Annotated in this window: 106 protein-coding genes, 2 tRNA genes and 3 pseudogenes (2 of these 111 cut by a window edge); 57 read left to right on the forward strand and 54 right to left on the reverse strand. The window is 39.1% G+C overall.

The features are described from left to right. The 14 genes from WCP76_RS01180 to WCP76_RS01245 form a co-directional block, all read right to left on the reverse strand. A protein-coding gene (locus tag WCP76_RS01180; RefSeq protein WP_336293860.1) for a TrbL/VirB6 family protein crosses the window boundary here: on the reverse strand, positions 1 to 112 show its 5' portion. The gene continues 755 nt to the left of window position 1, outside the view; 112 of the gene's 867 nt are visible here — the first part of the coding sequence; its start codon is at positions 110 to 112; the stop codon falls past the left edge of the window. A 298-nt stretch (positions 113 to 410) separates the two neighbouring features. Then, complete coding sequence (locus WCP76_RS01185; protein WP_336293861.1) at positions 411 to 1058, reverse strand: TrbJ/VirB5 family protein; 648 nt, start codon at positions 1056 to 1058, stop codon at positions 411 to 413. Positions 1059 to 1311: 253 nt separating this feature from the next. Beyond that, entirely contained in the window at positions 1312 to 2178 is an 867-nt protein-coding gene (locus WCP76_RS01190) for a TrbL/VirB6 family protein (protein ID WP_336293860.1), read from the reverse strand. A 131-nt stretch (positions 2179 to 2309) separates the two neighbouring features. Continuing rightward, complete coding sequence (locus WCP76_RS01195) at positions 2310 to 3074, reverse strand: TrbJ/VirB5 family protein (protein WP_336293863.1); 765 nt, start codon at positions 3072 to 3074, stop codon at positions 2310 to 2312. Continuing rightward, the gene (locus WCP76_RS01200; protein ID WP_336293864.1) at positions 3071 to 5542 is read right to left on the reverse strand and encodes a VirB4 family type IV secretion/conjugal transfer ATPase; all 2472 of its coding nucleotides are present in this window, start codon (positions 5540 to 5542) and stop codon (positions 3071 to 3073) included. The genes WCP76_RS01195 and WCP76_RS01200 overlap by 4 nt, the downstream gene beginning before the upstream one ends. A gap of 2 nt (positions 5543 to 5544) precedes the next feature. Continuing rightward, a complete protein-coding gene (locus tag WCP76_RS01205; protein WP_336293866.1) occupies positions 5545 to 5853 on the reverse strand; it encodes a VirB3 family type IV secretion system protein in 309 nt (102 codons plus the stop codon). A 12-nt stretch (positions 5854 to 5865) separates the two neighbouring features. Then, on the reverse strand, positions 5866 to 6189 hold the full coding sequence (locus WCP76_RS01210) for a conjugal transfer protein (protein WP_336293867.1): 324 nt from the start codon (positions 6187 to 6189) through the stop codon (positions 5866 to 5868). A gap of 141 nt (positions 6190 to 6330) precedes the next feature. Then, the gene (gene trwL / locus WCP76_RS01215) at positions 6331 to 6645 is read right to left on the reverse strand and encodes a VirB2 family type IV secretion system major pilin TrwL (RefSeq protein WP_336293868.1); all 315 of its coding nucleotides are present in this window, start codon (positions 6643 to 6645) and stop codon (positions 6331 to 6333) included. 129 nt (positions 6646 to 6774) lie between these two features. Beyond that, positions 6775 to 7086, reverse strand: a complete 312-nt coding sequence (trwL, locus tag WCP76_RS01220; protein ID WP_336293869.1) for a VirB2 family type IV secretion system major pilin TrwL — start codon at positions 7084 to 7086, stop codon at positions 6775 to 6777. A gap of 133 nt (positions 7087 to 7219) precedes the next feature. Then, a complete protein-coding gene (gene trwL / locus WCP76_RS01225; RefSeq protein WP_336294008.1) occupies positions 7220 to 7531 on the reverse strand; it encodes a VirB2 family type IV secretion system major pilin TrwL in 312 nt (103 codons plus the stop codon). A 164-nt stretch (positions 7532 to 7695) separates the two neighbouring features. Next, on the reverse strand, positions 7696 to 8004 hold the full coding sequence (gene trwL / locus WCP76_RS01230) for a VirB2 family type IV secretion system major pilin TrwL (RefSeq protein WP_336293870.1): 309 nt from the start codon (positions 8002 to 8004) through the stop codon (positions 7696 to 7698). Further along, positions 7967 to 8266, reverse strand: a complete 300-nt coding sequence (gene korA, locus WCP76_RS01235; protein WP_336293871.1) for a KorA family transcriptional regulator — start codon at positions 8264 to 8266, stop codon at positions 7967 to 7969. Before korA ends, trwL (WCP76_RS01230) begins: the two co-directional genes overlap by 38 nt. 142 nt (positions 8267 to 8408) lie before the next feature. Next, positions 8409 to 9035, reverse strand: a complete 627-nt coding sequence (locus WCP76_RS01240; protein WP_336293872.1) for a lysozyme family protein — start codon at positions 9033 to 9035, stop codon at positions 8409 to 8411. Between the two features lie 10 nt (positions 9036 to 9045). After that, complete coding sequence (locus WCP76_RS01245; protein ID WP_336293873.1) at positions 9046 to 9657, reverse strand: hypothetical protein; 612 nt, start codon at positions 9655 to 9657, stop codon at positions 9046 to 9048. Between the two features lie 127 nt (positions 9658 to 9784). Between WCP76_RS01245 and WCP76_RS01250 the strand changes: the two genes are divergently transcribed. Next, on the forward strand, positions 9785 to 10072 hold the full coding sequence (locus tag WCP76_RS01250; protein WP_336293874.1) for an H-NS histone family protein: 288 nt from the start codon (positions 9785 to 9787) through the stop codon (positions 10070 to 10072). A gap of 656 nt (positions 10073 to 10728) precedes the next feature. Here the strand turns inward: WCP76_RS01250 and WCP76_RS01255 are convergent. After that, the gene (locus WCP76_RS01255) at positions 10729 to 12012 is read right to left on the reverse strand and encodes a ubiquinone biosynthesis hydroxylase (RefSeq protein ID WP_336294009.1); all 1284 of its coding nucleotides are present in this window, start codon (positions 12010 to 12012) and stop codon (positions 10729 to 10731) included. A gap of 464 nt (positions 12013 to 12476) precedes the next feature. Between WCP76_RS01255 and WCP76_RS01260 the strand changes: the two genes are divergently transcribed. The 6 genes from WCP76_RS01260 to WCP76_RS01285 all read left to right on the forward strand — a co-directional run bounded on the left by WCP76_RS01260 (position 12477) and on the right by WCP76_RS01285 (position 21240). Continuing rightward, positions 12477 to 14945, forward strand: coding sequence for an FtsK/SpoIIIE family DNA translocase (locus WCP76_RS01260; protein ID WP_336293876.1), 2469 nt, complete (start codon positions 12477 to 12479; stop codon positions 14943 to 14945). A gap of 87 nt (positions 14946 to 15032) precedes the next feature. Next, positions 15033 to 15641, forward strand: coding sequence for an outer-membrane lipoprotein carrier protein LolA (locus WCP76_RS01265; protein ID WP_336293877.1), 609 nt, complete (start codon positions 15033 to 15035; stop codon positions 15639 to 15641). 30 nt (positions 15642 to 15671) lie between these two features. Continuing rightward, a complete protein-coding gene (locus tag WCP76_RS01270; RefSeq protein WP_336293878.1) occupies positions 15672 to 16481 on the forward strand; it encodes an exodeoxyribonuclease III in 810 nt (269 codons plus the stop codon). A 65-nt stretch (positions 16482 to 16546) separates the two neighbouring features. Continuing rightward, a complete protein-coding gene (locus tag WCP76_RS01275; RefSeq protein WP_336293880.1) occupies positions 16547 to 18031 on the forward strand; it encodes an efflux transporter outer membrane subunit in 1485 nt (494 codons plus the stop codon). Next, positions 18028 to 19254: an efflux RND transporter periplasmic adaptor subunit gene (locus WCP76_RS01280; protein WP_336293881.1), complete on the forward strand. Its 1227-nt coding sequence runs from the start codon at positions 18028 to 18030 to the stop codon at positions 19252 to 19254. The genes WCP76_RS01275 and WCP76_RS01280 overlap by 4 nt, the downstream gene beginning before the upstream one ends. A 3-nt stretch (positions 19255 to 19257) precedes the next feature. Further along, positions 19258 to 21240, forward strand: coding sequence for a MacB family efflux pump subunit (locus tag WCP76_RS01285; RefSeq protein ID WP_336293882.1), 1983 nt, complete (start codon positions 19258 to 19260; stop codon positions 21238 to 21240). A gap of 639 nt (positions 21241 to 21879) precedes the next feature. Here the strand turns inward: WCP76_RS01285 and WCP76_RS01290 are convergent. The 6 genes and pseudogenes from WCP76_RS01290 to WCP76_RS01315 all read right to left on the reverse strand — a co-directional run bounded on the left by WCP76_RS01290 (position 21880) and on the right by WCP76_RS01315 (position 26015). Further along, positions 21880 to 22554, reverse strand: coding sequence for a YdcF family protein (locus WCP76_RS01290; RefSeq protein WP_336293883.1), 675 nt, complete (start codon positions 22552 to 22554; stop codon positions 21880 to 21882). A gap of 3 nt (positions 22555 to 22557) precedes the next feature. Further along, positions 22558 to 23511 (reverse strand): cell division protein FtsX, encoded by a 954-nt coding sequence (locus WCP76_RS01295; RefSeq protein WP_336293884.1) that lies wholly within the window; start codon positions 23509 to 23511, stop codon positions 22558 to 22560. Further along, the gene (ftsE, locus tag WCP76_RS01300) at positions 23504 to 24163 is read right to left on the reverse strand and encodes a cell division ATP-binding protein FtsE (RefSeq protein ID WP_336293886.1); all 660 of its coding nucleotides are present in this window, start codon (positions 24161 to 24163) and stop codon (positions 23504 to 23506) included. The genes WCP76_RS01295 and ftsE overlap by 8 nt, the downstream gene beginning before the upstream one ends. Before the next feature lie 511 nt (positions 24164 to 24674). Then, a pseudogene (locus WCP76_RS01305) lies at positions 24675 to 24878 on the reverse strand (acetate--CoA ligase); the annotation flags it as partial. Positions 24879 to 24910: 32 nt separating this feature from the next. After that, positions 24911 to 25093 (reverse strand): hypothetical protein, encoded by a 183-nt coding sequence (locus WCP76_RS01310; protein ID WP_442894698.1) that lies wholly within the window; start codon positions 25091 to 25093, stop codon positions 24911 to 24913. Positions 25094 to 25322: 229 nt separating this feature from the next. Beyond that, positions 25323 to 26015, reverse strand: coding sequence for a YggS family pyridoxal phosphate-dependent enzyme (locus WCP76_RS01315; RefSeq protein WP_336294010.1), 693 nt, complete (start codon positions 26013 to 26015; stop codon positions 25323 to 25325). Between the two features lie 143 nt (positions 26016 to 26158). Here WCP76_RS01315 and leuS point away from each other — a divergent pair, with 143 nt between their 5' ends. Both leuS and lptE read left to right on the forward strand, forming a co-directional pair. Then, a complete protein-coding gene (gene leuS, locus WCP76_RS01320) occupies positions 26159 to 28789 on the forward strand; it encodes a leucine--tRNA ligase (RefSeq protein ID WP_336293887.1) in 2631 nt (876 codons plus the stop codon). Continuing rightward, positions 28776 to 29366 carry an LPS assembly lipoprotein LptE gene (lptE, locus tag WCP76_RS01325; RefSeq protein ID WP_336293888.1) on the forward strand — a complete coding sequence of 197 codons (591 nt, stop codon included), beginning with the start codon at positions 28776 to 28778 and terminating at the stop codon, positions 29364 to 29366. Before leuS ends, lptE begins: the two co-directional genes overlap by 14 nt. Here lptE and fsa read toward each other — a convergent pair. Then, the gene (fsa, locus tag WCP76_RS01330) at positions 29363 to 30016 is read right to left on the reverse strand and encodes a fructose-6-phosphate aldolase (protein WP_336293889.1); all 654 of its coding nucleotides are present in this window, start codon (positions 30014 to 30016) and stop codon (positions 29363 to 29365) included. The two genes, lptE and fsa, sit on opposite strands and share 4 nt — an antisense overlap. Before the next feature lie 509 nt (positions 30017 to 30525). On the opposite strand from fsa, the gene WCP76_RS01335 reads away from it, so the two are divergent. The 8 genes from WCP76_RS01335 to WCP76_RS01370 all read left to right on the forward strand — a co-directional run bounded on the left by WCP76_RS01335 (position 30526) and on the right by WCP76_RS01370 (position 41066). After that, the gene (locus WCP76_RS01335) at positions 30526 to 32736 is read left to right on the forward strand and encodes a primosomal protein N' (RefSeq protein ID WP_336294011.1); all 2211 of its coding nucleotides are present in this window, start codon (positions 30526 to 30528) and stop codon (positions 32734 to 32736) included. 472 nt (positions 32737 to 33208) lie between these two features. Then, the gene (gene atpH / locus WCP76_RS01340) at positions 33209 to 33793 is read left to right on the forward strand and encodes an ATP synthase F1 subunit delta (RefSeq protein WP_336293890.1); all 585 of its coding nucleotides are present in this window, start codon (positions 33209 to 33211) and stop codon (positions 33791 to 33793) included. Next, positions 33793 to 35328 (forward strand): F0F1 ATP synthase subunit alpha, encoded by a 1536-nt coding sequence (gene atpA, locus WCP76_RS01345; protein WP_336293891.1) that lies wholly within the window; start codon positions 33793 to 33795, stop codon positions 35326 to 35328. Before atpH ends, atpA begins: the two co-directional genes overlap by 1 nt. A gap of 22 nt (positions 35329 to 35350) precedes the next feature. Further along, positions 35351 to 36262 carry a F0F1 ATP synthase subunit gamma gene (locus WCP76_RS01350; RefSeq protein WP_336293893.1) on the forward strand — a complete coding sequence of 304 codons (912 nt, stop codon included), beginning with the start codon at positions 35351 to 35353 and terminating at the stop codon, positions 36260 to 36262. 19 nt (positions 36263 to 36281) lie between these two features. Further along, the gene (atpD, locus tag WCP76_RS01355) at positions 36282 to 37874 is read left to right on the forward strand and encodes a F0F1 ATP synthase subunit beta (RefSeq protein ID WP_336293894.1); all 1593 of its coding nucleotides are present in this window, start codon (positions 36282 to 36284) and stop codon (positions 37872 to 37874) included. An 80-nt stretch (positions 37875 to 37954) separates the two neighbouring features. Continuing rightward, complete coding sequence (locus tag WCP76_RS01360; RefSeq protein ID WP_336293895.1) at positions 37955 to 38365, forward strand: F0F1 ATP synthase subunit delta/epsilon; 411 nt, start codon at positions 37955 to 37957, stop codon at positions 38363 to 38365. A gap of 35 nt (positions 38366 to 38400) precedes the next feature. Then, complete coding sequence (locus WCP76_RS01365) at positions 38401 to 40062, forward strand: MFS transporter (RefSeq protein WP_336293896.1); 1662 nt, start codon at positions 38401 to 38403, stop codon at positions 40060 to 40062. Beyond that, on the forward strand, positions 40059 to 41066 hold the full coding sequence (locus WCP76_RS01370) for an HlyD family secretion protein (RefSeq protein ID WP_336293897.1): 1008 nt from the start codon (positions 40059 to 40061) through the stop codon (positions 41064 to 41066). The genes WCP76_RS01365 and WCP76_RS01370 overlap by 4 nt, the downstream gene beginning before the upstream one ends. A 480-nt stretch (positions 41067 to 41546) precedes the next feature. Here WCP76_RS01370 and WCP76_RS01375 read toward each other — a convergent pair whose 3' ends face one another. Further along, positions 41547 to 41831 (reverse strand): hypothetical protein, encoded by a 285-nt coding sequence (locus tag WCP76_RS01375; RefSeq protein WP_336293898.1) that lies wholly within the window; start codon positions 41829 to 41831, stop codon positions 41547 to 41549. A gap of 239 nt (positions 41832 to 42070) precedes the next feature. Between WCP76_RS01375 and ispG the strand changes: the two genes are divergently transcribed. After that, the gene (ispG, locus tag WCP76_RS01380; protein ID WP_336293899.1) at positions 42071 to 43312 is read left to right on the forward strand and encodes a flavodoxin-dependent (E)-4-hydroxy-3-methylbut-2-enyl-diphosphate synthase; all 1242 of its coding nucleotides are present in this window, start codon (positions 42071 to 42073) and stop codon (positions 43310 to 43312) included. Between the two features lie 92 nt (positions 43313 to 43404). Here the strand turns inward: ispG and WCP76_RS01385 are convergent, their stop codons facing one another. Beyond that, entirely contained in the window at positions 43405 to 44307 is a 903-nt protein-coding gene (locus WCP76_RS01385) for a polyprenyl synthetase family protein (protein WP_336293901.1), read from the reverse strand. A gap of 282 nt (positions 44308 to 44589) precedes the next feature. Here WCP76_RS01385 and rpmF point away from each other — a divergent pair, with 282 nt between their 5' ends. Then, positions 44590 to 44769, forward strand: coding sequence for a 50S ribosomal protein L32 (rpmF, locus tag WCP76_RS01390; RefSeq protein ID WP_336293902.1), 180 nt, complete (start codon positions 44590 to 44592; stop codon positions 44767 to 44769). 510 nt (positions 44770 to 45279) lie between these two features. Here rpmF and WCP76_RS01395 read toward each other — a convergent pair. The 3 genes from WCP76_RS01395 to WCP76_RS01405 all read right to left on the reverse strand — a co-directional run bounded on the left by WCP76_RS01395 (position 45280) and on the right by WCP76_RS01405 (position 48096). Further along, the gene (locus tag WCP76_RS01395) at positions 45280 to 45864 is read right to left on the reverse strand and encodes a CarD family transcriptional regulator (protein WP_336293903.1); all 585 of its coding nucleotides are present in this window, start codon (positions 45862 to 45864) and stop codon (positions 45280 to 45282) included. Between the two features lie 306 nt (positions 45865 to 46170). Beyond that, entirely contained in the window at positions 46171 to 46509 is a 339-nt protein-coding gene (gene fdxA / locus WCP76_RS01400) for a ferredoxin FdxA (RefSeq protein ID WP_336293904.1), read from the reverse strand. Between the two features lie 21 nt (positions 46510 to 46530). Next, complete coding sequence (locus WCP76_RS01405) at positions 46531 to 48096, reverse strand: hypothetical protein (RefSeq protein WP_336293905.1); 1566 nt, start codon at positions 48094 to 48096, stop codon at positions 46531 to 46533. A gap of 567 nt (positions 48097 to 48663) precedes the next feature. Here WCP76_RS01405 and WCP76_RS01410 point away from each other — a divergent pair. Continuing rightward, a complete protein-coding gene (locus tag WCP76_RS01410) occupies positions 48664 to 49575 on the forward strand; it encodes an RNA polymerase factor sigma-32 (protein WP_336293906.1) in 912 nt (303 codons plus the stop codon). A 533-nt stretch (positions 49576 to 50108) separates the two neighbouring features. Here WCP76_RS01410 and WCP76_RS01415 read toward each other — a convergent pair. Then, complete coding sequence (locus WCP76_RS01415; protein ID WP_336293907.1) at positions 50109 to 50279, reverse strand: hypothetical protein; 171 nt, start codon at positions 50277 to 50279, stop codon at positions 50109 to 50111. Positions 50280 to 50379: 100 nt separating this feature from the next. Between WCP76_RS01415 and WCP76_RS01420 the strand changes: the two genes are divergently transcribed. The 4 genes from WCP76_RS01420 to WCP76_RS01435 all read left to right on the forward strand — a co-directional run bounded on the left by WCP76_RS01420 (position 50380) and on the right by WCP76_RS01435 (position 54131). Beyond that, complete coding sequence (locus WCP76_RS01420; RefSeq protein ID WP_336293908.1) at positions 50380 to 50592, forward strand: hypothetical protein; 213 nt, start codon at positions 50380 to 50382, stop codon at positions 50590 to 50592. Positions 50593 to 51169: 577 nt separating this feature from the next. Further along, positions 51170 to 51805 (forward strand): thiamine diphosphokinase, encoded by a 636-nt coding sequence (locus WCP76_RS01425; RefSeq protein ID WP_336293909.1) that lies wholly within the window; start codon positions 51170 to 51172, stop codon positions 51803 to 51805. 104 nt (positions 51806 to 51909) lie between these two features. Further along, positions 51910 to 52308 carry a YMGG-like glycine zipper-containing protein gene (locus tag WCP76_RS01430; RefSeq protein ID WP_336293910.1) on the forward strand — a complete coding sequence of 133 codons (399 nt, stop codon included), beginning with the start codon at positions 51910 to 51912 and terminating at the stop codon, positions 52306 to 52308. Next, positions 52308 to 54131, forward strand: a complete 1824-nt coding sequence (locus tag WCP76_RS01435) for an ABC-F family ATP-binding cassette domain-containing protein (protein ID WP_336293911.1) — start codon at positions 52308 to 52310, stop codon at positions 54129 to 54131. Before WCP76_RS01430 ends, WCP76_RS01435 begins: the two co-directional genes overlap by 1 nt. Here the strand turns inward: WCP76_RS01435 and WCP76_RS01440 are convergent. Then, the gene (locus WCP76_RS01440; protein ID WP_336293912.1) at positions 54128 to 54385 is read right to left on the reverse strand and encodes a DUF2312 domain-containing protein; all 258 of its coding nucleotides are present in this window, start codon (positions 54383 to 54385) and stop codon (positions 54128 to 54130) included. The genes WCP76_RS01435 and WCP76_RS01440 overlap by 4 nt on opposite strands. A 310-nt stretch (positions 54386 to 54695) precedes the next feature. Here WCP76_RS01440 and WCP76_RS01445 point away from each other — a divergent pair, with 310 nt between their 5' ends. Together WCP76_RS01445 and pyk are read left to right on the forward strand one after the other, a co-directional pair. Beyond that, entirely contained in the window at positions 54696 to 55151 is a 456-nt protein-coding gene (locus WCP76_RS01445; protein WP_442894700.1) for a DUF1036 domain-containing protein, read from the forward strand. Beyond that, positions 55148 to 56584, forward strand: coding sequence for a pyruvate kinase (pyk, locus tag WCP76_RS01450; protein WP_336293915.1), 1437 nt, complete (start codon positions 55148 to 55150; stop codon positions 56582 to 56584). The genes WCP76_RS01445 and pyk overlap by 4 nt, the downstream gene beginning before the upstream one ends. 740 nt (positions 56585 to 57324) lie before the next feature. On the opposite strand, the gene WCP76_RS01455 is transcribed toward pyk, so the two are convergent. Together WCP76_RS01455 and WCP76_RS01460 are read right to left on the reverse strand one after the other, a co-directional pair. After that, complete coding sequence (locus WCP76_RS01455) at positions 57325 to 57690, reverse strand: cell division protein ZapA (RefSeq protein WP_336293917.1); 366 nt, start codon at positions 57688 to 57690, stop codon at positions 57325 to 57327. 12 nt (positions 57691 to 57702) lie between these two features. After that, positions 57703 to 57978 (reverse strand): DUF4164 family protein, encoded by a 276-nt coding sequence (locus WCP76_RS01460; RefSeq protein WP_336293919.1) that lies wholly within the window; start codon positions 57976 to 57978, stop codon positions 57703 to 57705. Between the two features lie 325 nt (positions 57979 to 58303). Between WCP76_RS01460 and tkt the strand changes: the two genes are divergently transcribed. From tkt to WCP76_RS01495, 6 genes and pseudogenes are all read left to right on the forward strand, one after another. Beyond that, the gene (gene tkt, locus WCP76_RS01465; RefSeq protein WP_336293920.1) at positions 58304 to 60310 is read left to right on the forward strand and encodes a transketolase; all 2007 of its coding nucleotides are present in this window, start codon (positions 58304 to 58306) and stop codon (positions 60308 to 60310) included. A gap of 168 nt (positions 60311 to 60478) precedes the next feature. Next, the gene (gene gap, locus WCP76_RS01475) at positions 60479 to 61492 is read left to right on the forward strand and encodes a type I glyceraldehyde-3-phosphate dehydrogenase (RefSeq protein ID WP_336293921.1); all 1014 of its coding nucleotides are present in this window, start codon (positions 60479 to 60481) and stop codon (positions 61490 to 61492) included. Positions 61493 to 61826: 334 nt separating this feature from the next. Beyond that, entirely contained in the window at positions 61827 to 63020 is a 1194-nt protein-coding gene (locus tag WCP76_RS01480) for a phosphoglycerate kinase (protein WP_336293922.1), read from the forward strand. Positions 63021 to 63137: 117 nt separating this feature from the next. Next, on the forward strand, positions 63138 to 64169 hold the full coding sequence (locus tag WCP76_RS01485) for a class I fructose-bisphosphate aldolase (RefSeq protein WP_336293923.1): 1032 nt from the start codon (positions 63138 to 63140) through the stop codon (positions 64167 to 64169). 25 nt (positions 64170 to 64194) lie between these two features. Beyond that, positions 64195 to 64505: pseudogene (locus tag WCP76_RS01490) on the forward strand (class I fructose-bisphosphate aldolase); the annotation flags it as partial. 588 nt (positions 64506 to 65093) lie between these two features. Then, positions 65094 to 65276, forward strand: a complete 183-nt coding sequence (locus WCP76_RS01495; protein ID WP_336293924.1) for a hypothetical protein — start codon at positions 65094 to 65096, stop codon at positions 65274 to 65276. A 603-nt stretch (positions 65277 to 65879) separates the two neighbouring features. Here WCP76_RS01495 and rpmE read toward each other — a convergent pair. Beyond that, positions 65880 to 66101, reverse strand: coding sequence for a 50S ribosomal protein L31 (gene rpmE, locus WCP76_RS01500; RefSeq protein ID WP_336293925.1), 222 nt, complete (start codon positions 66099 to 66101; stop codon positions 65880 to 65882). A 186-nt stretch (positions 66102 to 66287) separates the two neighbouring features. Here rpmE and WCP76_RS01505 point away from each other — a divergent pair, with 186 nt between their 5' ends. Beyond that, complete coding sequence (locus WCP76_RS01505) at positions 66288 to 68078, forward strand: ABC transporter transmembrane domain-containing protein (protein WP_336293926.1); 1791 nt, start codon at positions 66288 to 66290, stop codon at positions 68076 to 68078. A gap of 107 nt (positions 68079 to 68185) precedes the next feature. On the opposite strand, the gene WCP76_RS01510 is transcribed toward WCP76_RS01505, so the two are convergent. From WCP76_RS01510 to WCP76_RS01525, 4 genes are all read right to left on the reverse strand, one after another. Continuing rightward, positions 68186 to 68977, reverse strand: coding sequence for an inositol monophosphatase family protein (locus tag WCP76_RS01510; RefSeq protein WP_336293927.1), 792 nt, complete (start codon positions 68975 to 68977; stop codon positions 68186 to 68188). A 15-nt stretch (positions 68978 to 68992) separates the two neighbouring features. Next, positions 68993 to 69565, reverse strand: a complete 573-nt coding sequence (gene efp, locus WCP76_RS01515) for an elongation factor P (protein ID WP_336293928.1) — start codon at positions 69563 to 69565, stop codon at positions 68993 to 68995. A 290-nt stretch (positions 69566 to 69855) separates the two neighbouring features. Then, complete coding sequence (locus WCP76_RS01520) at positions 69856 to 70887, reverse strand: tetratricopeptide repeat protein (RefSeq protein WP_336293929.1); 1032 nt, start codon at positions 70885 to 70887, stop codon at positions 69856 to 69858. Beyond that, positions 70884 to 71567, reverse strand: coding sequence for a thiamine phosphate synthase (locus tag WCP76_RS01525; protein WP_336293930.1), 684 nt, complete (start codon positions 71565 to 71567; stop codon positions 70884 to 70886). Before WCP76_RS01525 ends, WCP76_RS01520 begins: the two co-directional genes overlap by 4 nt. An 824-nt stretch (positions 71568 to 72391) precedes the next feature. On the opposite strand from WCP76_RS01525, the gene WCP76_RS01530 reads away from it, so the two are divergent. The 9 genes from WCP76_RS01530 to tolB all read left to right on the forward strand — a co-directional run bounded on the left by WCP76_RS01530 (position 72392) and on the right by tolB (position 79811). Next, complete coding sequence (locus WCP76_RS01530; RefSeq protein WP_336293931.1) at positions 72392 to 72922, forward strand: DUF1465 family protein; 531 nt, start codon at positions 72392 to 72394, stop codon at positions 72920 to 72922. A gap of 130 nt (positions 72923 to 73052) precedes the next feature. Further along, on the forward strand, positions 73053 to 73571 hold the full coding sequence (gene ruvC / locus WCP76_RS01535; RefSeq protein ID WP_336293932.1) for a crossover junction endodeoxyribonuclease RuvC: 519 nt from the start codon (positions 73053 to 73055) through the stop codon (positions 73569 to 73571). Then, complete coding sequence (ruvA, locus tag WCP76_RS01540; protein ID WP_336293933.1) at positions 73568 to 74185, forward strand: Holliday junction branch migration protein RuvA; 618 nt, start codon at positions 73568 to 73570, stop codon at positions 74183 to 74185. Before ruvC ends, ruvA begins: the two co-directional genes overlap by 4 nt. Positions 74186 to 74197: 12 nt before the next feature. Next, entirely contained in the window at positions 74198 to 75292 is a 1095-nt protein-coding gene (gene ruvB, locus WCP76_RS01545) for a Holliday junction branch migration DNA helicase RuvB (RefSeq protein ID WP_336293934.1), read from the forward strand. 185 nt (positions 75293 to 75477) lie between these two features. Then, positions 75478 to 75918, forward strand: coding sequence for a tol-pal system-associated acyl-CoA thioesterase (ybgC, locus tag WCP76_RS01550; protein WP_336293935.1), 441 nt, complete (start codon positions 75478 to 75480; stop codon positions 75916 to 75918). Positions 75919 to 76061: 143 nt separating this feature from the next. Then, positions 76062 to 76775, forward strand: coding sequence for a protein TolQ (gene tolQ, locus WCP76_RS01555; protein ID WP_336293936.1), 714 nt, complete (start codon positions 76062 to 76064; stop codon positions 76773 to 76775). 12 nt (positions 76776 to 76787) lie between these two features. Then, the gene (gene tolR, locus WCP76_RS01560) at positions 76788 to 77243 is read left to right on the forward strand and encodes a protein TolR (RefSeq protein ID WP_336293937.1); all 456 of its coding nucleotides are present in this window, start codon (positions 76788 to 76790) and stop codon (positions 77241 to 77243) included. Positions 77244 to 77321: 78 nt separating this feature from the next. Then, the gene (gene tolA / locus WCP76_RS01565) at positions 77322 to 78443 is read left to right on the forward strand and encodes a cell envelope integrity protein TolA (protein WP_336293938.1); all 1122 of its coding nucleotides are present in this window, start codon (positions 77322 to 77324) and stop codon (positions 78441 to 78443) included. A 45-nt stretch (positions 78444 to 78488) separates the two neighbouring features. Then, positions 78489 to 79811 (forward strand): Tol-Pal system beta propeller repeat protein TolB, encoded by a 1323-nt coding sequence (gene tolB, locus WCP76_RS01570; RefSeq protein ID WP_336293939.1) that lies wholly within the window; start codon positions 78489 to 78491, stop codon positions 79809 to 79811. Between the two features lie 386 nt (positions 79812 to 80197). Here the strand turns inward: tolB and WCP76_RS01575 are convergent, their stop codons facing one another. Then, on the reverse strand, positions 80198 to 80944 hold the full coding sequence (locus WCP76_RS01575; protein WP_336293940.1) for a YebC/PmpR family DNA-binding transcriptional regulator: 747 nt from the start codon (positions 80942 to 80944) through the stop codon (positions 80198 to 80200). Positions 80945 to 81312: 368 nt separating this feature from the next. Here WCP76_RS01575 and WCP76_RS01580 point away from each other — a divergent pair, with 368 nt between their 5' ends. From WCP76_RS01580 to glmM, 6 genes are all read left to right on the forward strand, one after another. After that, a complete protein-coding gene (locus WCP76_RS01580; RefSeq protein WP_336293941.1) occupies positions 81313 to 82011 on the forward strand; it encodes a DUF1013 domain-containing protein in 699 nt (232 codons plus the stop codon). Positions 82012 to 82213: 202 nt separating this feature from the next. After that, positions 82214 to 82732 carry a peptidoglycan-associated lipoprotein Pal gene (gene pal, locus WCP76_RS01585; RefSeq protein WP_336293942.1) on the forward strand — a complete coding sequence of 173 codons (519 nt, stop codon included), beginning with the start codon at positions 82214 to 82216 and terminating at the stop codon, positions 82730 to 82732. Between the two features lie 102 nt (positions 82733 to 82834). After that, positions 82835 to 83449, forward strand: coding sequence for a hypothetical protein (locus tag WCP76_RS01590; RefSeq protein WP_336293943.1), 615 nt, complete (start codon positions 82835 to 82837; stop codon positions 83447 to 83449). 889 nt (positions 83450 to 84338) lie between these two features. Then, positions 84339 to 85760 carry a tRNA lysidine(34) synthetase TilS gene (tilS, locus tag WCP76_RS01595; protein ID WP_336293944.1) on the forward strand — a complete coding sequence of 474 codons (1422 nt, stop codon included), beginning with the start codon at positions 84339 to 84341 and terminating at the stop codon, positions 85758 to 85760. A 122-nt stretch (positions 85761 to 85882) separates the two neighbouring features. Continuing rightward, positions 85883 to 88039, forward strand: a complete 2157-nt coding sequence (ftsH, locus tag WCP76_RS01600) for an ATP-dependent zinc metalloprotease FtsH (RefSeq protein ID WP_336293945.1) — start codon at positions 85883 to 85885, stop codon at positions 88037 to 88039. Positions 88040 to 88496: 457 nt separating this feature from the next. Then, the gene (gene glmM / locus WCP76_RS01605; protein WP_336293946.1) at positions 88497 to 89879 is read left to right on the forward strand and encodes a phosphoglucosamine mutase; all 1383 of its coding nucleotides are present in this window, start codon (positions 88497 to 88499) and stop codon (positions 89877 to 89879) included. 312 nt (positions 89880 to 90191) lie between these two features. Here the strand turns inward: glmM and WCP76_RS01610 are convergent, their stop codons facing one another. Together WCP76_RS01610 and WCP76_RS01615 are read right to left on the reverse strand one after the other, a co-directional pair. Next, entirely contained in the window at positions 90192 to 90635 is a 444-nt protein-coding gene (locus WCP76_RS01610; protein WP_336293947.1) for a hypothetical protein, read from the reverse strand. Between the two features lie 3 nt (positions 90636 to 90638). Next, on the reverse strand, positions 90639 to 90947 hold the full coding sequence (locus tag WCP76_RS01615) for an ElaB/YgaM/YqjD family protein (protein ID WP_336293948.1): 309 nt from the start codon (positions 90945 to 90947) through the stop codon (positions 90639 to 90641). A gap of 312 nt (positions 90948 to 91259) precedes the next feature. Between WCP76_RS01615 and WCP76_RS01620 the strand changes: the two are divergent. From WCP76_RS01620 to WCP76_RS01630, 3 genes and pseudogenes are all read left to right on the forward strand, one after another. After that, positions 91260 to 91385, forward strand: a pseudogene (locus WCP76_RS01620) (MotA/TolQ/ExbB proton channel family protein); the annotation flags it as partial. Positions 91386 to 91796: 411 nt separating this feature from the next. Then, entirely contained in the window at positions 91797 to 92651 is an 855-nt protein-coding gene (locus tag WCP76_RS01625) for a MotA/TolQ/ExbB proton channel family protein (RefSeq protein WP_336293949.1), read from the forward strand. Then, complete coding sequence (locus tag WCP76_RS01630; RefSeq protein WP_336293950.1) at positions 92648 to 93226, forward strand: biopolymer transporter ExbD; 579 nt, start codon at positions 92648 to 92650, stop codon at positions 93224 to 93226. Before WCP76_RS01625 ends, WCP76_RS01630 begins: the two co-directional genes overlap by 4 nt. A 45-nt stretch (positions 93227 to 93271) precedes the next feature. Here the strand turns inward: WCP76_RS01630 and dut are convergent, their stop codons facing one another. The 4 genes from dut to WCP76_RS01650 form a co-directional block, all read right to left on the reverse strand. Then, positions 93272 to 93823: a dUTP diphosphatase gene (gene dut / locus WCP76_RS01635; protein WP_336293951.1), complete on the reverse strand. Its 552-nt coding sequence runs from the start codon at positions 93821 to 93823 to the stop codon at positions 93272 to 93274. Positions 93824 to 93933: 110 nt separating this feature from the next. After that, on the reverse strand, positions 93934 to 94728 hold the full coding sequence (locus WCP76_RS01640; protein WP_336293952.1) for a VIT1/CCC1 transporter family protein: 795 nt from the start codon (positions 94726 to 94728) through the stop codon (positions 93934 to 93936). Between the two features lie 1455 nt (positions 94729 to 96183). Continuing rightward, a complete protein-coding gene (locus WCP76_RS01645; RefSeq protein WP_336293953.1) occupies positions 96184 to 96738 on the reverse strand; it encodes a disulfide bond formation protein B in 555 nt (184 codons plus the stop codon). A 12-nt stretch (positions 96739 to 96750) separates the two neighbouring features. Beyond that, complete coding sequence (locus WCP76_RS01650; RefSeq protein ID WP_336293954.1) at positions 96751 to 97359, reverse strand: YqaA family protein; 609 nt, start codon at positions 97357 to 97359, stop codon at positions 96751 to 96753. Between the two features lie 175 nt (positions 97360 to 97534). Here WCP76_RS01650 and WCP76_RS01655 point away from each other — a divergent pair. Continuing rightward, a tRNA-Leu gene (locus tag WCP76_RS01655) sits at positions 97535 to 97619 on the forward strand. A 908-nt stretch (positions 97620 to 98527) separates the two neighbouring features. On the opposite strand, the gene WCP76_RS01660 is transcribed toward WCP76_RS01655, so the two are convergent. The 9 genes from WCP76_RS01660 to WCP76_RS01700 form a co-directional block, all read right to left on the reverse strand. Next, positions 98528 to 98746, reverse strand: coding sequence for a hypothetical protein (locus WCP76_RS01660; RefSeq protein WP_336293955.1), 219 nt, complete (start codon positions 98744 to 98746; stop codon positions 98528 to 98530). A 128-nt stretch (positions 98747 to 98874) separates the two neighbouring features. Next, positions 98875 to 99096, reverse strand: a complete 222-nt coding sequence (locus WCP76_RS01665; protein ID WP_336294012.1) for a hypothetical protein — start codon at positions 99094 to 99096, stop codon at positions 98875 to 98877. Further along, entirely contained in the window at positions 99096 to 99758 is a 663-nt protein-coding gene (bgtA, locus tag WCP76_RS01670) for a gene transfer agent endolysin BgtA (protein WP_336293956.1), read from the reverse strand. Before bgtA ends, WCP76_RS01665 begins: the two co-directional genes overlap by 1 nt. A 433-nt stretch (positions 99759 to 100191) precedes the next feature. Further along, entirely contained in the window at positions 100192 to 101133 is a 942-nt protein-coding gene (locus WCP76_RS01675; protein WP_336293957.1) for a YopJ/AvrA family T3SS effector serine/threonine acetyltransferase, read from the reverse strand. Between the two features lie 1096 nt (positions 101134 to 102229). Beyond that, positions 102230 to 102787 carry a hypothetical protein gene (locus WCP76_RS01680; RefSeq protein ID WP_336293958.1) on the reverse strand — a complete coding sequence of 186 codons (558 nt, stop codon included), beginning with the start codon at positions 102785 to 102787 and terminating at the stop codon, positions 102230 to 102232. Positions 102788 to 104296: 1509 nt separating this feature from the next. After that, positions 104297 to 104623: a hypothetical protein gene (locus tag WCP76_RS01685; RefSeq protein WP_336293959.1), complete on the reverse strand. Its 327-nt coding sequence runs from the start codon at positions 104621 to 104623 to the stop codon at positions 104297 to 104299. 1240 nt (positions 104624 to 105863) lie between these two features. Next, entirely contained in the window at positions 105864 to 106460 is a 597-nt protein-coding gene (locus tag WCP76_RS01690) for a hypothetical protein (protein ID WP_336293960.1), read from the reverse strand. Between the two features lie 133 nt (positions 106461 to 106593). Continuing rightward, positions 106594 to 108930: a toprim domain-containing protein gene (locus tag WCP76_RS01695; RefSeq protein WP_336293961.1), complete on the reverse strand. Its 2337-nt coding sequence runs from the start codon at positions 108928 to 108930 to the stop codon at positions 106594 to 106596. Position 108931: 1 nt separating this feature from the next. After that, positions 108932 to 109957: a YdaU family protein gene (locus WCP76_RS01700; protein WP_336293962.1), complete on the reverse strand. Its 1026-nt coding sequence runs from the start codon at positions 109955 to 109957 to the stop codon at positions 108932 to 108934. Between the two features lie 468 nt (positions 109958 to 110425). Between WCP76_RS01700 and WCP76_RS01705 the strand changes: the two genes are divergently transcribed. The 3 genes from WCP76_RS01705 to WCP76_RS01715 all read left to right on the forward strand — a co-directional run bounded on the left by WCP76_RS01705 (position 110426) and on the right by WCP76_RS01715 (position 112993). Further along, positions 110426 to 110743 carry an XRE family transcriptional regulator gene (locus WCP76_RS01705; protein WP_336293963.1) on the forward strand — a complete coding sequence of 106 codons (318 nt, stop codon included), beginning with the start codon at positions 110426 to 110428 and terminating at the stop codon, positions 110741 to 110743. Positions 110744 to 111056: 313 nt separating this feature from the next. Continuing rightward, a complete protein-coding gene (locus WCP76_RS01710; RefSeq protein ID WP_336293964.1) occupies positions 111057 to 111446 on the forward strand; it encodes a hypothetical protein in 390 nt (129 codons plus the stop codon). A 770-nt stretch (positions 111447 to 112216) separates the two neighbouring features. Continuing rightward, a complete protein-coding gene (locus WCP76_RS01715) occupies positions 112217 to 112993 on the forward strand; it encodes a lambda exonuclease family protein (protein WP_336293965.1) in 777 nt (258 codons plus the stop codon). Between the two features lie 107 nt (positions 112994 to 113100). Here WCP76_RS01715 and WCP76_RS01720 read toward each other — a convergent pair. Further along, a tRNA-Thr gene (locus tag WCP76_RS01720) sits at positions 113101 to 113175 on the reverse strand. 153 nt (positions 113176 to 113328) lie between these two features. On the opposite strand from WCP76_RS01720, the gene WCP76_RS01725 reads away from it, so the two are divergent. Together WCP76_RS01725 and murA are read left to right on the forward strand one after the other, a co-directional pair. After that, a complete protein-coding gene (locus WCP76_RS01725; protein WP_336293966.1) occupies positions 113329 to 113475 on the forward strand; it encodes a hypothetical protein in 147 nt (48 codons plus the stop codon). 142 nt (positions 113476 to 113617) lie between these two features. Next, a complete protein-coding gene (gene murA / locus WCP76_RS01730; RefSeq protein ID WP_336293967.1) occupies positions 113618 to 114916 on the forward strand; it encodes a UDP-N-acetylglucosamine 1-carboxyvinyltransferase in 1299 nt (432 codons plus the stop codon). A 128-nt stretch (positions 114917 to 115044) separates the two neighbouring features. Here the strand turns inward: murA and WCP76_RS01735 are convergent, their stop codons facing one another. Beyond that, positions 115045 to 115343, reverse strand: partial view of a TIGR00282 family metallophosphoesterase gene (locus WCP76_RS01735; protein ID WP_336293968.1) — the end only. The gene runs 523 nt beyond the window's last position; only the last 299 of its 822 coding nucleotides appear in the window; the start codon falls outside the window, past its right edge — the gene reads right to left on this strand; its stop codon occupies positions 115045 to 115047.

Below are 115343 nucleotides of genomic sequence, written 5' to 3' on the forward strand. Positions count from 1 at the left end.
TTGAAACTATGGGTGTAACTGCGGTAATCGCCTTTAAGGAAACATCTGTAACATATATTTTTGTTGCCTGATCAATATAATTGAAAAGCTGCGTGAACATTTTGAAGTTCATGGCAATCCTCTTTAAAGAATTTTAGTTTTCTATTAACTTTAGATATTTGTTATGTGGTTCACTTAAAATCTATGCAACTCATCATAATTTTTGATGGCAATTATTTTGATATGAATCAAATCTCTACATATTCTTTCAGCTTATTGAGAGAGAACAAAATCTCACTTTGTTTGTTTTCACCAATAAAAAGAAACATTCCTACAAGTGTAATCATTGTAAAATATTTTACCCTGCGGAATATACATACTGTATAGCTGGCATCGTTGAATTACTTTTTTGCAGAATTTACACATTACGCTTACCGTATAACTGGCATCGTTGAATTACTTTTTTGCAGAATTTGCACATTACGCTTACGTTTTAGCCGATTGATGAGTGTTTGTTCTACATTGCGTGAGTATGCAACCATTTGCAGTTTTGTTGCTTCATTTTGGATCATGGCTAGCATACCTTTCATACGCACTTGTAATTCAGCCATATCTTTTAAAGTTTTAGTCTTTTGAATGTAGGTTAATAGTTTTGAAATTTCTTTAAAACGCTTCTCTGTTTCTTGAAAAGTCCGTAAAGCTACAACTTTATCTATGACTGCCGCATATTGAGTGCGTTCATCAATAGCTTCGCGTGCATCATTTATAGATTCTTCACGAAGATTATTTTCGTTTTTTATAATTTCACCAAATAATTTAGGAATTTCTGCAGAAATTTCTGCTCTTTTACTTTGTTCGTAGATATATTGTGGGTTTGAAAACAAAAAATTTTCATCATTTAAAATCGCAGATGAATCTGAAATCGTAGGTAAGTTTGCTTGGGAGTCCGTTATAGAATTATGTATTTTTTCTACCAGGGAAAACATATTCTTTTCAGCATCCTTTCCGCTTGAGCTTCTTACTGAATTTAGTATTGCGAAAATTACGCTTATTATTACTATGATAGTTATATTTTTCATATTGCGCCTCGCTGGATTTCGGCAGGGATTGTTTTATTAACGGGTACACGATTCCAAGTATTCGGCTGCTTTGGTTTTGGCTCCGATGCACAAGCCGATAGAAGACCCGTAATCAAAATTACAAAAATGATTAATCTCAATTTAACACTCCTATTTCTCGGCTATGAGATTTAGCCTAACACTTTTTTATTATTATTTCAATTTTGATTATAAAATATATTGTTTTTAATTCAATTCATTTTTGATAATTTGATTATTTTATTGTACGGCTGTTTGTTGCACCTAATTTCCATAAATGTCCAAGAGTAACACCTTTTGCTAATGCACTGGCAATACTTGACAATTTGAACAACAGGACAATGGAGATAATGGATAGGATAAGAGCACCACCAAGTGAATGACCTACATTTTGTTTTCCATCGAATTCTAGATCAGTCATATAATTTGCGAAGATATTTATCATCAGATTAAACATAGTGGCTAGGAGAATGAGGAAGATTATATAACTCAAAATTTGAGCTACCCACTGTTCGAAGAAGCGATGCGTCGGTTTCCAAAGTAAAGAAACGATAAAAAATGGTCCGAGCCCGACAAGAAGTATAAGCACGACTTTTGTCAGCAGAATGAATGCACCACTGATTGCAACTAGGAAGCTTGTTGCAAGTAAGATGAGGATGCCAAAGAGGCCATAAAGGAGGCCATCAACATCTCCGAAAGCAGCCTCTTCAAAAGCTGCACTTGCGAAATCAAATCCTCTTTCAGCGGCTTTGTCAATCAAAGTGATGAATTGTTTGCTGTCTGGAGAATTGTTTATCAGTGCGGCTGATAAGCCATGAGGCATTTCTATTATTACATTTGCAATTTCTTTTTGATAAAGCCCTGCGGACAGTGCAATTGAAGTAATAATACTTACTTGCAAGCAACGGCTCAAGAATCCAGAGATTGAAATATCTACCGCACCACGAATGATAAGCCATCCATACACCATGAAAGCGATGGTAAGACCGATTGAAACTATGGGTGTAACTGCGGTAATCGCCTTTAAGGAAACATCTGTAACATATATTTTTGTTGCCTGATCAATATAATTGAAAAGCTGCGTGAACATTTTGAAGTTCATGGCAATCCTCTTTAGCAAACATTTAGTTCTCCACTACTTTTAGATGCCTGTTACGGGAGAACTAAATATTCTGTTGCTTGTTTGTACGAATAAAAAGAAACATTGCTACAAGTTAAGTTATTGAAAATATTTTATCTTATAAATTTTATGTTAGGCATCTCTTTATTTTTACTGCTAAGAATTTTCATATTCCGTTTTTGCTTTTGTTGACTGATAAGCGCTTGTTCTGCATTGCGTGAATGTGCAACCATTTGCAGTTTTGTTGCTTCATTTTGAATCATGGCTAGCATGCCCTTTATGTGCGCCTGCAGTTCGGCAATACCTTTTAGGTCGACTGTTGTATTTATTTGCTTTACTAGTTCCGAGATTTTTGTAAAACGGTTTTCTGTTTCTTGAAAAGTTTGTAAACTTACAGCTTTATCAACAGCTGCTGCGTGTTGAATACGTTTATCGATAGAATCACGTAATTCACGGATAGATGCAGAAACTTCTTCCTCTTTCAAAATACTTTCAAGCGACGTATATATAGTTGAATCGGTATCTTTATTGTACACTGATTGTGGATCTTTGAGAAAAAAACTACCGTGATTTGTTTTTGTATTTTCAAGTCCTTCGGTACCAAACTTTCGATTCTCTGTTACAGATTTATGTATTTTTTTTGTCTGCTCAAGTTGTTGTTTAATTAACTTGATGAGCTCTGAATAGTGTGGTGGTGTAGGAGGCTTTTGAGGTTTTGCAGGTTTTGGAGCTGCAGGTTTCTGAGGACTACTTCCCCATAAACTTGGAAATGCTCGGTCTAATTCTGCTGCTCCTGCTCCGAAAAAACCAAAAGCCATTGCTGGGCTTGAGCTGCCTAAAATTATTGTTGTTACTATTGAGATAACTTTTCTTTTCATGTTGTCCTCCTCTCAGTTCTTACATGTTGTAGAAAAACTGGTAACCATACAGCTGGATCATCTCCTACCTCAGCGATAACTCTTTCAACTAACTCTGCGTTGTCAGGTGTCCCTGATAACACTAAGAGCTCATCACTGAAGTCATGCTCTATGGTTTTTCCATCGATTATTACGTGGAATTTGTCGAGATTTAACTCTGCAAGAGCAGACTGGTCACCTTGTTTGATGAGAAACTGGCGACTAAATTCACCCAGTCCTTTGACCAGCTCAAATTCGGCATCTGTCAATTTAAAACCTTGAGTGTAATCTTCATAATTTGCTTTAGGATTGGCCAGGAAAATGTAGGTTGCACATTGCTGAATGAGCGTCTTTGCGATATTGCTTTCCAGAGCGTCACTAGGTTCCTGTGTGGCATAAACAAAGATACCATTTTGTTTACGGATAGTTTTTTGTTTATTTTTTGCCAAATCCTCAAAATACGGGTCTTGTAACGGTTTCCAAAACTCATCAAAGATATACATAAACCGCTGTCCACTAATCATTCCTTCCGTACGGAAAAGCAGGTACATCATTACTGGAGTACGAGTCTCTGGGCTATCTAAGAACTCGGTAATATCAAAGCCGTAGATTTGGTGTGTTGAAAGGTCAAGTGCATCATTGGGATTATCAAATAACCATCCATAATCACCACCCTCACACCATTTTATCAAACGAGCGTGAACAGATGGATGTGCATTATAATCATCTACGTGTGGATTTGGTAAGAATTGCACTAAAAAAGATAAACGACGTAATGACCTGTCAATGTTACTGCTCATGATAGATGTAACAGCTTGATTAATTTCCTCTTCGTCGCGATGCGTGATTTCACCAGAAGATTCTACTAATTTTTTAACAAATTGTTTCAAAAAAATCAGATTGTCTTGTGTGGGTGGAAGTTGAAACGGATTAAATCCGCTTGGCCGACCAGCTCTAAATGACAGATACTGACCGCCCATTGCTCGAATGGCAATTTCCATCCCGCGATCTTTATCAAAAACAACAGTTGTTGGTTTGAATTTTTGTGCTTGTGCTAACAGAAACCCTAACAATACAGTTTTACCAGAACCAGATTGTCCGATAAGTGCTGTATTACCGAGTAATCGTTTGTCCGTTGCGTCTTCTTCGAGTTTAGAAGCATGAAAATTGAAATAAAGTGGGGTTTTACTTACTGTTTTAAGAATTGTAACTGCCGGTCCCCATGGGTTTCCAACTGGCTTACCTGACATAAAATTATGAAAAGATGAGAATGACAAAAAGTTCAGCGATGTAATTGGTGCAGGACGCGGTCGCCATTTCCAATTTCCAGGAAGTTGCGCCCAGTAACCAGCCTCTATGGCTAAATCTACGGGTTTTGGTAAAACCGCAACGTCCAACATAGCTGCACTTGCTTTTGCCATATGGTCACGAACCTGTTGGACTGTGTCACCATAAATAGTTATCGTACAATGATGATCACCCATAACAAAATGTCCACTTATAAGCTGATTAAGAGCTTCGTCAATTTGTTCAATTTGGCTCGTTGCCACATCGCGAGCATCGATAAGATTACGCTGATGCCGCTGCAAATAATCCTTGGCTGCATGTCGAGAGAGTACAGAAAAGCTTTGGGTTAATACGAATTCAAAATCACTTTCTAGTAAAATATTGAATTGGCCTGGTTTTGTTGTCGTGTCATATTCCTTAATTTCCAACATTCCAAATCTGCGTATTCTACTGGTTGTACGCAATTCACCAAGAGCACCCCACTTTGAGAAAAAAGGTCGATTTATAGATAAATAGTCAGCAAAACGGTCGTGACAGATCGGCATAGGTCGGTATTCACCGTTGATAAGCATTCCAAGAAATTCAAGCGCAGAAGAATAAACATGGTCGTCTTTTTTATAAACACCAAGAAGTTCCGCACCGTAACGCTTAAACGATTGGCCTAAGGTACGATTGATATCATTAAGAGATTTGATACATGATTCCTGCCGCATCTTTTTTTGATCGAGTGTTTCGCGTTCATGCTGAGAAAAAAAAGACATGATTTTATCAGCTATCGGTTGAAAAACGACAGTTAGATATAGATCATTGACCATTAGATTATAACCAGCGAAGCTTTGCCGGTATTTTTCATCAAGTTGATAGCAGAACATTTTATCAAATCTTGAATCTGGATATTCATAAACACGGCGGCGCACAATATGAGTCCACAATGACAAGTTGGCTGATGCAATACCACGTAGGGTATTGTTTAGCTCTTTTGTCCACTGAAAAATATCTTCTTCCGAGGCACTTTGATGCGAACGTCCATCAATTTTCCAGACTGACAAATACTCTGCATTTTTGGTAGAGATAATTGTGTCTGTAATGTGGTGTGAATAGGGGATAAATAGGCTTACTGGTGTCTCTGATAAGAGGCGTTTGCTGTTTTCAGCAGCTATCATGGTTATCTCCTTTTGCGATAGTTGGAAGGACTGTAACTTGATGCGCCCCAAAAGCTCTTGTTGCGGTTACGGAATTTGGTATCGATCCACAACCACCAGATCCGGAATGCTTTATCGTCGTTTTTTGTTACTTGTGCCATAATGAACCACAATGGTGGTGCGATGATCCATAAAAATATGTTTATTGTCATAGCAATAACAGCAACACCCATGACCATAACCATGAGTGGGATCATAGGTACTCCCCAAATTGTTGGAACACGGGTTGCTCCTTTGAATAAGGGAAATGCTTCGTGTCCTTGTAATTTCATAGGATGCTCCACTCAGTCAATATTGAATAATAGATGGCTAATGTAAAATGCTGCACCAGCGACAATGGTACTGAACACCCACCGCTTGAACGTCGCCTTTGCGATGATACGAAGCATATAAATGATCAAAAGAAATATAAGAATGATAATTGCAGTAACGGGAACGACTGTACTTAGCCCGTAGTGCATACCTGTTAAAATATCCATATTCCTAATAATTTCTGAAACAGACTTTTGGGCATATCCAGGCTGAGCTTCTAAAAACATAATTGCCATTACAAAAACATTACCCATATTTCTAAAAATTTTGGGTTGAGAAGTATCTGATTGTTTCATACTTTTCATCCTCATTATGATTGAAGCGGCAGTAAACAATGCCTCTCCTTATAGTATCCAATAAAAGTATTTTTAACGCTTGCTTAAATTACCGAGTAAAAAATTTATCTTTAAAAAACATATCGTGTTATATAATCTTATTCAGCCCCCGTTATTAAACAACATTGTGGTTATTTCTACTGCTGAGCCAGCAATGACGACGCCAATTGCCCACCGCACGAACGTACTTTTTTCGATGAACCGTCCCGCATAGCTAACCGCTAGACATAACAATATAATGGTTGCAGCAATGGGAATAATTTTTATCAGCCCACCTTTTAATGCATTTAGAACGCCTTCAGCCTTCTGCAAAGGTTGAGCATATACAGAGTTATCCATAAAAAAGATAACCATAGTCATAGCAATTGCGGTGATGTTATTGCTAATTTTTGACTGAAAAATTTTCAACTGTTTCATGTTATTTTCCCTAGATGAGGATTAACTTTGTTAAGTATTAATAACACAATAATTAATTTAATTAAATTACTAAATGTATTTTATTATAACAAATAATAATACTTTATGGTGTATTGACTCTTAATTAACTTAACCCTGTTTAAATAGCAAATCAGCGAGTTCGGCTGCTGAGCCAGCAATAACGATACCAATTGCCCAACGCACAAAAGTACTTTTTTCGATGAAGCGTCCTGCATAACTAACCGCTAGACACAATAATATAACGGTTGCGGCAATGGGAATAATTTGTATCAGCCCATTTTTAAATGTAGTTAAAGTTCCTTCAACCTTCTGAAAAGGTTGAGCATATACAGAGTCGTCCATAAAAAAGATGACCATAATTGCAGCGATTGCTATGATATTATTGCTAATTTTTGACTGAAAAATTTTCAACTGTTTCATGTTATTTTCCCTGGATAAGGATTAACTTTGTTAAGTATTAATAACACAATAATCAATTTAATTAAATTACCAAATGTATTTTATTATAAATTAATTAAGAATATTTTGTATTATATAAGTTTGTGATTAAACTCTAAGGATATTTAAACAACATATTAGCAATTTCAGCTGCTGAACCAGCAATAATAACACCAATTGCCCATCGTATGAATGTAGACTTTTCAATAAAGCGCCCTGCATAACTAACCGCTAGACACAATAATATAACAGTAGCAGCAATAGGAATAATGGCTTTTAAACCATCTCGCAATTTTTCTAAAACTCCTTTGGCTTTATCCAAGCCATTAGCATATGCAGGATAAATCATAAAAAATACATTTATAGCTGCCGCAGTCATAATGACCTGATTGCTAATTTTTGAATGAATAATTTTAAAGTATTTCATGATTTCTATTTCCATAATATTTGAAGTTACCATAATAAAACAACACCTTTGCTTTTTCAGCATAAATAACGTTCCCATAAAGATGTTTAAAATAAAACCATAGAATACAAACTTTCTTTTTGAGTAGAGGAAACATTTCATATTCTCCAACTTCATAACTGGCTTCAAGGTTTAAACAACATATTAGCAATTTCAGCTGCTGAACCAGCAATAATAACACCAATTGCCCATCGTATGAATGTAGACTTTTCAATAAAGCGCCCTGCATAACTAATTGCTAAACACAAAAGTATAACGGTAGCAACAATAGGAATAATCGTATTCAATTGCCCTTGTAGTTGCTTTAGAACCCTTTCGGCTTTTTCCAAACCTTGAGCGTATAGAGGATGAGCCACAAAAAACATAATTAGAGCTATAGCAACCGTGATGACCTTATTATGAACCGCTTTTTGAAGAATATTTAACCATTTCATGTTTTCCACCCTGATTGAGACTAAAGCTACCGGAAACAACTCCTCGCTCATGAAGAAATTTAAAGAGATATTTCGGATCAGCCCAAGTTCTTAGTTTTCCTCTTTGTGTAAGAAGTGTATATTTATCTGGTTTTCCAGTTATTGGATCATCCGCAATAAATGTAAAATACCATTCCTTTTCTGAACGCCTTACAATCGTAATTTCACGCGCTACTCCTTGACTGAACGCTGTATCAACACTGTTTTGCTCTATCATTTTCATCAATTTGCCCTCAATTAGAAGATATTTATTCCAATCTTACTAATTAGAGCTTTACATTTCCTTATCTAATTTTTAACACTATATTTATCAAAATTGCAGCCTTAAGCTATAAATATAGTAATCACTATTCTTGTTATCATTCTCAATGAAGAAGAGTCCTCCGTTGTGCAGGTATCATGAAATTGCTCACTTTATGCATATATGCATTGACTAATTCTTCTGAAAATACAGAAAGAGATCCTATCTCAGCTATTTGTTTCCACTTTTTTTTATAACGTTGTACAGACTCTTGTAACTCTTCTTCTAAAGCTGAAGAATTGTGTACTCCAACATATGAAGTGACTTTCTGCATATAGATATTGCTAGAACCGTTTTTGAAATTCCTCATATCATAAGGACTCAGTGGGGACTGCTCAGAGTTATGATTCAATATTGTTTTTTTACAGTTGTGGGGTAAAACGGATTGTATAACTTTAAGAGCGACGCAAGGATCAAGCACATCAGAAAGAGAAATACTAAACCACTGCAGACTTTTGACACTGATTTGTCCTAAAGCTGCAGAAAAACTATGTTCATTTTGTTTAAGCAGTTTAGTAGTTGCGATTGTTTTGTTTAATATGGGAAACTGGAGCGATAGATTATGATCCCAATTTACGTGCGTTGCGCAAACTTTGCCTCGTAATTCTTGCATAATAACAGCTGGAAGCGTTGTTAGACATCCCGCTTGTATACGCGGAAAAACAAGTAATATGAAATTCGGAATAGCCATATACATACACCTAACAATAAAAAAGATTATTGACATAAATGTCAATTTTATGAGATCTTATTGACCACTGCCGCATTGCGCTCCTGTAGCTTCGCAAGGCAGGATTTTTTAGATTAAAATACTTTTTGTAGCCACAAACCGAAAATTTCCTCAAAATGCTCTTAACATATGAAAATATCCGGTCAGCAAAAATATATGAGACAAAATTGGACAGGTTACGCCAAACAATACGGCGACAACCAAGGTGTTTGCAGAAGGATAAGTTGTTTTCAAGTGATAGTTGTTTTTTAGGATTTATTGAAGCTGGTGGTTTTGTATAATTTTCTGATTGCCAAAAACTTTCTAAAGAGTGCTGATGTGAAACAAAATTCCGTTGTATGTAAAAATATTCCTTATTGTTAAGAGAAACAACACCATCATTTTGCACAGAGGGCTTGTTCTTTGTTACATATTGCCATAGTTTATAAACTGGTAATTTATATTCACTTTTGACTACCTGTTCATCAGAATCAGAAAGATGGAGCGAGACTCGCGTGCTCTGCTTAACAATTTCAGCGATTGAACTGAAAAAGGATACAGCTGTGGCAACTGAGGTACAAATAAACAGTTCTTTGCGATTCAAAGCACATCTCCGTCGAAGTGATATATTCATCATAATTTTAATTTCGATAACAAATAGACAGAAGTGGTCTATAATTGTGTTAAGAATATGACAAAGCACAATTCTTTTTTGCAAGGGGAATAATAAGGTGAATGATCTCAAAAACATGAATTTTGATGAGCTGCAGGAGATGCGTATCAAAATCGATGTGGAACTGAAAAAACGGCAAGCAAAAGAGAAGCAGAATGCACGGCGCAAGATTCTTGAAATTGCTAATGCGCATGGAATCGATATAGCTGATCTTGTGTACAAGGAGCGTCATTATAGAAATCCCAATAATCAATGGGAATTATGGAATGGGCGTGGGCGTAGACCTAAGTGGATTAAAGAATGGTTGGAAAATGGTTATACTCTCGAAGAGTTAGAAGTAACATAATACATAGACCATATTCGCAGGAGTAAGGATTTTAAATAATTATGAATTCGAATTGTGTTTTCTTTTTGAGAATTCAGGATATAAAAATTCTGAGCTTATGCATTAAAAGAGTTGAGCGTTCGAAAAAACACAGGGAGCATGAACGGGTTCATCAAAGTGTAAAAAACGTGCTGCTGTAGGCAGAGATTTTGTGTTTTTGAAATGCTGGTCTGCAGAATAGCAGCATGGTGTTTTATGGATTTTAATTTGGTCTTTATTTCTTATACGATTATTATTTCAAGCGTCAGCTTTACTTTTTTATTTATTGCGTGACTTGGATTAGAGAGAATTTTGAAAAATAAAATTTTTCTGCAGTTTCCATTGGTTTTGATAACACGTTTTTGAGTATTTCTTATAAAAGTTCCTTATGCACATCAATGAAGGAAGAAGCTCTTAATAAAGGGATTTGAAAACTTTTTAATTTTTGTCTTTTCTATGTGTGAGAGAGATGATTGCGCATATAATTAATAAAAGTCCATGATGGTAGGTTTCGGGTAACTTTAATTATATCATGGCAAGTTTTTCTTAAAAATTTGGTATTTTAAATTAAGAAAAAGGCTTATCTTGATAAAAACAGAGAATGTTAATTGCAAAAAGTGTAATTATATAGCTTTTGTTCAAAGTGGGAGTCCGTGTAGCAGACGTGGTGCATTAGGGGTAAGTCCAGCTGCTTCCTGAATGAAATATTGTTTTATCTTTGGGGCTTTATGAACAATTCCAAGGCCAGTATCGCGGAGCATTCGCAAAAGAAGATTATCATTAGAAAATAGTTTATTAAGCCAATCATTACTTAAAGCCATACATACAACTTCAAAACGTCTCCAGCTTTGATAACGTTCAAGAGCGGTGAGGGATCCAATATCAAGACCCAATCGGGCTGTTTCAATAATAACTTCGGCGAGCGCAGCGCTGTCGCGCAATCCTAAATTGAGCCCTTGACCTGCGATAGGATGAATTGTGTGTGCAGCATCTCCAATGAGAACAAAGCGAGATTTAATGCATTGGCGTGTTAAAGAAAGGCTCAAAGGAAAAGCTTGGCGTTGGCCATTCCAAGAAAGTTTTCCCAGTTGATGACCAATGCGTTTTTCGAGTTCTGTTTCAAAAATAAGAGCATCAGCTTTGAGGTAATATTGTGCAGTTTTATGGTATTCAGTCCATACAATGGCGGATCGATTGCCTTTGAGAGGGAGAATAGCAAAAGGTCCAGAAGGTAAGAAGTGTTGAATTGCTTGACCATGATGGGGCTTTTGGTGTTCAATCGTGCATATGATTGCTGCTTGTTTATAAGGGTAAGAAAAGTTTTTAAGGCCTGCTTTTTTACGTAATTTCGAATGTGCTCCATCGGCTGCAATAAGCAATTTCGTTTTCCAAATTTCTTCATTTTTTAAAGTAACATATGTACATTGGTCTTCTTGGTTATTAAAATCAACGACACACATATTTGCGATGACATCGATATCCAGATCTTTTATACGCTTTTTTAGAGCACTGATGAGTGTTTTATGTTCCACCATAGCTGCAAAGGGTTCATTGGGGGTAATATCCCCTTCAAAGGTTAAGAGAGTTGGTTTTACAGGATCATTGGTGCACGCATCGGTGATAGCCATCGAATGAATGGGTTGGGCATGAGGTTTTATATATTCCCAACATTGCAATTGTTTTAACATACGGATAGAAGCAGCAGCAAGGGCGAGCGCTCGTATATTGGAAAAAGGAATATCTTCTTGAGGTGCGGCATCAATTATATTTATTTTCAGATCAGGTGCTGCTTGCTTAAGTGCTATTGCCAATGTTAATCCGACAGCGGCACCTCCTACAATAAGAAGATCGCATTGTTTTGCACTTTTACTGGATTTTGTCTTTCTATTAGGTTTTAAGTTTTTATTGGGATCAGAATACACAACGCTTCGTTCCATTGTTTGCAGTTCGTTTGTTCTTAAATGAAAAGGATATTTTTCTTTAACATGATTTTTTAGGCAATACTTTAACTCCCTCTCTACCCTAAAGAGCGAAGCTTTCTTTAGAGCTAGTTTGAAAATAGCCTGATTTTTTTCGGCGTGTTCCTACGGCGAACCACTTATATGCTTTACTTCATAGGCTTCCTGGTCACTTTTGTCCTGGATCTTTCACTAAACTCTACCATTCTATACTTGGTTTATGTAAAAGAAAACTGAAATCAGATATAGACAACATTGTATTTTAAATATGCATGAATGTGCCTTAAGTCTTAAAGAACAATGTTTTTTGGCATTATAGAGAAAGAATTTGTTGTGGTTATATGGTTAAAGCTATATTAACATTTTTGCGTTATGTTTATTACTCTTAAAGATTGCAGTACAAAGAGTTTTGTATTTGGGATTGATGGATGCATCGAAGTTCTTCTCCTTATGATTTTTTAGAAGCGCAAACCTCTCAAGGTTCGCGGCTTATTGAGATGTTTTTGCGTCAGATCGGTGTTTTCGTTGGGCTTGGACTTTTGGGATTCATTGCTTTTTGTGTTTTTTCTTTGGCCACTTGGAATATTGTGGATCCCTCATTAACGCATGCAAGTACGAATGAGATTACAAACTTTATGGGATGGCCTGGTGCAATCTTTTCAGATTTTATTATGCAGTTTTTTGGTTTGGCAAGTATTTGTGTTTTTTTATCGCCATTATTTTGGTCATTTCTTTTGCTTGCACAAAAGGATATTCATAATTTGACCTTTCGCCTTGTTTTATGGTTGATCTCAACGATTTGTTTTCTAGCTTCCTTTGCCCTTATGACACCTATTGTTCCTTTTACGTATTGGCCATTACCGATGGGTTTGGGAGGAGTTTTGGGAGATAAAATTTTAAGTGCTGCTTACTTAATCTTTCCTGTTTTTCTTTCTTCATTTCAGAAGGTGCTCTTGGGAATTTCTCTTGCATTTTTAGGTTTTTTTATAGCTGCTTTTGCCGGCAATGTGGTGTGGAGACGCCAGACGAAGAAAAAAAAGGCACAAAATATCCAAAAGGCTGAAGCCGCAATTTTAGATCCGCTTTTTGATATGCCAGAAGATATGGTAGATACAGAAGACACGGCAGATACAGAAGATGCAGCGGATACGGGGAAATACGGATTTTTTATTACGGCTTTTGGAGCATTTTTACATCTTTTGTATTTTTTACAAGCACAGTTTTTTCGTTTTTTTTCGTTAAACCGTCATTCTGAAAAACAGGAAAAGCCATTTGAGCGAATTGAACCAGTTTTCTTTGATGAAAAAATAAAAGGCGAGTCTTATCAAAATAAGACATCTGTTTCTTCCGTTAAAAGCCGTGTTTTAAAGCCCTTAATGGCTTCTTCAAAAGAGGGTTTTCTTCTTCCACTTTTGGATTATCTCTCGGTTGCTCCACCGGCTGTAAGGGACGCAAAACTTTCTCCTTCTGCCTTAAAAGAAAATTCTCATGAATTGGAAGGTGTTTTGTCGGATTTTGGGGTTAAAGGAAAAATTATTAATGCGCATCCTGGTCCAGTGGTAACTTTGTATGAATTTGAACCTGCTGCTGGCATTAAGTCTTCCCGTGTTATAGGTCTAGCAGATGATATTGCACGCTCGATGCGTGCGATTTCAGCGCGTGTTGCTGTGGTTCCAGGACGCAATGTGATAGGGATAGAATTACCTAATACAACGCGTGAGATGGTTTATTTGCGGGAAATTTTGCAAAAACAAGAATTTTTAGAGAACAAAGCGGAATTGGGACTTGCTTTAGGCAAAACAATAGGGGGAGAAACGGTTATTGCAGATTTAGCAAAAATGCCGCATCTTTTGGTAGCAGGTACAACAGGATCAGGAAAATCTGTCGCCATTAATACTATGATTTTGTCGCTTCTTTACCGCATGACCCCTGAGCAATGTCGTTTAATCATGGTGGATCCGAAAATGCTTGAACTTTCGGTTTATGATGGCATTCCACATTTGTTAACACCAGTGGTAACAGATCCCAAAAAAGCAGTCGTTGCTCTTAAGTGGGCTGTTCGTGAAATGGAAGAACGCTACAGTAAAATGTCAAAAATTGGCGTTCGCAATATTGGTGGGTTTAATGCTCGTCTCAAGGAGGCAGAAAGCCAGGGTGAGACAATGACACGTACAGTTCAAGTCGGGTTCGATCATGAAACTGGGGAGCCTCTTTATGAAACGGAAACACTCGATTTAAGTCCTATGCCTTATATTGTTGTTATTATTGATGAAATGGCAGATTTAATGATGGTTGCTGGCAAAGACATTGAGGGAGCCGTTCAGCGCTTAGCACAAATGGCGCGCGCGGCCGGTATTCACGTGATTATGGCTACGCAGCGTCCTTCTGTTGATGTGATTACGGGGACAATTAAAGCTAATTTCCCCACACGCATTTCTTTTTCTGTGAGTTCAAAAATCGATAGTCGAACAATTCTTGGTGAACAAGGAGCTGAGCAATTGTTGGGGCAAGGAGATATGCTTTTCATGATGGGAGGAGGGCGTATCCAGCGTGTTCATGGACCCTTTGTGTCCGATGAAGAAGTTGAGCAAGTTGTAGCGCATCTCAAAATGCAAGCACGGCCTGATTATTTGGAAACCATTACGCAAGAAATTGCAGAGCATAGTGCTGATGTTTCCTTGACTGCTTCTGCACCAGATGATCCTTACAGTCAAGCTGTTGCAGTTGTACTTCGTGATCGTAAGGTTTCAACTTCTTACATTCAACGCCGCTTAGGTATTGGCTATAACCGTGCTGCTTCGCTGATTGAGCGGATGGAAGAAGAGGGTATCATTAGTCCAGCTAATCATATGAATAAACGAGAAATTTTGGTGCCTGCTGAAAAAGAATTCTGTTGACGGTTTTTTTTAAAAATATCCTTTAAGGAAGATATTCATCTATTATTTGATATTTGAGATAAATATGTACTGCTTAGGAGCATTTTTATGAGAACGTTTTTGTGTTTGTGGAGAAAAGTATTTGGGTTTGCTGGAATTATTACCTTTTTTTTCTTAACCTTTCCTACTTTTTCGCAATCGTCCAAATCAGTGGTACGGGCGCAGAATATTGCTAATCACTTTGCTGCGATTAAAACAATGACAGGTGCTTTTATTCAGTTTAGCCCAAAGGGAAAAATGACTGAGGGTACATTTTATTTAGAGCGTCCAGGAAAAATTCGTTTTATTTACAAAAAATTACCTTTACAGATTATTTCAGATGGTCAGTTTGTAGGAATTAACAATCGCGTGCTGAATACGTGGAATTTCTTAGAGCTTTTTCAAACGCCAATGAAGTTTTTGTTAGCTGATAAAATTGATATATCATCTGAGCGTTTATTGGCATTTCGTGAAGATCCAGGAGCGGTGACAATTATTTTGCGTGATAAAAGTATTGGCAGGGGACAAATAAAAATGGTTTTTGATTCTAAAAGCTATGCTTTGCGTCAATGGACAATTATTGATCAACAGAACTTAGAAACCACTGTTCAAATCATGAATGTGCGGACAGGGGTGCGATTTGCTGATGGTATGTTCACACTTCCTTCAAAGAAATAGTGCGGTATTATATCATTGGAATTTAAACAAATGTTCTTTCGTATTGCTACTTGGAATATTAACTCTGTCCGTTTGCGTCTTGCACAGATTTTTCAGTATTTGGATATATTTTCTGCAGATGTTTTGTGCTTACAAGAGACAAAATGTGTAGATGCTTTATTTCCACGTGAGGCTTTTGAAGCTGCGGGTTATAGGCATATTGCATTGAGTGGACAAAAATCTTACAATGGCGTAGCAATTATTTCGCGTTTTCCCTTTAAAAGTATCGAAAAGCGTTGTTTTTGCCAAAAGCAAGATTGTCGTTACATTTCGGTGGTTATTGAAGCTTATGGCAGGGGAATACGGATTCATAATTTTTATATTCCCGCTGGGGGTGATGTGCCTGATGCTGATGTTAATGAAAAATTCCGTCATAAACTTGATTTTTTGGAAGAAATGTCTTCTATCCGAGCCAATCAGGGAGATGGTCTCTCTTCTCTTTTGGTAGGTGATTTGAATATTGCTCCTTTGCCAGATGATGTTTGGTCTCATCAACAATTGTTGAAGGTTGTGAGCCATACACCTATTGAAACCGAACGTTTACAAACTTTATGCTCTCAAGGTGGGTGGATTGATCTCATGCGCACACACTTCCCCGTTCCGATGAAGCTTTATACATGGTGGAGTTATCGCGCACGGGATTGGGCGCTTACTGATCGTGGGCGGCGTCTTGACCATATCTGGTCTTCTCCAGATTTAGTTCCCTTTGTTATGGATCTTTCAATTTTTCGCAACTCACGAGGATGGAAGCAACCTTCTGACCATGTTCCAGTACAAACTATATTTGATTTTTCACGCTAAGTTTGAAATAAGAAATTGTTAAAAAAATGTTAATAAGTTGATTCTGAAAATATGCGGGAGAGTGGATGCGGATCAAAGGCCTAAAGCAGATTGTTTCCAATGGCTTGTTTTACAGTATTTTTTTATGTGTTTTTATTATGTCAGGATGTATGGTTGGCCCTAACTATAATAAGACATATTTTCGTGTCCCATCGGTTTGGGGACAACAATCTGAGCAGACGTTTGGGCGTCAAATTGAGCTTGCCGGATGGTGGCGGCGTTTAAATGATCCTATTTTAAATGAGTTGATAAGTTATGCGATTGCTGGAAATAATAATGTTGCCGTTGCTAAAGCACGGGTTCGTGAAGCTCGCGCTAGTTTAGGGCAGTTTACTGGATCTCTGTTGCCAAGTGTTTCAAATTTAAATTCAGGAACCCGTAGTGGTTTTAAACAATCTGGTGCGGTTTTAAACCAATATCGTAGTGGTTTTGATGCGAGCTGGGAGCTTGATTTTTTTGGTGGACATAAGCGAGCAGTTGAAGCAGCCCATTATGGTCTTGAGGCGGCAATAGAAGATATGCGTGCTACAATGGTGACGCTGTTGGGAGATCTTGCAACAAATTATGTTCAAATGCGTGGTTGGCAACAAAAGTTATTAATTGTACGGGAAATTGCAGCATTACAACAAAAAACTTTTGAATTGGTGCGTGTCAGATTAATGGCGGGTGATGCTTCAGAGCTTGATGTTTCAAATGCGCAAGCGCAGGTGGCGAATACAGAAGCAGATATATCACAAATGGAAGCTAATTTGGAAATGAGCATTCATCGCCTTTCTGTCTTAACAGGCTCTGTACCTGGAGCTTTGAAGGATCTTTTACAAAAAAGTGCCAAGGAGGCGAAGATTCCACAACCGCAATGGCCGATATCAGCAGGAATTCCGGCCGATATTTTATTAACACGTCCAGATTTACGACGAGCAGAGCGCCAATATGCACAAGCTACAGCACGTATTGGTCAGCGTGAAGCAGATCGCTATCCATCGCTTACTTTAACCGGTAATATTTCGACCACAGCAACGACAATTAGCCAATTATGGAAAAATTCAACGATTGGGTGGTCTTTGGGACCCAGTATCCGTTTTCCCTTTTTTAGTGGAGGCCAGGTTGTGGCTTCTGTTGCAGTAGCGCGTGCGCAGCGCGATCAAGCTTTTATTGCTTATAGAGCTGCTGTGTTAGGAGCTTTAGAGGATGTAGAAAATGCGCTTGTAAGATTAAATAAAGAACAACAACGTCTCAAAAATCTTACCGTTGCGAATGCAGCTTTCATGCATTCTTTAAAACTTTCACGTAGCCTTTTTGAAAGTGGAAATATCAGTTTCTTTGAATTGTTAAATGCTAATAGCTCCTATTATTCTGCACAAATGTCTCTTAAAGATAGCCGTATTTCTTTGGTTACTCAATATATTGCGCTGATGAAAGCGTTGGGTGGTGGTTGGGATGGTGTTGTTGATGCGTCGCGTCCAGAAGTAGTCGATAGCTCCGCTCTCTTGCGTACAAAGGTAAGCCAATGACAACAAGTTTCATTAAAAATTTCATTACAAAACGCAAAAAACTTTCCTTATTTTTGATTGTTGTATTTCTTATTGTCTTTTTGTTCTGGTTGCGTTCTGCGTTTTTTGGAGTTTCATCACCGACTTATATGACGGCAGTAGTGAAGCGTGGCGATATCGAAGAAAGTGTTTTGGCTTCTGGTCTTGTACGTCCTTATCGGTTGGTTGCTATTGGTGCCCGTGCAACAGGGCGTGTCGTGTCAATGCGTGTTTCTCCTGGTAGTGTTGTGAAAGAAGGGGATCTTTTGGCAGAAATTGATTCTACAGATCAAGAAAATGATCTGAAAAGAAAAAAGTCAGTACTATCCCGCCATTATGCTAGCTTGGTAGAACAAAAAGCCTATCTCGCTCTTGCAAAGAAAAACTTAGAGCGCCAAAAACAAATGATCAAAGCCCATGCGACTTCACAGGTTAATTTAGATGATGCTACAGCACAAATGAAAATACGTGAGGCGCAAATTGTTCAGCTTCAAGAGCAGATTGCACAAGCGAAAATCGATGTGGAAAGTGCAGAGGTCAATTTAGGGTATACGCGGGTGACGGCTCCTTCAGCGGGAACAGTTTTAGCAACAGTTGTGGAAGAAGGGCAGAATGTCAATGCTGTTCAGTCGGTGCCAACAATTGTTATTTTAGGTGATTTGTCAAAAGTGACTGTCAAAGCACAAATTTCAGAAGCTGATATTCTTAAGGTTCATGCTGGACAACAAATTTATTTCACAGTTTTGGGTGATCCACAACGTCGTTATGAGGGAACTTTAGAAAGGGTAGAGCCTGCTCCTGAATCAATCCGTTCTGATGTGAGTATTAACCCCGGTATGATGGGAGGTTCTAACTCTTTAATGACATCGGCTATCTATTACAATGGGATTGTACATGTCGACAATAAGGATAACTTTCTACGGACTTATATGACCGCTCAAGTTCATATTATTTTAGGGAGTGCTCAGAATGTTTTGTTGGTTCCAAGTGATGCTTTACGTGATGAGACACAAGAGGGGAAAGCATGGGTTTCTCTTTTAGTAGGTAAAAATAAAGTGGTTGCAAAACAAGTGACGGTTGGGCTTAACAACAAAGTTATGGCAGAGATTGTTTCAGGACTTCATGAAGGTGATGTGGTTATTACCGGTTCGCGCGACGGAACGATGCCAGATATTCCTGATGAACAGAGTGAAGATGAGAGCTAAAGCATGAACGCTAAGCAAGAAGATGCCGTAATCGTTTTGGAAAATATTGTGCGTAAGTTTTCCGCAGGCGAAACATTTATTACAGTTTTAAAAGGCATTAATCTCACTATTAAACGCGGTGAAATGGTAGCGATTGTGGGGGCCTCCGGTTCAGGAAAATCCACGTTGATGAATATCTTAGGTTGTCTTGACCGAGCAACTTCTGGCCGTTATTGGATTTCAGGTAAGGAAACAACCTCCTTTTCTGCTGATGAATTATCAGCTTTGCGGCGTAATCATTTTGGATTTATTTTTCAACGTTATCATTTGTTGAACGAATTGACAGCGCTTGGTAATGTTGAAATTCCAGCTATTTATGCAGGATATGCACCGGAAAAACGAAAAAAACGTGCTCAAGATCTTTTAATACGCTTAGGTATGGGGGAGCGGATAAATCATCGTCCCAACCAACTTTCAGGCGGTCAACAGCAGCGTGTGTCGATTGCCCGTGCTCTTATGAATAATGCAGAGGTTATTCTTGCCGATGAACCAACCGGTGCATTAGACAAAAAGAGCGGAAAAGAAGTATTGCGTATCTTGGATGAACTTCATCAAGAAGGGCGCACAATTGTCATAGTAACACACGATATGCAGGTAGCTGAAAGGGCAGATCGTATTATCGAAATCAGTGATGGTGAAATTATTGCTGATAATGTATCAAAAGTTGCAAAAACAAAGACCAGTAATAAACTTTTTCATGCAGCGCAAAATCTAAAAGATGAACAAAAACTTGGTTTTTTTCGTTCTTTTACTGAGCGGTTTCGTGAGGCATTTATTATGGCGTTACTGGCAATGAATGCACATCGAATGCGAACTTTTTTAACGATGCTTGGGGTGATTATTGGTATTGCTGCGATTATTGCAATGGTTGCTTTGGGAAATGGTACACGGGAAAAAATTCTAGAAAATTTTAAAAGTTTGGGTTCTAATACATTGACAATTTTGCCTGGAAAAAGTTTTTCTGATCCACAATCAGAAAAAATAACCAGTTTAGTTGAAGCTGATGCAGAAGCCCTTTCAGGATTGCCCTATGTTTCTGGTGTAACACCTCAGATTTCAGCAAGCTCTACGATACGTTTTGGTGCAATTGAAGCTAATGCTGTGATTTCCGGAGTGGGAGAACAGTTCTTTCAGACACAAGGACTCAATGCTATTCAAGGAAGCTTGTTTGATAAGAAAAGTGTGCGTGATCGGACGGTTGATTTAGTGATTGTAAAAGAATCACTTTCTGTTCTTTTCCCCCATAGTAATGAGAGTCCACTTGGAAAAGTAGTGCATATTGGAAAGGTTCCAGCACGTATTGTTGGTGTGGTAGATCCGCAACATAATGGAAGCACATCAAAAACGTTGCAAGTTTATTTGCCTTATACAACTGTACAAACGCGTTTTCTTGGAACAACGCAGGTTCGTGCAATTACGGTTAAGGTTGCTGATGATGTTGATTCGCATTTAGCAGAGGCTATGGTACGGCGTTTTTTAATTATGCGCCATGGTGAGGAGGATTTCTTCATTCGAAATTCTGAGTTATTCCGTGATCGTATCACGGAAAGCACAAATATTTTAACGCTTTTAGTATCTTCAATTGCAGCAATTTCACTGATCGTGGGTGGTATTGGAGTCATGAATATTATGTTGGTTACTGTTTCGGAGCGGATCAACGAAATTGGGGTGCGTATGGCCGTTGGTGCACGTCAGGGTGATATTTTGCAGCAATTTTTAATTGAAGCAGTTTTGGTTTGTATCATTGGAGGCGGTTTGGGAATCTTGTTTGGGCTTTCTATTGGTGTTTTGTTTGTTCTCTTTGATGCGCCTATCCATCTGATTTATACGACTGATTCGATCATCCTATCCCTTACTTTTTCAACTCTCATTGGGATCTGTTTTGGCTTTTCTCCAGCGCGGCAAGCTTCACGGCTTGACCCCGTTGTTGCTCTTGCACGTGATTAAGTTTAGACTCTTGTCAGAGACCATGGTTTTTGTGCGCATTCATAATGGATGAAGCATTTCTAAAAGAAGATTGGCAAAGCAGGTGATACTGTATGAAGTATCTGCATCAACAAAACTATCTGGAAGATAGCAGAGGAAGCTGTTCTATCTGCTGCTTTTTATTGTGGAGATGAGGGGTGTAAAGCAGTTTCTACGAGATTTTTAGAGAAGGAGCGCTTGTCTTCTTTAGAGCGAAAAATATTCGTTATGGACCTCCTTTTATGAAGAAGTTTTTATGATAAAATACTTTCCTTATTTAATGGTTTTAGAAATCGAACTGTCTTTTTAAAGCAGTATTTGGAAACTCAGCATAGTTGTTACTATAAAGCCCTTAAATCCTTTTATTGTATCGTTTAAAGGGATGTGTTTATAGGGAGACTCTTCATGGAGATTACATATATCTTAATATTTTTGTTTAAAAATTGATCTTAGAGGAAAATAATTTATGCGAAAATGGATTGCTATGAAGAGAGTGCGACTTGAAAGATGATTTTCGCATAAAAGCAGTTTATTATGTCTGTGTCCTAAAAAGCTTTATAAATAGGTTTTATGTGGCGCATAAGCCGATTGAAAGGTTTTCAGAAAACTAGTGTACACAGTTTAGAACGCGGTTCTTATGTATACTTCGATAGTTTTTATATATTGGAGTATAAGAATGCGTATTTGATTGATTTGTTTAACTGTACTTTCAATTTTGCTCTTTTTAACAGGATAAGCAATGAAATTGATGTCAGGCATTAAATATTTAAGCTCACGCAAAGAGCGCCACATGTGGTAATCATGGGTGACGATATAAACCGTTTGATAATGATGTTTTTTGATCCAATTTGCACTTTCTTGGGCGTTTCCTCTTGTGTTAATTGCTTTATGTCCAATGTCAACACAACATGAGAAGAGTTTTGGACTAATATGTGTGTTGTACATGAAACTCTTTAGATTAGTCGTTGTGTTTACGCCGCTTATCAGGAGCCGCACACCAAGCCCCTTCTGTAAGAGATTTAGCCCTGTCTCTATTCGGTTTTCTCCCCCGGTAAGAACGATAATTGCATCCGCTTGCAACAAAGGATTTGGTGGTTGAAGCCGTTCAGTTTTTTCAGAAAAAACAACGAAACTTACACAAAAGATGAGAATGATTATTAAAAGAGTAAATGCTGTCGGTGGAAAATATCTAAACAAATAGCGTGAATACCATGGATTGCGTACGGTATCCTTTTTTGGGGAGTACTCTAAATTATCTTGCATCAATGATTTGAAATTATGTGAATTGTAAGCCATAAATTAAAATAAACCGTTTTCGCATTGGCCGATTTTTTTAAGTTGCACCAAAATAGTTATCCGGTTTGTAAACATAGTAAGGAAAGAAACAAAAAAAATAAGAATAATGATTTTTCCATAAGGGATGGAACTTATAGAAAAATGACCAAATAAAGCGGTTACTTGGCTGGCTTCTACTTTTCCTAGGTTGTAGTTTGTCCAGAAGGAAAAAGCAGCAAACAGAAATGCGCTTGCAGCAGCACCGTATAATGCGCCTCGTAGTGCAGTTTTAAAAAAATGCCAGTCAAATTGTCGTGCAATGAAAAAGGTTTCAGTTCCGAGGAAATATAAGACGTTTATAATATGTGCATTCTCTGCCAGTGCATTACGTGTGGCAAAGATAATCGTGAGTATAAGTGAACCTAGAGACAATGCTAAAATTAAAAAACCAATGAGAACAGTTGTGTGTGCCATTTTTGTAAAACGGTTTACCCAAAAACGGTGATCATCAAACTGACCTCCTGGAATCTGTGTTTTTATTGCGTTACTGATTTTACGAAGATTGATTTTGTCATTCTCTTTCAATGTTACGATGATTAGTCGGGGAAGTGGTAATTCGCTTAAGCTTAAACCTGTCCCAAGCCACGGTTCGAGCAATTTTTCAGTGGCTTTTTTGTCAACAATTGTAGCATCTTTTACACCCTGAAATGTTTTAACCAATTTAACTGCATCATGAAGGTTTTTTTCGATATCAATATTTTCAATAGGCCGTATTTGAATTGTTGCTTCATAGCTAATTTGATTGCTCCAGTTGTTAGCAGCACGCTGTGTTAAATCAACACCAATTAATGTTAGATTTGAGAGAAATGTCATAATAGCAATTACTGCAACAAGCGCTTGTCCAGAAATGTTATCTCTGGGAATAATCGCAGCAGTGTTTTTTGAGTTGTGTGTAAAAAATTGGAAAAACTTATTCATGAATTGTCATCCGCCCGTTATGGAGAAGCATACGCCGTGCTGCGACTTGTTCCATCAGTGCGATATCATGGGTAGCAATGACAACAGCTGTTCCAAAACGGTTTAATTCAATAAACAAGCGTAGTAGGCGTTTTGCTAAAGGTGGATCTACGTTTCCTGTTGGTTCATCAGCCAAGAGGATTTCAGGTTGATCAATGAGTGCACGTGCAATGGCTGCCCTTTGCTTCTCTCCGCCAGAAAGGACTGGTGGTAAAACATGCATATGATCTCCAAGGCCTACCCAACAAAGAAGATCTTCGACTTCACTGCGATAAGTTGCTTCTTCTTGTCCCTTAATACGTAAAGGTAAAGAGACATTTTCATAAGTACTCATGTGGTCGAGTAAGCGAAAATCTTGGAAGACGACACCGATACGTTGTCGTATTGCGGGAAGTTCTTGCCGTTTAAGTAATGCTGTATCGTTTCCAAATAAATCAATATGACCACGGGTTGGTTTGAGTGCTAAAAACATAAGACGCATCAACGACGTTTTACCTGCTCCAGAAGCACCAGTAAGAAACTGAAATGACCCGGGAGGAATACGAAAGCTAATATCACGAAGAATCTCAGGGCCCATTCCGTAGCGCAGACCGACGTTTTCAAAATGAATCACTTCTCGTTACCACTTTTGTTTTTATGTTGCATTCTTGTAAAGACCTTTGCTTTCATTGCTCGAAAATCTTGTTAAGTTCGTACTTTAGCGTCCTCAATATTTTCTATTATTTCTTGTTTTTTATTGAGACGTATTATTTGCAAGAATATTATCCAATAATTACATTTCTCTCGTTACCTATATTTATAATTTTAGCAAGAATTCCAAGGTGATTCTAGTAGAAACATGAGAACCATCATGCTTGTTTTTTTTCTTAGCAGTGATTTTTTTCGTTTGATAGTTTGAAAAAGGTACTTTGTACTTATTGATAAGATACTTATTAGAATGCAAACTTCACAGTTTTAAAAGTTTTTGTTTCGATCATTTCTCGTTTGTTATTGAGAAATAGTATCTGTTTTAAAAGACATCGAAAGTTTCTTAATTGTTATATTTCCTTTTTGGTCTTCTTTGGTGATGTTAATAAGAAATTCTGGGATAGCGGGAAGGCTAAAGCTATCGTTAGTGTTTTATGTTAAGTCGTGGTTTCTTTACTTTGTCGATTGACAATAAGATCATCAATGACTTGTGGTTCAGCAAGGGTTGAAATATCTCTTAGATTCTCAGAATTGTTTTCGGCAATTTTTTGCAAAACACGTCTCATAATTTTTCCAGATCGTGTTTTTGGTAGTTCGGTGGCAAATTGAACTTTATCCAATATGGCAATAGACCCTATTTTATGCCATCCTCGTACCATTGAATTGATACATCTCAGTTAAAGGAAGTATTTTTTACTTTTGTATAAGGTTTAAACGCATTCAATGCGTTGTCCATGTTTTGCTCAGAAGCTTTCTGGGTCATGGATGCTTTCTTGATACCACTGTTTATAGATATCTTCATTAATAAAAGCATTTTTTTGATGTCAGCTGGTACTGGGTAGATTTTTTCAGACATATTTCCCTCCCTCGAGTATATTGTTTGGAAAAATTAACTACTGTACTGTTATAGCTTTTGACAGAACTCCGTTCTGGGGTTCACCTTAAATTGCAAGTTTCCTTTTTAAATTTAGAATATATTATATAGGTTGGAACAGCAATTTTAAAAAATTTTACGCAGGTTATCTTTAAAGGAAGTGTTTTACTAATGTTTTGGGTGCTTAAATCCAGTATTTATTAAAGCGGGATCAAGCGGGGCGTTTTCCAAAAAGAGCTGAGCCAATGCGAAGAATGTTTGAGCCAAATTGAATGGCAATTTTGAAGTCGCTGGACATTCCCATAGAAAGTTTTTGAAGACCAGCTTTTTTTGCAAGTTTTGCTAAAAGAGCAAAATAGGGACCGGGGTTTTCCTCTATTGGTGGGATCGCCATAAGACCGATAATGTTAAGTCCATATTGATTTTTGCACTGATTGACAAAAGGGACAACTTCTTGTGGTGCGATGCCACTTTTTTGCGGCTCTAATCCGATATTGACTTGGACATAGGAGGGAAGATGCCTTTTTTGTTTTTGCATTTCTTTCGCTAAATATTTAGCTATTTTTTCGCGATCAATCGTTTGAATGACATCAAAGAGTTTGACGGCTTGTTCTGCTTTATTCGATTGTAAAGGGCCGATAAGATGAAGTTCAATGGAATTAAATTGTTGACGCAAGCTGGGCCATTTTTCAGCCGCTTCTTGCACACGATTTTCAGCAAAAAGAGACTGACCTGCTTGCAAAAGAGGAATAATGTTGTTTGCAGATATAGTTTTTGAAACAGCTAAAAGTTGAACTTCTTCTAAGGAACGATGCGTTTCTTGACATATTTCAGCAATATCTTTTTGAATATTTTGCCAAGCTTCAATGGAAGACAGATCAGAGGCGGTGTAAAGTGTGCTCATATTCATACGCTTTCTATTTTTGTTCAGGAATGAAGCAATAGTTTGTAAAAACTGTATAAAATATTTACTGAAAATATTGACGATGGGCTTAATCCATGGTGAAGCATAACTCAAGTTTTTGGTTCAGTTTATTAAAGAGTATAATGGGAATGACAATAGAACGCTATAATCCACGTGTCCAAGAAAAAAAATGGCAGACAATATGGGATGAAAAGAAAATTTTTCAGACCTCTCAAGAGGAGCAGCGTGAAAAATATTATGTTTTAGAGATGTTTCCTTATCCTTCTGGGCGCATTCATATGGGGCATGTGCGCAATTATGCGATGGGAGATGTTGTTGCACGTTATAAACGTGCAAAGGGATTTAATGTGCTTCATCCCATGGGTTGGGATGCTTTTGGTATGCCAGCTGAAAATGCAGCTATGCAAAATAAAGTGCATCCAAAAACCTGGACCTATCAAAATATTGCAGTTATGCGTGGGCAATTAAAGCGCTTAGGACTTTCTCTGGATTGGTCGCGAGAATTTGCAACTTGTGATGTAGACTATTATCATCGTCAACAAATGCTCTTCCTTGATTTTTATAAAAAGGGATTAGTTGCGCGTAAAGTGGCTAAGGTCAATTGGGATCCTGTTGATCAAACTGTCTTGGCAAATGAGCAGGTTATTGAGGGACGTGGTTGGCGCTCTGGGGCATTAATTGAACAGCGTGAATTGACGCAGTGGTTTTTTAAAATTAGTGATTTTAGTGAAGAATTATTGGCAGGGCTTGAAGAACTTGATCAGTGGCCAGAAAAAGTTCGCGTTATGCAAAAAAACTGGATTGGGAAGTCTCAAGGCTTGTTGATTCGTTGGGCTTTAGAGACGGTAGGGGCGGACAATGATGTTTGTGAAGCATTTAACGAAGTTGTCTGTTACTCAACACGGCCTGATACACTCTTTGGAGCTTCTTTTTTGGCGCTGTCTGTTGATCATCCCATTGCGCAATTTTTAGCGCAAAAGGACAAAGCACTTAGCGTTTTTATCGAAAATTGTCGATGTGGTGGAGTGACTACTGAAGCAATTGAAACTGCTGAAAAACAAGGGTTTTGTACGTCACTTTTGGCTGTTCATCCCTTTGATAAAACGGTTCGTATTCCCGTTTATATTGCCAATTTTGTTCTCATGGAATATGGAACAGGAGCTGTTTTTGGTTGCCCTGCCCATGATCAAAGAGATTTAGATTTTGCACGTAAATATGGCCTTCCCGTGCGGCCTGTGGTTTTACCAGAAGGAGTTGATGCCCAGGATTTTCTAATTTCTGAAACGGCTTATACGGGCGATGGTGTGATGATCAATTCAGGTTTTTTGGATGGGTTAACACCGCAACAAGCTTTTGAAGCGGTGGTTAATCGCCTTGAGAAGCAAGTGCTCCATGGCCAGCCTCAGGGGAAAAAAAACGTGCAGTTTCGATTGCGTGATTGGGGGATTTCTCGTCAACGTTATTGGGGATGTCCTATTCCTATGATCCATTGTGCTGCTTGTGGGGTGGTGCCTGTGCCGCGCACTGATTTGCCTGTTGTATTGCCTGATGATGTGACTTTTGATCAGCTTGGCAATCCTCTTATGCGTCACGAAACGTGGAAAACAGTTTCCTGTCCTTCTTGTGGTCAAACCGCCAAACGCGAAACTGATACAATGGATACATTTGTTGACTCCTCTTGGTATTATGCGCGTTTCACCGCACCTTTTGCACAAGAACCTGTTGATAAAAAGACGATAGCTGAATGGTTGCCTGTGCAAAAATATATCGGTGGAATTGAACACGCGATTTTACATCTTCTCTATGCGCGTTTTTTCATGCGTGCCATGAAATTGATCGGTCATGTAACTATCGATGAACCTTTTAAGGGGCTTTTTACCCAAGGTATGGTTGTTCATGAAACTTATAGGGATGATCAGGGGTGGGTTTCACCAGAAGAAGTTTCCATTGTTGAGAAGGATGGAAAACGCCACGCTTATAAATTAACCGATCAAAGCGAAGTGAAGATTGGGTTGATTGAAAAAATGTCAAAATCAAAAAAGAATGTCGTTGACCCTGATGATATTATTGCATCCTATGGAGCTGATACTGTGCGCTGGTTTGTATTGTCAGATTCTCCTCCTGAGCGGGACGTCATCTGGACAGAATCTGGTGTTGAAGGAGCACATCGTTTTGTGCAACGCGTCTGGCGTTGTGTGGCTTCGAGTGCTTCGGTTTTAAAGGGTGTGCTGCCTTGTACGGGACGTCAGGGTGCAGCTTTGAAACTTTCAAAAACAGTGCATCGCACGCTTTGCGCCGTGGAAGATGATTTGGAAAAATTTGCATTTAATCGAGCGATTGCACGCCTTTATGAATTTTTGAATATTCTGGCGCCATTGTTGAATAAAGTGGAAAGTTTTGAAGATGAAATGAAAGCAGCTTTACGCCAGGCAATGGACTTTTTTATTGCTATGATTGCACCCATGATGCCTCATTTAGCGGAAGAATGTCATGCTACTTTAGGAGAAAAAAAACTGATTTGTGAGCTTTCTTGGCCTGCTTATGATTCCGCATTAATCGTTGAAGAATGTTATACTTTGCCGGTACAGATTAATGGTAAAAAGCGCGGTGAGGTAATTGTTGCAGCAACAGCAAGTGAAGCGATGATTGAAGAAGCAGTTTTGGCTCTTGATTTTGTACAGGAAAGTCTTGCCGAAAAATCCGTTAAAAAAATAATTATTGTTCCACAGAGGATCGTTAATGTCGTTCTTTAAAAGTTTTATTCCTTTGGTTTTTGCTATTTTGTCCATAGTTTTGTATGGGTGCAAAGTGGAACCGCTTTATCGTCAGGTATCGCAGGTTTCAACTACAGGGAATACTGTGGATTCTTTTTCTTATACTCACTCTTTAGGAAAGAATTCTTTAGGACTTGCTGAAAAGCTTGCATCCATTGTCGTTGAAGAATCTTCAGATCGTTTTGATCAAATGGTACGCAATCACTTGCAGTTTCTTCTGTATGGAAGTGGAAGTAAACCTTCCACTTCGGTTTATAAATTGAAGCTGCAGACATCTACGTTTACAAGGGAATCTATGCAGATAGAGGTTGGTCTCGAGAAAAATGGAAGTGGGCGCGCTTCCGTTGGAACTGTGGTGAGTAAAGCTTCCTATGTCTTAACGGATATGAAAAATACTTCTGTTGCTAAAGGAATGGGAACAGTCAGTGTATCTTTTGAACGGCTTCGTCAGGAATATGCAACGACGCAGGCAAAAGAAAATGCGCAAAAGCGTGCGGCTGAAGAGCTAGCTGAACAAATTTTTATGTTGCTTTCAAAAGATCTTTCAAAACATTAAGCGATATTTTGTCCGGTTTTTTTCCAATCATCGAGGAATATTTGTAAGCCTTTATCGGTTAAAGGATGCTTGATAAGCGCTTTTAAAATTGTTGGTGGGACAGTTGCAACATCTGCACCGCTTAGTGCTGCTTCTTTGACGTGATAGGCAGTGCGTATTGACGCTGCCAAAATTTGTGTTTTAAAGCCATAGTGATTATAAATTGCACGAATTTCATGAAGTAGTTCATTTCCATCTATTCCGCAATCATCGATTCTTCCAACAAATGGTGAAACAAATGTTGCACCCGCTTTAGCAGCTAATAAAGCTTGATTAGCAGAAAAACAAAGCGTGAGATTTGTTTTTATTCCTTGCTTTGTTAGAGCTTTACATGCTTTTAATCCATCAAATGTTAAAGGAATCTTGATGCAAACATTGTTGGCAATCTTTGCTAAAACAGCAGCTTCTTTCATGATATTTTCAAATTCAGTTGCAGCAACTTCAACAGAAACAGGTCCATTAATGAGGGCACAAATTTCTTTTGTAATATCAAAAATATTGCGTCCTGACTTTAGGATAAGAGAGGGATTTGTGGTAACACCATCGACTAGACTTAAATTTTGTAATTCTTGAATCTCTTCAATATCGGCGCTATCCACAAAAAATTTCATGCTCAATCTCCTTGTTTTTTAGTTCTTTTATTTAAAGCGTTTAATGTTTCATCCTGTTTTTTATTATGCGCTATTGTTTATTGCAAAAGCAAGAGCGAGGATGTGATAAGTTGAGACCTCAGTTGGGAATAAGGGAAAAGGCGTGAAGGGCTTGTTTACTGTGCTAGCGTTTATCGTGTTTGTATAAATGTCTGTTGAATATACAGACCATTTGCAAAATTAGTACGAAAAATTCTGTATAAAAATGAAATCAAAAATGACAAAAAAGGAATGCGTCAATTTTAGAGCTTCTTTCTTTCACTCATAGTTAATTGTTATGGGGGAACTATCTGCTAAAAGAGGATATAATTCTTTTGTTTGCATTTTAGCGATGGGGCGCATTGAAAAAAATCATTGTTGGCAAGGTGTTGTCGATAGGGATGAAATGATAAATCATGAAAATGATTTTTCACAACGGTGTCAAAAGACAAGCTGTAGGCGATGTGATTTGTATAACGGGTTCATACAAAATGAAGTCAAAGGTGGCAGAGAGAAAAATTGTTTCAGTATTGGTACCTCTTCCTGTTGCTCATGCCTATAGTTATGAGGTTCCATCTTCTATGGAAGCTGAAGTTGGTTCTTTTGTTCGTGTTCCGGTGATGGGTCGCCAAGTTTGTGGTGTTGTGGTGGGTGTTGGAGAGCAGACAGAAAAAAATGGGCAAAATTCTATAGCTGTGGCACGTGAAAAACTACGCTCTATCCTCCGTGTTTTTGACTGTCCACCATTAAAAGCAGAAATGATCACATTTTTGCGTTTTGTTAGTCAATATACAATGACTCCTTTTGGTCTTATTGCACGGTTGGTTTTATGCGTGCCGGCCGCTTTAGAATCGGAAGCACAAATGCCAGGGTTGCGTTATTGTGGGGGTGATGTGGGACGTTTAACGCCAGCTCGATCCCGGGTCTTGGAATTAGCGTGCGGTGGTAAAGTTTGGACACGCTCTGGTCTTGCGCATGCGGCAAAAGCTTCTGTTTCCGTTGTTGAAGGATTAAAGTCACTTGGGGTTTTTGAGGATGTAATGATGCCAGCTCCTGCTCTCGTTGCGATGCCTGATCCTGATTTTTGTCCTCCCGTATTAGAGGGAGCGCAAAGTGAAGCGGCAGCATTGTTGCGGAAAGGTGTGCTATCTTCTCAATTTCAAGTTTTTTTGCTTGATGGTGTTACCGGTTCAGGAAAGACAGAGGTTTATTTTGAAGCGGTTTCTCAGGCTCTTATGTGTGGCAAGCAGGTTTTAATTTTGTTGCCGGAAATTGCTTTAACGCAGCAATTTTTAGATCGCTTTCATGCGCGTTTTGGTGCGTCGGTTGCTGAATGGCATTCAGATTTGGCACCGCGTCGTCGGGAGCGCGTGTGGCGGCAAGTTGCAGAAGGGCGGGTGCGGGTTGTGGCTGGAGCGCGTTCTGCGCTTTTTCTTCCTTTTCAGGAGCTTGGGTTGATTGTTGTTGATGAAGAGCATGATGGTGCTTATAAACAGGAAGAACGCATTTTTTATCATGCGCGTGATATGGCGGTTGCACGAGCTTCTTTTGAGGATTTTCCTGTTATTTTATCCTCAGCTACACCGTCGATTGAAAGTCAGGCTAATGTTTTAAGAGGTCGTTATCAAAAGGTGAATTTGCCATCGCGTTTTAAAAAAGTAGCACTTCCACAGTTGCGGGTAGTTGATATGCGTCAAGGGGAAGGGCAAAAGGGGCGTTTTATTTCTTCTGTTCTTGAACATGCTTTGCAACAAACACTCGAGAAAGGTGAGCAGGCACTCCTTTTCCTCAATCGCCGTGGTTATGCACCTTTAACTTTGTGCCGAGTTTGTGGATATCGTTTTCACTGTAGTGATTGTTCAAGTTGGTTGGTTGAGCATCGTTTGCAGGGGCAACTTAAATGCCATCATTGCGGGTATTATCAACCTGTTCCAGAAGCTTGCCCTGAATGTGGGACTTTAGACCATCTTGTGGCTTGTGGACCGGGAGTAGAAAGAATCGCAGAGGAAACACAGGAACTTTTTCCACATGCACGGTTGTTGATTCTCTCAACTGATTTAAAAGGTGGGATTCGTCAGTTGCGAAGAGAATTGCAAGAAATTGCAAATGGTGATGTTGACATTATTATTGGAACACAATTAGTCGCCAAGGGACACCACTTTCCTGGATTGTCTCTAGTTGGGGTGATTGATGCTGATCTTGGTCTTGCTAATGGTGACTTACGTGCGAGTGAGCGCACTTTTCAGCTCTTATCTCAGGTTACAGGTAGGGCTGGGCGAGTGGGATTGGAGAGTTTAGGTTTATTGCAGACTTATCAACCGGATCATCCGGTGATAAAAGCTTTACTTTCACAGCAATATGAAGATTTTTACAAGCATGAACTTGCAATGCGACAAAATTATCATTTACCTCCTTTTGGGCGGCTTGCTTCTTTAATTGTCTCTTCAGAAAAGCGTCAAGCTGCAGAATATTATGCGCGTGCGCTGCGCCAAGCAGCTCCACAGGAAAAAAATGTCTCATTTATGGGGCCGGCGGAAGCACCGTTGGCTCTCATTCGAGGGCGTTATCGTTTTCGACTTTTGCTGCAAGGGCAACGTTCTTTTGATATACAAGGGTTTATTCGTATGATTCTTGCAAATGCACCCAAAATACCTTCTTCAGTTTTGCTTCAGATTGATATAGACCCGCAAAGCTTTCTCTGAAAATAAAGCGATATAATGTGGCGGTTATCTGCTTAAAAGATACGCTCTTATAGAGGGCTAATTTTAAGCAGAGAGATTTTTGTCCTTATTTTTAGGGATACATCCGTTATTATTGTTTGTGTACAAGCTTGAAATGAGGCATTTGGGGGTAGCGTTTTTTAGCAGAAGAGCATTTGAAAAGCTTGTTAGAGGCTGTCGAAAAAAGATACACAAAAACTGTTGTTGTGAGAAACATACTCTCAAAAAAATTTTTTTCAAAAATATTTTGGATATTTTATTTAAAATTTTTAGAAAGCGTTGATTTGGAGTGTTGCGAGTCGGTTATGTCTATGCTAGGAAAATTGGAAACTTCTTTGTTCTGAGTTTTAAGAAGAAGATTCTTAAGATTCAGAATGTCTGATCCATTTAATCTGATAGCTATCTTTTTCTGATAAATATCAGAGATTCGCTCAAGGGAAAGAGGCGGTATTTCGTGTCGGATTCATTTTCTCTTATACCGCTGCCATTAGTAGATCAACGCTATGCGCAAGCGCTTTTTGATTGTGTTCAAGAAGTAGGAGCCTTTGAAAAGGTTGAGAAGGCAGTCGCGTCTTTTTTGTTTGTCTTGGATCAAAATGAAGACTTAAAACGCTTTGTGCAAAGCCCGTTCTTTCCAGTAAAAGAGCAAATTACAGTGGTGCGTTCTATTTGTGAAAGCATCAAATTTGCTGATAAGAGCACTGGTCAGATTGTTTGTAATTTTTTATGTGTTATCGCAGTAAACCGTAGGCTTTGTGCCTTGTCTGGTATTTTACATGCTTTTCAATGTCGTGTTGCTTTATCTCGTAGAGAAATTGCGGCGCAGATTGTTTCTGCCTGTCCGTTGAGTTCTGAACAGGAGAAAGAATTGCGCGTGGCTTTGGAAGGTGTCATTGGGGGAAGAATTTTGCTGCATGTTCTTGTTGATCCAACAATTCTTGGTGGATTGATTGTTCGTGTGGGATCGTTTCAAATTGATACATCTCTTGCAACAAAATTATCTTCGCTTAAGCTTGCATTGAAAAAAGAGGTCAGCTGATGGATATTAAACCATCTGAAATTTCAAAAATTCTAAAAGAGCAAATTAAGAACTTTGACCAAAAGGCTGAAGTTTCAGAAATTGGTTGGGTTTTATCTGTGGGTGATGGTATCGCCCGCGTTTATGGTTTGGATAATGTCCAGGCAGGTGAAATGGTTTCCTTTTCAAATGGCGTACGTGGTATGGCTTTGAATTTGGAAGTCGATAATGTCGGTGTTGTGATTTTTGGATCAGATCGTGATATTCGTGAAGGCGATTGTGTTAAGCGATTAGGTGCTATTGTAGATGTTCCTGTAGGTCCGGCTTTGCTTGGGCGTGTTGTTGATGCTCTCGGAAATCCTATAGATGGTAAAGGCCCTATTAAGTCAACAGAGCGTCGTCGTGTTGATGTTAAGGCTCCAGGAATTATTCCGCGTCAGTCAGTGCACGAGCCAATGTCGACAGGGCTAAAATCTATTGATGCGCTCATCCCCATTGGGCGAGGGCAGCGTGAATTGGTGATTGGAGATCGCCAAACGGGAAAAACAGCGATTTTGCTCGATACGTTCTTAAATCAGAAGCCATTTCACGAAAAAGGTGTGGGACAAGAACAGGACAGAGTATATTGTATTTATGTTGCTATTGGTCAAAAACGTTCAACGGTAGCGCAATTCGTTAAAGTTTTGGAAGATCAAGGTGCTCTTGAGTATTCAATTATTGTTGCAGCTACGGCTTCTGATCCTGCTCCACTGCAATTTATTGCTCCTCTTGCGGGTTGTGCGATGGGGGAATATTTCCGTGACAATGGTCAACATGCTTTGATCGGTTATGATGATCTTTCAAAACAGGCAGTTGCTTATCGGCAAATGTCTCTTTTGCTTCGTCGTCCGCCTGGTCGTGAAGCTTATCCTGGTGATGTTTTTTATCTTCATTCTCGTCTTTTAGAGCGGGCGGCAAAGTTGAATGCTGAAAATGGTTCGGGATCTTTGACGGCTTTGCCAGTCATTGAGACGCAGGCAAATGATGTTTCTGCTTATATTCCCACAAATGTGATTTCGATCACTGATGGGCAGATTTTTCTGGAAACTAATTTATTTTATCAAGGAATTCGTCCTGCCGTGAATGTTGGTCTTTCTGTTTCACGTGTTGGTTCTGCAGCACAAATTAAGGCGATGAAGCAGGTTGCTGGTTCTATCAAAGGTGAATTAGCACAATATAGAGAGATGGCTGCTTTTGCACAATTTGGTTCGGATTTGGATGCTTCAACGCAGCGTCTTTTAAATCGTGGTGAGCGTTTGACAGAGTTGTTGAAGCAGCCACAATTTTCTCCTCTGAAGACAGAAGAACAAGTTGTTGTTATTTTTGCTGGTGTGAATGGTTATCTTGATTCTTTGGCTGTTTCTGATGTCTCTCGGTTTGAACAGGGGCTTTTAATTCTCCTGCGTAGTGATCAGCAAGATCTTTTGAAAGAAATTGCTAACCAAAAACAGATAACCAATGATATCAAGAATAAATTGATTGCTGTTCTTGATAATTACGCGAAAAATTTTTCGTGATGGATTTTGATGGAATGCACGAATGGCGTCACTAAAAGATCTTAGAGACCGTATCGCCTCGGTTAAGGCAACACAAAAGATTACCAAAGCTATGCAAATGGTTGCGGCGGCAAGGTTGCATCGCGCGCAAGAAGTAGCTCAATCCGCACGCCCTTATGCTGAGCGTATGGCTACTATTTTAACCAATGTTGCCGCCGATGTCGATGCAGTTGATGCGCCTCCTCTTATGCGTGGTACTGGTCGAGATGATGTGCATCTGTTGGTTGTGTGTACCGCAGAGCGTGGTTTATGTGGTGCTTTCAATATGCAAATTGCTCGCCGTGCACGCGAGCAGATTAAGGCACTGCTTTCTGCTGATAAAATCGTTAAAATTTTAACTGTAGGAAAAAAAGGAGCCGATATTTTATCGCGTGATTATAAAGCTTTGATGATTGATCACATTGATTTACATTCTGTAAAGCGGATTGGTTTTGCAGAGGCGGTGATGATTAGTCAACGGGTCATTGATTTATTCAATGAGGGAGCCTTCGATGTATGTACCCTATTTTACTCTGAATTTGTTTCAGTGATTAATCAGCGTCCAACAGCTTTTGGCTTGATTCCAATGGCTTCTTTGGAAGGAGCTGTTGAGGCAGTAGATGTTGTTGAAAAAACAGGTAAAAGCAGAGATGTACAATCGATAGTTTATGATTATGAGCCTGATGCAGCTGCTCTTTTAGATGCGCTTGTGTTGCGCAATCTTTCAGTGCAAATTTTTCGGGCTTTGCTTGAAAATGTCGCTGGTGAAATGGGCGCGAAGATGACTGCTATGGACAATGCATCGCGCAATGCGGGTGAAATGATTAATAAATTGACCGTGGCTTATAATCGTCAGCGTCAGGCACAAATCACGACAGAATTGATCGAAATTATTGCGGGCGCTGAAGCGCTTTAAATTGAAAAGGTAAGAGTTGATGGTAAAAGCAGTGACGTCAAACAAAGAAGCCGCAAAAGTTGAGAAAAAGAAATCAACTGCTCGTTCAGGTGTAAAAAAAGCAGCCTCAAAATCTAAGGCTGTCATAAAGGATTCTACTGATCCTGTGCGTAGTGCTTCTAGAGGCGCGCGTGAAAAAAGGGCAGTGGGTGAGATCAAGCAGATTATTGGCGCTGTTGTTGATGTGCAGTTTGAAGGCGCGTTGCCGAATATTCTTAATGCATTAGAAACAGAAAATTTGGGCAATCGATTAGTTCTAGAAGTTGCTCAGCATTTAGGTGAAAATACGGTACGTACTATTGCCATGGATACGACGGATGGTCTTGTTCGTGGTCAAAAGGTTTTTGATACAGGAACACAGATCAGTGTTCCCGTTGGAGAAGCAACACTTGGTCGTATTATGAATGTGATTGGAGAGCCAGTTGATAATGTTGGACCAATTGCAGCAACTAAAATGCGTTCCATTCACCAAGAAGCTCCTGCATATGTTGATCAATCAACGGTGTCAGAAATTCTTGTCACTGGTATTAAAGTTGTTGATTTGTTAGCGCCTTATTCTAAAGGTGGTAAGATTGGTTTATTTGGTGGTGCTGGGGTTGGTAAAACCGTTCTCATTATGGAGCTGATCAACAATATTGCAAAAGCACATGGTGGTTATTCTGTGTTTGCTGGCGTTGGAGAACGCACACGTGAGGGAAATGACCTTTATTATGAAATGATCGAAAGCCGTGTGAATGTGAATCCAAAAGAAAATAATGGTTCAACGGAAGGATCAAAATGTGCGCTCGTTTATGGGCAAATGAATGAGCCACCAGGAGCACGTGCTCGTGTTGCTCTTTCAGGTTTGACTATTGCGGAAAGTTTCCGTGATGAAGGTCAAGATGTCCTTTTTTTCGTGGATAATATTTTCCGATTTACACAAGCAGGAGCAGAAGTTTCAGCTCTTTTAGGACGTATTCCTTCTGCCGTGGGTTATCAGCCAACTTTGGCAACCGATATGGGTGCTTTGCAAGAGCGTATTACCAGCACAAAAACGGGGTCTATTACCTCGGTTCAGGCTATTTATGTTCCTGCTGATGACTTGACTGATCCAGCGCCTGCTACATCGTTTGCTCATTTGGATGCAACAACAGTTCTTTCGCGTTCGATTGCTGAAAAGGGTATTTATCCGGCGGTTGATCCGCTCGATTCTTTCTCGCGTATGTTGGATCCATTGGTCGTGGGTGAAGAGCATTATACTGTTGCTTGTCAAGTTCAAACTATTTTGCAACGTTATAGGGCTCTACAGGATATTATTGCTATTCTTGGAATGGATGAACTTTCTGAAGATGATAAGTTACTGGTAGGACGTGCGCGTAAAATTGAACGTTTCCTTTCGCAACCTTTCCATGTGGCTGAAGCTTTTACTGGTTCACCTGGAAAGCTGGTATCTTTAGAAGATACAATCAAAGGCTTTAAAGGTCTTTGTGCTGGCGATTATGATGATTTGCCAGAAGCTGCTTTTTATATGGTTGGTTCGATTGATGAAGCCATTGAAAAAGGAAAGGGTCTTATTGCAGAAGCTTCTTCATAAGAAGAAATCTGTAGTGCTTGCTTGTTATCTTGTTATAAAGAGAACAAGGGATCCTTGTCTCGAGCCTCGTGGAGATTCTTGTGGAAAACGATAGAGAAAAGCATTTTTTGTTTGAGTTTGTGTCGCCTGAAAAGATTGTATTTTCAGACCAGGTGACATCTGTTGTTCTTCCTTCAACGTCAGGTGCTTTGACAGTTATGGCGCATCATGCACCTTTGGTGGCAGGTATTGTTTTGGGGAGTGTTCGTGTTTATACTTCTTCAGGGGAAAAACTATTTGCTGTTTGCGGAGGTGTTGCTAATATTACCTTTTCAGGATGCTCTCTTTTGGTAGAGAAAGTCGTTGCCGTTGAGCATCTTTCTTTTGAAGTGTTGGAACAGCAGATTTTGCAAGTTCGAGCCACGTTAGAAGGGGCTTCAAGTGATGAGAGAAATCGTAAGGTGGAAGATTTTTTTCATCAATTGATAGTTGATGATGTTGGGTTAGTTTAGTAGAGGCATAACGGATTGTACGGGAAAAGGCTGACATGAACGGAAAAAAGAGTACGGTTGTGTCTGCTAAAAGAGGAGGGAAGCCTTTTCCTCATCCTGGTGTTATTTTTGCAGGGCCTTTGCCAAAATGCTTTGTTTATATTTTTGCATCTTTTGTTTTGCAATGGGCTTATGGTTTAGGAGCCAATATTGTTCAATCTAACATTTTCTATCTTACGGGCGACTTTCATGCAACTCTGACAGAAACTACATGGCTGGTTGCCGCCTATATGGCACCGAATGTGAGTGTTGCGATCATGTTGATCAAAATCCGCTACCAGTTTGGGCTCCGTGCTTTTGCTGAGTTATCAATCCTTGGTTTTGTCTTTGTTTGTGTTTTGCAGTTATTTGTAACAGATTTACGTTCTGCCCTGATCATTCGTTTTTTTGCTGGTATTGCTGCTGCGCCTTTGGCTTCACTTGCGCTTCTTTATATGATGGAGGCTTTTGCCCCAGCAAAGAAGTTTACCATTGGTCTTAGCTTAAATTATATGAACGCGGCTTTAGCAGCACCTTTATCACGTTTGATTTCGCCTGATTTATTAGAGAGTGGTGGTTTTTCGAGTCTTTCAGCGATGGAAATGGGATTGGTTCTCATTAGTTTGGGATGTATATATGCTCTTCCATTGACCCCTGTGGTACGCAGCAAGGTTATTCAAAAGTTAGATTGGGTGAGCTATAGTTTAATTGCATTCGGTCTTGGGGTTAATGCAGTGATTATGTCTGTTGGCATATTGTATTGGTGGTATGAAACATCGTGGGTTGGTTGGGGGCTTGCGCTTGCTATTTTCTCTTTGACTATTGCGACTATTATTGAACTTAATAGAGAAAAACCGTTAATTGATTTACGCTGGCTTTTCAGTAAAGAGATGGTGCAATCTGTTTTCATTTTATTAGTCTTTCACGTTTTCTTATTAGAGCGATCAAGTTTAGTCGCAGGCTTTTTTCATCTTTTTGGTTTGTTAAATCGTGAAATGATGCCCATGCAGTTTGCGGTTATATTGGGCACTCTTTTAGGAGGAGCAGTTTGTGTCTTTTTTTTACGCGCTGGGCGTGAGGATTATTTTTATCTTTTATCTTTGGGATGTTTAGCGCTCGGAGCTTATTTGGATAGTCACGTAAACCACTTAACGAATCCGCGAGATATGATGTTGAGTCAAGGGTTGGTTAGCTTTAGTTATGCACTTTTTTTGCCTCCTGCTCTTTTTAAGGGATTTGTTATAGCTGGTGAGCGAGGACCACGTTACGTTTTAAGTTTTATTGCTGTTTTCTTGTTAACGCAAGTGACAGGAGGATTGATGGGGTTTGCTTTTTTCAGCAGCTTGCAGTTTTTGTTCGCTCACAAGAATTTTGAGTCTTTAACACAAAGTATTGCTGTCACAGATCCTCTTATTTCAGGCGAGGGGCATAGCTTATTTTCATCCTCTTATATTTCTTCTATTCCGCATGTGGTGGGGGGTGAGCAAGGTGTATTGAGGTTGATTGAAAAATTTAAGTTAACAGCAAATATTTTTGCTTATGATGATGTTTTTCGCCTTTATTTTTATATTGCAACGGTTGTGTTTGCCATTTTTCTTGCAAAGATACTCGTAAAATCACGCTTTTGGGGCGCATTTGAAAAGCAGAGCTCTATTATAGAGGAGGAGTGCAAAAAATGATAAAAGCATTACGCTCAAAAGCGACGGTTGTTGCATTCCTTTCAGGTATTAGTGGTGTTTTACTGATTTTATGGGCTTGGAGGCTTCCTCCTTTCGTCAGTGCAATTCAAATAACTGATAATGCTTCAATTAAGGGCAATGTTGCTTTAGTCAGTTCACAAATCTCTGGGGTAATTGCACGGATTTATGTCCAAGATTATCAGAAGGTTGAAAAGGGAATGCTTTTATTTGAGCTTGATGATTCGCTTTTTCGCCAACAGCTTGCACGGGCGCAGGCTGTTCTAGATTCGAAAGGTGCAAAACTTGCAAGCGTTATCTTGCAGGCTCAAATTTTGCAGGGAGAAATTAATACAGCAGAAGCGGAATTGGCTCGTTCACGAGCATTCTCTAATGTTCTTCCTGGAAGCAAGAAGCTACACTTTAGTGATGCTTCGAGTTCCATTTCCCGTCCTCTTTCGCAATTGTTGGCAGCGCTTGAAACAAAACGTCAATTGCAAAAACAATTGGATCTTGAAAGGCAAAATTTACAATCAGAGGTTGTTGGAGCAAAGGTTAGCGTTGAATTGGCCAAGCTCAATCTGGATCGCACTAAGATTTTATCTCCTAGAACGGGGTATATTGGGTTGGTTGGCGCGCAGGTAGGACAATATGTTGTGCCTGGTACGCAATTGGTGTCGGTCATTTCTGATGATATTTGGATTATTGCTAATTATAAGGAAACGCAACTTTTTCAAATGCGTGTCGGTCAACCTGTTATTTTTTCAGTTGATGCATTGAACAATAAAAAATTAACAGGGCGTGTAGTTCGTTTTGCACCTGCGACAGGTTCAGAATTTTCACTGTTAAAAACGGATACTTCAATTGGCAATTTCATTAAAATTGCGCAACGTGTTTCGGTGCGTATCGCTTTAGATCCTGGACAGGAGGGGGCAGAAAAGCTTATTCCTGGTATGTCTGTGGTTACGTATGTGGATACTTCCCAGCGTGGAATTTCTGGAGGTTAAGACTTTGGGTTTTTTGAGTTTTATTTTTTTACCTTTTCCCTATGGAAAGTGGGTATTCAGTTTAGAGGATTTCATTTGGTTTGTTATGATACATTTCTTTAAACTTTTATTTATGATGACATGAGGCATCGTTTTTCAGGATTTCTGTATAATATACATTTATGCATATTAAAGATATTATGTCTTCCATATCGGAATTCCAGCTTTTTTGCCTCACTCAATTATAGAATAGTCAAGGAAGTTTCAGGGAAGAATTTGCCCTGAGAGCCTATGGAGTGAAGTATATAAGTGGCCAGCAATAAGAATCCAAAGAAATAAGAGGCTTGTTTGTAAATCAGCGCTAGAGAGAGATTCGTCTTTTAGGGCATGTAGGAAATTTATTTTAAATTGAAATGGCTATAGTGTTGTGGAACGTTGTTTAGCTATAAAAGAATGCCCGCTTTTATGTGGGCATTCAAGAGTTTAGTTATTGCTGTGTTGTTAGTTTTTGCGTGTTAATAAGAAGCCAGTTAAAACTAATCCTGCAGCTAATGCGAGGCTTGTTTTAGGGTTTTCTTTTGCTTTTTTCTTCAACTCTTTAGTATGCTCGTTTATGTGGTAAAATGCATGGCAGCCTTTTTGTTTCAATGTGTTAAATATATCAGAGATATTTTCAAAGCTGTTATTATGTGGATGCCAATGACTTACGGGGACAAGTTCACTTTTTAATTGTGCGATGCGTTTTTTAATTTTAGCATTTTTGGCACGGGTTGAAAATAGACACATCTGTTGACTCCTTTATGTGTTATATTGTTTCACGATAGTTGGAATTGTGTTTTGGGTTTTGCTTTATAACGGCTCGAAAATTGAAAGGTTGCATTGATGGTGCTGCTAGTCTGTGGGATTAAAAATAAAAAATTTTGGCTTAATGGGGCAATGTCTTTAATTCATTTTTTTAATTGTACTTTGAAAGCGTTATCATAAATGATGATCGATAGCGTACGTTGTGAAAATTTGAGGACTTGATGAGCACAATGCATTATTTATCTAAACCTCTTGAACGTCGTCGCTCTGTAGCCGTTACAGTTGGTGATGTGGTGGTTGGTGGCCATAACGCAATTGTTGTGCAATCGATGACCAATACTGATACTGCTGATGTTGATGCAACTGTTGCCCAAATTGCTGCTCTTTGGCAGGCAGGTTCGCAATTAGTGCGGATTACCGTTGATCGTGATGAAGCTGCCGCTGCTGTGCCAAAAATACGAGAGCGATTAGAGCGGTTAGGTTTTTTTATACCGTTGGTGGGAGATTTTCATTATATTGGCCACAAGCTTTTATCAGAACATCCTGCATGTGCTGAGGTTCTTGCAAAATATCGAATCAATCCTGGAAATGTTGGTTTTGGCGCAAAAAAGGATCGTCAGTTTGCGGAAATTATAGAGATTGCCTGTCGGTATAATAAGCCTATTCGCATTGGTGTGAATTGGGGATCCCTTGATAATGTGTTGTTGACGCGGCTTATGGATGAAAATGCTAAGCAGAAAAATCCTTTATCTGTTGCTGAAGTCATGCGGGAAGCTGTTGTCCAGTCGGCTTTGCATTCAGCCGCTTTAGCTGAAGAGCTGGGGTTAGGGCGTGATAAAATTATTCTTTCTGCTAAAGTGAGTGATGTCCAAGATCTCATTGCTGTTTATAGTACTTTGGCAGAGCGCTGTGATTATGCACTCCATTTGGGGTTGACAGAAGCGGGAATGGGAACAAAGGGTGTTGTTGCTTCTTCCGTGGCTTTAGGAATTTTGTTACAGCAAGGAATTGGAGATACGATCCGTATTTCATTAACACCTGAACCTGGTGGAGATCGGACACGAGAAGTGAAGGTGGGTCAAGAACTTTTGCAAGTGATGGGGTTTCGGCAATTCTTGCCTGTTGTGACGGCTTGCCCCGGATGTGGGCGCACTACCTCGACAGTATTTCAGCAATTAGCGCAAAAAATTGAAGCGGATTTATACAAAAATATGCCTGTTTGGCGTGAAAAATACCCTGGTGTTGAAAGTTTGAAGGTCGCTGTGATGGGGTGTATCGTCAATGGACCGGGAGAATCAAAACATGCTGATATTGGAATTTCTTTACCCGGAATGGGTGAAAATCCAGCTGCACCCGTTTTTATTGAGGGGCAGAAGGTAAAGACTTTGCGTGGAAACTATATTGCCGAAGAGTTTGAATCGCTCTTAAGTGATTATATTCATACACGATTTGGGGAAGGTTAAAAAACCCGCTAAATGGAGTTGAAGCAAAGAAAATCTTTTATTTTACGTGACAATCTATTTGTGTTTTATTGCTTTGTGCCACATGTGAACTTTTAATTTTTACGTGTTGCATTAAAGCGTGCTGCTTGTTGGAGTGGTTTTGCTTTAGTTCCAAAAGGGTGTAAAAGTGCTTCTGCTTTAGCTATAAGTTCATTTCGCTTTTTTTGTGTTTCTTCAAGGCCATAAAGATGCACAAAAGTGGCTTTTTGTGCTTTTTTATCCTTACCGGCGGTTTTTCCTAGAGCTTCACTGCTGGCGGTTACATCCAGAAGGTCATCTGTTAATTGAAACGCTAAACCGAGATATGTTCCAAAAGCAGCAAGCTTTTCTGTCAATTCTTTAGAAGCATTTCCGATGATTGCTCCTGCTTGGCAAGCAAAGCTTATAAGGGCGGCTGTTTTCATTCGTTGTAGAGTGATAATGTTGGTGCTATCTTGTGGTCTTTTTTCTGCTTCAAGGTCAAGTATTTGACCACCTACCATACCACCAAATCCTGCGGATTGGGCAAGAACTGTGATCAGCTTTATTCTGGTCTCAAAGGGGAATGTACAGGCTTTGTGTGCAATGATTTCAAAGGCAAAAGTCAAGAGAGCGTTGCCTGCTAGAATTGCTGTTGCTTCATCAAATGCTACGTGAACGGTTGGTTTTCCTCGCCGGAGTGTATCGTTATCCATGGCAGGAAGGTCATCATGAATGAGCGAATAACAGTGGACACACTCTAAGGCACATGCGATCTCAAGAGAGTGCTCAACAGGAATATCAAAAAGTGCGGCACTTTGAATAACAAGAAAAGGACGCAGGCGTTTTCCACCATTCAACACACCATGACGTACGGCTTTAATTAAAATTTCAGGACGGGCAATTTCACCATTTTGAACTTGATCAGTTAATAGAATATCAAGACGTTTTTCAACGATGTGAGCATATTTTGCAAGAAGTGTTGTAAATTCATGCATTTTTACTTCCTTTATTTTTGCAAAATAAAACCTAAAAATTTATAAGATAGAGGCTGTGGCTTTTTCTTATTTTAGTAAATTTGGATAGGATTTTTATAAAAAAATTAATTCCCATAGTCACTATATGTTGAGCCCTATTAAAGCAAAACAAAAAATTAAATGAAAGTCTAGCCAAAAGGTTTTAATCAGTGTATAAGTGCATCAAATTTTAGGTGTTTTGATACAAGCATTGTCACTTTTGGCATTGCTTTTTCTATTTTTGTGGATTTGGAGTGTCTTTTTATGGCTGTACCTAAACGAAAAACTTCTCCATCGAAGCGGGGTATGCGCCGTTCGGCTGATGCCCTTAAGGTGCCGACTTATATTGAGGACAAAAACTCTGGTGAGTTGCGTCGTCCTCATCATGTTGATTTGAAAACAGGAATGTATCGCGGACGTTCAGTTTTGGCGCCGAAGGATTGATAGTTTTATCTTTATTATAAATGGTGAACTTCATTTAATTTGTAAGTAAGCGCGTGTGCAGGGAAAGCGTACTTTTTTATTCTCTTAACAGAGGATTGGGTATAGTTTTCCCCGTAGTTATTTGCTTCTTTTATACTTGTTATCTTGGCAGATAATTTGAAAGATTCTGTGTGCACTTGTGTAAGATATATTGTATGCGGTATCGGTAAAAGTTTTTTACCGCTATCGATGCAACAGGGTTGGTAAACAGTATCTTTCTCCTCTACAGCCTTCTTAAGGCGCATAGAGTAAAGAGAGATGAAGGAAGACTGGAATATCAATTTTGTTACGAGGTGTAAGAGTATAATGCAACTCGTGCTCTGTTCAGCTCCACAAGTATATTTTTGGATGGGGAGCTTGGCGGACTTCCTATAAAATGTTCCTTTTTTGTATAAAAAATCGTAGGCAAAAAACCAGCATATCACTGTTTTTGTTTTATTATTAAAAATTTTGGCTTATTTATTATGCGTATTATGCAGCATAGACAGTTTTACTGTTTGCGTTTGTTTCATCACGTTTAGCTTTAAACTCGCGCTTTGATTTTCTTGAGAGATGCATCTCTATAAGATTTACAGCTTCTGTTTCAGAAAGGCTATTAATGACAGCGATTTCGCGTGCCATTCTGTCAAGTGCAGCGGTATAAAGTTGACGTTCAGAATAAGATTGCTCGGGCTGTAGGTTTGAGCGAAAGAGATCACGCACCACTTCAGCAATGCAAATAAGATCTCCAGAATTTATTTTAGCATCATACTCTTGAGCGCGGCGGGACCACATGGCTCGTTTAATGCGTGCTTTCCCATGCAAGGTTTCTAATGCACGTTCAACAGAATCAACGGCAGACAATTTGCGCATTCCAACAGAAATGGCCTTAGCAATTGGTACTTTAACGTCCATTTTATCTTTTGCAAAATGAATGACAAAAAGCTTTAATTTATGTCCTGCAACTTCTTGATCTTCAATTGCTATAATCTGCCCTACTCCGTGGGTAGGGTAGACAATATATTCAGAGGTTGCAAATCCTTTAGCACTGGAAGACGTTCCGTGTTGGGATGCCATATTTTATTTTACTCCCTTAATGACCAAGAAATGTATCGGAAAACAGGCCATAACCTGAATGCTGAGTGCTCTTTAACCAAGTATATATTAAATTTGGCGAGCATAAAAGCTGAGTACTTTTAAATCCAACAAAAATACATTGCTTTACAAAAATAAAGCAAAGAAAAATACCTAGAAAGATGATCATATTTAAATAGTATTAACATCAAAATTTAAATTAATCAATCAGTTCTCTCAGGAATTTTTCTTTTTACAAGAGAATGCTCTCATTTTTTTAGGGTGTGTGCTACGTGTATTGCACCGTTATTATTGTCCATTTCCCGGATTTTCTGAAAAATACTTTTCTAGTTTATTCAAAACGCCATCCATTTCTTTTGCTTGAGGAAGAGGATCTTTGCGGGCGGTTAAATTAGGCCATTTATTTGCATAATGCAGATTAAGCTCTAACCATTTTTCTAACCCTGGCTCTGTATCAGGTTTAATGGCTTCGGCAGGGCATTCTGGTTCGCAGACACCACAATCGATGCATTCATCGGGATGAATGACAAGCATATTTTCACCTTCATAAAAACAATCAACAGGGCAAACTTCAACACAATCTGTATATTTACAATGAATACAATTGTCAGTTACTACATAAGCCAAAATCAAACTCCATTTGCTATTCTAATGGTCTTTAGAGGAAAGTTTATGTGCGTCTTTATCGTTGTTGAGTTGATCGCGTAGCGCAGCTAATTTTGCAAAGGGTGAATCAGGATTAAAGCGTTTTTCTTTTTGAAATGATTTATTATTTGCGCGTTTTGTGTGGGGGCTGTTTTGCTTATAAGAATGTTTTGTTTGTGATGTGGATTTTTGAGGGGTTTTTCCATTTGTGCTTTCCCCTTTTTTAAAAGAATTTTTTGGTTTATTTTGCCACCTGTTTCCAGATTTATCACGCTTTTTAGATGCGTTGTGGTGAAATTGGTGGTTATAATGCCAAAGTAAAACAACTTTTTCTTCTATTGCAACGCGTTTTTGTTTGGCAAAATTACCAACAGGTTCAGCTGCTGGTAAACAATCTGTTGCATTTTGTGGTACTTTAACATAAGTAGCCACAGAATCTTTCTCTCCTTGTGTTGTTTCTACGGCTTTTATTGTTTGCCAGTGATCACCAACGCATTCTGCCGCTTGAATACCTTGTGCCGCCATATCTGTCAGGGGAGCTTCTTTATTTTGAAGGAGTTTTTGTTCAAGAACCGCACTGTTATAGGAGTGTGACTGATAACCAAGTCCTTTTAGAATTTTTTCCAAATCGGTTCTACTGGCTCCAAGAATAGACATCATTGTTGGAGTGATAAAAAAACTTTTGCCATCATAAGCTCCATCGGGTTTTGGTTCTGTCCCTTGCTTCCAATGAAGAGCGGCGCGGATAAGGTTTGCAAGGCGTTCTAAAATATCAATGCGTACAGCGCGCTGTCCTAAAATTTGATAACCAGCTAAATGATAAAATTGGCGATTATACGTAGGATCAATAACCAAGGAAGTTCGTCCTGCAGACAAAGCTGCAAAAATTTCACCAAAACCAGTTTGGTTCTGATCTTCATTTTGTAGGTTCCACAGTAATGTAATGGCTTGAACTGAAGCCGGTTTAAGCATTCCTGTGACATAGATATGGAAAGCTCCAAAACGTACACCTAGCTGTCGGAGTACTGCGCGTGATTCTTGATTAAGATTTTTAACGACTTCAGCTATTTCTCGGCGCGGTAAAATTCCTAAAGAGTTTACCAGTTGTAAGGCAAGATTGCTTGTTGAAGCTGTCAAGCTGTCGGCGTTGCGTAAATCAAACAGTGGTTTTAAAGCCGTTTCGAAATGAAAAGCAACAAAACGCTGTAATCGTTGCACTACGTTATCGCGGGCTTCTCCTGTTAATTGTGTATCTGCTAAAACAATGGGTTCCGGCTTAAAAAAATCCTCTGTTGCAACGAGTTTCCCTACAGGTTGGCCTATCCATCGCACAATTCCATCAGAGCTGAGAGCAAGATCTCCATTGGCGCAAGCGCAAAAACGTGTTGCACGTTTGGAAAAGGCAAGAATCAAATCTTCATTATCTGCTAGATTTTGTGCGTCAGCTGTTTGATCGGTATTGCTCTTGTCGGCGTAAAAACGAAAACCTTCAAATTTTCCACTTCCATATTTTTCAATAAGAACACCATCTTGAAGAGTATCATTCTTTTGAACAATCTTACTATCCATGATCATTTTCTTTCTCAGTGCTATACTGGTAAAAAGCCTATTCTCGAAAATTCCATTATCATACTGCTCCCTTAACACGTTTGTTGCATTTTCTTCAATCACTCTTGTTGTTTTTTGACCCTTCTTTTTGCCACTTTCAACTTTTGGTGTTTATTTTTATTCATTATGGATAAAAATGTATATTTATTACATGTTCTGATTGTATTTTAAAGTTAGAAGAACAAAATAAATTCTTCACTTATAAAGGTAGATAAATCGATAACTAAACAAAATGGCATATATTTTGTCTGATCGTTTAATTTTTTTCCCTGTCCTGAAAATATAAAAAAAGCAGCTTTCTCGAGAATTTCTTGTCGGTGAAAGGTGTCTTGGCATGGTCATTTTGTAAGTGAAACGGCATCTCATGACGATAAGTTTTGCGATTACAATAAAAAAACAATTGCGATTATAAAAATACACGTTAAAGTAGTGTTTATGAAAATAAACAACTTTTACGTTCTTTTTTTACGGAGAACGATGATGTGGTTGGCAAATCAACTTTTATAATTTTAATCGCAAGGGGTTATTATGGGTAATCTTTCAAATGCTGTTTATAAAAGCAGCAAAAATTATAGCGATGCAGACAAAAGCTTGGGACGTGATATGATGCGTTCTGCTATGCAAGCACCTTATCTTGAACGACAAAAAGAGCATGATTTGGCTTTGCGATGGAAAGATAAACGTGATGATGACGCTATGCATCAGATTGCAGCGGCTCATATGCGTTTGGTGATTGCGATTGCTAACCGTTTTAAACGTTTCAAAATGCCGTTGGGGGATCTAGTACAAGAAGGTTATGTCGGACTGCTGGAAGCTGCGGCACGTTTCGAGCCCGATAGAGAGGTGCGTTTTTCGACTTATGCAACATGGTGGATACGCGCTTCTATCCAAGATTATATTTTACGAAATTGGTCTATCGTTCGAGGAGGAACCAGCTCTTCACAAAAAGCTCTTTTCTTTAATCTTCGACGTTTGCGTGCGAAATTGGTACAAAATAACAGTGGTTTAACAAAACAAGATGTCTTTCGCACAATCGCTGAAAAGCTCGGCGTTTCAGTCCGTGATGTTGAAACGATGGATTTTCGGTTTTCTAGTTCTGATAATTCTTTGAGCGTTTCTGTTTCTGAGAACAGTGATAATTCTGTTGCTAAAATGGATGTTCTTGTGGATGATAGTCCTCTTCCTGATGCATTAATTGAGCAAGCCATTGACGGACAACGGCGCACACAGTGGCTTTACGATGCTTTACAAATTCTCAATGAACGGGAGCTTGAAATTATTCGTTTCCGTCGTTTGAATGAAGAGGGAGCTACTTTAGAAGTTTTGGGTGAAAAGTTGGGAATCTCAAAAGAGCGGGTGCGTCAAATTGAAGCTCGAGCTTTGCAAAAGCTGCGCTCTGCATTACTTACAGTTCATTCAGAAGATGCTTATGATATATAAAAATTGGAAAGTTTTTTGCAAAATAAAGCTGAAGTAAAGTTGGGTAATTAGAGGGCGTGTGAGAGCACGGTGAAGTTGCTTTCCAATTCAATTATATCCGTGCGGGAAATATTGCAGAGTGCAGGGTATAATAAAGTGAACAGGGCGGAATCAGGGGTATAGAAAATCATGAAGAAGGTTGAGCTTGCTCTGTAATAATTTTAATGTTTATGCATGCGTGTAAAGTTTAGGCTGGGGAGAGTGCAAAAGGATTTTCCTTTATTGTTGTATTTTGCATTTTATTTGCAAGTGGTGCAACACTATCTCCCTCTACAACTTGAGTAATACAGATTCTTAAAAGTTTTAGCTTTTTTCACTGTAACCCTAAAAGGGGACGAGAACTTTGTACCATTCTTTTTGCAATTGCTTCGAAATTTCGAGAAACATGTGGGGTTGCAGTAAGAAAGTGAAAAACATGTTTGTTAAACAGAAATGACAACCGTATTACATTGCCGTTTCTTATCGGCAGTATAGGTCTGAGTTTCAGGAAGACCTCAAATAGTGTTTGGGTGAATAGATGATTTATCCGGCTTTGCAATCCACCCTCTTTTCAAACATTTCATCTCACCTGAGTGTGAACCAGCAGAAAAATGAATGGCAATCTTCTCTGGCTTACTGACCCAAACAATGTGCATCGAGCTTTTTATTGTGGACTGATCGGGCATGGAAAACGCTACGCGCAAATGCAGGTGAATAAATTGGTTCTTTTATATGTAACCTTTATGAAAGCTACCATAAAATCATATCATAAAAGAGTCGTTATCAGTGTCTTTAACATTATCTGTACTGATTTTACATTCTTTTTCTATGGCAGATCGAATCCGTTACAGAGGAATTGGATGCGTCGCTAGAAAATCTAAGGAGGCATTTTTGGCGTCTGAGATATTACGAAAAACGCTATCTGCTTCTATTGGAAAAAGCATGGGAATGAAAACAGATAATATCCTGCCTTATTTGAGCATTTCAGGTGCAATATAATCAATTGATTTGTAGTTCCTTATTGTGTGAAAACTGTGCGAGGTGTTGCTATTGTCTTCAATGGAGCTGGGAAGCTTTCTTTCGGAAATGAGAGAGAGGGTGTGAGGACATGCGATTTGTTATCTTCAATTAGGTGACTTTTGGCAGGTGTAAAATGCCGTGATTGTCAGTAATATGAGCTATTTATTCATGGATTAAATGTTGGCTGCGACTTGTAAAGAAGCAATTGGCCAATGCTTCTAGCATATCGCGGATTGTGTAGAAGAGCTGTTTAGGTGAGAAAATACATTGCTTTGTGCTAGTTTAAAGCTTTTACAGAGTAGGTTTTATAAGAATTTGGTGATCCAATAGCAAGATTATGCAATAATATTTTCGAACAGCTATTTAAGTTTTGCGTCATGATGTTCACCTTAAAATACAGGAACATTGGATAGGATAGTACTTAATATAGTACTTAATAACGAAAGGGCTTTTTAGAAAGGATTCTCTTGGTTATATGACGGATTGTCATTTATAAAAGTGGTTATTTGATAAAAAGACGCTATAAAGGGATATGTTGCGAAAGGCATAGGGTGGAATGGCGACATTTACAATATTGTTAGATGGAGATATCCGGATCACGGATCGTTTGCGCAATCAAATTCGTAATAGCAGAGTGATCGCTGCTGATGGTGGAATGCGTCATGCAGAAGCGCTAAATGTGATTCCTGAGCTGTGGTTGGGGGATTTTGATTCATCTGATCAGGCTTTAATCCATAAATATAGTAATGTTACGCGTGAGGTTTTTCCTGCTGATAAAGATATGACCGATTGTGCTCTTGCATGTGAGAAAGCTTTGCAAAAAGGAGTGACAAAGCTTATTTTGTGTGGTGCTTTTGGAGGTGAAAGAAGCGATCATAGTCTTTCTCATATGACGCAAGCACTGCTTTTGTCCGAAAAAGGCATATCAGTGCTGTTGACGAGCGGTTTTGAGGAAGGGTGGCCGGTTTTGTCAGAGCCTTTTTCATGTGATCTACCTGAGGGTTGTTTGTTTAGTATTATCGGTTTTTCTGATTTACAAGGATTAACCTTATCAGGTGTAAAATGGCCTCTTTATAATAAAAACATATCGTTTGGGTCTTCTTTGACACTTTCTAACCGTGTTTGTGGAACCTTTTCTTGTCATTTAGGTTCTGGAAAAGCTATATTGTTAGCGTTTTTACCCATTCCATAAAGCTTTTCCGGTTATATATATTTAAAGTGGGAGAGAGGATAGAGTGATTAAGTGCTGGCATGAATGATATGGATGTATTGATTTCAAGAAGGAAAGGTTTTTTTATGTTAAAATCAATTTTAAAAGTAGCTATCGTTTCGGTGATTGGTTTAAGTTCTGTGGCTTGTTCTGTTAATGACGAGCGCGTTGCGCGTTATGGCGTTGGGGGAGCAGCTTTAGGTGCTTTGGCAGGAACTGCAATTGCTGGAAGTACTCCTGAAGCAGCCATTGCCGGTGCAGCAGTTGGTGCTGTAGCAGGGTCAGTAACAGGCGCTGCTGTAAATCAGAAAAGACAGAAAAGACAAATGGCTACTCAGCCTGCATTGTTGTGTACGTATCGTACCCGTGAAGGTAGGATTTATCAAGTACCTTGTGCTCAAAGAGTACAGACGCCAAAATTATGCGTTTACCGCGATAAAAGAGGCGTTGTGTATCAGGCACCTTGTCATAGATATGTTCATTAATGGCAGTACCGTTGCTGCGGCTTGACCGCATTTTCTTAACCTTTGGAACAAGTCCTTTGCTCAACCAGGTTTGCTTATCGGTTGAGCAGGGGGCGCGTATTGCTCTGGTGGGGCGTAATGGTTGTGGCAAATCAACACTGTTGAAAATTGCCGCTGGAATAATAGAGCCGAGCGGTGGGGAAATTTTTTGCCACCCTCGGGTTACTATTCGTTACGTTACACAAAATCCTGATTTTTCAGGCTTTGAAGATATTCAAGCTTATATAGAAGCTGGTCTGGATGATGTGCCTGATGTGCAGTGGATAAATATGCTTTACAGCAATCTTGGTTTTTCAGGGAATGAAAAGTTAGCGATGCTTTCTGGTGGTGAAAAACGGCGCGTTTCGTTGTTACGAGCCATTGCAGCAAAACCAGATATTCTTCTCTTAGATGAACCAACAAATCATCTTGATTTACCAACCATTGAGTGGCTAGAAAGTGTTTTATGTTCTTTACGTTCAGCGATTGTGGTGATTTCGCATGATCGGCGGTTTCTAGAAAATGTCACTTGTTCGACAATTTGGCTTGATCGTGGTACGGCAAAAAGACTGGAAATGCGTTTTTCGGATTTTGAAAAATGGCGTGATAAGGTGCTTGAAGAGGAAGCTCTAGATCAACACAAATTGGGGCGACAAATTACGCGTGAAGAACAATGGTTGCGCTATGGGGTGACGGCTCGGCGGAAACGTAATGTGCGCCGTTTAGCAGCGTTAAAAGAATTACGACAGCTTCATAACACTTATAAAGGCTCACCTAAAAGCGCGTCTTTAGCGGCTGCAAAAAGCCATGATTCTGGGCAATTGGTGCTTGAAGCGAAGCGAATTTCAAAATCTTATGGTGATCGTGTTATTATAAAAGATTTCTCTTTGCGCATTCAGCGCGGTGATAGGATTGGTCTGGTTGGTCCCAATGGTATAGGAAAGACAACTTTGCTTTCTGCTCTGATCGGGAATGAAGCGGTCGATAGTGGTACGGTGAAGCATGGGTATAATTTATCTATGGCGCTTCTTGATCAACAGCGTATTGTAAATGGAGAAGAGACTTTAGCGCATTATTTAACCGGTGGTAGGGGAGATACTCTCCTGATCAATGGACAAGAGCGGCATGTTGTTTCTTATATGAAAGACTTTTTGTTTTTGCCTGAACAAGCACGTACACCACTTAAAGAATTTTCAGGTGGAGAAAGAGCTCGCCTCATGCTTGCTCGACTTCTTTCGCGTCCCGCAAATTTTTTAATTCTCGATGAACCAACCAATGATTTAGATATGGAAACTTTGGATTTATTGCAAGAGTTCATCGCTGATTTTGCTGGAACCGTGTTATTGGTGAGCCATGACAGAGACTTTTTAGATCGAACTGTGACCCGGATGTTGGCACCCAAAGGCGATGGTCAGTGGATTTTGTACGCTGGCGGCTATAGTGATATGATGGCACAAAACAAGGAAGCTGCACTGTTACAGCGTAAAGAGTCGCCAAAGCCTCGTGCACGGGAGCATACAAAAAATATTTCATCACCAAAAAGAACAACGGCGCGTAAATTGTCTTACAAACAAATTTATGCGCTAGAAAAACTACCTGAACAAATCGCTACTTTGCAAAATGAAATTAAAAAAATTGAACAAGAGCTCTCTGATCCAGCACTATATTGTTGTGACAAAGATCGTTTCGCGTGTTTATCGGCAGCACTGGAAGAGAAGAGAAATATATGCACGCAAAAAGAAGAAGAATGGTTGGAACTTGAACTTTTACGCGAAGAGATAGAAAAGGACACGTGCCCGTGCTAACTCATGCCAAGTGCATCTTTATAAAGTTGGATGACTGCTTCTTCTTCCATTCTTTCATGATCTTCTTTTTTACGTAATCTTATAATACTCCGAACAGCCTTGCTATCGAAGCCTGAGCCTTTGAGTTCGGCGTAAACTTCTTTAATATCATCGGAAATATTTTTCTTTTCTTCTTCTAGTCGTTCAATACGTTCAATAAAAGCGCGTAATTGGTTTGTGGATAGAGCGTGTGTTTGATCAGTCACTGTGTTCATTGCATTTTTCTCCGGCTTATTTGCTTTAAGCTTTTTGTATGATGATAAATTTCTACTGAGCAAGCTTGAAAAACAGAAAGTCAATCAAGCTGTGCATTTTATTTACAAAGTGATTTTAAATATTTTGTAAAAGTTTAAAATATATGCATTGATAAAAAACTGTAAGAAGCGGAAAAAATAAAAATACACTTAATGTGGTTTCTAAAGCTATCAAAAAAAAGAAAAGAGATGTATGCTTTGCTTTAATGGTTAACCTTGGAAAGGAAGTTTTGTGATTGCTAGAAAACAGCTCTGGGTTTCTCAAAGAGAAATGAGGGCTTTTCTCTTGAGCTTTTTGCTCTTTTTTTCATTTACTGCTTTTGCAAAGGCTGATTTTAGGGTTTGTAATACGACTCAGCAGTCTGTTGGTGTAGCTATTGGTTATCGTACGTTTTCAGGTTGGGTGAGCGAAGGATGGTGGGTTGTGCCAGTGACAGAATGTAAAACATTAATCGAAGGACCACTTTCTTCACGGTTTTATTATTTGTATGCGGAGGGAGCACAGAAAAAAGGAAATTGGTCCGGCTCTATAACCATGTGTGTGCAAGATAGCCAATTTACTATTCAAGGCGTTCATGATTGTTTTCCCCGTGGTTATCAAAAGGCTGCGTTTCAGGAAATTGATACAGGCAATCAAACTAGTTGGACGGTACAATTAACGGATATGCCCTTGTTTAATGATTCGTCTGTACATTCTCCCTCTCTTTCAGGAGATTCTCTGTTGTGAAGCGTGCACGTAAAGTAAAAATTATTGCCACTCTTGGTCCTTCTTCTTTTTCCACTTCGATGATTACAAAGCTTTTTATGGCGGGAGCGGATGTTTTTCGTCTTAATATGAGCCACACTGACTGTGAAATGATGTGTGATTTGGTGAAGCGTATACGAGATGTTGAAAAAATTGTTTGTCGGCCAATCGGTATTTTAGTGGATCTACAGGGGCCAAAATTACGTGTTGGCTGTTTTGCTAAAGGTCAAGAGGATCTTGTTATCGGGCAAAGGTTTACATTAGATGATCGTGATGTGCTTGGCGATGCACAGCGTGTTTTTTTTCCACACGGTGATGTGTTAGCAGCTGTTAAACCAGGAGATCGGCTGTTAATTGATGATGGAAAGCTAGAACTGCATGCTGAAGTGTGTGATGGCCACTCTGTTCATTGCCGTGTAGTTGCTGGAACTCGTATTTTTGATCGAAAAGGTGTGAGCTTTCCTGATACGGTTTTGCCTTTTGGTTCCATGACGCCCAAAGATAAAAATGATCTTCAAGCTATTTTGGAACAGCCTGTTGATTGGGTTGCACTTTCTTTTATCCAGCGTCCAGAAGATATTATGGAAGTGCGTCGATTGACAAAAAGCAAAGTATCTTTGATGGCTAAAATAGAAAAACCTCAAGCTTTGGAGCACATAGATAAGATTATTGATGTTTCCGATGGTATTATGATTGCACGGGGCGATCTCGGAGTGGAAATGCCGTTGGAAAGGCTTCCTGTACTTCAGATGGAGCTAATAAAAGCCTGTCGTTTAGCGGGAAAGCCTGTTGTGGTGGCTACACAAATGCTCGAGTCCATGATTACATCTTCTGTTCCGACACGTGCAGAGGTTTCTGATGTTGCTACAGCAGTTTATGCTGGGAGTGATGCTGTGATGTTGTCTGCTGAATCTGCGTCTGGTCTTTATCCTGAAGAAGCTGTGCTTATGATGGATCGCATTGCTCGGCAAATCGAACAAGATCGCACTTATGCAGAGATAGTTGGAACGCAGCGTGGGGCACCTGAATCAACGGGAACAGATGCGATTTCTCTTGCAGCACGGCAAATTGCAGAAACTCTTCAATTAGCGGCCATCGTTGCCTATACCGCTTCAGGTACAACGGGTGTGCGTGTATCACGTGAGCGTCCAAACAGACCCATTATCGCGTTATCGCCCATCGTGGAAACAGCGCGGCGCTTGGCTTTAGTTTGGGGATTGCATTGTGTGGTTACCGAAGATGCGCGTGATTTGGAGGATATGGTCGATCGTGCAGCGGCGATTGCTTTTCAAGAAGACTTTTGTTGTAGAGGGGATCGATTCCTTGTGATCGCGGGGGTTCCACTTGGTACGCCTGGTGCTACGAACTTATTGCGTATTGCTTCTGTCTCTCAAGATGGGAAAAAAGGCGTTTGAGTGTTTGTGCACGATGCTCTTTTATTTTTTTCCTCTCTGGGAAGAGCGTGTACGCACAAGGGTGCTTGATGTGTGTATAACTGTTTATGTTGGGAGCGTATGATGTTCTCTACTGAATCCGATGCTTTTCTTTATCCTGTAAAAGCCGTGCTTATGCTTATGACGAATCGGAGCATTTAACCGAGATATTTACTGTGAATCATTCTTGAATTTATGCACATTGTCTTTTTAGATATTTTTTGAACAGCCTTATCTATTATACTATAAATATATTGATTTATAATGATAATTTATTACTTGTTCAACTTAAATAAGAACTTTGAAGACAAGCATACTTTCTCGTTTCAACCCCCTATTCAGAATCGGAAAAACATTTCCTGACATGTTACAAAAGCAGCTTGCGCAATGAATAAAACTGCTTGCAACAAGGAATTAATGTGTCGCTCATTAAATGTGTGAATACACGAGCAGCTGCAACATTGAAAGAAGGTAAATAGAATGCTACTGCTGCTGGTTTATTATTTCATAAGTGTAAAAATGACAGTGGCCTGTAGATCCCTGTTCATAGGGAAATGTTTTTGTGTAGCAGAAGCTGTATAAATAAAATATAAGCACAGCTTTTTTCTTGGAAAATATTTCCTTTATGTTTTAGTAAGTTACACGATTGTTTATAATTATGCTGATCCTTTAAAATTATATCGTTTGTTGGTTTAAGAATTGAGATACTTTTATGAATTTTCCTATTTTGGAACCTCGATATTGTTTTGCTCATATTTGAGCAATTGATTGGTAAGCTTTTCAATGCGTTCAGTTGTGTCTTGCATGATTTTTTCCATGGTGCGATCTCTTTCATTATGTAGTCGTAAAAGAGTCTCGTTTTCTTCTTGTAATTTTTTATTTTCGCGTTTTATTTCTTCCATTTCATCAATAATCATAATGCCAGCCATAACCGATAAGCGATGATCGCCAATCTCACCAAAATTTTTCTTCAAATATGAGATATATTGATCTAATCGAGCTGCAAGCTCAATAAGGTGCTGCTCTTGTCCTTCATCGCAAGCCATGCGATAAACCTTACCATCAATGGTAACGGAAACAGTTTCCATACATTTTAACCTTTATCTATCAATTACAACACGAATCGTTTCCATTGCTTTAATCAAGCGTTTTGAAACTTCTTTATTCACCGCTTCTAGACGTTCGACGTTGGCTTCAGCTTTATCAAGCGCTTGGGCAAGATGACTGCGATCAGCGTTTATTTGCTGTATTTCTTCTTCCCATTCATTATTTTTATCAATCACAGCATTGCGATTTATAATGGTGATCTCTAAAGTTCTTAGTGCTTTTTCCAATTGCTCTACAGCGTGTGATAGAACCGTAGTCTCTTGGTTCATGATGCTTTTTCCTTTGGGTGATTGTATCTTTTATCACTTTTTTATAGAAAAACGAATCATTCGTTTTCTTTTTTTACGTAAATTTTATTTTTAAGTATGTAGAGCATTTTAGCAAGCAAAGCAGGGAATAGATATTAATTAAAAGCTGGATTTTTTAAGAATATTGGCATAAAGGATGTGTGGGGAGAGTATTCTTAATCGTTCCTTAAGCGGTGGCAAGAAGTTCATGCCAATGGTTTTAAAAACTGAAAAGTATTTCTCGAAAAATTAAGAGAATAAAGAAGCAGCAACAAAATAACACGTTGAAAGAAATGGTCTATCATTCATGACAAATACTGAACAACAGAACCGCATGGCTAATGCTATTCGTTTTCTTGCAATTGATGCGATTGAAAAAGCAAATTCTGGTCATCCTGGTTTGCCAATGGGGGCAGCGGATATTGCTACTGTTCTTTATACAAAGTTCCTCGCTCATGATCCTAAAAAGCCTTGTTGGCCTAACCGTGATCGCTTTATATTATCGGCTGGGCATGGGTCTATGTTGCTTTATGCTTTGTTATATCTCTCTGGTTATGAAGATATCTCCCTTGAGGATCTCAAAAATTTTCGCCAAATAGGGTCGAAACTTGCTGGACATCCAGAATATGGCCATGTTGCCGGCATCGAAACAACCACTGGCCCTCTTGGGCAGGGGTTGGCCAATGCCGTGGGGATGGCTCTTGGTGAACGCTTGCAAAATGCACGCTTTGGTGATCTCATCAATCATTATACTTATGCACTTGTCGGGGATGGGTGTCTCATGGAGGGCCTTTCTCAAGAAGCCATTTCCCTTGCTGGTCATTTAAAACTCAATAAGCTCATTGTGTTGTGGGATGATAATAATATTTCCATCGATGGAAATATTTCCCTGGCTGACAGTACAGATCAGATAGCGCGTTTTAAAGCATCTGGTTGGAATGTATACAAAGTCGATGGGCACAGCCAAACAGCGATCGCGCGAGCCATTGAGGTAGCACAAGATTCCGATAAACCAACTTTGATCGCTTGCAAAACAACGATTGGCTTTGGAGCACCAAATAAAGCGGGGACTAATAAAGTCCATGGTGCTCCTTTAGGAACACGAGAAATTGCTGAAACTCGTATTGCTTTGGGGTGGGATGCTGAGCCTTTCGTTATTCCAGCTGATATTCTTGATGATTGGCGTTTGGCCGGTTTGAACGCCGCTAAAAAACGGCAAAAATGGGAGGCAAAACTGGAAAATCTTCCCATGTTAGAACGGATGGAGTTTGGAAGGTTGATGCGGGGCGATCTCCTAGGCGGGTTCGATGGTGCTATTGATGCTTATAAACAGCAACTCATAAAAGAGTGTCCTTTTGTTGCTACGCGTAAAGCTTCTGAAATGGCACTTGAAGTTATCAATGAAGCTGTTGTTGAAACTATTGGTGGTTCTGCCGATTTAACTGGATCTAATAATACAAAAAGCAGCCAGATGAAAAGTATAACGGCGGAAGATTTTTCAGGGCGCTATCTGCATTATGGGATTCGTGAACATGCGATGGGAGCTGTGATGAATGGGCTTACCCTTTATGGAGGCTTTATTCCTTATGGGGGAACCTTTTTATGCTTTTCTGACTATATGCGTCCTGCAATGCGTTTGTCTTCTCTCATGGGATTGCGCGTAATTTACGTAATGACCCATGATTCCATCGGTCTTGGTGAGGATGGTCCCACACATCAACCAGTGGAGCATTTGGCTTCCTTGCGTGCACTTCCCAATCATCTTGTTTTTCGCCCTGCTGATGCTATGGAGACACTAGAATGTTGGCAATTGGCTTTGAAGGCTCGCAAGACACCTTCTACCTTGGCTTTAAGCCGACAAAATGTACCGCTTTTGCGTCAAGAGTATGAAGAAGAAAACCTCTGTACGTTTGGTGCTTATGAATTACTAACGGCTAGTGATGATGCTCAAGTTGCTCTGTTTGCTTCCGGTTCAGAACTGCAAATTGCGGTTAAAGCACATGCAATATTAGAAGAAAAGGGTATTCCGACGCGTGTGATTTCTGTGCCTTGTTTTGAACTTTTTGCACAGCAATCTCTCTCTTACCAGCATGCTCTCATCGGCGATGCACCGATTAAAATTGCCATTGAAGCTGCTGTTCGGCAAGGATGGGATCGTTTTATTGGCTGTGATGGTGTGTTTATTGGCATGGACGGTTTTGGTGCGAGTGGAACTATTGATGCACTTTACGCGCATTTCGGTATCACTTGTGAGAATGTACTCGCTACCGTTGAAAAAGAGTTTGCAAAGATCCATAAAGAACATGTGAAATGACTGTATGCGTTGCAATTAATGAGTGTAGTCGTATTTGGCGCAATATTTTGTGCGCTATTGTAGAAGGTGGACGATAAAGTATTAAGGTTGTAGCAATTAATGACTTGGGATTGGTGGAAACAAATGCTCATTTCTTGTGCTACAAAATATCGATGAGGAAAATGTGAAATGACTGTTCGTGTCGCAATTAATGGGTTTGGTCGTATTGGGCGTAATATTTTGCGCGCCATTGTGGAAAGTGGACGCAAAGATATTGAAGTTGTAGCAATTAACGATTTAGGACCTGTAGAAACAAATGCTCATTTGTTGCGCTATGATTCTGTCCATGGGCGCTTTCCCAATCCTGTTCAAGTTATTGGTGATGCCATTGATGTCGGGCGTGGTTTGATAAAAGTCTGTGCAGAGCGTGATCCAGCACAATTGCCATGGAAGGCTTTGGATATTGATGTTGCTTTAGAATGTACGGGGCTTTTTACCGCACGTGACAAAGCCAGTGCACACTTAGATGCAGGGGCAAAGCGTGTTCTTGTTTCTGCACCTTCAGAAGGTGCCGATCTCACTGTGGTCTACGGGGTTAATCATCAGTTGTTAAGTAAAGAACATTGGGTTGTTTCTAATGCTTCTTGTACAACCAACTGCTTGGCGCCTGTTGCGCAAGTTTTGCACAATACGGTTGGAATTGAAAATGGTTTTATGACAACGATCCATTCTTATACGGGCGATCAGCCTGTGTTAGATACGATGCATCGTGACCTTTATCGTGCACGTGCAGCGACTCTTTCTATGATCCCTACGTCAACAGGGGCAGCAAAGGCTGTGGGGTTGGTCTTGCCGGAATTAAAAGGATTGCTTGACGGTGTATCGATACGTGTTGCAACACCGAATGTTTCTGTTGTTGATTTTACATTTACCGCTAAACGTTCCACAACGATTGAAGAAATTAACGCGGCTATTGGAAGTGCTGCGCGGGGGTCGCTTCGAGGAATTTTGGACTATACAGAGGAAAAGCTTGTAAGTAGTGATTTTAATCATAATCCGCATTCAGCCATTTTCCACAATGATCAAACAAAGGTGATCGATGGAAAGCTCTGCCGTGTTCTGGTTTGGTATGATAACGAGTGGGGTTTTTCAAATCGCATGGGCGATACGGCTGTAGCTTTTGCCAAGGCAATATCAATATAAAGAAAGGATCTTCTGATTCCCTTTTTATTTTTACAACAGAAAATCAAGGTGTATTCTTTTGAAAAATATGGTGCAGACCGTTTTTCGTGCGTTGAAAAGAAGCTGCCTTAAGTGATAGATGGTGTCTTCTGTTGCGTTTTGCTTTTGTGAGAGAATACGTATTTTAACGGCATGAAAGAGTAACATTTTAAAGAGTGAGTCGCTGAACAAGATCAAATTTGAGAAAACACAAATACAGATCTCTTTGCATACAAGTAAAGGAGTAGGTTGAGTGGGGAGAGAGTGAAACAGGTACGTTTTTATTTAAAACAACAGAATTGAAGAGGGGGTAGTGATGGGTTTTCGTACACTGGATGATGTTGATGTTGCTGGGAAACGTGTTCTTGTGCGGGTTGATTTTAATGTGCCAATGGAACAAGGAAAACTATGTGATGAGACGCGTCTTAAACGGCATCAAGAGACACTCGTTGAACTTCAAAAACGTGGGGCTAAGCTTATTCTCCTTTCCCATTATGGTCGCCCAAAGGGACAGGTGAAGCAAGAATTTTCATTACGCCCCGTTGTAGAAGTGCTGGAAAAAATAATCAATCATTCGGTGTTTTTTGCATCAGATTGTATTGGTCCAGAAGCTAAAATAGCGGTTGAGGCTTTGCAAAATGGTGATATTTTACTGCTTGAAAATGTTCGTTTTCATCCAGGTGAAGAAAAGAATGATGCTTCCTTTTCTGAGGCTTTAGCTCATAATGGGGATCTTTATGTCAATGATGCGTTTTCAGTTTCCCATCGCGCCCACGCTTCAGTGGAAGGAATAACACACTTATTGCCTTCTTATGCAGGGCGTTCTTTGCAATGTGAGTTGCGGGCAGTAGAAAAAGGGCTTGGCAATCCAATACACCCTGTTGTCGCTATTGTTGGAGGTGCAAAGGTTTCCAGTAAGCTTTTTGTGCTCAATAATTTAGTTGAAAAGGTTGATCACTTGGTGATTGGTGGAGGCATGGCAAATAGTTTTTTAGCAGCGCAAGGCGTTCATATTGGAAAGTCACTGTGTGAATATGCGCTAATGGACATAGTAAAAAAAATTATTGAAAAAGCGCGAGAGTGCCAATGTACGCTGCTGCTTCCTGTTGATGCGGTCATTGGGTTTCGCTTTGAAAAAGATGCGTCTCATCGCCTTTGCGATATTAGAGATATTCCAGAGGATGGAATAATTTTGGATATTGGTATGCACTCTATTGCGCAGATCAATGCAGTTATTAATGAAGCTTCTACCCTTGTTTGGAATGGACCTCTTGGCGTTTTTGAGATGCCTCCTTTTGATCAAGGAACAATTGCGGTTGCACGTCATGTGGCAGAACGTAGCTTGGCAGGGAAATTGGTTTCAATCGCTGGAGGGGGAGAGACGGCTTTTGCGCTTAACAAAGCCGGTGTTGTTCATGATTTTACGTATCTTTCGACAGCAGGAGGCGCTTTTTTAGAATGGATGGAAGGTAAAGTGCTTCCTGGTATTCTCGCCCTCATGCAGGTTTAAAGGATTTATTTGAAAGAAGTTTAAAGAAAAGCTGCATTTGTGTAGTTATATTTATGTAGGGTGTGTTGCTCACTTTTGGAAGTTAACGACAAGGTACAAGGTAAAGAGGAATTTGTTATGAACCAACGTCTTGAAGATATAGCACTTGCTCTAGTGAGTGCGGGTAAGGGTATTTTGGCAGCAGATGAAAGCACTGCGACGATTGGAAAGCGTTTTGAAAGCATTGGCGTTGAATGTAACGAGGATAACCGCCGCGCTTATCGTGAAATGCTTTTTACTACAAAAGAAGCTATGGAAAGTGCTATCTCTGGTGTTATCTTATTTGATGAAACTATTCGTCAAAAAGCATCTAATGGGCAAATGTTGACTGATCTTATTCATGATACAGGTGCCTTGATAGGAATTAAAGTTGATACAGGTGCTAAACCGTTGGCCGCTTTTCCTAAAGAAACGATTACAGAAGGGTTGGATGGACTTCGTGAGCGTTTAAAAGATTATTATAGTTTGGGAGCACGTTTTGCTAAATGGCGTGCCGTGATTGCTGTTGATGCACATACTTTACCAACAAGAGGGGCAATAAACCAAAATGCACAGGCTCTCGCGCGTTATGCTGCTTTATGTCAGGAAGCAGGAATTGTACCGATTGTTGAGCCAGAAGTATTAATGGATGGGCCATCACGCCAGCATTCACTTATGCGCTGCTTTGAGGTTACACAAGCTGTTTTACACGCTGTGTTTAAAGAATTATTTGAAGCGCATGTTCTTTTCGAGGGTATGGTTTTAAAGCCTAATATGGTGATCGATGGAAAGGATGCACGGAGTGCTTCTGTGGAAGAAGTGGCTGAAAAAACGGTTCAGGTTCTTAAACAGACTGTTCCTGCTGCTGTGCCAGGAATTGCTTTTCTTTCTGGGGGGCAATCCGATGAAGAAGCAACGGCTCATTTGTCTGCTATGAATGCTTTGGGAGCATTGCCTTGGAAATTAACTTTTTCTTATGGACGGGCATTGCAAGCGGCTGCTTTGAAGGCATGGGGTGGAAAAGGGGAAAATGTTGCTGTTGCACAAAAGGCTTTTTGTCATCGTGCACGGATGAATCATCTTGCTGCTTTGGGACAGTGGACAAAAGATCAAGAAAAATCGTATTCTTAAATAATAGCGAACCTTGTATAATGTGAGCCGTCGTATTAGCATTCATAGATGTTGTTTTTTTGAAGTCATACAAGCTGTTTTACATGCTGTGTTTAAAGAATTATTTGAAGCGCATGTTCTTTTCGGGGGTATGGTTTTAAAGCCCAATATGATGATCGATGGAAAGGATGCACGGAGTGCTTCTGTGGAAGAAGTGGCTGAAAAAACGGTTCAGGTTCTTAAACAGACTGTTCCTGCTGTTGTGGCAGGAATTGCTTTTCTTTCTGGGGGCAATCCGATGAAGAAGAAACGGCTCATTTGTCTGCTGTGAATGCTTTGGGGGAAGTGCCTTGTAAGAGTGATCTTTTCTTAATAGGCCGGTGTTGCGAGCGCCTTCTTTAAAGCCATTGATTTTTTATTATAAATAATAAATTTATGCTGCTTCAAAGAGGTTAAGATCCTCTATATTTTTCTGTTTTTATACACATTTTCCTCTAATTAATAAAACGTATTTTATCGTAAACTAAAGCTGGCAGGATAGGAAGATACAGCGTGCGGTTTATGGATCGTTTGTGTGCTAAGAGTTAAGAGAAAGTAGATAATAATTGGAAATTATACAAAGGTGCGGTGGTTTGTTTTTGCGTATGTTGATAAAATGGTGGGCCTTAGTGGAATTCATTTAGATCTATTCGTGAGGAATTTTATAAAATAGGATTGAAAGCCTATAAAGAAATATCTCCTTGAACAAGCTATTACTTTTCCTAAAAATTTTCTTAGTCTGCAGATTTTATGGGATGCGTTAGGAATTGCTTTGTGTATAGATGAAAATATTCATCTAGAAGCGGGAGTTTTCTGTTTTTTGAGGATATTTTCTGAAAATTATTTAAAATGGTCTCTACTTTTGTGTTTATTTTTAATCGGTTACAAGCTTTGACATGAGTGTTGATGCTTTTACAATGGCAGCTAAATAGAGGCAAAATATTATCCGGTGGACCTGCGATAGAGTTTTATGTTGTAGGAAAAACAGTAAAGGGAGCGTTGATTGATGATAGAATGGCGCACAGAGTTGCTTTCTTTTTTACTTTATCTGGTGGTAGGCGCCTCATATTTACTTTTATGAAGTTATAAGCCAGCCTCATCATTCTATTTATCTGCTTTTAGTGTTTTGTCTGCTCTTACATTCAGAAAATTCATAAAAGGGTGCGTTCCATTCATTATAAAACTGCTTTTCAGGTTACATGTTAAATCCTCTATTAGCTTGTTATGGAATTTTTTTATAATTTTTCGTAAGCGTGTTTAAAATAATGAAATATGACAAGATAGAGGGCACTGATTCAATATAATTAATAGGGATTTATTATTAAAATGAAGTGTTGCTATTTATCAGTGTTATTGGATTTTTTATAAAACTACAAAACATTAAAGCGCTTCTATGTGTTCAAACTATATTTGTGAAATGCATATAGCCAAGAGCGACTTAGATTGATGAGCGAGTGTGTGCTCTGCATGATTTTATACTGGGCAGGTATTATGTTTTTGCTTTTTGTATAATTAGCTAATTACAAAAACATAATTACCCCCTATTTTTTCTCAACATAAAAGAAGTTCTGCGTAAAACAAAGCATCTCATTCGCAATTTACTTCTTTCTCAGTTTTGGCCAGATTAATTGCTTTTAATGTACAATAATCTTACAAGAGATTTTCCATCATTTCTCAATGAGAGGCAAATTCTCATATACCAAGATTGCCAAAACGATTTTTGAATTTAGAAACGCGACCACCACGATCCACGAGTGTCTGAGATCCACCCGTCCACGCTGGATGAGTTGTCGGATCGATATCTAGATTAAGGATATCACCTTCTTTTCCCCAAGTGGAGCGCGTCTTATATTTGGTACCATCCGTCATAACAACGGTAATATTATGATAGTCGGGATGAATATTCGCTTTCATGCGTCAAACCTTTTGTGTATATGATACGAAGCAGCACTTACTCTTTTTTTAAGTGCGCTTCTTTTGTTTTTTGACAAATTGATTAAAACACTGTGTTCTATAACTGAGCGCATATCAAAAAACAAGTCTTCATGTACATCATTACATAAAGTGTGATGGACAATCCAACACAGTGAGCAAAAACCTATGAATCTTTTTAATCATTCAGAAAAAGCTGCAAAATCTTCTACTAAAAAACCTTCATTCTCTTTACTTGCGACTTTTGTCCCTTATCTTGTACGTTATCGCTGGTTTTTTGTTTTTGCCTTTCTTGCTTTGATTCTTGCTTCTTTTGTTACTTTGGCTTTACCCATTGCTATTCGCCAAATGTTTGATCATGGTTTTTCTGTTTCAAGTCATGGCAATATTAATTTTTACTTCGGTATTTTGTTTATGTTAGCTTTGCTTCTTGCGATTGCTTCAGCTTGCCGTTATTACTGTGTTATCACCTTGGGGGAACGAATTGTTGCTGATTTGCGACGTGATGTTTTTGCCCATATTATGCAATTGACTCCCGCGTTTTTTGACAAATCGCATTCTGGAGAACTTGTTTCACGGCTATTAACAGATACAACACAAATAAAATTGGCAGTTGGATCAACCGCTTCTACCGCTTTACGTCATTTGATTGTGGTAATTGGGGCAATTGTAATGATGGTTATTACCGATGCTAAATTGTCCTTACTTGTTTTGTTTGCCATTCCCTTTGTTTCTATTCCATTAGTTGTCTTTGGGCGCAAAGTTCGTACTCGTACACATGCTGCGCAAGATCGCTTAGCAGATGCCAATGCTTTAGCAACAGAAAAGATAAGCGCCATTCGCACTGTACAGGCCTTTACCGCTGAAAAATTTGTTTCTGCACGTTTTTCACAATTGGTAGAACGAGCCTTTCAAACAGCACGTGCTTCTGTGACCCTTCGTTCCTTTTTTACGGGTTTTGCAATTTTTCTGGTTTTCAGCAGTGTTGTTGCTGTTTTATGGATTGGATCCCGAGATGTTTTGAATGGCACCATGACTGGTGGAGAATTAGGTCAATTCGTCCTCTACGCAGTCTTTGGAGCTTCAACTTTTGCGCAATTATCGGAACTTGGAGCAGAATTAATCCAAGCAGCAGGCGCTGCTGAACGGCTTGCTGAATTATTGCAAGAACAACCTACTATTTTAGCCCCAAAAGTTCCTACACCATTGATCAAACCTATCCAAGGTGCAATTGTTTTTGACAAAGTTGATTTTACTTATCCTTCTAGGCCACAAGAAAAAATTTTGCGTTCTCTTTCCTTTTCTGTCGATGCGGGGGAAACCGTTGCTTTTGTTGGCGCTTCAGGTGCAGGGAAAAGCACCATTTTTTCTTTGATTCTGCGTTTTTATGATCCAACGAGTGGTCAAATTCGATTTGATGGTACTGAGATCAACCGCCTTTCTCTTAAAGATTTACGCAGTTCAATTTCTTATGTTCCGCAAGATGTTGCTATTTTTGATGGTACATTACGTGATAATATTGTGTTCGGTACTGAAAATATCACTGAAGAAAAAATCATCGACGCAGCTAAAACAGCTAACGCATTTGAATTCATTGAAACTTTACCAAATGGCTTAGATACAGAGGTAGGAGAACGCGGCACTATGCTTTCTGGCGGGCAAAAACAACGTATTGGTATTGCGCGTGCGATTTTAAGAAATGCTCCCTTGCTATTGCTTGATGAAGCAACGTCAGCCTTAGATGCAAACAGTGAAAAGTTGGTGCAGGAAGCTTTAGAAGGGCTTATGAAAAATCGAACGACACTAGTGATCGCTCACCGTTTAGCAACAGTTTTAAAAGCGGATCGCATTTTTGTTATGGATAAAGGGGCTCTTGTCGAAGAAGGGACACACGCCGAACTCGTTGCAAAAAACGGGATTTACGCTTATCTAGCAAAACTGCAATTTTCACTAGAGTAAGCACGCGTCATAAAGAGCAGCATCTTTTTAGCTCATTGTAGTTGGTTTGAAAAACCGCAAAAATGGCACTTCCGCATTGCCTTTTTAAAGAATATTTCTTTTGAGGTCTAAATGCCTTTTTTGAGGGTTCTTTCTAATTTGATACGAATGTGTTCATTGGCGGCGATGATACTTTTTTTGCGAAATATATCGTTACCGCCTTCTTTATCCGTAACAAAACCACCAGCTTCACGAACCATCAGCGTTCCAGCAGCTATATCCCAAATTTGCAGATTATTTTCCCAAAATCCATCTGTTCTCCCAGCAGCAACATAAGCTAAATCAAGAGCAGCAGCCCCAAAATGGCGCAGTCCAGCAACTTCAGTCATTACATTGCATAATTCGATAAGATATGCTCCATGATTGGGACGACCCAAATGAGGCATGCCCGTGGAAATGACACAATCTTCTAATTTTCGTCGCGCAGAAACCCGACAACGCCGATCATTAAAGAAGGCACCGCCACCACGTTCAGCGGTAAATAGCTCATCACTAATGGGATTATAAATCACACCAGCAGCGATTTTTCCTTGACTTTCCAAGGCAATAGAAACAGCAAAAAAAGGAATGCCATGAAGAAAATTTGTTGTGCCATCCAGAGGGTCAACAATGAAACGATGTTGTGAATCTTCACCAACAATTTCTTCGGATTCCTTCATCAGAAAACCAAATTTTGGTCGTGCTTTGCTCAATTCATTGAAAATAATTTTTTCAGCTTTGCGGTCTGCTTGGCTTACATAATTCGCTGGCCCTTTCAAAGATACTTGCAAATTTTGTACTTCACCGTAATCACGCACCAGAGAGCGTCCAGCTTTCATTGCAGCTTGAACCATGACATTCATGATTGCAGAATGAGCCATCTTTTGTTCCTTTATTTATCCTTTATCATTTGCACGACGCAAATAAATCAATTCATTGGTATCAACAATGACACGTTCACCGGCATTAATAAAAGGTGGCACAAGAATGCGAATACCATTTTCAAGAATCGCAGGCTTATAAGAGGCTGTGACCGTTTGCCCTTTTAGGGCAGGATCAGCTTCAGTAATCATTACGCTAACTTGATCGGGAAGTGATATGCCGATAGGCTTTTCTTGATAAAGTTCGACGGTGACAGTCATTCCATCTTGTAGAAAAGCAGCGCGTTCACCTACAAAATCTTTTTGCAATTCAAGTTGTTCATAGGATTGCGAATCCATAAAGACCAAAGCATCACCTTGTTGATAAAGAAAAGTAAAATCCTTTTGTTCAAGGCGCACTCTTTCAACTGTTTCAGCAGCACGAAATCGTTCATTGAGTTTTGTGCCATCGATCAAATTTTTCATTTCAACTTGATTAAATGCGCCACCTTTGCCAGGTTTTACGGCATTGCATTTAACAGCTACCCACAAGCTTCCTTGATGCTCAATCACATTACCAGGACGAATTTCATTGCCATTAATTTTCATCGTTTATATCCAATTTCATTTCTGCAAAAGAGTTTTCCTCTTAATCTTTAGGCTAATTCTCTTTGTTGTTTTGGTTGTAAGCTCTTTTGTTTTCTTTACTCTTTTTTATTCTTTGCAAAGAGAAAATCCCAGAAAGCCCCCCAAGAAAGAGCTTTTATGTATTCTTGCTTTTCAGCTCTTTGCAAGACCATAAAAACAGTTAAGACGCAAGTCCTTTAAAGGTTTGCACAAAGATTTTTGTAGGAATTTATTTATTTGAAACCAAGAATATTGTTTTTCTCAAGAATTCCTTAGAAAACGGGAAGGAGTTTTACGAACTCTTTTCGTGCACTTTCCAATTGTGTATCATCCATACCTTGGAGCATTATTTCAAGATCAGGTGCTTCCATTTTTGCTTGCTTGGCAAGCATATACCATGCCGCTGCCATTATCGTATTACCTTTTGTTCCTATTCCGTCTCTATAAAGTCTTGCAAGAGAAATTTGTGCCGATGGAATCATTTTGAGGGCATTGGCAAGAAGCAAGTCAAAAGCACGTTGAAAATCAACTTCTCCCCCACGTCCTTGCACGAGCCATTCTGCCAAAAGCATTTGAGCCATAGGATGTTTATTTTGAGCAGCAATCTCCATTAGTTTGCGTGCATTCCGATCGTCTTTTGGTCGTGTCAAAGTTCCAAAAGAAAGAATTTTTGCAGCAGCGAAAGCGGCTTCAGAATCACCAAGGGTGGCACCTTTTAAGAACCATTTTAATGCTTGTTCTATCGCCTTATTTTCATGGTCTGGTGAAGTGACACCTGGCAAACTTTGTTTTTCAAGTGAAGCATTATAAAGAATCAATTGCCCATAAGGGAAATAGGCTTCTTTTACTCCAGCGTCGACAGCTTTACGAATAAATTCTTCACCAAGTTTTTTATTTTGTTTGATAAAATGACCATCAAACAACATAAGTCCATAGCGTAGTTGTGCTTGTGGTTCGCCCTGTTTTGCTGCGCGCCCAAACCATAAAGCAGCGCGCGCGCCGTCAAGGGGAACGGCGCGTCCTTCCATATAAATTCGGGCAATCAGAGTTTGTGCGAAAGGATCATGTTGTTCGGCACGCCTGAGCGCTTCACGAAAGGCTTTCAGATAATAGCCTTGAATGTAATAGTCATAGGCTTGATCATATTGTCCAGCTTGTAAGGGGCGAAAAGGTTCTGTAATCTTTGAAGTTTTTTGAATAGTGTTGAAAGATTCTTCAGCGCTTCCAGTAGAATTTGCAATAGTGACAGCATTTGTCAACCAAATAACTATTCCGATAAGTAGCTTAATGCTTCTTTTGATCATCGATGTTTCCTTTGCATCAACAGAAAAGGAGTTTCACACTTTTCTTTCATCATTTCAAGAAGGACTAAAGGATTATCATGCGCGAAGATGATTTCTTCGACAGCAATAAATTCACATGCGGTTTTTAAGACTTCATCAAAGGTTGCAAGGTCGCTTCCCGCTTGAACAATAGCAGGGATTTCCATAATTTCTGTCCACCATTGTGCTAACTGGATATTGCGAGGGTGAGCATACGGTTTTTTATCAGCACCTAATTTTCCGAATAATAGATAATCGACACCTGCTTCTCCTGCAATCATTGCACAATGACGATTACGTAAATTTCCAAAACCTATTATTTTTTGTTTTTTTTTCTGATTTTCTAAGTGATTGAGAGCGTTAAGGTCGCTCTCCACATGCAAACCATCAGCATTTATTCGTCCAGCAATGCGGCTATCACCAGAGATGATAAGAGCGACATTGTTACACTGAATATCTTCCACGTAGATTTGCGCTTGTTTTTGTAAAAAAAACGCATCATCCTTTGAACCCTGAGAATCATAGAGGATTACGCATACAAAAGATTTTGTTTGCAAAATTTGGCGTAAAAATGCGGGCGGTAAGATACGCCGAACATCTAATGTTAAAACCAATTGAGGAAAAGGATGGGGATCAATTGGTTTGCTCTTTTGTTTTGTCATACAAAATTCTTGCCTTTCAAAAATTAAAAGATTCATCCTATTAAGCGTTTTTTACTAAAGTAAATGGCTACTTTTGTGATTTGTAGAGATCCATTTTGGGATATCAGGGTGCTCTCAATCATAACACGCATCCTTTTTTCGTGATACATGCACTGATGTTTTTTGTTCTTTAGTCTTATTGATGATTTTCATCAACGATATTCCCAGAATTTTATATGAAGCTATAACGTATAGCGATGGCTTTACTAAAACCGGTGAGGGTTCGGGGAGTAGCTTGGTTTATTTTACCCATTTTTTAATTGTAATAAAACATTTTTCAGTTTGCTGTGTTTGCTCTATCTTATTGCGTCATCATAATCGGTTCTTTGCTTGCCTCGTTTGCATAAATAATTTGTGTGATTTCTCCAATCTCCAATCTCCAATCTCCAATCAACATATTTTAGTTTGGCAATTTTAGAAAAACATAGTTTATTCACCTATGATCGAGATTGTTTTTGCAATATTTGGATAAATTTTAAAGAGAGTGATGACAAGAACGCTTTTTTTCGGTAGCTTATTAATTATGAATCGGTGTTTCTATGCAGTTTTGAGCTACTTGTTATTATGAAGGACATTGTTCTTTTTAGCAGTTTTCTGCAAGAAAGTCTTTTTGTAATGGTATGCTTTTGATCCGTTAACTTTAGTATAAAAAGTTCATTGCACAAAAGTTTTGAAAGAGGTACTCAATACTTAAAAAAGCATTCTATGACAGCAACAAAAGAAACCTTAAACCCCTTAATGCGTTGAATGTCATAATTTTGTGCTGATATTTGGAGTATAAAAGCGTGAGCGCACATAAATATCCATATGATGAACTCATTGTCATGGTTGAGCATAATGCTTTTGATAGTGCTTTTAATCGCCTCTATGAAGAAACGATGGAACTGATTGAAAAAACAGCAGCTTACATTGATACGGAAGGCAAATTAGCTGTACGCTCTCTACCGACAGAAGTTTCTGCACTCTATGCGAAAGAAGCGATGTATCTAAGCACACGGCTTATGCAAATTGCCTCTAAACTTCTCCTTATTCGTGCTGAGCGTGAAGGAGAAATGTCACAGAAACAAATCCAAAAAGAGATCGCAAAAATATCGCTTCATACACCAACGTTGAAACTAGAAAGTGCTCACTGGCAAGAGTTTCCAGAAATTTTCCGCGACTTTGTCGTTCGTTCACTTCGTCTGGAAGAGCGTATGCAGTATATGCGCTATGGTAGAGAAGGCGGATCTTCCCGTGTCTCGGAAGATGATAACCCTGTGGGAAAACAAATCGAACTGCTTAAGACAGCATTGAGACATTCTTCAAAAAGTGTATAGCTTGTTTCTTTTCCATTTAGCTGTACGCTTGCCTTTTTGAAACGCATACCATTTAATTTCCTTTATTTCCTCTGTTTTCTTTATTGCGTAGCCTCTGTTCAAGCGCAGAAAAAATGTATAGGGTTGTTTTATGGCAGAGACGATTCGTATTATAGGTATTGATCCCGGACTACGGCATACAGGATGGGGTATTGTCGATCTCTGTGGTAATCGTCTTCAATTCGTTGCAGCAGGGACGGTTTCTTCTGACACACGATGTGATCTTTCTTCCAGATTATTTCAGCTTTACAAAGGGCTTTCAGAGGTTGTGCATCAATTTATGCCCCATGAAGCTGCTGTAGAACATGTATTTGTCAACAAAAGTGCTACGGCCACATTAAAACTTGGTCAAGCACGGGCTATTGCACTGCTTGTTCCAGCGCAAGCAAATCTTCCAGTTTTTGAATATGCTCCAAATAAAGTAAAAAAATCGGTTATTGGTGTTGGGCATGGCGCTAAAGAACAAATTCATATGATGGTAAAAATTTTGCTGCCACGGGCTGAATTTAACAGCAGTGATGCGGCCGATGCGCTCGCACTTGCTTTTTGCCATAGTACACATCGTAATAGTATCATTAACGGATCTTATCATTCAAGAGTCTCGATATGATTGGCAAATTAAAAGGTATCCTTGAACACATCTTTGATGATCATATACTGATTAACGTTCAGGGGGTGGGTTATGTCGTTTTTGTGTCAAATAGGCTGCGTTCTTCTTTACCAGCTCTTGGTGAAAGTATTAGTCTCTTTATTGAAACACATGTTCGTGAAGATGCTATTCGCCTTTTTGGTTTTCTTAGCAGAGCTGAACAAGAGTGGTTTTGCTTGCTGCAAAATGTTCCTAGTGTGGGTGCGAAGGTGGCATTGGCAATTTTAGGCACTTTGTCGCCAGACGAACTAGCACAAGCGATTGTATTAAACGATATTACAATGATTAGCCGTGCTCCGGGTGTTGGCAAAAAAGTCAGTGAAAGAATTGTAAGCGAACTTAAAAGAAAAGTACCATCCTTTCAAGAAAATGCAGTTCATAATATTCCACTCCCTCATTTAGAGATAACAAATCAACCAACTCAGGATGCGCTCTCTGCTTTGATCAAACTCGGTTTTGAGCGTGGTCAAGCAGCTAGTGCTCTTGCTTTAGCGATGAATGCTCTTGAAGGAGAAACCGTTTCTTCTGCATCGCTTATTCGCCATAGTCTCAAATTGCTTTCTTCTCCCACTTAGAATAAGATAAAAATGAATAAAGATGAAGATCAACGCCTTATTGGCATCGCTCCCTTTCCTAACGATCCGGATCGTTCCTTAAGACCACAAGTGCTCGATGACTTTATTGGTCAAGAAGTAGCTCGTGCAAATTTAAAAGTATTTATTGAAGCGGCCAAAACACGTAAAGAAGCGCTCGACCATGTTTTATTTGTAGGTCCACCTGGTTTGGGCAAAACAACGCTCTCTCAGATTATGGCCAAGGAATTAGGCGTTAATTTTCGTTCCACTTCGGGACCGGTTATTGCCAAAGCGGGAGATTTGGCGGCTCTCTTAACCAATCTGGAAGAACGTGATGTCCTTTTTATTGATGAAATTCACCGTTTAAATCCGGCCATTGAAGAAATTCTTTATCCAGCTATGGAAGATTATCAACTTGACCTTATTATTGGTGAAGGGCCTGCTGCACGCTCTGTTAAAGTTGATCTCGCCAAATTCACCTTGGTTGCTGCAACCACACGTTTAGGGCTTTTGACTACACCATTACGAGATCGTTTTGGTATCCCAATTCGGTTAAATTTTTATACCATAGAGGAATTGGAATATATTGTTCAGCGTAATGCTCGGCTTTTTTCAGTACAGATCAGTGATGATGGTGCCCGTGAAATTGCGCGTCGAGCACGTGGTACTCCACGGGTTGCAGGAAGGCTTTTACGGCGCGTTTGTGATTTTGCGCTGGTCAAAAATATCTCAAAAATTGACTACAAAATTGCTGATGAAGCTCTTTCTCGTCTTGAAGTTGATCATTTTGGTCTCGATCCGCTTGACCGACGCTATTTGCTGCTGATTGCGGAAAATTTTTTAGGTGGGCCTGTTGGCATTGAAACGATTGCGGCTGCTTTATCAGAACCGCGTGATGCTATCGAAGATATTATTGAGCCCTATCTTCTCCAGCGGGGTTTTATTCAACGCACCGCTCGTGGGCGCGTTCTTACAGAAAAAACTTGGAGTCATTTAGGGCTTTGTGCTGTCGCTTCCACGACTTCAACCCAAAAACGCACTCAACCGATTGATACACAGGACAATTCACCACTACAAACGACTTTATGGAGCGGAGAAGGTGAATAAACATTTTCTTTTAATCGCACCTATAACGATATTTTTATGTGAAGTGGGAGCTTTGTTCGTGGGCGAATTTTTATAGAAAGATCTTTGAGCTATTTAGTATTTTGTGACCTAGTTTCTCAGATTTTATCACAAAAGCATACGCAATTTCTCGACATTCATTACAACGATTTTATGGGATAGAGTATATGGTCGCAAAAAAAACTTTTCAAAACAATCATACAAATGTTTTTCATGATTTTCTGGTACGGGTTTATGTGGCGGATACAGATTTTTCTGGAGTGGTTTATCATGCACGTTATCTGGAATTTTTGGAACGGGGGCGTTCAGAGTTTTTACGAGATACAGGTTGTAATAACAAGATGTTGGCATCCGGTTCTGAGGGTGAAAAATTGTTTTTTGTTGTACATCATTTGGAAATAAATTTTTTACGACCGGCAAAAATTGATAATCTTCTAACAGTTAAAACACGGATTAATCGCATTCAAGGGGTACGCTTTTTCGTAGAGCAATGTATTTTGTGTGAGGATACAATGTTAGTAACAGCACAAGTTGAAATTGCCCTTATTAATGAAGAAGGAAAACCGCGACGTTTACCCAAGGGGCTTTTTTCGGAACTGCTTGTTTAAAAATGCGCATGTTGAACAAAATGATACTATATTTGCTCTTGCAAAGAAAACGCAAAGTTTATTTTCTTAAATTTAGAGATTATAAAACAATCTGTTTTATTAAGTTTTAACAAATGAATTTTTCATTTAAAGGAATAAACATTATGCCGCATGTAGAACTAACGAATCCAGAAGTGATTGGAGTTTTGAGCTTGTTTATGCAAGCGGGATGGGTTGTTAAAGCTGTTATGGTTGGGTTACTGTTGGCCTCTGTGTGGAGTTGGGCAATTATTTTTGATAAAATCTTTACCTATCGGAGAGTACGGCGTGAAATAAAACAATTTGAACGCAGATTTTGGTCAGGGAAGGCGTTAGAAGATCTTTATGCAGAATATAAAGTGCAGCGCGTTAGTAGCATATCTGCGGTTTTTATGGCAGCAATGGCAGAATGGAAAAAATCTCTTGAAAAAGGCATTCATATATCTATAAGCTTACAGAGCAGAGTTGATAAGGCTATGGATCTTACTTTGGGACGCGAAAGTGCAAAAATAGAATCAAAATTAAGCTTTCTTGCAACACTTGGATCGGCTGGACCTTTTATCGGTCTTTTTGGAACAGTTGTTGGTATTATGGGGTCATTTCTTTCTATTTCAGCGTCTCAAAATACTTCGCTTGCAGTTGTTGCACCAGGTATTGCAGAAGCACTTTTGGCTACTGCTATTGGGTTGTTTTCAGCAATCCCAGCAGTTATTGCTTATAATAAATTGATCAATGAAAGCGCCCGGATAATCGCACAAATAGAAAACTTCGCCGATGAACTTTCGACAATTGTGTCACGGCGTATTGATGAAACACTTACATCACATTCATCATTATAAAAGGGATCGTTTATGGGCATTTATGTTGCTGCTTCTTCTCGGAAAAATACACGCAGGCGGTGCCGTTCACGCAGCCAACTGATGAGCGAGATCAACGTAACACCTTTTGTTGATGTCATGCTGGTCTTGTTGATTATTTTTATGGTTTCTGCTCCACTTTTGGTCAATGGTGTTCCTCTTGATTTGCCTCAGAGTCAAGCCTCACCTCTGCAGATGCCTAATACTCCACTTACGGTTTCACTTGATGCGCAAGGGCGCTTAGCTATTAATGAGGATTATTACGATACATATGAAGCTCTAATTGCACAACTTACTCAACTGAAGAGTGATCTCACCAAAACACAAAAAGACCAGCATATTTTGGTGCGTGCCGCTAAAACTATCGAATATCAACAAGTATTAAAATTGCTTGCTGATATTCAAAAAGTAGGTTTTTCAAAAGTTGCTTTAGCCAGTCTTGCACAATAAGATTTATTATAAAATTTTGCAGATTCTATTTAAAAACAGTGGAAAGTGATTAAAGATAAAAAAGCACAAGGTATGTAGATGAACAGAGACTCTTATCATAGCATGAAACGAGGCTTGGCTTTATCCTTTGTAGCACATGTGATTCTTTTTTGTTGGGGTTCTTTTCACTTCGTCAGTTCTGTCCGTTTACAACAACCATTGGAAATTGTTCCGATCACTCTTGCTCCTCTGACTCAAGAGCTTTCTGTTCAACAAGGCGCATTGAATGCACCTGTACGTGAGATCCCCGCGGTGAAGTCGATCACTAAACTACAAGAAAAACAAGAAGCACACCATGTTGGGGAAGGGCAGATAGATATTCTTGCACCTTTTAAACCAAAAGAGAAACCACGGCTTGTTGAGACAACGCCTCCACCGTCAGGAGAAGAAAACACACCGGAAAAAACTTCATCAAAACTTACAGAGCAAGAATTATCAGAAGCTAACACAGAAGAAATTGCAGAAGTTTATCAAGAAGATGCGGCAAAGGTTATGCCAAAGGTACCTTCAGAAATGCACAAAGATGAAGAAGTTATGCCGTCCCAAGAATTAGTTTCCACACTACAAAAATTTTCTGTAAAACAAACAACAATACACCCGCAAGATTCTAAAATTATATTGCCAGAAAAATCTTTTCTCCCACAGTTTAAACCAAAACCCACGATTCAAAATGCACAAGAATCGAAAAAGAAAAACCAAAAAATGAAGAACCAAACAATTGAAGATATTTTGGCAATGGAAGAAAATAATCTGCTCAATCGTGTACGCACGCAAGGAGGTGGAGCAAAACGCTCCAGTACACCAGAAGCTTTGGGTGGACGAAAAAATATGAATGATATCACAAAAATGGCACAAACATTGGTCAGTATAGTGGGGGGGTGTATTCAACAGAAGCTTAAACTTGTGGCGCTTGGTGGTGATTTTAAAAACCGTCCAATTGTACGTTTGCGATTTTACCTAAACCGTGAAAGAATGGTTGTAGGAGATCCGGTCATTGAGCCCTTAAGTGGTACAGAAAGTCAGCAAGCGATTATGATAAGGCAGGTGTATGCAGCTGTTTTTTCATGCCAACCTTATGCAGATCTTCCACACGATCAATATGATTTGTGGAAGCAGGGATTTGATTTTAATGTTGACCCTCTTAGAGAAATAATACGATGAGATACGGATATATTTTTTATTCTCAATAAAAGGATACATTCCATTATGACTATGACGAGACACAAATTTTTTTCTTGGTTTATTGTCACTTGCGGTTTGTGGCTTTTGAGTTTTTCATCTGTTCATGCACAACTGAAAGGAACTATTTCTAGTGCTGACTTTAAACCCATTCCAATTGCAATCACAGATTTTATTTCTAATGATTCAATTGGGCTGAAAATATCAGCGGTGGTTACAGCAGACCTTGAACGCTCGGGTCTTTTCTTGCCGCTTGATAAGGCCTCTTTTTTTGAAAAAATTTCTCACCCCAACAGGCAACCGTATTTTTCTAGTTGGCAAAAAATAAAAGCGCAAGGTTTAGTTACTGGGCAGGTCATAAGAGAAGTCGATGGACGATTGAGAGTCGATTTTCGTTTATGGGATGTCTTTGGGCATCGACAACTCAAAGGACGGCGTTTTTACACAGCTACAGAACGTTGGCGGCGTGTTGCACATATGATTGCCGATGAGATCTATAGTGAGATGACAGGGGAAAGTGGTTATTTTGATACACGAATTGTTTTTATAGATGAAACAGGTCCTCAAAATGCACGCGTTAAACGTTTAGCTATTATGGATCAAGATGGAGCAAATTTGATCTATATATCTGATGGTAGTGAGTTGATTCTTACACCGCGTTTTTCCCCCAAACGACAAGAAATTACTTATATGGCTTACGAGCATAATCAAGTGCCTCATGTTTATCTTCAACAAATTGAAATGGGGCAAAGGGAGTTGATAGGTACCTTTAACAATATGACAATTGCTCCGCGTTTTTCCTCTGATGGGCAGAAAGTGATCATGAGTTTGTTGCAAAACGATGGTAGTGCAAACCTTTATACCATGGATTTACGTACCCGTACGATGACACGGCTCACAACAACTTCAGCCATTGATACATCAGCTTCTTATTCTCCCGATGGGACAAAAATAGTCTTTTCATCGGATCGCAGCGGAAAGGCGCAAATCTACACGATGAATGCAGATGGTGGAAATGTTAAGCGTATTTCTTCGAAAGAAGGGAGCTATTCTACACCCATTTGGTCTCCACGTGGCGATTATATCGCCTTTACAAAACAATCAGAGGGGCAATTTTCCATAGGTGTTATGCGCCCTGATGGACAAGGAGAACGGATTTTAACCACGGGTTTTCACAATGAAGGACCAACTTGGGCTCCTAATGGTCGCGTGCTTATGTTTTTTCGCAAAAATCCGGGTATGGGTCCTAAACTTTATACGATCGATGTTACTGGGCGTAATGAACGTATGTTGCCCACACCAAATGATGCTTCTGATCCAGCGTGGTCGCCATTGCTTAATGCACAATAAATAAGTTGCTTGATAAAAATACACGGTATGTAGACACTGAGATCCGTGTAGCGATAATTGTCTCTACAGTTTGGAAAAGATGGTTTGCTACATTTACAATCGGTTTGTTTGAATGTGTTTTTAAGCTTTACACTGCACCTGCTGTTTTCTGTAGAAGATAAAACTTTCTTAGGAGAAAACGCTTTTAGAAAATAGCCTCTTGAAAAAATTTGGAGCCAGTTTTCAGTTTTGTACTAAAAGCGTTTTTCCAACCTATATGGGATGTCCCGCTGTTAAAGCAGGACTTTGTATATGTGAAAAAAATAAGAGAGGATACACATTTTATCTAAATAGAGATTCTCGTGGAAAAGAGAATGCATATAGGAATAGTTCTGTGGAGATTAGGATTATACAGATAGTTTTGCCAAAATCTCATCGCTCACATCAAAATTAGCATAAACATTTTGCACGTCATCATCATCTTCTAGTGTTGAAATCAGCCGTAAAACTGATAAAGCTTTTTCTTCATCTACTGGAGAAAGGGTGGTTGCTTTCCAAATAGTTTTGATCGATTCTGCTTCGCCAAGTTTTGCCTCAAGAATTTTAGAAACCTCACCAATATCTTCAAACGCACAGGTGATATGGTGTCCAGTTTCTTCTGACTGCACATCTTCTGCACCAGCTTCGATTGCTGCATCCATGATACTGTCAGTTGTTCCTGCTTCCAGATTATAGATTATTTCACCAATCCGATTAAACATGAAGCTTACGGAACCAGTTTCTCCTAGAGTTCCACCTGATTTAGTGAAGGCAGCCCGCACATTTGAAGCGGTGCGGTTACGGTTATCTGTTAAGGCTTCGACAATGACTGCAACACCGCTTGGACCATATCCTTCGTAGCGCACTTCGTCATAATGTTCGGCATCGTTTCCTGAAGCTTTCTTAATTGCACGCTCAATATTATCTTTCGGCATTGATTGTGCTTTAGCATTCTGGACAGCGAGTCTTAAGCGTGGATTCATGGCTGGATCAGGAGCACCTTGTTTAGCTGCAACTGTAATTTCGCGTGCAAGCTTGGAAAATATTTTTGAGCGCATAGCATCCTGACGCCCTTTACGGTGCATAATATTTTTAAATTGTGAATGACCTGCCATAGTTTTCTTTCCAGTTGTTTAGTTTTCCTTCCAGTTAGGTTCTCTCCTCATTTAAGGCGATGAAATATGCATCCTACCAGAATAAATATGCCGCGCAGCATAAGGTTAAATTATCGAATAAGCCTATATAAGAAAATTCGACTCAAAGGTAAAGATATTCTGTTGAGGATCATTATAAGACAGGTGTCTTGTCGTTCATCAAAAATCAGGATATAACAAAATGTGATTTCATGGAAAAAGTGGTTGATTCCATGCCTTGCTTTGTATGAGTGGGTGAAAAGAACCTGATGTATAGCAAGTATATTCTAGTGCTCTAAGGTGGGCGTAACCTGCCTCGATAAAAAGGAAAATGAGAGGATATTATAGAGATGGCAACGCGACTTTTGATGCCTAAAGCGACAGCCGTTTGGTTGGTTGATAACACTGCTCTTTCTTTTGATCAGATTGCAGAATTTTGTAAATTGCACGTGTTGGAAGTGAAAGCTATTGCCGATGGCGAATCTGCTCATGGTATTAAAGGTTTGGATCCAATTAGTTCTGGACAGTTGACTCGCAGTGAAATTGCACGGGTGGAGGCTGATAAGACTGCGCGCTTAAAAATTTCTGAGTCTAGAGTTCGCGTTCCCGAAAAAAGACGTAAAGGTGCACGCTATATCCCTCTTTCTCGGCGCCAGGATCGTCCAAATGGTATCTTATGGTTGGTGATGAACCATCCCGAGTTGAAAGATGCACAGATCGCAAGATTAATTGGGACCACAAAAGGAACTATTGAACAAATTCGTCTTAGAACACATTGGAATAGTGCTAACCTAGTTCCTCTAGATCCTGTAGGATTGGGGTTGTGTTTACAAATTGATTTGGATTTTGAGCTCCAGCGTGCTGCAAAAAACCGTGTTGTCTCTGCAGAGGGGGATAGGTCTTTACTTCCAGCGTCAATTACGGAAAACGTTGCTTTCCATGAAGACCAGGTGTTAGATGATCCTAACCAAAATTTTGATGCTGATAAAGTTTTTGCAAAACTGAATGCGTTGCAAAAAAGTCATCAAGATCAAGATGATGACAAATAAATAGGATAATACATGTCAGTGTAAACGTCACTTCACGTTAGAGGTGAAAGTCTGTCGGTGAACAAAGTGTTGGAGGCTTAAGAATAATGAAATGTAAAAAAACAGAGAACATTTTGTTTTCATTAAGAATCAAAAATTATTCTTGAAGAACTAAAAGAATCTGTCCTTTTAGTTTTATGTCTTTCATAAGGAGAATCAATATATGCATTCTACCAGAAATGTTATTTTTTATCCTTTAATTCTAGTCTTTTTTTCCTCATTATTCTTAGCTGGGTGTGGAAAAAATACCGGTACTCTTAGCGGTATGAATAACAGTTATTGGAATAATGCTGGCTTTCATCAGGTACAACCGGGTTCAGGGCAAGAATTTATTGTTAATGTTGGAGATCGCGTTTTCTTTAGCCTTGATTCTTCTTCTCTCGATTCCGATGCTGAAAGCATTTTAATGCGCCAAGCAGAATGGTTGCTTCGTCATCCTTATTATTCTATTATGATTGAAGGTCATGCTGATGATCGTGGTACGCGCGAATATAATTTGGCACTTGGGCAGCGTCGCGCTGTGGTTGTGCGCAATTATTTGATTTCTCTCGGTGTATCTGCGCAAAGGATTCAAACAATTTCTTATGGAAAAGAAAGACCTGTCGCAGTGTGTGATGATATTTCTTGTTGGAATCAAAATCGCCGTGCTGTTACAACTATTAACAACATGAACGGTAATTAAAAAGTGAATGATTTTTTTAACCCATTAATTAGCTCCTAAGGGGATATAAATATGTTGATGTATTGTAAAAACTGGAAAATTGTCTTTTGTGTAGCAGTTTTCATGGCTTGTTTTTCTTCGTTTGCTCAAAGTGCGGCGCGAAAGGCTTCTCAGTTCTCTACCGATGATTCGGTTCCTTCTGCTGCGGATAAGATTCCTAATGCTGAAGATAAGGCCCCTAATGCTGAAGATAAGGCCCCTAATGCTGAAGATAAGGCCCCTAATGCTGAAGATAAGGCTCCTAATGCTGAAGATAAGGCTCCTGATGCTGTAGATAAGGCTCCTGATGCTGCAGATGATGCCCCTAATGCTGTGGATGATGCTTTTAATGCTGCAGATGATGCCCCTAATGCTGTGGATGATGCTTTTAATGCTGCGGATGATGCCTCTAACGCTGCGGATGATGCTTCTAATGCTGCGGATGATGCCTCTAACGCTGCGGATGATGCCTCTAACGCTGCGGATGATGCTTCTAATGCTGCGGATGATGCTTCTAATGCTGCGGATGATGCCTCTAACGCTGCGGATGATGCTTCTAATGCTGCGGATGATGCTTCTAATGCTGCGGATGATGCTTCTAATGCTGCGGATGATGTCTTTAAAGCTGCGGATGATGCCTTTAAAGCTGCGGATGACGCTATTGATGCTGTGAGAAAAATTCCATCGGTTGCGGAATAAGGTTTCTAATGTCGCGTGATGACACTGATTCCAATATGGTGGATGATGCTTAAAATGTAATAAAAAAATTTTTATGCTACCGATTCGGAACCTTTTGTTTCGAGGTTATGGTTTAAGTAAACTCGTGGAAGGATGCGAACGGTGCGTAAATGTTAACGATCTAAAAAATGTAAAAGCAATTTCATCGGCTTTTTGATAAGAAGGGCTTCCCTGTTCATCTTCATCTTTGTTTTTTGCGAATCCTATATAGGATTAAGACTTTTAAGCTATAAGTGAGAGAGCAGCTATTTATCATGTAAGATGACCAGAACAGTATTTTCATGTGGATAACCATGATTATAAAGCTGTTTGCAAGGAATCTGTGATGAATTGAAAACAAACGATGAACATTTGAAGAATGTGCATAAAGATGCGAGGGAAATAGGAGAGAGTTCGGAGAGAACATATAATCGTTTAGAGAAAACTCACGAGAAAAGCGATTATGTCAAAGTGCATTAAGGTACGGATTGGCCTCTTCTCTCTTCAAAAGCCTTTTATAAAAAGACGATGAATTTACCCTTTCTATCAACTATGTTGATTTTAAAAAACTCTCTGTTCTTTTTTCGGTATCGCTCTGAAAAAAATCCTTTGAGTGATGGCACTTTGTTTTTGTAGCTAAAAGTTTTGTTCGGACAAAAACATTATTATGGAGCAGCACAAATTTATCTCATTATATATATAGATAAAGGGATGTGGCATATTTTTAAGATTTTGTTGAAATTAGAAATGATTACGGTTGTTCTTTATCAGAACAAAGAGGCTTGTGTGCTTTTTGCGAAAAGACCAAAACGCTATAAAATGTTGAGTCCGTCTTTTGTAAATCTTTTAAAAAGAAGCAGAGTCATTTGCAGTGTGCGTTAGATTAGCAGGAAATCTCTTTAAAACGTCAGATTTTATGCAGTGTCAGAAGTTGATCCTTGCTGTTTCAGGAGGGGGAGATTCTCTAGCTTTGCTGTTTTTGGTAAAGGAGCATTTGAAGACTCTCTCTGTTCCTCCGGAAATGATCGCTGTCACCGTTGATCATCAGTTGCGTAAAGAATCGGCTTGTGAAGCAGAAACTGTTGCAAAAATTTGTCGTGCCCATCACATTAAACATATCATTTTGCGATGGGAAGGAAAGAAGCCAAAAACGCATATCGCTTCAAGTGCTCGTGTTGCACGTTATAACCTCCTGTTTAAAGAAGCTCAAAAACAAGGTGCCACGCTTATTATGACAGGACATACGCTGAATGATCAGGTCGAAACCTATCAGATGCGATACCAACGTTTCCAAAAAAGTATAGCCGCTTTGCAACGAGAAACCGTTGGGGGCAAATGTGAAGGGGAGTGTTCTACAGAAATTGAAGAAAATATTACGCAAAAAAACTATGGGTTAATGTACAGGCGTGGTTTATCTTGTATTCCACGCGAGGCATTATTGCGTCGAAAGGTACGCTTGATTCGTCCTCTTCTTGGCGTAAAGCGTAAAACATTGCGCGCCTATTTGCGCTTAAAGGGAAAAACATGGATCGATGATCCAACCAATGAAGATCTTAGTTTTGAACGCGTGCGTGTGCGGCAGTCTCTGCATAAAAAAAATTTTACTACTATTGCTCAAAGGGCTTATGAAGCTACACTTCAACGCCGTCAATTTGCACAAGATATTGCTGATCTGATTTTAGCATTGGATGTTGCTGTGGAATATGGACGTTGCTTTATTGCAAAGCCTGCACCATTCTTACAGCAGCATTCAGGTTTTCCCTTTGTTGTTGGGCTTTTTGCGGTATTGATGGGAGGGGGAGGATATTTGCTGCCTAGCCAAAAATTGATCACTCTTTTTCAAAAATTGCATCTATATTCATCAGAAAAGCAGCGTTTTACTTTTGCTGGCTCTGTTATTGAATATAGCAGAAGCGGAATTGCTTTTTGGCGCGAATCCCGAAATATGAAAGAAGCGGTCATAGAGCCAGGAAAAACTTTTTTATGGGACGGTCGCTACCAGATTACCAATCATGAATCCAATGCCATAAAGGTTGGAGCAGCGGGTTTGGAACAGCTAAAGTCTTTATCTCAAACAAGCACTTTCAATATTGAAAATCCTCATTTTCCCTCTTTGCAGTCGCTTCTGATGGTTTCAAATGATAAAGGGTGGGACATTCCAGAATTGACTTATCAGGCTGTTTTTCATCCAAACGTCGTAATAAAACGGATTATGGCTCCGTTCCATTGGCTTTTGTCGCACGAAGACGCTGTTTTTGTAAATGTTGTGGAACCTTTTTTTATATTGAGATAAAAAGATCAAGAAAAATTGCTCTAAAAGAGAATAAACATCTCCTCATACCTTGGCAAGGGACAGACAAGGTTATATGTTAAGGGGGAATATTTGAAATCTGTATTTGATTAAGTGGACTGAATATGAACTCCAATTACCGCTCTCTCCTTATTTGGGGGGTCATTGCTTTAATTTTGATTGTGTCGTTTTCTCTCTTTAACGGAGATAGCCAACGTTCTGGAGGTGGAGAGATCTCCTATTCTGAATTTTTGCAAAAAGTCGAGAATAGTGAGCTTAAATCTGTGACTATTCAAGGTCAAAAACTAACAGGGCAAACTGTTGAGCATAGAGTTATTTCAACTTATGCTCCACGAGATCCAGGCTTGATACAAAAATTGGAAAACAAAAATGTTAACGTCAAGGCTATTCCTGAAAGCTCTGGAAACAGTATCTTCCTTAATCTCCTCTTTTCCTTGTTACCGGTTATTATTATCGTTGGGGCGTGGATTTTCTTTATGCGACAAATGCAAAATGGATCACGTGGGGCAATGGGATTTGGGAAATCAAAAGCAAAGCTGTTGAATGAAGCGCAGGGGCGCGTTACCTTTCAAGATGTCGCTGGCGTTGAAGAAGCAAAGCAGGATTTGCAGGAAATTGTCGAATTTTTACGTGAACCACAAAAATTTCAGCGCTTAGGGGGCCGTATCCCACGAGGCGTTTTGCTTGTTGGCCCTCCAGGGACTGGTAAAACCTTGCTTGCGCGTTCTGTTGCAGGTGAAGCTAATGTGCCATTCTTTACCATTTCAGGATCCGATTTTGTTGAAATGTTTGTTGGTGTTGGTGCAAGCCGTGTGCGGGATATGTTCGAACAAGCTAAAAAAAGTGCACCCTGTATTATCTTTATTGATGAAATCGACGCTGTTGGACGCCATCGTGGAGCAGGATTGGGAGGTGGAAACGACGAACGCGAGCAGACCCTAAACCAGTTGCTTGTCGAGATGGATGGATTCGAGCCTAATGAAAGTATTATTCTTATTGCTGCAACAAATCGTCCCGATGTCCTTGATCCTGCTTTATTAAGGCCAGGTCGTTTTGATCGGCAAGTTGTCGTGCCAAATCCTGATGTTTCTGGGCGTGAAGAAATCTTGAAAGTTCATGCACGTAACGTGCCTTTAGCTCCTAATGTTGATCTGAAAGTTTTGGCCAGGGGAACCCCAGGATTTTCCGGTGCTGATCTGATGAATCTTGTTAATGAAGCTGCGCTTATGGCGGCTAGTCGCAATAAAAGAGTTGTGACTATGCAAGAATTTGAAGATGCTAAAGATAAGGTAATGATGGGAGCAGAACGTCGCTCAACTGCCATGACACAAGAAGAAAAAGAACTTACCGCTTATCATGAGGCAGGGCATGCTATCGTAGCTCTTAATGTGCCTGTTGCTGATCCTGTTCATAAAGCAACAATCGTGCCAAGGGGAAGGGCTTTAGGAATGGTTATGCAATTGCCTGAAGGTGATCGCTATTCCATGAGTTATCAGTGGATGATTTCTCGTTTGGCCATTATGATGGGTGGACGTGTGGCAGAAGAATTGAAATTTGGAAAAGAAAATATCACATCTGGTGCGTCCTCTGATATTGAACAGGCAACAAAATTAGCACGTGCTATGATTACACGGTGGGGTTTCTCTGATCTTCTTGGAAATGTTGCGTATGGCGATAATCAAGATGAAGTCTTTTTAGGTCATTCCGTTGCACGAACACAAAATATCTCTGAAGAAACAGCGCGTATGATCGATTCTGAAGTGCGTAAGCTCATTGACGATGCTTATGCAAATGCAACCAGAATTTTGAAAGCAAAAAAGAAAGAATGGTTTGCTCTTGCGAAGGGTTTGTTGGAATATGAGACTTTAACGGGAACAGAAATTAACGAAGTTATTGCAGGAAATCTTCCTTCACGCATACTGAAAGATGACAGTACTTCTCCCCGCAGTTCCTCTGTACCTAAGACTGGAGCCATTAAGGCCGAGTCTCAAAAAACAAAAGAAAATAAAACAGATGCTAATCAAGTAGAAACAGGAAAAGAAGAGCTAAAAAACGGAAAAAAAATAACAAAATCGGCTGATGCAAAACACGGTGATGCTGGTGTTAAAGGAGCTCAATCTCATGGCGAAGAGAAAAAAACTCGAAGTACAAAAAATATCGTAAAAGCAGTAAATCGCCAAAAAAATGGAGCTAGCGCTGAAAAAAAATCAGATGCTGCGGGAAATGATAAAGCAAAACAGGAGTCTTCTAACGATGCTTGAGTAATCATGTTTGGAGAAGATATTAAGAGAAATTTTTTGAGAAAGGCGCAAGCAAAGCTTGCGCCTTTAAAACAATATTAGGAAGAATATGGTACGGAAACGCTGGTGCTCGTAAAGCTTTGAAAATGTATATGAATAGAGATACTGGTGGCTGAGAAAAGGATTTTTGACAGAGCATATGAGGATATTCTTTGGTTTTGTTAAAGGAGATCGTATGCGTAAAACATGTTAGAGGGCTCTCCTTTCTAGAGACGTGGAGCGCAGAAGCATAATTTATGGGGTTGTATGGTTTGATAAGAAGCGTAGATTCGTTCTAGATATTGGATATGGTGGGCATTTTTATTATCTGGAAGAGTAAAGGGGCGCAAATCATTTCATTGCATTGGAAATCTTGTTGGGGAAAGGATTCTGCTTTGTCAGAGCTGTAAGAGAAGAAGTGTGTATAAAGGAAATATAAATGGCACGAAAATATTTTGGTACAGATGGAATTCGGGGAAGAGCCAATTCTTTTCCTATGACACCAGATTTTGCCCTGAAGGTGGGGATAGCAGCAGGAGTTTTGTTTCGGTCAAAACATCAGTCGCCTCGTGTGGTCATTGGAAAGGATACCCGATTATCTGGTTATATGTTGGAGAATGCTTTGGTTTCAGGGTTTACAGCTGCCGGGATGGAGGCTTTCTTGTTGGGTCCTGTGCCAACGCCTGCTGTTGCTATGTTGTGCCGTTCGTTACGCGCTGATCTTGGCGTGATGATTTCTGCTTCTCATAATCCTTTCTACGATAATGGAATTAAACTTTTTGGACCTGATGGTTTTAAACTTTCAGATGATGACGAAGAAAAAATTGAACAATTGATCGATACAGATCTTTCAAAATCTTTAGCGGGTTGTTCTGAAATTGGCCATGCAAAGCGGGTTGAGGGCGACATTTATCGCTATATCGAGTATGCTAAACGAACTTTGCCTCGTGATGTTCGTTTAGATGCGTTGCGTATCGTTGTGGATTGCGCCAATGGTGCTGGTTATAAAGCAGCTCCACGTGCTTTGTGGGAGTTGGGAGCAGAGGTCTTTGCTATTAATGATACTCCAAATGGTATCAATATTAATCAAAAGTGTGGATCAACCGATTTGTCCTCTTTAAAAAAGAAAGTTCATGAAGTGCGGGCTGATGTGGGGATTGCTCTCGATGGAGATGGGGATCGAGTTCTCATTGTTGATGAAAAAGCGCAGACAATTGATGGTGATCAATTGATCGCTGTGATTGCTGAACATTGGCATAAAACGGGACGGTTACAGGGCAACGGTGTTATCACAACCATTATGTCAAATCTTGGGCTTGAGCGCTTCTTGAAAAGCAAAGGATTGGGGCTTGTTCGGACAAGTGTTGGAGATCGCTACGTGGTTGATGCGATGCGCCAAAATGGATATAACGTTGGTGGTGAAGTTTCTGGGCATATTGTGCTGAGTGATTTCGGGACTACTGGCGATGGATTGGTGGCTGCTTTACAGGTTTTAGCTTGTATGCAAGAAAGCCAAAGCCCTATGAGTCGCTTGTGTAACCGGTTTGATCCGGTGCCACAAATTTTTAAAAATGTAACGATTAAAAACAAAAATTTGCTGAAAAAGGATGCGGTCAAAACAGCGGTAGAGCGAGCAACGCAACGTTTGGGAGAAAAAGCACGTTTAGTAATTCGTGCCTCTGGAACAGAGCCGGTAATCCGCATTATGGCTGAAGGGGATGAACGAAAAATTCTTGAGGGCGTTGTCGCAGAAATGGTTGATGTTATCGTGCATCATGATGTTCTTGCCAAAGTGGAGGCTTCCAAGAATTCTAATTTTTAATGTTGGCTGTTAAGATTTTCATCACCGCTCAAGAATATTAGATGCCTTGGAATGCATGGTCGCTGAACTAGACTCTTGTAGCATGCCCTTAGAGAATAGTTTCATCATTCATCTAACGATAAAAGTGTTTTTCTGTCCATATATATAATAATGAAAGCGATACAGTTTCATTGCCTTACTCTTGGTTGAAAGAATTAACCTTGAAGATTAATATTGCTAAAACATTTGCGGATAGATAAAAAAGTGTTTTCTTTCCTATTGAAAGAAAACACTTTTGAAAATTAAAGCAGTAGAGCAGTAGAATAATGTATATTAATCTGAAAAGCGGTCTTTTTTGTCTTTTTTCCATAGAAAATAAGTCGCAAGTCCGAGTACAGAAAGGCTCAATTTGCTAAAAGGAAAATGCTTGCTTAGAAGTGCAATGCTGGAAAGCGTTGCATCTGTCATAAGTTTATGGCGTTGTTCTTCCAGCTTCTTTTGTCGATTTTGGCGTTGATAGGCTCTAAGAATACGACCAATGAAAATGCTTAAGCCTGCAAGAAAAAAACAAATGAAAAACATCGTGCTGGCCGCTGCAAGAGGCGTCATAACCGAACATAACGCAATAAAAGCGATGATACATAAAAAGAGCAAAGACATAAACAATGAAATGCCAATAATACCATAGCAAATTGCTTGAAGGCGGACTTTTTGAGCGGTGCTTTTCAGCCCTCCATCGACAAGATGGTCTAAAAGGTGAGTGATTAACTTATGCATTACTTAACGGCGTAATAGTTGAGAAAGAATAAAACCAGCACCTGCTGCAAACAGAACGCTTTTGCAAGGGTTTTTACGAACGCATTGGTTCATGGTTTGTTCGAGATCGCTGATTTTTTCTTTTGCTTGAGACATAATTTCTTCACCATTTTCTTTCACGGAGTCATACATTTTTTCAGCTTTGTTCAATTTGCTTGCACCAAGATTCGTCAGTGTTGAGGTTATCCCTGAAATTTCATTGCGTAATTTCTCTAATTGTCCTTGTAAATTTTTTTCTGTTTCTTTGTTCTCTGTTGTTTTATTGTTTGCCATGATGCTCTTTCCTTTTTTTGATTCATCATTATCCATTACTGAGGTGTTCATTTTTACTGGAGTAAAATTTATTTCTTGGGTAACGCTAAACGTTTTTAAGAGTTCCCATCCCTTTGAAAAAATTAAAGGTATTTTGAAGAAAATTAATCTTGCTTTCCTATAAGCGTTTGTTTTAAACGCGAATGATATGATGCTCGATCCATTGGGTATTACCTTTTTTTGCTTATAAGGGCATGAACCGCTATTTGGGGGCTCTCAAGATTTCTAGACAGTGTATGAAGGCAGTTTTGCTTGTTGAGTTTTTTTCATGGTTCCCAAACAACACAGCTTGATGTGGTTGCTCCTGGCATTGCAGAGACCTTACTTGCAAGGGCTATTGGACTCTTTGCAGCTATTCCCACTGTTGTTATGTATAATAGCTTTATGCGCGCTTTTAATGTTATCCTCATATTGATGCTTCTTATGATGTGTAAGAAAATGGTGATTTGGAAGCAGGAGGGATGAAATGAAAAAATATTTCTGTACGTCGTTGTATTTATTTATATAATTTTTGTAAATCAAGCTATTGAGTGGAATCGTAGTTTGCCAGTTAAAGCGCATTGTGCGTAATAAACTTGTTTTGTCGGATAAATTTATTTTAATTTGGTAGAGAAAAATCTTTTAGAAGATCTCTCTCTCTTGGATGAGGTGTTTTCTGAAATAAAACTATACTTGATTTATCAAGTTTTGTTCCATATATTAAAAGCAAAGTGTTGTTAAAAGGGACGTGACATGGTGGAAGAGTGATGCTGCGGGGTGGTTGTGAGCTGTAAAACAAAAAATAGAAGACCATAACGGCGTGAGAAAAAAATGGAATCCCATACAGAGCTCCTAGACAGCGTATCTTCAAAACACGATCTTTCTCCTTTTTCTATGTTTATGGCAGCTGATTGGGTTGTGAAAGCTGTTATCGCTATTTTATTGTTCGCTTCTCTTGTTTCTTGGACAATTGCTTTTGTAAAAATCATTGAAATTTTTCTGGCAAAACGAAGAGCGCGCCATGAACTCCGATTGATTCTTAATGCTCAAACCTTTACACGTTTGGCCGCTAGCTTAAAAGAAAGCAAAGGAGCAGGTGTCTTTTTCCTGAAAGAAGTTCTTAAAGAAGTGTATCTTTCTACACAAAAAGTGCATTTTGGCACTGAAGGGGCTGGGGCAAGTTCTACGGAAAGAGCAAGTAAAAGACAAGACACACAAAACTTTTCTTGTGAAGATATCATCTGCTATGAGGAACTCGATCAATATGGAGAGATTATACGCGATATTAATGATGGTGTAAAAGAAAGGGTTCATTCGCTTTTATCACGCTGTTTGCTGACTGCTATGCGCCGTATTTCGTGTGGGAGCGCAGTTCTTGCAACCGTTGGCGCTATTGCTCCATTTGTTGGTCTTTTTGCAACCGTTTGGGGGATCATGAATGCTTTTATAGGTATTGCCAACTCTCAAACAACACAGCTTGATGTGGTTGCTCCTGGAATTGCAGAGGCCTTACTAGCAACGGCTATTGGACTCTTTGTAGCGATTCCCGCCGTTGTTATGTATAATAGCCTTATACGTGCTCTTAGTAGTTATCGTAATGATTTAGGTGATATCGCCGCTGCGATTGAAAGGCTCTTGAGCCGTGAACTCGATAGGTACAGACAACGTAAAAGTCAAAAGAAATGAAAGCAAGCTTTAATGATGACTGGAATATAGATGAAAGTGGGTTGCACAACGAGATCAATGTAACCCCTTTTATTGATGTTGTTCTGGTATTGCTTATTGTTTTTATGGTCGCTGCGCCTTTAGCGACGTCCGTTATTCCTGTTCAATTGCCTTCTATGACCAAATCATCTCCTGTAGTTCAACTTGATGAGCCTCTTTATGTAACTTTGCAAAAAGATCATTCTCTTTATGTGGGGGATAATATTGTTAGCCAAACAGCGTTTATAGAAGCCTTGTTAAAGGAAACAAACAGAAATCTAGAGACGAAGATTCTTATCAAAGCTGATAGCGAAATAAATTATGGAGCTGTCGTGGATTTGTTAAATCAAATACGGACGGCGGGATACACTAAAGTTGGTCTTATGGGATTGCAAAAATCTTCCAGTTTTACTGCAAGAGGGGAAAAAAGTGACGGAAAAGGCAGTACAACACAAGCGACAGAGGTGAATATTTCAAGCAATGCAGATGCAGAATTGAAAAGTGGTAGGGCAAGCGCTAACATTTCTGTAATGGGAACGGTTTCTTCTGTAGAATAAATATATATATTCAGAAATATATGAGACTTTGTCCTTTATTCCTGTTTAGTCATAACCTGTTGAGCCAAAGCCGCCTGTAGCTCGGCTTCCTGTATTGTTTTGGGTACTATCTTTTTGATCTACTTCAATAGTGCAAACATTTACTTGGATAACTGGTGCGATGATTGTTTGTGCAATGCGCATCCCACGTTTGATAGAAAAATTTTCTTGTCCACAATTTATCAGAAGAACTTTGACTTCGCCGCGGTAATCACTGTCAATTGTTCCAGGGGTGTTTAGGCATGTGATACCGTGCTTTAGGGCTAAGCCAGAACGTGGACGTATTTGTGCTTCAAAACCAGGTAAAAGGTGAAAGATGAGACCAGTTGGAATAAGAGCACGCTGCCCAGGGGCAAGGATGATCGTTTCTTCTTCACCTAGTGCTGCTCGTAGATCCAGACCAGCAGAACCAGCTGTGGCATAGTGAGGAAGCTCTAAGCCTTTTCCATGCTCAAGGCGCTGGACAGATAAAGTTATCGGCTGAGAAGGGTGAGGAGAGACATGAGAAGAAGGATGCTCTTGATTATTTTGGGGTGCATGGGGATGAGTATGAGGCATGATAAAAATATTTCCAAATTATAAAATAGAAAATAAATGCTATTTTAGCAAAAGCTGCTTATAAAACAAGTTGATAAAATTTCATGGATGGACATGTTTCACCGCTTGTTTCAGATATTGCCGATAAGAATACCCGTGGCAAAAACCAAAGCACCACCAATTATAACCTGTAAAGATGCACGCATAAACGGGGTCGACATGAATTTATTTTGGATCCACACTATGGCCAACAGTTCGAAAAAAACAATAATAAACGCAACAACTGTTGCGATGTAAAAAGAGTTGATCAAATAAGGGAGCGCGTGTCCTAAACCTCCGAGCATGGTCATAATACCACTGGCAAGGCCTCTTTTAAGTGGAGAGCCACGACCTGATAATTTTCCGTCATCATGAGCTGCTTCTGTGAAACCCATTGAAAGACCCGCACCAATTGAAGATGAAAGCCCTATCAAAAAGGTTTTATGTGTATCTCCTGTGGCGAAAGCTGCCGCAAAGATTGGTGCAAGGGTGGAGACAGAGCCATCCATTAATCCTGCAAGACCAGGTTGAATCCACGTTAAAAGTGTTTGTTTTTGTACTTTTGATGACTTTTTTGTGGCTTTATTGGTCTTTTTTGTTTGAAGTTTTGCATCAGAGTGTTTGTTTTGTACTACCGGAGGTAGACAACACAATGAATCAAAAGTTTTTACGCAGTTGTTACAAGAAACACAAAGACCTTTTTGACAATTTTCAAGTTCTTTGATGGCTAGTGCTTTTAACATTGCTACTTTCTTGTAGGCTTTTGCGTATTTTAAACAGAAAGCTGCATGTAATTGTTGTGTCTGGGGCGCTCTAACCGTCGTTTTTTGTGATGGACGAAGGGATAGAGCTCTATGTTGTACAAATGAAAAAAACGATTTCAACATTTTTTGTTCCTTTGCACTTTAGAATAATTCTAAGATATAAGATAAAAAAAATGAAAGTCAATATAAAATTGGAGAATTGAAAAAGATAACGCTGAGAAGAGAAGAGCATTGATAAGTCAAGAAAGTAAAAGATATTCGTTAAACAAAAGAAGCTGGTAAGAAACACCATATGTGAAAAAATAACGGCAAAATGTTGCTAAAAAATTGTTCCAGTCGAGTAAGTCAAGGAATGCTCTAAAAGGCTTACATAAAAAAAGTCTAGGGGTAGAGATGATGCAGTGTATGGGGGACGTTGAAGATTTCTGTCAGAAAACCATGCTAAGAGATCACATTGGAGAAATCTCTTTTAAAAATACTTTTTGTTCAGTTTTAGGAGGGCGATAATCTAGAAGATTATCGGTTCAACAGCATAAATCATGTTTTATGGGCTAAATTTGCTGATATTTTTAAACAGGAACAAGGAAAGGCGAGAAACATCAAGCATAAATACTGAAGATATTCCAAAAAAGATTCCAAAGGGAGCTCTAAAAACTCTTTGGAGAAGATACAAGAGAATATCATAAAATGAGGACAGGAGTCCTTTTCATACCCTTCATTCTACCTTCTCTACCAGGAAGTGCTCTCCATTAATGGAGTCATAATTGTGATATAGAGATATTTATTTTTCAAAAAAGTTAATGATGTAAATGCCAATAATTGTTCGAGAATAAGAACGATATTTTATTAAACTATTCCTTAGATAATCTTGGAATGGTACGCGGGAAATCTAAAAGATTGATGCAAATTATTATAGCATAATTACAGATAATCTATATTTTTTATCTTCTATAGGCGATTGCAGTGATAAGCAGAAAATTTATGAAGCTATGATTGCATCGTAAAAGGCAAAATGTAATGTTATTCACATAATTGCGCATTGATAGACAGCATGGATAATAAGTTGCTTTCGATAAAATTTAAATAATATCCAAATTATAAAGAAGGTCACACCAAAAATATGTCTCATGTATGGTGCCTGTTGGATTTGTAAGTTTATATGGCCTGGTTTTTATTAAGAAGTATGTAAATTTTTTTCTTACGTATACCTTCATCACCTGCCGTAACCATATTTTATCACCATGCGGTGATTCTTCAAATTGGTTTATATCTAAAGAAGTGGGCGATGAGGCTGTAACAGGAACAGGACAGGTTGTATTATGATCCTCGGGCATGGCAGATTGTTCGTGTTGATCCATCTTATCATTTTATTGCCTTACAGCTTTTCCGTTGTGGATTTTTCCAAAAAGATCACCAATAAACACGGAAAGATAAAACCCACAAAATACATGAATCTGTTATTTTTGTCATTTCAGTTCGATGCTTAGTAAAGTAGGAAGCTGCTGCCAGAGAGAGGCCATAGCCATGCTTTGCTTGGAGAAGAGCATGGACATCAGTGCTCTCGATCCTTTTGTATAATCATGATTTTTTATGGCCTGAAAGAAGTCCCTTTGAAGCAATATAAAAGCTAATGAGCATGAAAAACAGGCTCGCAATGGCATTCCAACCGGCAAATGAGAGAAAAAGAAAGCGCCAAGGGGCTTCAATACAAGAAGGGGCATAGATGCTGTTCACTTGATTGAGCAGCTGGCTAACGTCCTTTATATTTTTTACCGCAGTTACACTGCAGCCAGGAGGTATTGGCCAAAAGCCATATTCAACACCCATATGATAAACTGCTAAAATAAAGCTTATGGTCATGAGAATAAAAACACACCAAAATAAAACTGGTAACAGAAAAGATATCCGGGAAAACAATGCCGAAAAACCTGCTAAAATCAAAATTGGTATAGCGCTATAATATGGAAAACGTTCAATGAGGCATAAATTGCAAGGAAGATATCCTCCAATATACTCGAAACCAAGAGCTAAGCCTATCGTGGCAGATAAGCAAAAAGCTAAAAAAAAGGACCATAAACTTTGCTCTTTTCTGCTTGATTTCAGATGAAAATGCTGACTTAAAAAATGTATCATTGAGCATGTCCTTTAAAATAAAAGCTGCTTGTTTACGAAAGTTATAGAAATTTTGTAGAGAAAAACAATTATAATACAACCAACCAGTATAATCCACTTGAAATGGCGGAAAAAGAAATTCATTGCCTTATCTCCAAAACGCTGAATAAACCACGCAATAAGGTAAAAACGAGCTCCACGAGCAAAAACACAGGTTAAAACGAAAAGCCCAAGGTGCACACCCATAACACCTGACAAAATCGTGATAATTTTGATCGGGGGAAGGTGTAAAAAACCTGAAGTTATCAGTAAAATTATAAGAAGTTGCAATGTCGCACCGTTCTGGAGCGTTTGAAAACTTTCAACTTTGCCGTAAAACTCTAAAATCGGTTTGGCAATAGTGTCATAGGAAAAATGCCCAATAAACCAACCCAAAATTCCCCCAAAAATAGAACATACAGTAGCAATAAAAGCATAGCGATAAGCACGTTTAGGGTGGATAAGAATCATCGGAATATATAAAACATCTACAGGAATTGGAAAAACAGAACTTTCAATAAAAGCAATGAACCCAAGCCAATGTGGTGCTGTTCGCTTATTTGCTAAGGAAATTGTCCAAAGCTTTAGTCTGTTCAAGATCATGATAGGCTTCATAAGGTTAAGAGGTAAAAATTTTATAAATTATAATTATACTCCGTAAATCCGATAAGACAAAAATAAGACGGATTCTTAAAAAATAAAAAGTCTAGTGTTGACGAATCTGTGCTTCTTCATATAGTGCAAGAAGATAATGAGAAAATCTGCTCTATGACAGTGTGCGGGTGTGGTGGAACTGGTAGACGCGCCAGACTCAAAATCTGGTTCCGAAAGGAGTGTCGGTTCGAGTCCGACCACCCGCACCATTTATAAATACCACCATTCATTTCCAGAAAGTGATGCTTAATGCCATAAACATTGTTCTTCAGGGCGGTGGTATAAGATACATTCATGCATATCAATATAGTGTATTTATGTCTGAGTTCTTTTGTCTCAACAAAGTGTAGAACAAAGAAACTTAAATGAAAGATGCAGGCCAGGATTTGCTCATACAGCCTATGAAGGGAAACACATAAATGGTCAGCAGCGTGAACAAACCCACAGGGAAAAAACAATCTACAATTCAAAATGTACACCTATGCTCCCTTTTCTAAAATCATGACAATCTTCATAGGTAAAACTGAAGTGATTAGTAAAATGGCAAGAAACTAGAGAGTGTTATACTGTTCTTTTGTGCTTGAAAGTTTTCAACTTTATTGTGAATCTCTCAGATTATTTTAATACAGATTGATGGGAGGTAACACTCTCATGTTGTTTAGAGCGAAGAAAAGATCAATAAAATCATGAAATTAAACAATCTACCACTTTGCATAAGGCTGCTTGTGGTATCAGGTAAAGTTATGATTTCTGCAAAATTGTGTCCAGATCCCTTATCTGATGCAATAAGAGAAAACTGCATGAAAATTTGTGGTGGCACTTAAATTGTCCGCTTGCACTTAAGCTTACAAAATTGGATAGCAGAAACAACATCTGCACCATTTGAAATTGTCAAAGCGATTCTTGCTCGTTGAGTGGGAAATTTTGTTACAAAAGCCTCAATGCAAATGAATTTTTGAAAAAATACGAAATTGCTTTCTCAAATTGGTGTACCGCATTCATATCAAGAATAACTTGATAAAAATTTTAAATGGTAGATCACTTACCCCACCACATATAATCCGTGCAAACTTGGTTTGTTGATTTCTTTAGAGACATAAAATCAATAGATGAGCTTTTAGTTTTTTGAGAACCACCGCTTTAAATGCACGAAGATATCTTCTATTGTATCTATGAGACGTGCGAAATCAAGGATCAATATAAAGATGAAAAATACTAGCCATTTCATCATACGAGACATGATTTTCATACTCTGATAAGTAACGATCATTTCGTGAAGCATTTCTTTTTCCGTTTCCGTAAGCTCTGTTTTGTTCTCAGTTTCTCTTTTTACCATGTCTCCACCCACATAGATATTCACCCTGTTTATTATGCTTTAAGATATCTCTTGCTAAGCGCGAGCTGATGGCGTTCAGATCTTGCTTGTTGATGTAAATAGGCTGCCAACCAACACAGGAAAAATGCTCACTGGTTGCGCAACCAGTGAGCAAGGTCAGCACGCACATCAGCATCGCTTTTTTTATTAATTTCATTTTCTACCTCAAGTCTTATTGTTGCTAACTTTAGAGCCTTTTCTGCTTGCTTTTTTTGTGCAGCCTTTTTGCCGAGAGTAAAAGCTTTTAATGAAGAGGCAGAAAAAGCGGCTAACGCCGCTCCCATCATTATTAAGTTTTTTTTCCACCACATCACAAGCGTTGCTCCTGAAACTTTTTACCAATAAAAAAAAGGCCAACACTGGCTGCTAAAACCATAACAAGAGCTAATGCCCATTGAATCGGGCCATTCCCTGCAAATAAGCCTCCAAGGCCTGAAAAAGCACTAATAATTGGGGCAAGTGCTTCTGCTTTGAAAAAAAATGTTTGCGCTTTAGATTCTACAGTTTGATAATTGGAAGAAACATAAGCGCCTTTGGCCCATAACCCTGCTTCTGCTGCACGACGATGCACAAGACCGAGCAAACGTTTTCCTCCTGCTTTTGTCCATTTCTGCAACTCAGCTGGTACAGCTTCATAATCACCGTTATTAAGCTTTTTTAGAAGTGTAGAATTGCAAAATGCCTTTATTCCTACATTGTAACAAAAGGATACCAATGCTGTGAATTGGTAGTGATTTAAAGAAACGGTAACAGTTTGTTCAACAGTGTTCTCAAATTGTCTTAAATCTTGACAAAGAAGTTCTTCTGCTTGCTTTTCAGTTATTGTCATGCCTTTGTAAACAAAAGGTTCTCCAGCAGAGCTGGTATGTCCATAACCAATTGTCCACACACCGACAGCATCTTTATAGGCGTTTAAACGCAAACCTTCCCATTGTTTAATGAGTGCAAGTCCTTCTGATGATATTTTTCGCATAAACTTCTCCATAAAAAAAGCCCCACATAAAGTGGAGCTGATTGATATAATAACATTAAACCCCGACCCCCTCCAAGAACAGAAGAGAAGTGAAACTGTGATTAAATAACAAGACTGTTGAACAATAAAACTTTCAGTAAGTGGTTGTTTGTACAGCTAGTTCGCAACAAACCTTTCTATCGGGCAGGTGGTGCCCATACCATTTAATGGTGCTTATAAAATAAGAATTATTAAACATCATCGATGCGTAAAAATTTGAGATAAAAAATTATCATTTTAGAATATTATACAAAAACTTTAAAAACGCCCACTCTACTCTTTACACATCCACAAAACCACTAAATATCTTACATATTCAAAAAGACACGCATTGCTATTAAAAAGAACCTCAAAATTTGAAGACAGTTTTTTATCTAAAAACTTCTAAAATACATCACAATTTAAGCACGTTTTTATATTCAACAATCCTCTTCTTGTGCGGTGAAACAGAGACACTTTTCCCATCTAATTCCACTAAGTTCCTCGTAAACCTTTCAGTAAGAGTCTCACCTTTTTTGTTAATTTTCTTCTTTTCAGAATCTGGATTCGATTTTATATATGCACCCATACGTCTCCTCCCCTGCGTGTGCTTATAAAAAGAAGCTGGAAGATACATATCCACCTTATCAGAGGGCAAAGGAAAATTTGGTTCACATAACACACCATCAATATTTTTTTGATGCATTATTTCTATTTTTTCAGATTCCGTATGAAGCTTTTTGGCAAGAGCTAGACTAAACATCGCACATTCCGAGGAGCTTCTTTGAATATCCATTTCTACGATTGAAAAACGACAATTAGGCAGATTTAAATTCTGAAGGGCCAATTGTGATCTAATTGCCAGCAACGATGATTTTGTATTATCAAATGTTGTAGATTCAAAAAATATCACGGATGTTTTTCCACCGATAGTTCTTTGATCGATTACCGAAAAATGGAGCCACTTATCGTTCGTGTAAACTAAAAATCGTGCAACATTGACCCCGTCATTGATATTTTTTTCCACTGATCTAGCAAAGTCACTAGGATCATCCACAAATTTAAGATTCAGTCCTGAATATTTAACGTTTGCTTGTTCTACCAAGGCAGGCATTAACTTGAGATCCGTACTTACATAATTTCTGTTTTTCCATGCTCCCCTGGTAATGTCATCCTCTAAGCTTTCAATAATTTTTTCTAATTTTTGACGACTAAATGGAAGATTTTGCAAAATATCTTCTTTTGGAGAAGATTCAGTCTCTAATGCTGCTGAAGGAGCTTTTTTTGCTTCACCTGTATTATCACTTCCTTGCATTTGTCTTGAATGATCGCTCGGGGGATGTTTCGATGGTTTCATAACAGTAATCTCCAATCTCCGGGGGACAATCGACATTAAATTCTATTGTTTTAATTATGGCAAAATAATGGTTTAAATTAATTCCCTTTCTGGTTTTGAAAGGTAAGGTTGTAAGACCATGCTTTAGTCCAAGAAATTTTTGCAAGAAGGTTTACTAATATACGATTTAGAGTTTTTAGCTGTTAAACAGCCGGGCATTTTTTGCATCTCTAAAATCTGTAAAATTACGAGAAATTTAGGTGCATTTGAATCTTATTTTTATTTTAAAATTAAGGGCTTTTTGTCATTTTGGCTCATAAAACTTTTATGCCATATTAGTAATAGCAAATATTCATCATAAGTTTTACTGGATGCATATGCTTGGTGGGCATAGAACAAATGAAAAAGTACTATGCTATTTGAAATTTTCTTCTCAGATCCCATTGAGCGGTTCATTTTTTGAGTGAATTTCAAAGCAAATTTCTGCTTAGCTTTTAAAAATGGAGATTCCTAATCACTCCATCCTGTAAATAGACTGGCTTCTCTTGGCGAATTCTTATTGCTAACCGTTTATGTAATTCTTACATGTTTTCCACAGAAAAGCCCTGTTCTGAATTCTCAATTCAAATTCACTCTTCTATATTAATTTATGCACAAGAGAATCAAAATAAAACACAAATATCTTAGCATTTTCAATGCATTAGTGCATCTTAGCACCTTGTGTAAGCCTATGTTCACGTTAATAAAGGCACAAAAAAACCTTCCCCGCATTTGTCATTAAATATTATTTTTCATATATTGTCAACAGAAAAGTATGAATTTGGGTTTTTTATTTTTAAAAAATCAGCTTGTTACGCAACAAGGTTTGCCGTTCCTCTCTTTTTGGGAAGCAAAATGTGCTTTTACAAAAATGAAACCATGAAGTTTATTGCTTGTTATAAAACTTTTAGTGTGGGGCTAGCTGGTGGGGAAGATCTTTTTTTAGGTTTTTTAAAAACTATCACGCTTCAATTTTGCAATAAGTTTTCGGGATATCGCATCATGAATAACTTAGTATAACTGCATGTATAGAAAAATAATGCCATAAAGATTTACGCATATGTACTTTTATCAAATGCTAATTCTTTGTTGAGCCGTTAAAATATTTATGAAGCGCATTAAGAATAATACGTAATGAACAGACAAGATAGGGAAGTGATTGATCTTCTACAACAAGATATTGTAATGCGGCATGAAAGTTATGTTGGCGATGCAGATGTTGTGTTTCTTTGATTACTTCTTTCATGTTTTCATAGTGAGCAGTTGCTTTTTGAATCCATTGTTTTTGTACCTTTTCACTTGATGCGTGTGTAAAATCATCATAATAGCCGTTTGGTAAGCCTTTTGCACAGAGATAGTCGTTTCTGATTTGTAGATATTGTTGTGCGGTGTCATATTGTTCTTTACTTATGCCCAATACATCCTGCTTATATCCAAGCAAACAAAGACGCCCAATATAAGAGCTCGAAAGTGGATTTTTTGCTTCTTCTATGCTCAGACTAAAGTGTTTAGCACGCATCTCAATCATAGATTGAAGAGGAGATTTGTGTGGTCTTTTGGCACGTGAAATACGACCATTGGGTTCTCTTAGCTTTCCTGTTATTTTAGGTCTACCGCGTTTTTTCTGCATTTTCATGAACCTATCGTTTGAATTAAAAAGGAACTTCCTCTTAAAGAGGAATAGTGAAGAGGAACAGCAGAGGAAAAAAGCACCTGAAAATATTACAGTGAGGAAATAAGGAATAAAGGCTGCTTATAAAGAGCAAAAGTTATAAAATTATCTTTTGGGCTTAAGTTAAGCGCAGCCTTTCTGGTGTGAAAAAATAATCTCTTTCACAAGTTATTCATTACCATTTTTATCTTGTTCATTTACAGTTAAGCATTTGCCTTCTATCAAAGTTTTTGAACTTATCTTGAGGGATTGAAAAGAGCAATTTTTGCCAAATGTAAACTAGAAAACACAATGGAATACCATGGCACTTTCTGATGCTTTGTTGGATTTGTTTCTCTGATTGAGGGGCCTGTGCAGAAATTTTCAAACTCTGTTCGAGAAGCTATTATTTTGCTGTTAAGCACAGTACCAAGATGCTTGATGTTTATCATTTTGTTAAGCATATATTCATATCCTTTTTGAAGGAAAGTTCATCATATATTGAATAGTCCTTCAAAAATAAACTTTATCTCCCCTCCATTATAATACCACAACACGGCTTATCGTTTCAAATAAAAATATCAATAATACATTGATAATAATATATAAATAGAAGAAATATCCAGTTATGTTGATTTCTTTGTTATCTTTGCTTTTGTTTAAAGTTATAATTATGGAAGATAAAATAAACTTTGATCTCTTAAACTTTACTGTTCTGTAAAAAGTTAAGATTTATGGGGGAGCTATCATGAAACCATGGAATCTCATATTGAAGAGAGCGGTTTATTTAATTACTGAATATTTATGAATGGGTGTGCAGTAGAGTAATGGAATTTTGACCTTTATATTTCTCTATACACTGTAGGCAAATGCTGGAATAGTTTATCACATTCATTTTGTACATAAATTAAATTGTGAATAAAATGATTCAGAGTTTGGAAAAATCATTAAAATGGCAAGATGAGCGATTATTTCATAGAATGCGATGAAGAGAAAAAGTAATGCTTTATCGCGTTAATTCCGCTATTGTTCATTCCTTTAGTAATTGGAGCATATATCATGGTTGGTGTTTGTGCTAACTTTAAAAGGCATAATTTCTTGCTATTTTTAAATATATGCGAACGCCTTTAAGCTATTATAAAAAACAAAAAATATTATGCAGGGCTTGATAGAGTTATGGAGAAAATAAAACAAAATGTAAAAAGAATGGCTTAAAAGTTACTTAAATTTATAAAATGAGAAAGAGTAACCGCTTTAAAAAAGATATTCTACAGCCCGCAAAGAAAAGATTGTAGCTTTATCCTTTGTATAAAAGCTAATCAATTTGTGGATGCAAGTTGTTGTACAGAAATAAAAGAGTATTGTCGGCTATAATAAAGTAAAATCAAGGTCCCGTTTTTTGGGGGGACCTTTTTAATATTTAACTTTGTAATATATTGCAATCTATAGAAGATTTTGGCACACTTTTCTCTATGCGCTCTGTGTTATATGAAGTTACATGAAAAAAGATTCTACGCAATACATAATAAGAGAACGTAGAAATCCAAATATCGCATTTAATAAATCTTTCCCCTTTTTATATAGATCGTCTACTCTGTCCTGTCTTGGTTCACTATTACCTTGCGGTTCTTGTGTATCCAATGCACTTAGGGTTCTAGATGTAATACCTGTTGGTTTAAAAAGCTCTACAGCATTTTTATCAACAGTATGGGGCGTAACAATGGGAGATGGTTGTTTAGTATCTATATAATCAGATTCTAGAAGCGCGAGAGACAAAGCACTAGTAACTGCGCCTGCTATAAAAAAATATCGAATGTCCATAGTCTTCCTCCTATATTTATTTTCCATAAATATCAAAATGGAGCATATATAAATTCACTTTAAATAACTATAGTAAAAATGCAACAGTCACAAAAAAGAATGAAGTTTGTCTATAATTTGACAAAATTTTTTCTTAATTGGTTAAATTAATTCTTTCAAATTCTGTTTTATATGTACATAAAGTGTAGTTTAAAGTATACATATGTATAGTTACATGAAAATTGGTGACAAAATAGCTATCGGTAAATTTCTTGTGCTATGGAAATAGAGACTCTGAAAGTGGAACATCGATGAAAGCTAAGGAGGTTCTCTAATGAATGGGGGTGCATCCCGTGAAGTCGGGTGTGCTCCGTGAGGAGTGGAGTGTGTCCAGTGGGGTTTTAGGTACACTCCGTGAGAGCTGGGATGCACCCTGTAGGATTTGGGTGCATCCCTGTAGGGGGGGCATATAATACGAAAAGTAGTGGCGGCTAAAGAAAGATGCTCAGTATCTTAGCTGATCATGCGATGGCGTTAAAAGCTGGCAGAACGGCACGAAATAATGCACAATGTGCAATAATTTAGACATTTTTGTGCTTTTGTATGGCCATTTTTTGATTTTTATTCGTGCCATTTATAAATATGGTTGTATTGCAGAAAATAAATATAATGCAATAGTATGCAAAAACAACTTAAGGATTATTCATTTATCCTAAAATGGCGCTATAACACATTATTATTGATTCTTTTATTCCAAAATGTACTCTATGAGTTATGTTTTAAAGTGTCATAGTCAACAAGGCTACTCTTGTAAAAATACTTTTATTCTTTGTTGAAAATAGAATTGCTATGGGAAGAATTAAGTCTGAAAATCTGGGGATGCATCAGACAAAGTGCTAAGAATAATGCTATATACTCGATAGATAAAGGATAAGGCTCTGAAAAAAATGTAAATTTTATAGGAGCGGCAGTATCTTAATGAGCTTGATTAGCCAATGGGATAAGTTCCAGTTTGGTAAATGTTGCTCAAATTGGCTTCTGCTGAGGGGTGATCCTCCAGGGAAGTAGCTCGCTGTGAAGTAGTTGTTGGTGAAGAGATCTAACAGAATTGGTTTCCGGTATTTCTTTTAGTTCTTCAGATCCATTGCATGGGGGGGTGCCATTGTATCGATTGATATTTTATGTCATTCAATGCTTTAGTGGCTCTATAGTTGGTTATGCGATGCTTCAATTTTATGTCTTAATTATTTAGAGCAGGAGATTATTCAGAGTATTTACGATTTGCATAACCCCAATGAAATGCTAACAAATCTAAACAATCTCGTAAGTGGTCAGCAAGAGAGTTTTGTTTGCGCTTCGAGGAATTTAATTCTTTTATCGCTTGACCGTAACCAACAACCTTTTCAACAAGTGAATAGCCAAGAATTCCAAGCTGAACCTTGATTATTTTCAAATGATTGGATGCTTCTATTTGACGTTCAATGGGATGCGTATAACCTTGGCTGCACCCAACCTTTTGCCGAGTGTAATCAGGACTCATATGGAGGTCAGCCTGACTCTGACGCCAGTAAACATAAAAGCGTTCTGCTGCTTGATATTGCGCTTTGCTGATATGCCCTTTTGCATACAAAAGGGCAATGGGACGGCTTTGGACATTGACAATGGCTTTAACAGTGCGAGGGTTGTTGCAGCTTTCTGGATGGGTTGGTTGAAAGTAAGGATTGCTCGTTTCGATCTGCACTTCTCGTACTTTAACATGGCCAATATGTTCTTTTTCTTTGTCTTGGCGGAAGCAAGGGGAAGTTTTTGTATTTCTTTTTTGTTCCTCTCTATTTTCTCTTTTCTTTTGATGTTGCATATTATTTCCTCAAAAATTGTGGTTTGGCTTTAAAAAAATTCGATGTCTATGATGTATGCTCATGAAGAGAAGTGTGCATGCATGTTTCTCTTGCAGCAGGTAGAGTCCCTGAAGAAGTAGATGTTTTGTCCCGTTACTCAATATAACGACGTGAGGTTGAGGAGCAATCAGAAGAACAGCGATAGCGATAAGTTTGTGGATCAAACCAAAGACCAATTTTTCCTTCAAAATCACCTGAACGTTGTTTTGCGATATTCATAATAACGCCTGGGCGTTTGGCTAAATTGGCTTTTTCTTCCATGCGAGATGCAGAACAAATTTTATCTTCTAATGACCGATTACGCCAAATGGTGATGATGTTGAAAGCATTGGCACCAATTTCTGAAGCACCTTTAATATCTTCAGTACCAGGGACATCTCTTTCCAAGCCACCTTTGCGTGCATGTGCAACAAGGTGAATGTGTACAGCATTTAAAATGGCCCAATCAACCATTCTATAAACTGCTTGTTCTTGCCCAGCATAGTCATCAGAAGCGATGCCTAGCCGCATTAAACTGTCTATGATAAATTGATCGCATCCATGGCGAGCACGGCAATAGTCAAACACATCTAATAATGTGTCGACGTTCGATTTACCAACATGTTCATAAAGAATAAGCCCATCGTCTAAAAAACGTAGAATCTGTTCAATTATCTCTCTTGTTGGTTGTTCTAAGCCTCCCGTTTGTTTTGTTAAACGGCGTAAGGACTGCTCTCCTTTCATTTCTAGTGAGGCTAAGCAAAGACGACTCTTTTGGGAAATCCAATGTGGAATGCAGTCTGATAACAGCTGACTTTTCCCAACACCACTTGCACCGCTCCATAGTGTTAATTCTGCTGGACGAAAATACAGTTTTCCGTTGAGTTTAGGGTAGGGAATTGTATAGCCAAGATGCTGTTGAGGCGCTGGCCAAAACAGTTCTATGACTTGATCTTTATATTCTGAAGCACGTCGTAACCCTTTTGGAGCAAAGCTTTTTGCTGACGAAAAAGCAGCTGCTATGGTGGCTGCATCAATGCCAGCAGTTAAACAGTCATTCGCGTCCTTCCGGGGTAAGCGAACACGGTAGCAGCGGTGGCGGCCAAGCCTGTTGGCAATTTCATATGCTGCTTCTTCACCTGACTTATCCATATCGGTGGCTAAAAAAATGGTTTCAAAAGGTTCTAAATGATCAAATTCATTTTCAATCCAGTTGTGTTTTCCCCCAGTTCCTCCTCCAAATGGTACGGAAACTGCTGGATATCCGTAGGCGGCTAATGAGAGTGCATCAATTTCTCCTTCGGTGATGACAATTGTACGATTTGTTGAAGAAAAAGCTTTGCTTGCAAGGAAGGAGGCAAAATCCGTGAAGGCAGCTCCCTGATCCGTGGAGGTAGAGGCCTGATTCGTAGAGGCAGAAGCCTGATTCGTAGAGGCAGAGGCCTGATCCGTGAAGGCAGAAGCCTGATTCGTGAAGGCAGCTCCCTGATCCGTGGAGGTAGAGGCCTGATTCGTAGAGGCAGAGGCCTGATCCGTGAAGGCAGAGGCCTGATCCGTGAAGGCAGAGGCCTGATCCGTGAAGGCAGAGGCCTGATTCGTAGAGGTAGAGGCCTGATTCGTAGAGGCAGAAGCCTGATTCGTAGAGGTAGGTGCCTGATTCGTAGAGGTAGAGGCCTGATTCGTAGAGGCAGAAGCCTGATTCGTAGAGGTAGGTGCCTGATCCGTGAAGGCAGCTCCCTGATCCGTGAAGGCAGAAGCCTGATTCGTAGAGGCAGAGGCCTGATTCGTGGAGGTAGAGGCCTGATTCGTAGAGGCAGAGGCCTGATCCGTGAAGGCAGAAGCCCGATTCGTGAAGGCAGAGGCCTGATTCATCTTACAAAGAGCTTGCCAACCAAATAAAATCGGTTCGCATTGCGCTGTTGTTGGTTTTGCTTTTGCTTTCGCTTGCGCTGGCCGTTCTTTCACTAAGGCGAGGGTGCCATCAGGCTTATAAAAAGGAAAAATAATTTTCTCACCATCTTCTCCTATGCGGTAACGCTTTATAATCTCAAGAGGAATGCAGCGCTCTTTGTGTAGATAGGTTTTCACTAAATTCTGTGGTGTGTTGCCTGAAGGAGCAGGTGGACGCCGATAGGAACGATAGGGTGCCATAAAGGGTTTTGGGCGCGTAAGATTGAGAGTAGTCCGAGCTTCTTCTAATGCTTGAGAAAGAGTGATTCCTTTTACCGCGCACCAAAGGTCTAAAAGGTCACCTCCAATGCCTTCCGCAAAATCGTACCAAAGTCCGGCTTTACTGCCGCTTACGCAGACCAATAAACTTTGGCCACTTTCACCACGCGTATTGCCAATAATCCAGTTATTGCCACGTCTGCGCCCCTGTGGAAGAAGCATTTCTGCTATAGCGTCTGCTTGAGACGAAAGCCTTTGTTTGATCTCAAAAATTGTATTCATGTTAATTTGTGTGGTAGTTTATAAGACTTCTGTAAAGATAATCGTTATCGCTGCAATGTGAGGTGAGAGTGGGGTGAGGGGAGAAAACCGCAAGCCTTTCTCGAGATTCCTTTACTCTTTCAATTTCATGGCGAAACCAGTTGCGCCATGTGGCTTGCCAATCTGCTTTAAGTGCTTCTTTGCCGCTTTTGGCGTGCCAGTAATCACGAAATTTCTTTTCTTGCCAACGGGCTTGCTCTTCACTCAAACCTTCTGAAATAGCTGCGTGGATGTCTGCTTGCCAATCAGCCGGAAGAGGACGTCCTTCGGGTATCGCTGTGCGACCCTTCGTTTTCTTCCCTGAGCCGGATGCGTTTTTGGTTTTTGCGCTTAAGCTCACAGGATTTTCGACGTTTGCCATAAGGCCGCTAGGGTTTTCTGTGTTTGCAGATGCGTCAGAAAGATGCTCCGTTCCGTTTTGTTCATTGGCTATGTGAGGGGAATAGAGGTTCGAAGATTTCACTTCTTGCTCTCTCTTCTGGTCTATCAAAAAAAAATTCTTTTCTGAAACACCGTTAGGTGTTTCCTTTTCTTCTTTCTTCTGAGCTTCTAAATTTTGTTCATCATCTCTTACACTTTCGTTGAGAAGCTGTTGAATTTTATCATTGATTTTTTTACGTTTTTTTGCTGAAGAACGTCCCGCAAAAGATTTCTGTTCAAGCAATTTTTTTCGATCTTGGAATACATTTTCGCAGCGTTTATTCCATAAACCACTGGCTAAATGTAAAATCTTTCTCTCTTGAATTAGCATTTCTAAAACATTAACAAAAGTTCGCTTGTCACAACCGCAAAGACGCGCTAAACGTTCTTCTGATAGTTCTAGAGGACGACCGCGGGCATACATTTCATTGAGAAGAATTGTATAAATTCCAATTTCGTGTGCACGCATTCCACGAACTCCCCCTAGAAAATCATTCTGATACCAACAAACATATGGTAGCCTAGATAATTCATAGTGAGGATTTTCTTGTTGATTGGTGTGTTTCATGCTTCAATCCACTTTCTTCTTGTTTATACATTTTTATTTACAATGAAACCGAGGACGGTGTTTCTATGCGTTTATTGGATTTTTATGTATTCGTTGGCATTCGCTTGAAATTTTTATGCTTTAGTAAAGTGTTTCAGTTTTGTTGCAATTTGTTCTATTAAATGACAGCTTTTTAGGTGTTTCTTTATGGAAATCTAGTAAATGATTGGGCTTGTTTAGGTGTGAAGTCTTACAGTTTAAGATTGTGTAGATGGCAAAAGGTAAACAGTAAATATTTCTAAACGCATGAGCTTTCTGGAGCTTTTTTACACTCTTTGGGATGATAAACTGTTCTTTTGACCATAACATAAAATGAACTTTTATCTCCTCTAAAGGGTGGGGCTTATTTTATCCTTTTTAGAGGATAATGCAAGCCCGTTTTGCAAAAAGGACGTGTTTTTTTAAAAAGGCACGCTATATGGTGAAACTATGAATATCGATGGTTGGCGTAAAAGATTAAGTGTTGCGCTTGAAAAAAGTGGTCGGTCAAAAAGATCTATCTCCCTTGCTGCTGGTAAAGGCGCGGGGTACCTTCATTCTATTCTTTCTGAAGGAAAAGAGCCAACAATTGAATCACTGGCACGCGTTTGTCACGAAATTAATATCAGTATGAATTATATCCTTTATGGTCAGGGGGCAAGCCCAGAAGATAAAGAGTTTATTGATCTTCTTTCGAGGCTTTCTCCTGAAGAGAGACAAGCGATTTTAACTCTTTTGCGGAGACCAATTGGCGAAGCATTAAGATAATATCTCTCTGTGTTTTTTGATCAAGCGTACACCAGTGTTGTATAAATTCTAAATCGCTCATATCAGCTCCCCTGTCTGTTTGTAGTTTCTTTGTGTAAGAACAAATAGAGAACAAAATAAAGGCATTGAGTGAATAAAATAGAATAATATTTTATTCACATATGGCCTTTGAATGTTTTAAAGGCTAAAAATAATATTTGTTATCGAGGATAAAATATTTGACATATCTCCTATAGAGGATATAAGACTAACGCTATATTCGGCCTTGTCAAGACAAAGCTGTGCTTTATAAACTGTCCAAAGGGGGAGAATCATGAAAAATGTTCCGTTCGTTAAAGAGGATGAAATGTTCATCATTTTCTGTGAAGGTGAAAAGAGTGATGCCTATGAGGGACCATTCGAGCAAATTGAAGAAGTGCTCGAGCTTGTTGAAGAATGTGAAAATGTTCAAAGACTTTTGCGCCTCGATCTCACTACTCTTCACGCAGAAGATGTTAGTGAACAACTCGCCGATGTATATGTCGAAAATTATGAAATTGATGAACAAAATACGCAACTGCACCCCTTCATTTTTAATAGCGATGCTTACCATGCTTATTTAGATGAAAAAGTCGCACGTGATTATGAGGATAATCTTTGTGGATCTTATGAAAAACAGCATCGTTTGCGTCCATGTGATGTATTGAGTGATTACTGGTGGTAAAGAAAATCATGGAAAGCTATCTTAAGACTTCTTATTGAAGAACCCCACTTTATTAAGCTGAAAAGATTCACAACATAGTCTGATGCGAATCACAAAAGCATAATAAAACCCACTTATATCATAACGGGTTGCAGAGTGTGTTGCAAAACTTTCCAGAAAAATATCTCTGAAATCTTTTTGCTGTCGGGAAAAAACATGGTTGAAAAAGGCTTTGGGGTATCAATGTCAGGATATAGACTTTAAACGTTTTTTCTATGAGCCCCGGGGGGGCACGACTCAAATATCAGGTCTTTTGTCAAAGGGAGCTGTTATGTCGGGGGAAAAGTCGTGGGGCTGCATAAGGGGGGGGAGATATGCTTAAGGGAAAGCTTAAGTAAAAGCGTGTTAGGGGGAATTTCCATTGAAAGCAGATATATGTTTGAGAATGAAGGCATATGAATGAAAAACAAAAACTAATTGATAGGAGGGGGCAGAATCTTAGATCCAAAATGGGAGCCAAGGATCAAAAATTTCTATAAAAATATGCTGAAAAAGAAACAGTCGCTACTTTTTTACAACAACGCAAAGCGTGTCTGCAAAATTCAAAAATAACAATCCAAAAGCATTCAAAGCAAGCAGAAGCTGCTTTAATAACTAAAGAAAAAGCTCAAGATTGATCAATTGCAAAGTATTTCAAAAAGACATGCACTTAAAAAATATCCGATATTTCAAATGATGGAGAGTGCTTCAATTGAGAAAAGCGCCTCAAATTTAAGGGGAGATAAAATACTATGCCAATTATTATTGATTGTATTCAGGGAACAGATGAATGGAAAAAACTCCGCAATGGTTTGATCACAGCTTCTTTGTTTGAAATGGTGGTTGCACAAAAAAAACAAGGACAAAAAACTTCACGATATCATTCCCTTATGATGAAACTCGCTGGAGAAAGAATTACTGGAAAAACCGTCGATGAAGGGACAACACTCTCTATGCGGCGCGGAACAGAATTAGAACCAAGTGCACGGAAGCTTTATGGAACACTCACTAAAACAGAGCCAGAATGCATTGGATTTGTGATGGCGGATGATCGAAAAAAAGGCTTCTCTCCCGATGCTTTTGTTGGAAAAAATGGATTATTGGAAATTAAAACAAAAAAACCAGAAATCTTGATCCCTTATTTCTATCAAAAAAGTTTTCCCGAAGAGCATAAAGCACAATGTCAGGGAGGCTTATGGATTGCTCAACGTGAATGGATAGATTTGATGCTCTATTGGCCAGATATGCCACCCCTAATTAAGCGCGCTTACCGCGATGAAGGGTATATTCGGAAACTTGAGCAGGAAATTAGCCGCTTTAATGAGGACTTGGAGATTATGGTACAGCAAATTAAGGGGGGCGAAACAGGATTTGGCATGAGAATGAATAATGCCATAGAAATGGGAAAAATAGAGACTTTGGGAAGACCGGAAAATATGCTGGAGGAGCGTAAAAGCCATAGGCTTAGAGGAAGAATTGGAATAAGATATGGGAAGCAAAAGAAAAGAAGAGGATCAGTTCAACATTGAAAATATGTACAATAGCTAACCAATTATAGCTTATAGTTATAGCGTGAGGACGTTAAAAACTAATAAAGGGAGCCTTGTCTCAGTGGAGAAAGATATTCTACCTACAATGGTGCTGCGAGAGAGGATTGAACTCTCGACCTCTCCCTTACCAAGGGAGTGCTCTACCACTGAGCTACCGCAGCTGTTTTCAATCTTCGCGCTGTTTTGTGCCATATTGTCATAAAATAGGCAAGAGAACATTTGTACATTCTTGAAAGAAATCCCGTCTTGTGTCATGACATACATTTCTTATACAAAAGCCATGAGTTGCTTGAAAAAACCCAAAAGGTTGCGCAATGACACAAATGCCTAAAAAACAAGAAGAACTTCATCACAAAGACGAAAAAGCAAAACAACGCCAAGAAAGATTGGCTAAACAATTGCGTCAAAACCTGAAACGTCGAAAAGAGCAAAGCAGAAAAAGAGCAGAAAAAGAGCTTTGAAAAACATTTTACGGCGTCTTTGCAACCAAACTTCTCAATGATTCGTTCTAATATGTGGGATTCAGTTGGAAAACATAAAAATAATCTCCCAAAAAGCAAAATCTTTGGGAGAAAAAATGCAAAGGGAGAGAGGGAGAGCACTATGGATTCTATTCAAATTGTTGGAGGGAAAAAACTTGAAGGAACCATTCCTATCTCAGGAGCAAAAAATGCTGCATTGCCCCTTATGATTGCTTCTTTGCTCACCGAAGAAACCCTCACTTTAGAAAATATTCCCCATCTTGCTGATGTGGAATTGTTAATTCGTATTCTTAATAATCATGGTGTCGGATATGCCGTTGATGGACAAAGAGGCCACCAGCACGATTGTGTGAATTCAAGAACAATTCATTTTACTGCTAAAAAAATAATCACAACACGTGCACCATACGAACTCGTGAAAAAAATGCGCGCAAGCTTTTGGGTTATCGGAGCATTGCTTGCACGATGCCTAGAAGCCTACGTTTCGCTTCCTGGAGGATGCGCTATTGGAACAAGACCCGTAGATTTTATCCTCGAGGGGCTTAAAACTTTAGGAGCACAGATTTCTCTCAAAAATGGATATGTACAGGCCAAAGCTCCAAGGGGATTAAAAGGCGCTTACTACAATTTTCCTAAAGTTACTGTCGGTGGGACACATGTTATGCTTATGGCGGCTACAATGGCAAAGGGAAAAACCGTTCTCGATAATGCTGCTTGTGAACCAGAAGTGTCAAATCTTATTAGGACACTCAACGCAATGGGGGCAAAAATAACCGGTGAAGGAACAAAAACACTCACCATCGAAGGTGTTAAAAAACTCAATGGTGCTAGAGTACAAGTCATTTCCGATCGAATCGAAGCAGGAACCTATGCAATGGCCGTGGCTATGACAGGTGGCGATGTATTTCTTAAAAATGCAAACTCTAACCATCTTACCCAAGTGCTAAAGGTTCTCCAAAAAACCGGACTCGAGATTCAAATAGAACCTCAAGGAATTCACGTTAAACGAAACCCAAAAAAAACCAAAATAATACCCGTGGACATCAAAACAGGACCCTATCCTGCTTTCCCAACAGATCTTCAAGCCCAATTCATGGCGCTGATGACATGCGCTAAGGGAACCGCTCGTATCACTGAAACGGTTTTCGAAAATCGTTTCATGCATGTCCAGGAGCTTATACGTTTGGGCGCTCAGATAAAGCTGAATGGGCAGACAGCAACCGTCTATGGAACAGATAATTTGCAAGGCGCACCAGTCATGGCTACTGATTTACGTGCTTCTGTCTCTCTTGTTATTGCTGCGCTGGCAGCAAAGGGAGAGACAATCGTCAACCGCGTGTATCATCTTGATCGTGGCTTCGAGAGGTTGGAAGAAAAATTAGCTCGATGTGGTGCTATCATTCAACGTGTAAATGTCTAATCATATTCACTATTCTTGCGTCAGTAAAACAAACTATCCAGGAATCCCACCGGGAGATAAAACCTGATTGGAGATCGAAGAAGGGGAACTGTTTAAAAAAATCCCTACATAAAAATACGCAAATAGCGTTACCAAAAATCTGGAATCTCAGGCTTTAAATGAGGACCAATTCGTACCGCCGAGATCTTTTCTGCTAAACCTGTACGGTTTGAAAGCTCAACCGCTAAACCGCAAAGGGTAGCAGGACCGCAGGCCGGTTCATATCGACCTTTCTTTTCTTTATAAAGAAAACGATGTAAAGGCTCTTCCTTATCCATACCTAAAGACGAGTTATAATCTCCACACATTCCTGCATCCGACAAATAACCACTGCCGCCTTCTAAAATTTGGGCGTCAGCGGTAGGAATATGGGTATGCGTTCCTACAA

Origin of the sequence: Bartonella vaga, assembly GCF_037070895.1 — a bacterium.
Classification (GTDB): domain Bacteria; phylum Pseudomonadota; class Alphaproteobacteria; order Rhizobiales; family Rhizobiaceae; genus Bartonella.

Bases quoted from the DNA above. Each gene is read 5' to 3' on its own strand.
- WCP76_RS01185 (WP_336293861.1), bottom strand. From the start codon at position 1,058: ATGAAAAATATAACTATCATAGTAATAATAAGCGTAATTTTCGCAATA.
- WCP76_RS01190 (WP_336293860.1), bottom strand. From the start codon at position 2,178: ATGAACTTCAAAATGTTCACGCAGCTTTTCAATTATATTGATCAGGCA.
- WCP76_RS01195 (WP_336293863.1), bottom strand. From the start codon at position 3,074: ATGAAAAGAAAAGTTATCTCAATAGTAACAACAATAATTTTAGGCAGC.
- WCP76_RS01200 (WP_336293864.1), bottom strand. From the start codon at position 5,542: ATGATAGCTGCTGAAAACAGCAAACGCCTCTTATCAGAGACACCAGTA.
- WCP76_RS01205 (WP_336293866.1), bottom strand. From the start codon at position 5,853: ATGAAATTACAAGGACACGAAGCATTTCCCTTATTCAAAGGAGCAACC.
- WCP76_RS01210 (WP_336293867.1), bottom strand. From the start codon at position 6,189: ATGAAACAATCAGATACTTCTCAACCCAAAATTTTTAGAAATATGGGT.
- trwL (WP_336293868.1), bottom strand. From the start codon at position 6,645: ATGAAACAGTTGAAAATTTTTCAGTCAAAAATTAGCAATAACATCACC.
- trwL (WP_336293869.1), bottom strand. From the start codon at position 7,086: ATGAAACAGTTGAAAATTTTTCAGTCAAAAATTAGCAATAATATCATA.
- trwL (WP_336294008.1), bottom strand. From the start codon at position 7,531: ATGAAATACTTTAAAATTATTCATTCAAAAATTAGCAATCAGGTCATT.
- trwL (WP_336293870.1), bottom strand. From the start codon at position 8,004: ATGAAATGGTTAAATATTCTTCAAAAAGCGGTTCATAATAAGGTCATC.
- korA (WP_336293871.1), bottom strand. From the start codon at position 8,266: ATGAAAATGATAGAGCAAAACAGTGTTGATACAGCGTTCAGTCAAGGA.
- WCP76_RS01240 (WP_336293872.1), bottom strand. From the start codon at position 9,035: ATGGCTATTCCGAATTTCATATTACTTGTTTTTCCGCGTATACAAGCG.
- WCP76_RS01260 (WP_336293876.1), top strand. From the start codon at position 12,477: ATGCATCGAAGTTCTTCTCCTTATGATTTTTTAGAAGCGCAAACCTCT.
- WCP76_RS01265 (WP_336293877.1), top strand. From the start codon at position 15,033: ATGAGAACGTTTTTGTGTTTGTGGAGAAAAGTATTTGGGTTTGCTGGA.
- WCP76_RS01270 (WP_336293878.1), top strand. From the start codon at position 15,672: ATGTTCTTTCGTATTGCTACTTGGAATATTAACTCTGTCCGTTTGCGT.
- WCP76_RS01275 (WP_336293880.1), top strand. From the start codon at position 16,547: ATGCGGATCAAAGGCCTAAAGCAGATTGTTTCCAATGGCTTGTTTTAC.
- WCP76_RS01280 (WP_336293881.1), top strand. From the start codon at position 18,028: ATGACAACAAGTTTCATTAAAAATTTCATTACAAAACGCAAAAAACTT.
- WCP76_RS01285 (WP_336293882.1), top strand. From the start codon at position 19,258: ATGAACGCTAAGCAAGAAGATGCCGTAATCGTTTTGGAAAATATTGTG.
- WCP76_RS01290 (WP_336293883.1), bottom strand. From the start codon at position 22,554: ATGGCTTACAATTCACATAATTTCAAATCATTGATGCAAGATAATTTA.
- WCP76_RS01295 (WP_336293884.1), bottom strand. From the start codon at position 23,511: ATGAATAAGTTTTTCCAATTTTTTACACACAACTCAAAAAACACTGCT.
- WCP76_RS01310 (WP_442894698.1), bottom strand. From the start codon at position 25,093: ATGTCTGAAAAAATCTACCCAGTACCAGCTGACATCAAAAAAATGCTT.
- WCP76_RS01315 (WP_336294010.1), bottom strand. From the start codon at position 26,015: ATGAGCACACTTTACACCGCCTCTGATCTGTCTTCCATTGAAGCTTGG.
- leuS (WP_336293887.1), top strand. From the start codon at position 26,159: ATGGGAATGACAATAGAACGCTATAATCCACGTGTCCAAGAAAAAAAA.
- lptE (WP_336293888.1), top strand. From the start codon at position 28,776: ATGTCGTTCTTTAAAAGTTTTATTCCTTTGGTTTTTGCTATTTTGTCC.
- fsa (WP_336293889.1), bottom strand. From the start codon at position 30,016: ATGAAATTTTTTGTGGATAGCGCCGATATTGAAGAGATTCAAGAATTA.
- WCP76_RS01335 (WP_336294011.1), top strand. From the start codon at position 30,526: ATGAAGTCAAAGGTGGCAGAGAGAAAAATTGTTTCAGTATTGGTACCT.
- atpA (WP_336293891.1), top strand. From the start codon at position 33,793: ATGGATATTAAACCATCTGAAATTTCAAAAATTCTAAAAGAGCAAATT.
- WCP76_RS01350 (WP_336293893.1), top strand. From the start codon at position 35,351: ATGGCGTCACTAAAAGATCTTAGAGACCGTATCGCCTCGGTTAAGGCA.
- atpD (WP_336293894.1), top strand. From the start codon at position 36,282: ATGGTAAAAGCAGTGACGTCAAACAAAGAAGCCGCAAAAGTTGAGAAA.
- WCP76_RS01365 (WP_336293896.1), top strand. From the start codon at position 38,401: ATGAACGGAAAAAAGAGTACGGTTGTGTCTGCTAAAAGAGGAGGGAAG.
- WCP76_RS01370 (WP_336293897.1), top strand. From the start codon at position 40,059: ATGATAAAAGCATTACGCTCAAAAGCGACGGTTGTTGCATTCCTTTCA.
- WCP76_RS01375 (WP_336293898.1), bottom strand. From the start codon at position 41,831: ATGTGTCTATTTTCAACCCGTGCCAAAAATGCTAAAATTAAAAAACGC.
- ispG (WP_336293899.1), top strand. From the start codon at position 42,071: ATGAGCACAATGCATTATTTATCTAAACCTCTTGAACGTCGTCGCTCT.
- WCP76_RS01385 (WP_336293901.1), bottom strand. From the start codon at position 44,307: ATGCATGAATTTACAACACTTCTTGCAAAATATGCTCACATCGTTGAA.
- rpmF (WP_336293902.1), top strand. From the start codon at position 44,590: ATGGCTGTACCTAAACGAAAAACTTCTCCATCGAAGCGGGGTATGCGC.
- WCP76_RS01395 (WP_336293903.1), bottom strand. From the start codon at position 45,864: ATGGCATCCCAACACGGAACGTCTTCCAGTGCTAAAGGATTTGCAACC.
- WCP76_RS01405 (WP_336293905.1), bottom strand. From the start codon at position 48,096: ATGGATAGTAAGATTGTTCAAAAGAATGATACTCTTCAAGATGGTGTT.
- WCP76_RS01410 (WP_336293906.1), top strand. From the start codon at position 48,664: ATGGGTAATCTTTCAAATGCTGTTTATAAAAGCAGCAAAAATTATAGC.
- WCP76_RS01415 (WP_336293907.1), bottom strand. From the start codon at position 50,279: ATGCCCGATCAGTCCACAATAAAAAGCTCGATGCACATTGTTTGGGTC.
- WCP76_RS01425 (WP_336293909.1), top strand. From the start codon at position 51,170: ATGGCGACATTTACAATATTGTTAGATGGAGATATCCGGATCACGGAT.
- WCP76_RS01430 (WP_336293910.1), top strand. From the start codon at position 51,910: ATGTTAAAATCAATTTTAAAAGTAGCTATCGTTTCGGTGATTGGTTTA.
- WCP76_RS01435 (WP_336293911.1), top strand. From the start codon at position 52,308: ATGGCAGTACCGTTGCTGCGGCTTGACCGCATTTTCTTAACCTTTGGA.
- WCP76_RS01440 (WP_336293912.1), bottom strand. From the start codon at position 54,385: ATGAACACAGTGACTGATCAAACACACGCTCTATCCACAAACCAATTA.
- WCP76_RS01445 (WP_442894700.1), top strand. From the start codon at position 54,696: ATGAGGGCTTTTCTCTTGAGCTTTTTGCTCTTTTTTTCATTTACTGCT.
- WCP76_RS01455 (WP_336293917.1), bottom strand. From the start codon at position 57,690: ATGGAAACTGTTTCCGTTACCATTGATGGTAAGGTTTATCGCATGGCT.
- WCP76_RS01460 (WP_336293919.1), bottom strand. From the start codon at position 57,978: ATGAACCAAGAGACTACGGTTCTATCACACGCTGTAGAGCAATTGGAA.
- tkt (WP_336293920.1), top strand. From the start codon at position 58,304: ATGACAAATACTGAACAACAGAACCGCATGGCTAATGCTATTCGTTTT.
- gap (WP_336293921.1), top strand. From the start codon at position 60,479: ATGACTGTTCGTGTCGCAATTAATGGGTTTGGTCGTATTGGGCGTAAT.
- WCP76_RS01480 (WP_336293922.1), top strand. From the start codon at position 61,827: ATGGGTTTTCGTACACTGGATGATGTTGATGTTGCTGGGAAACGTGTT.
- WCP76_RS01485 (WP_336293923.1), top strand. From the start codon at position 63,138: ATGAACCAACGTCTTGAAGATATAGCACTTGCTCTAGTGAGTGCGGGT.
- WCP76_RS01495 (WP_336293924.1), top strand. From the start codon at position 65,094: ATGCTTTTACAATGGCAGCTAAATAGAGGCAAAATATTATCCGGTGGA.
- rpmE (WP_336293925.1), bottom strand. From the start codon at position 66,101: ATGAAAGCGAATATTCATCCCGACTATCATAATATTACCGTTGTTATG.
- WCP76_RS01505 (WP_336293926.1), top strand. From the start codon at position 66,288: ATGAATCTTTTTAATCATTCAGAAAAAGCTGCAAAATCTTCTACTAAA.
- WCP76_RS01510 (WP_336293927.1), bottom strand. From the start codon at position 68,977: ATGGCTCATTCTGCAATCATGAATGTCATGGTTCAAGCTGCAATGAAA.
- efp (WP_336293928.1), bottom strand. From the start codon at position 69,565: ATGAAAATTAATGGCAATGAAATTCGTCCTGGTAATGTGATTGAGCAT.
- WCP76_RS01520 (WP_336293929.1), bottom strand. From the start codon at position 70,887: ATGATCAAAAGAAGCATTAAGCTACTTATCGGAATAGTTATTTGGTTG.
- WCP76_RS01525 (WP_336293930.1), bottom strand. From the start codon at position 71,567: ATGACAAAACAAAAGAGCAAACCAATTGATCCCCATCCTTTTCCTCAA.
- ruvC (WP_336293932.1), top strand. From the start codon at position 73,053: ATGGCAGAGACGATTCGTATTATAGGTATTGATCCCGGACTACGGCAT.
- ruvA (WP_336293933.1), top strand. From the start codon at position 73,568: ATGATTGGCAAATTAAAAGGTATCCTTGAACACATCTTTGATGATCAT.
- ruvB (WP_336293934.1), top strand. From the start codon at position 74,198: ATGAATAAAGATGAAGATCAACGCCTTATTGGCATCGCTCCCTTTCCT.
- ybgC (WP_336293935.1), top strand. From the start codon at position 75,478: ATGGTCGCAAAAAAAACTTTTCAAAACAATCATACAAATGTTTTTCAT.
- tolQ (WP_336293936.1), top strand. From the start codon at position 76,062: ATGCCGCATGTAGAACTAACGAATCCAGAAGTGATTGGAGTTTTGAGC.
- tolR (WP_336293937.1), top strand. From the start codon at position 76,788: ATGGGCATTTATGTTGCTGCTTCTTCTCGGAAAAATACACGCAGGCGG.
- tolA (WP_336293938.1), top strand. From the start codon at position 77,322: ATGAACAGAGACTCTTATCATAGCATGAAACGAGGCTTGGCTTTATCC.
- tolB (WP_336293939.1), top strand. From the start codon at position 78,489: ATGACTATGACGAGACACAAATTTTTTTCTTGGTTTATTGTCACTTGC.
- WCP76_RS01575 (WP_336293940.1), bottom strand. From the start codon at position 80,944: ATGGCAGGTCATTCACAATTTAAAAATATTATGCACCGTAAAGGGCGT.
- WCP76_RS01580 (WP_336293941.1), top strand. From the start codon at position 81,313: ATGGCAACGCGACTTTTGATGCCTAAAGCGACAGCCGTTTGGTTGGTT.
- pal (WP_336293942.1), top strand. From the start codon at position 82,214: ATGCATTCTACCAGAAATGTTATTTTTTATCCTTTAATTCTAGTCTTT.
- WCP76_RS01590 (WP_336293943.1), top strand. From the start codon at position 82,835: ATGGCTTGTTTTTCTTCGTTTGCTCAAAGTGCGGCGCGAAAGGCTTCT.
- ftsH (WP_336293945.1), top strand. From the start codon at position 85,883: ATGAACTCCAATTACCGCTCTCTCCTTATTTGGGGGGTCATTGCTTTA.
- glmM (WP_336293946.1), top strand. From the start codon at position 88,497: ATGGCACGAAAATATTTTGGTACAGATGGAATTCGGGGAAGAGCCAAT.
- WCP76_RS01610 (WP_336293947.1), bottom strand. From the start codon at position 90,635: ATGCATAAGTTAATCACTCACCTTTTAGACCATCTTGTCGATGGAGGG.
- WCP76_RS01615 (WP_336293948.1), bottom strand. From the start codon at position 90,947: ATGGCAAACAATAAAACAACAGAGAACAAAGAAACAGAAAAAAATTTA.
- WCP76_RS01625 (WP_336293949.1), top strand. From the start codon at position 91,797: ATGGAATCCCATACAGAGCTCCTAGACAGCGTATCTTCAAAACACGAT.
- WCP76_RS01630 (WP_336293950.1), top strand. From the start codon at position 92,648: ATGAAAGCAAGCTTTAATGATGACTGGAATATAGATGAAAGTGGGTTG.
- dut (WP_336293951.1), bottom strand. From the start codon at position 93,823: ATGCCTCATACTCATCCCCATGCACCCCAAAATAATCAAGAGCATCCT.
- WCP76_RS01640 (WP_336293952.1), bottom strand. From the start codon at position 94,728: ATGTTGAAATCGTTTTTTTCATTTGTACAACATAGAGCTCTATCCCTT.
- WCP76_RS01645 (WP_336293953.1), bottom strand. From the start codon at position 96,738: ATGATACATTTTTTAAGTCAGCATTTTCATCTGAAATCAAGCAGAAAA.
- WCP76_RS01650 (WP_336293954.1), bottom strand. From the start codon at position 97,359: ATGATCTTGAACAGACTAAAGCTTTGGACAATTTCCTTAGCAAATAAG.
- WCP76_RS01660 (WP_336293955.1), bottom strand. From the start codon at position 98,746: ATGGTAAAAAGAGAAACTGAGAACAAAACAGAGCTTACGGAAACGGAA.
- WCP76_RS01665 (WP_336294012.1), bottom strand. From the start codon at position 99,096: ATGTGGTGGAAAAAAAACTTAATAATGATGGGAGCGGCGTTAGCCGCT.
- bgtA (WP_336293956.1), bottom strand. From the start codon at position 99,758: ATGCGAAAAATATCATCAGAAGGACTTGCACTCATTAAACAATGGGAA.
- WCP76_RS01675 (WP_336293957.1), bottom strand. From the start codon at position 101,133: ATGAAACCATCGAAACATCCCCCGAGCGATCATTCAAGACAAATGCAA.
- WCP76_RS01680 (WP_336293958.1), bottom strand. From the start codon at position 102,787: ATGAAAATGCAGAAAAAACGCGGTAGACCTAAAATAACAGGAAAGCTA.
- WCP76_RS01685 (WP_336293959.1), bottom strand. From the start codon at position 104,623: ATGGACATTCGATATTTTTTTATAGCAGGCGCAGTTACTAGTGCTTTG.
- WCP76_RS01690 (WP_336293960.1), bottom strand. From the start codon at position 106,460: ATGCAACATCAAAAGAAAAGAGAAAATAGAGAGGAACAAAAAAGAAAT.
- WCP76_RS01695 (WP_336293961.1), bottom strand. From the start codon at position 108,930: ATGAATACAATTTTTGAGATCAAACAAAGGCTTTCGTCTCAAGCAGAC.
- WCP76_RS01700 (WP_336293962.1), bottom strand. From the start codon at position 109,957: ATGAAACACACCAATCAACAAGAAAATCCTCACTATGAATTATCTAGG.
- WCP76_RS01705 (WP_336293963.1), top strand. From the start codon at position 110,426: ATGAATATCGATGGTTGGCGTAAAAGATTAAGTGTTGCGCTTGAAAAA.
- WCP76_RS01710 (WP_336293964.1), top strand. From the start codon at position 111,057: ATGAAAAATGTTCCGTTCGTTAAAGAGGATGAAATGTTCATCATTTTC.
- WCP76_RS01715 (WP_336293965.1), top strand. From the start codon at position 112,217: ATGCCAATTATTATTGATTGTATTCAGGGAACAGATGAATGGAAAAAA.
- WCP76_RS01725 (WP_336293966.1), top strand. From the start codon at position 113,329: ATGACACAAATGCCTAAAAAACAAGAAGAACTTCATCACAAAGACGAA.
- murA (WP_336293967.1), top strand. From the start codon at position 113,618: ATGGATTCTATTCAAATTGTTGGAGGGAAAAAACTTGAAGGAACCATT.